This is a genomic window from Paracoccus spongiarum (assembly GCF_030732095.1).
In the GTDB taxonomy this organism is placed as follows: domain Bacteria; phylum Pseudomonadota; class Alphaproteobacteria; order Rhodobacterales; family Rhodobacteraceae; genus Paracoccus; species Paracoccus spongiarum.
In genome coordinates, this window is the sequence record NZ_JAVAMQ010000007.1 from 1 (window position 1) to 113,325 (window position 113,325).

Genomic DNA, 113,325 nt, shown 5'->3' on the forward strand with positions numbered 1-113,325 from the left:
ATTGCGGAAGATGCGCCATTCTAGCGACGCCCCTACCGGTCGTTCATTCCCGAATTGTCTTCCGAAGATCGCGGCGACGCCACTTTCCCCGTCCCGTTCAGCGTGTTCCGCCGTCCGGTGAAGGGGTATTTACGGATGGGGGCCGGAACCCGCAAGAGGAAAAATGCGAAACCCCGGAAGATTTCGCACAACCTTCTGACAGAAAAGCAGAAATTCGTGACAGCGTCGTGACGGTGAAAGGCCCGCGACTCTCCTGCTCGCCTGCCCGGTGCCAGGATTCGCGCGGATTTCGGGAGGTTGGCCGGCGGATTCGCTGTCCGGCGACTCGCAAGGACGCCAAGGCTGCCACGGGTTCCGCCAGCAACGGGGCGTGGAATCGCCGCCGGCCGGGCGACAATGCAAAAGGCGCGCCCCGAGGGACGCGCCTTGCAGCAGTTGCGATGCCGAAATGCTCAGCGCTTCGAGAACTGGAAGCTGCGGCGGGCCTTGGCCTTGCCGTATTTCTTTCGCTCGACCACGCGGCTGTCGCGGGTCAGGAAGCCTGCGGCCTTCAGCGCGGCGCGCAGCGAGGGTTCGTGCAGCTGCAGCGCCTGGCTGATGCCGTGCTTGACCGCGCCCGCCTGGCCAGAGAGGCCGCCGCCCTTGACGGTGGCCTGCACGTCATACTGGCCGGCCACGCCCGCCACGTCGAAGGGCTGGCGCAGGATCATCTGCAGCACGGGACGCGCGAAGTAGTCGTTGATGTCCTTGCCGTTCACGGTGACCTTGCCCGAGCCGGGCTTGACCCAGACGCGGGCGACCGCGTCCTTGCGCTTGCCGGTGGCATAGCTGCGGTTCAGGTCGTCGCGCTGCGCCTCGCGGCGCGCGGGGGCCTCGGCGGTCGCGGCGGCGGCGGTGCCCGAGACGGCCGATTTCAGATCGTCGAGGGTTTTGATGTCTTCGGCCATAATCACGCGCTCCGGGTGTTCTTGGCGTTCAGGACCTTGACGTCCAGAACTTCGGGCTGCTGCGCCTCGTGCGGATGCTCGGTGCCCGCATAGACGCGCAGATGGGTCATCTGCTGCTTGCCCAGCTTGTTGCGGCTGATCATGCGCTCGACGGCCTTGATCACGACGCGCTCGGGATGGGCGCCTTCCAGCACCTGGCGGGCCGTGCGGTGCTTGATCCCGCCCGGATGGCCGGTGTGCCAGTAGTATTTCTTGTCGTCACGCTTGTTGCCGGTCATCTGCACCTTGTCGGCGTTGATGATGATGACGTTGTCGCCCATGTCCATGTGCGGCGTGAAGGTCGGCTTGTGCTTGCCGCGCAGGCGATTGGCGACGATCGTGGCGAGGCGGCCCAGAACGACGCCCTCGGCATCGATCAGGATCCACTTCTTCTCGATCTCCGCCGGTTTCGCGGTATAGGTTTTCATGTGTCGTCCCTTCAGGGTCGGTGTGCAATTCGAGATGGCGGTGTATCGAAGATCGCGGCTGCAAGGTCAAGACCGGCGATGTCGCAAAAATCATTGTATTTCAGCTACTTGCGAAATAGGTATCAATATACCGCATGCCAAACCCCCGCCTGGCTAGGCTTTTGGCGGAATCGAATAGGTCATCGAGCTGCGCGCGACCGGCAGTTCCGACCCCTCCGAGAAGATCAGCGCCTCGCCGACCGCCAGCACACGCCCCAGCTTCAGCAGCCGGCACTCGGCGATCAGGGCGCGCCCGGCCTCGGGCTTGCGCATGAAGTCGATCGAGGCGTTCGTGGTCACCGCAAGGGCCACCGGACCCAGCCGCGCCAGAATCGCGCAATAGATCGCCAGATCGGCCAGCGCGAACATCGACGGGCCGCTCACCGTGCCGCCGGGGCGCAGATGCGCGTCATCGACCGACAGCCGCGCGGTCAGGCGCTGCGCCTCGACCTGCTCGACCCGGTAGCTTCCCGCGACCTGCGGAAAGTCCCGCGCGAGAAAGGCGTTCAGCGCCTCGGCGTCCATGATGATCTGCATGCTTTCCCCTTGCCCCGTTCCCCCCTAGGCTTCCGCGCAAAGGGAGGAGAAGACAAGATGCAGGACCTCGTGCTGCGCGACGATACCGGCCATGTGGCCCGGTTGCGGCTGAACAACGGCGCGCGCTTCAATCCGCTGTCGCTGGAAATGATCGATGCGCTGGCCGATGCCTTTCGCCTGATCGCCTCGGACGATCGCATCCGTGCGGTGATCCTGGCAGCCGAGGGCAAGGCGTTCTCGGTCGGCCATGACCTGCGGCAGATGCAGCGGGCGCGCGCCGATGACGATGCGGGCCGCAGGGCCTATGAGGCGCTGTTTGCGCGCTGCGCCGGCATGATGCAGATGATCCCCGACCTGCCGCAGCCGGTGATCGCCGAGGTTCAGGGCGTGGCCACGGCCGCCGGCTGCCAGCTGGTCGCATCCTGCGATCTGGCGATCGCGGCCGACACGGCGCGCTTTGGCGTCAACGGCGTCGATATCGGCCTGTTCTGCGCAACCCCGATGGTCGCGCTGACCCGCGCCGTGCCGCCCCGGGCCGCGTTCGAGATGCTGGTGACGGGCGACTTCATCGACGCGACCCGCGCGCGGGACCTCGGGCTGGTCAACCGCGTCGCCGCGCCTGCGGATCTGCCCGCGCAGGCGATGCACCTGGCGCAGCAGATCGCGGCCAAGCTGCCGGCGGCCGTGCGGATGGGCAAGCGCGCCTTCCACGACCAGTTGCGGCTCGGCTTGTCCGAGGCCTACCACCATGCCGGCGGCACGATCTGCGAGAACCTGATGCTGCCCGACACCGACGAGGGCATTGCCGCGTTCCTCGAAAAGCGGCGGCCGCGATGGGCCGGGGACTGATCCGGAGCCCTCATGGCGCGGTCCAGTTCTGTTCGACCACCGCCTCCATCGCGACGTAGCTCGTGGTCGCATTGATGTGGGGCAGCGCCGAGATCCTTTCGGCCATGATCCGGCGATAGCCCGCGATGTCGCGCGACCGCACCTTCAGCAGATAGTCGAAGCCGCCCGCGATCATGTAGCATTCCTCGACCTCCTCGATGGCGCGCACCGCCGTGTTGAACTGCTCCAGCGCCTTCTGCCGGGTATCGGTCAGGCGCACCTCGACATAGGTCACATGGGTCAGGCCCAGCTTCAGCGGTGACAGGATGGCCCGATAGCCGGTGATCAGGCCCATCTCCTCCATCTGCCGCAGCCGCAGGGCAACCGGGGTCTTGGACAGCCCGACCTTGCGCGCCAGTTCGGTGATGGGGATACGCGCATTCGCCACAAGCTCTGCCAGGATCTTCCGGTTGGTGGCGTCCAGAATGTCGTCCACGATCTGCCAATCCCCGTTTTTGTAAGCCGTATGACCACGATACTGGCTGAAATTGGTCACATCGTCCATCCGTGATCCGGTATTCTGCGCCAATGCAGCAGGAGACCGCCATGACCCAGACCGATCTGTCCGCCTTCACCACCGACGCCAAGTTCCGGCCCGAAGACAACCTGCTGCCCGAGCTGGTCGCGCAGGCAGGGCTGGATGAAAAGGCCCGCGCGGCGATCACCGCCCGCGCCGCCGATCTGGTGCGCCGCATCCGCAGCGAGGCCAAGCCGACGCTGATGGAACATTTCCTGTCCGAATACGGGCTGTCCACCCGCGAGGGCGTGGCGCTGATGTGCCTGGCCGAGGCGATGCTGCGCGTGCCCGACAAGATGACCATCGACGCGCTGATCGAGGACAAGATCGCGCCGTCGGACTGGGGCCGGCATCTGGGCGAGGCATCGTCCAGCCTGGTGAATGCCTCGACCTGGGCGCTGATGCTGACCGGCAAGGTTCTGGACGACGACCAGCCCGGCATCGCCGGCACGCTGCGCGGCGCGATCCGCAGGCTGGGCGAGCCGGTGATCCGCACCGCCGTCACCCGCGCGATGAAGGAGATGGGCCGGCAATTCGTGCTGGGCCAGACCATCGACGCCGCGCTGGACCGCGCGCGTGCGCAGGAAGCGCAGGGCTATACCTACAGCTATGACATGCTGGGCGAGGCCGCGATGACCCAGGCCGACGCCGATCGCTATGCCCGCGAATACGCCACCGCCATCAAGGCGATCGCCGGCGCCTGCACCAAGGGCACCGTCCGCAAGAACCCCGGCATCTCGATCAAGCTGTCGGCGCTGCATCCCCGCTATGAGGTCGCACAGGAAGATCGCGTGCTGGCCGAACTGGTGCCCGTGGTCCTGAATCTGGCGCAGCAGGCCAAGGCCGCCGGGATGGGCATGAACATCGACGCCGAGGAACAGGACCGGCTGGTGATCTCGCTCAAGGTGATCGGGGCGGTGCTGTCCGATCCCTCGCTGGCGGGCTGGGACGGATTCGGCGTGGTGGTGCAGGCCTATGGCAAGCGCGCGGGCGCCGTCATCGACTGGCTGTACCAGACCGCCAGCGATCTGGACCGCAAGATCATGGTGCGGCTGGTCAAGGGCGCCTATTGGGATACCGAGATCAAGCGCGCGCAGGTCGAGGGCTTTCCCGACTTCCCGCTGTTCACCAACAAGACCGCGACCGATGTCAGCTATATCGCCCATGCGCGCAAGCTGATCGGCTATGCCGACCGGATCTATCCGCAATTCGCGACGCACAACGCACAGACCGTCGCAGCGGTGCTGGAAATGACCGGCGGCATCGACTTCGAATTCCAGCGCCTGCACGGCATGGGCGAACGGCTGCATGACATCGTTCTGCGCCAGACCAAGGGTGCCTGCCGCATCTACGCCCCTGTCGGCGCGCATCGCGACCTGCTGGCCTACCTGGTCCGCCGGCTGCTGGAAAACGGCGCCAACAGCAGCTTTGTCCACCAGATCGTCGATGAGAACGTCTCGCCCGAAGAGGTTGCCCGCGATCCCTTCGGGGCACTGTCATCGGCCCGCGCCCCGGCCGGCCTTGCGGCGCCTGCGCACATCTTCGGCCAGGGCCGGACGAACTCGACGGGTTTCGACCTGACCGACGAAGCCACGCTGGCCCGGATCGGCGCCGCGCGCGACGTGGCGATTCCGGATGCCGGACCGATGACCGTGTCCGCGTCCAGCGGCACCGCCCGGCCGGTGCTGAACCCGGCCACCGGTCAGCCCGTCGCGCAGATCACCGAAGCCGACGCCGCGACGGTGGCACAGGCGATCGCCGATGCCCGGCCCTGGTCCGCCCCGCCGGCCGAGCGTGCGGCAACGCTGCGCCGCGCCGCCGATCTGTATGAACAGGAATTCGGCCCGATCTTCGCGGCCCTGGGCCGCGAGGCCGGCAAGTCGCTTGCCGATGCCGTGGGCGAACTGCGCGAGGCCGTCGATTTCCTGCGCTTCTATGCCGCCGAGGGCGAGGCCCGCGACCAGGCGCCGCGCGGCGTCTTTACCGCGATCAGCCCGTGGAACTTTCCGCTGGCGATCTTCACCGGGCAGGTTGCCGCGGCGCTGATGGCCGGCAATGCCGTGCTGGCGAAGCCCGCCGAACAGACCCCGCTGATCGCCGCCATCGCGGTGCGGCTGCTGCATCAGGCCGGCGTGCCCGCCGCGGCCCTGCAACTGCTGCCGGGCGATGGCGCCACTGTCGGCGCGGCCCTGACCTCGGACGCGCGCGTCAACGGCGTCGTCTTCACCGGCTCGACCGACACCGCCCGGATCATCGCCCGCGCCATGGCCGCGACGATGCCCCCCGGCACGCCGCTGATCGCCGAGACCGGCGGGCTGAACGCCATGATCGTCGACTCGACCGCCCTGCCCGAACAGGCGGTGCGCGACATCGTGGCTTCGGCCTTCCGCTCGGCCGGGCAACGCTGCTCGGCGCTGCGCTGCCTTTATGTGCAGGACGACATCGCGCCGCATGTGATCGAGATGATCAAGGGCGCGATGGATCAGCTGCGCGTGGGCGACCCCTGGCATCTGGCGACCGATGTCGGCCCGGTGATCGACGCCGAGGCGCAGCAGGGTATCGCCGCCTATCTCGACGCCGGCAAGGGACGTGTCCTGCATAGCCTCTCGGCCCCGCAGCAGGGCCATTTCATCGCGCCCACGCTGATGAAGGTGGGCGGCATCGAGGATCTGGAACGCGAGATCTTCGGCCCGGTCCTGCATGTCGCGACCTTCCGCAACCGCGACCTGCCGAAGGTGATCGCGCAAATCAACGGCCGGGGATTCGGCCTGACCTTCGGCCTGCACACCCGCATCGATTCGCGCGTGCAAGAGGTGACCGAGGCGATCCATGCCGGCAACCTCTACGTGAACCGCAACCAGATCGGCGCTGTCGTCGGCAGCCAGCCCTTTGGCGGCGAGGGCCTGTCGGGCACCGGACCGAAGGCTGGCGGCCCGCTGTATCTGGCACGCTTCTTCGCCCCCGAACCGCCGCAAGCCGCCGGCGCGGCCGCAACGGCGCCCAGGGCCCAGACCCTGCCCCGGCAGCGCCTGATGCCCGGCCCCACCGGCGAGCTGAACCAGCTGACCCTGCTGGCGCGCCCGGCGATCCTCTGCGCAGGCCCCGGCCGCGATGCGGTCGAGGCGCAGGCCCGCGCCGTCGAGACACTGGGCGGCATCGCGCGCCGCGCCGAGGCCGAGCCGTCGCCCGAGAGCCTCGCCGCGACGGACGACATCTCGGCGGTGATCTGGTGGGGCGACGACGATCGCGGCCGCGCCTACGCCAAGGCGCTGGCGGCGGGGACCGGCCCGATCCTGCCGCTGATCACCGCGCGGCCCGACCTGGCGCATGTTGCCCATGAACGGCATCTCTGCGTCGATACCACGGCGGCCGGCGGCAACGCCGCGCTGCTTGCCGGCTGAGGCGAGGCGGGCGCCAGGGCCCGCCTAACCGACTGATATGGCTACGCGATCGTCAAGCATCGTTTACAAGCGCCATGGTTCATCCTAGGAAGCTTGCGCAGCCCCGACCGGGCTGCGCGGCCCAGGGGCGACCGATGATCTATGCCGCCACGACCAGGATCGCCGAAGGCGCTCTGCGCCTTCGCGCCCGGCTGTCACGCTCGGACAGCCTGCGCGAACGGCTGGTCGGCGGCGCACCGCCCGCCGCGGCCGACATCTGGGTGCACGGCGCCTCGGTGGGCGAACTGACATCGGCCCGTCCCATCATCGAGGCGCTGGCCTCGGACCTGCGACTGATCGTGACCACCAACAGCGAAACCGGCCGCGACATGGTGGCGGGCTGGGGATTGTCCGCGCGCCTTGCGCCGCTGGACCTGCCGGGGGCGCTGGACCGGTTCCTGAACGCCGTGACGCCCGCCCTGCAGATCACGCTGGAGAACGAATTCTGGCCGCTGCGCTCGCGGCTGCTGGGCCAGCGGGGCATCGCGCAGGCGATGATCGGCGCGCGGATGTCGCAACGCTCGGCCACGCTGTGGGCGCGGTTGCCCGGGGTCATCCAGCCGATGCTGCAACGCCTTGCCGCCGTCTCGGCGCAGGATGGCCACAGCGAGGCGCGGCTGCTGCAACTGGGCCTGCCACAGGCCGCGCTGCTGCCACGGCTTGACCTGAAGCTGCTGACCCCTGCCCGCATCGCGCCGCCCGAGGACAACGCCCTGCGCGACCGCACCCTGCTTGCGGCATCGACCCATGAGGGCGAGGAGGCCGCGGTTCTGGACGCCTGGATGGCGGCGCGTCGCGAGCATCCCGACCTGCGCCTGATCCTCGCCACCCGGCATCCGCAACGCGGCGACGAGGTGGCGGCGCTGATCGTGGCGCGCGGCCTGCCGCTGGCACGAAGATCGGCGGGCGCGGCCGCCACGACCGATCCGCTGTTGCTGGCCGACACCCTCGGAGAGATGGATCGCTGGTATGCACAGGCGGGCATCTGCCTTGTCGGCGGCTCGCTGACCGACCGGGGCGGGCACACCCCGTGGGAGCCGGCGGCCCATCGCTGCGCGATCCTGACCGGCCCGCATGTCGGCAACTTCCTCGACGCCTACGCGGCGCTGACCGAGGCGGGCGCCGCCCGGCAGGTATCGGCAGGGGATCTGGCGGCGATACTGGCCGCGCTGCGCGCCGATCCGGCGGTTGCACGGCGCATGGGCCGCGCGGCACGCGATGTGCTGGACGATCGCACAGGCGCACCCGGGGCCCTCGTCGACCGCCTGCGCGATCTTGCGCAACGCCCTGCCAGATCCGATATGAAGGGGAGATGACAGGGAAAACGTCATGATCCGCTATGCCTTGCGCTGTGACAAAAGACACGACTTCGATGGCTGGTTCCGCTCGTCCGAGGGGTTCGAGTCGCTGCGCCGCGCGGGGCAGGTCGTCTGCGCGCAATGCGGATCGACGCAGGTCGAAAAGGCGCTGATGGCGCCCGCGGTCCCGAAGGAGGCGGCCGACCAGCCGGCCGCGCCCGCCGCGCAACCCTCGTCGCACCCCCTGTCCCGGCCGCGTTCCGCCGCCGAGGCCGCGCTGGCCAGTCTGCGCCGGCATGTCGAGGCGAACTCCGACTATGTCGGCATGAACTTCGTGGCCGAGGCCCGCGCCATGCACGAGGGTGCGGCGCCGCATCGCGCCATCCATGGCGAGGCCCGTCCCGACGAGGCGCGCAAGCTGATCGAGGACGGCGCCCCGGTCGCGCCCCTGCCCTTCTTGCCGCGCCAGAAATCCAACTGACACACGCCGCCGGACGGCCCTCGCGCGACCATATGGGCCTTGCCCTTTCCGCACACCGCCCATAAAAGCCGCGCCGACGCGCAACTGTGAGGCTGGAGGCCCGTGATGCCGCTTCTGGTGATGAAATTCGGCGGCACCTCGGTCGCCGATCTGGACCGGATCCGGAACGCCGCCCGCAAGGTTCAACGCGAGGTCGACCGCGGCTATGATGTGATCGTCATCGTCAGCGCCATGTCCGGCAAGACCAACGAACTGGTCGGCTGGGTGGAACAGACCTCGCCGCTGTTTGACGCCCGCGAATATGATGCCGTGGTCAGTTCCGGCGAGAACGTCACCGCCGGGCTGATGGCTCTGACTCTTCAGGAGATGGGCGTGCCGGCGCGCAGCTGGCAGGGCTGGCAGGTGCCGATCAACACCACCGCCGCCCATTCCGCCGCGCGCTTCGAATCGATCCCCCGCGCCAATCTGGACCAGAAATTCGCCGAAGGCTTCAAGGTGGCGGTGGTCGCCGGCTTCCAGGGCCTTGGCCCGGATGGCCGCATCACCACGCTGGGTCGCGGCGGCTCGGACACGACCGCCGTGGCCTTCGCCGCAGCCTTCGCCGCCGAACGCTGCGACATCTATACCGATGTGGACGGCGTCTACACCACCGACCCGCGCATCGCCTCGAAGGCGCGCAAGCTGCCGAAGATCGCGTTCGAGGAGATGCTGGAACTGGCCAGCCTCGGGGCCAAGGTCCTGCAGACCCGGTCGGTCGAACTGGCGATGCGCTACAAGGTCCGGCTGCGCGTGCTATCCTCGTTCGAGGATTCGGACGAGAATTCCGGCACGCTGATCTGCGATGAGGATGAAATCATGGAATCGAAAGTCGTCAACGGTGTCGCCGCCTCGCGCGAGGAAGCCAAGATCACGCTGGTGACCGTGGCCGACCGGCCGGGCATCTCGGCCTCGATCTTCGCGCCGCTGGCGGACGCCGGTGTGAATGTCGACATGATCGTGCAGAACATCTCGGAGAAGGATTACGAGGATCACCCCGGCTCGGTGACCGACATGACCTTCTCGGTGCCGATCAATCAGGTCGAGCGCGCCAAGAAGGCGATGGAGGAAGCCAAGGCCGCCGGGCGCATCGCCTATGACGAGCTTGTCGTCGATACCGACGTGGCCAAGGTCAGTGTGGTGGGCATCGGCATGCGCAGCCATACCGGCGTCGCTGCGCGAATGTTCAAGGCGCTTGCCGATGAAAACATCAACATCAAGGTCATCGCCACCAGCGAGATCAAGATTTCGGTGCTGATCGACCGCAAGTATATGGAACTGGCGGTTCAGGCGCTGCATGATGCCTTTGGCCTCGAGGCGGCCTGAAATCACTTCCGAGGAACCGTTCCGCCACATGGCGCGCGGGGCTGTCGCGACAGCAAGGGCAGGCACGCGATGCAAGACCGCAAGAACAGCGATTCACGCAAGCTGCTGCGGCGGCTGAAGGCCATCCTTGCCGCGCCCGGCGGCGGGCAGGACCGGCTTGACCAGATCACCCACCACATTGCCGACTCGATGGGCACGCAGGTCTGTTCGATCTACCTGTTCCGCGATGCCGACACGCTGGAACTCTGCGCGACCGAGGGCCTGCGCGCCGAGTCAGTCCACCAGACGCGGTTGCGGCTGGGCGAGGGCCTTGTGGGCCGCGTCGCCCGCACCGGCCGCTATGTGAACAGCGCCAACGCCCCGGCCGAGCCCGGCTTCCGATTCATGCCCGAAACCGGCGAAGAGGTGTTTCCCAGCTTTCTCGGCGTGCCGATCCAGCGGGTCGGAGAACGGCTGGGCGTGCTGGTCGTGCAGTCGCGCGATCAGCGGCTTTACAGCGACGACGAGATCTGGGGCCTCGAGGTCGTGGCAATGGTCCTGGCCGAAATGACCGAACTTGGCGCCTTCCAGGGCAGTTCGTCCGACAGCATGCCGCAGGGCCATCGCTTTCCCCTGATGATCCGCGGCGGCACCGGACAGGAGGGCGCGGCCGAGGGCTGCGTCTGGCTGCACGAGCCGCGCGTCGTGGTCTCGAACCCGGTCGGCGACGACCCCGAAAAGGAACGGGCCCGCCTGCGCGACGGGGTCGAGCGGTTGCGCAGCACCGTGGACGGCATGGTGGCGGCCGCCGACATGGGCGGCGGCGGCGATCATGCGGCCGTGCTGGAAGCCTACCGCATGTTCGCCCATTCGCGCAGCTGGCTGAAGCGCATGGAAGAGGACATCCGCCTGGGCTTGTCCGCCGAGGCCGCGGTCGAGAAGGAACAGTCCGCCGCCCGCGCGCGGCTGGAAATGTCGTCGGACCCCTATCTGCGCGACCGCCTGCACGATCTGGACGACCTGTCGAACCGGCTGCTGCGGATCCTGACCGGGCAGGGCAACGACACCGGCGCGACCATGCCCGAGAACCCGATCCTGGTCGCGCGCAACATCGGCCCCGCCGAATTGCTGGAATACGGCAGGCGGCTGAAGGGCGTGGTGCTGGAGGAGGGATCGGTCGGCAGTCACGCGGCGATCGTCGCCCGCGCGCTGGCAATCCCGCTGGTGATCCATGCGCCGCGCATCACCACCGAGGCGCTGAACGGCGACCCCATCCTCGTGGATGGCGACCAGGGCATCGTTCACCTGCGCCCCGAGGAATCGGTCGCGACCGCCTTCCGCGACAAGATCGCCATGCAGGCCGAGGCGCAGAACCGCTATGCCAGCCTGCGCGGCCTGCCGGCGACCGGCAGCTGCGGCACGACGATCCAGCTTTACATGAATGCCGGGCTGATGGCCGACCTGCCCTCGCTGGAGGGATCGGGCGCCGAGGGCGTCGGGCTGTTCCGCACCGAATTGCAGTTCCTGATCCGCAACCATGTGCCGCGGCGGGGCGAGCTGGCAGACCTCTATCGCCATGTCCTTGACCGCGCGATGGGCAAGCCGGTGATGTTCCGCACGCTGGACATCGGGTCCGACAAGGTGCTGCCCTACATGAAGCCGCAGGACGAGCCGAACCCGGCCATGGGCTGGCGCGCGATCCGCGTGGGGCTGGACAAGCGCGGGGTCCTGCGGATGCAGCTTCAGGCGCTGATCCGCGCCTCGGTCGGCCGGCCGCTGCATGTGATGTTCCCCTTCATCGCCGATATCGGCGAATACGAGGCGGCGCACCGCATCCTGATGCAGGAATTGTCGCGCGAGCAGCGGATGGGGCACCCGATGCCCAGCGACATCCGGGTGGGGGCGATGCTGGAAACGCCCTCGCTGGCCTTCGCGCCGCGCAAGTTCTTCGAGATGTGCGACTTCATCTCGATCGGCGGCAACGACCTGAAGCAGTTCTTCTTCGCCGCCGACCGCGAGAACGAACGGGTGCGCAGGCGCTATGACACAATGAACAGCTCGTTCCTGTCGCTGCTGCGCCAGATCGTTTCGCGCTGCGACGAGGCGCGGGTGCCGCTGTCCTTCTGCGGCGAGGATGCGGGCCGGCCCATCGAGGCGCTGACCTTCGCCGCCCTCGGCATTCGCCGCCTGTCGATGCGCCCCGCCTCGATCGGCCCGGTCAAGCACCTGATCCGGCGCGTGTCGATCACCGAATTGCGCGGCGTCATCGACGAGGCGCAGGATTTCGGACTGACAAACCTGCGCCGCCCGGTGACGGAATGGCTTGCAAGACAATAGCGCCGATCGGCAGATAAGCGCCGAGCCACGAACAGACGAGACGTTGATTCAACCCACGGGCATGACGGCCCGGCCTCGACACAGCTTGCTGCGCTGCGGCAGTCGCCCTAAGATGTCTAGGTTTTATCGGCAAAAATCACTGACATGAAGCGTCGCCAATTCCTCAATGCCGCCACCGCGCTGGCCGCCAGCGGCCCCTTCGTCGCCACCCCCGCCCAGGCACAGGCCCCGGCGGGCGACGATCCGACGGCGCCCCGGCCCGCCACGACCGTCTTCGGCTTCGAGGAGGTCGCGGCCCTGGCGGCCGAGCGCGCCACCCGCGTCTACCAGCAGCCGGTGGCCGAGCAGGTCGGCAGCTTTGCCAACCTGAACTACGACCAGTATCGCGGCATCCGCTTCCGGCCCGAGCGCGACCCCCTGGGCGGCGAGGGCGGCTTCCGGATGGATCTGCTGCCGCCCGGCGCGATCTTCTACGAGCCCGTCAATATCAGCGTCGTGCGCAACGGAGTCCCGCAGCGGATCGTGTTCGACCCGAAGATGCTGGACTTCGATCCATCGCAATTCCCCGATGGCCCCGACCTCGAGACCAAGGGCGAGATGGGCTGGTCCGGCTTCCGGCTGCGCACCATGCTGAACCGGCCCGGCGTTATGGACGAATTCCTGGTCTTCCAGGGCGCCAGCTATTTCCGCGCGGTGGCGCGCGGCACGCTGTATGGCCTGTCGGCCCGCGGCCTGGCGATCAAGACCGGAAGCCCCGATGGCGAGGAATTCCCCCTGTTCACCGATTTCTGGGTGCATCAGCCGGACGAGTCCTCGCAATCCGTCCGCATTCACGCGCTGCTGGACAGCAAGTCGCTGACCGCCGCGTTCCAGTTCGACGTCAATCCGGGCGCCGTGACGATGGTGCGCACGCGGCTGGCGATCTTTCCGCGCGTCGATCTGCAGAACACCGGCATCGCGCCGCTGACCTCGATGTTCTGGTTCAGCCCGGCCAGCCGCCGCGCGGTCGACGACTATCGGCCGGCCGTCCATGACAGCGATGGGCTGCAGATGCAGACGGGCGCCGGCCAGGCGCTGTGGCGCAGCCTCGCCTCGCACAAGAACCTGCAGATCTCGTCCTTCGTGGACAGCAACCCGCGCGGCTTCGGCCTGGTCCAGCGCAACCGCGCCTTCGAGGATTACCAGGATGCCGAGGCGATGTATCACCAGCGCCCCTCGGCCTGGATCGAGCCCGAGGGCGACTGGGGCGAGGGCGAGGTGCGGCTGATCGAGATCCCGGTCGAGAACGAGTTCAACGACAACATCGTCAGCTATTGGCTGCCCAAGGCCGTGATGGCCAAGGGCGAGCGCAGCGAATTCGCCTATCGGCTCAGCTTCGCGGCGCTGCCGCCGAACGACCTGCCCCTGTCGCGCGTGCGGCAGGTGCGCACGGGACGTTCGATCAATGTCGAGACGACGCGCAGCTTCATCGTCGATTTCGACCTGTCCCTGTTCGGCACGGACCTGCCCGAATCGCGGGTCACGACCTCGGCAGGGCGGATCGTCCATGCCTATCTGAAGCCGCTGCCCGAACAGCGCGTGCTGCGCCTCGCCTTCGAGTTCGAGCCGGGCGATGCGGTGCTGGCTGACCTTCAGGCGCTGCTGACGGACAAGGATGGCGTCGCGCTCAGCGAAAGCTGGCTGGCGCGCTGGACCGCATGAGCGGCGACATCTCCCCGTCGATGACCGCGATGGCGGCGGTGCCGCCGGCCGCGCCGCTGGAGATGCCGGTGCAGGATTTCCGCCTGCGCCCGCAGCGCCGGCGGGCGCGGCCGCACGACCTGTGGCGGGTCTGGCTGGCGCGCCTGGTGGCCTTCGGCGGCACGGCGGCGCTGGCCGTGATCGGCTATACGCAGATGCTGGCCAGCTTTGGCGACCGTCCGACGCCGATGCAGATCGCCCTGCTGGTGCTGTTCGTGCCGACCTTCGCCTGGGTGGGCCTGTCCTTCAGCGGCCTTGTCGCCGGGCTGTTCGCGCCGCGGCTGACCCTTCCCGAGGGGCCGAACGAGGCCCGCCTCGTCGTCGTCATGCCGATCTATCACGAGAATGCCGCGAAAAGCATCGGGTTGCTGACCGCGCTGGCCGCCGATCTCGACCGGCAGGGCATGGCCGGACGGGCCGAAATCTTCGTGCTGTCCGACAGCCGCGACCCGGCAGTCGCGGTCAACGAGACGCTTGCCATCGCCGCCGCGCGCGAGATGTCGCCGCTGCCGATCTGGTACAGGCGCCGGCGCAGCAACGAGGACCGCAAATCCGGCAACCTGGCCGAGTTCATCCGCCGATGGGGCGGCCGTTATGACCACATGGTTGTGCTTGACGCCGACAGCGTGATGACCGGCGAGACGATCCGCATCCTGTCGGCGCGGATGAATGCCGATCCCGACCTTGCGCTGATCCAGACCATGCCGGTGCTGGTCGGCGGGGAAACGATCTTCGCGCGGCTGACCCAGTTCGCGGGCCGTGTCTATGGCCCGATGATCGCGCGCGGCGTCGCCGCGTGGTCGGGCAGCACCGGCAATTACTGGGGCCACAACGCCATCATCCGCGTGCAGGCCTTCGCCGAAAGCTGCGGCCTGCCGCGCCTGCCCGGCAGGCCGCCCTTCGGCGGCACGATCCTCAGCCATGATTTCGTCGAGGCGGCGGCGCTGTGCCGCGCCGGCTGGAAGGTGCGGCTGGATCCCGACCTGCGTGGCAGCTACGAGGGCTGCCCGCCGACCCTGCTGGACATGGCGGCCCGCGAAAGGCGCTGGGCGCAGGGCAACCTGCAACATGCCCGGCTGTTCGGCATGCGCGGCGCACGGGCCATCAGCCGGGTGCATTTCGCCGTCGGGATCCTGGGCTTCCTGATGAGCCCGATCTGGCTGGCACTGATCCTGGTGGGCCTCGTGCTGTCCGCGACGGTGCTGCTGTCAACGCCCGAATACTTCCCGAACGCCTACCAGCTTTTCCCGGACTGGCCGGTGTTCGACTCGCGGCGGATGCTGTGGCTGTTCGCGGCGGCGATGGCGCTGCTGCTGCTGCCCAAGCTGATCGCGACCGTCCGGGCCTGGCTGCGGCCCCTGGCGCGCAACTCGGGCGGGCCGGTCCGCATCTTCGCCAGCGCGCTGTTCGAGATCCTGCTGTCGGCGCTGATCGCGCCGGTGCAGATGCTGATCCAGACCCGGCAGATCTACGAGATCCTGCGCGGCCATGACAGCGGCTGGCAGGCGCAGGTCCGCGCCGGCTCGATGCCCGGCTGGGGGGTGGTGCTGAGCCGCCACTGGATCCACGTCCTTCTGGGGGCGGTCACGCTGGTGATCCTTGCGAATTTCGCGCCCGGCCAGCTGATCTGGCTGTCGCCGATCCTCGCGGGGCTGCTGCTGTCGCCGCTGACCTCGCGTTTCTCGGCCAGCCCGGTCTTCGGACGGTGGGCACGGATGCGCGGGCTCCTGGTCACGCCCGAGGAACGCGATCCGCCGGCGATCCTGTCCGAGGCCTCTGCCGCGACCCGCGCACTGCCCCGTCCGATGGCCGGCGCCGAGGCGATCCTGCACCTGGCCGAGGATGCGGCGGCCCGCACCCGCCACGCCGCGCTTCTGGACCCGCCGCCTGCGCGGTCGGCTGCGCAGCGCCTGCCGCAGATCACCGCCGAGGCCAAGATCGACCATGCCGCCAACCGCGCCGAGGCGCTGGGCTTCCTGACCAGGGACGAGACCGAAGCCCTGGTCAGTGACGCGGCGCTTCTGGAACGCTGGAGCCGCCTGCCCGCTTGAGCGCGGCGGCGGCACGGGATATCGAACATCATGAACCGCCTGATCGCCCTCGACATGCTGCGCGGCTATGCGCTGGTCTGCATCATGCTGGACCACATGCCCGTCTCGCCATCGCGCAAGCTGACCCTGGCCAACTTCTCGGTCTTCGATGCGGCCGAACTGTTCGTGCTGCTGTCGGGCTTCCTCGTCGGCATCGTCTGGCAAAGCGTCGAGCGCAAGGACGGGCTGCGGGCCGCGCAGTGGCGTTTCGCGCGCCGCTCGTTCGAGGTGTGGCGGGCGCTGGTGCTGGGCGGCATCGTCATGGCGCTGCTGTCGGCGGGGCTGCTGGCGATCGGCATGGAACACACCGCAGTCTGGAACCAGTATGCGATCTGGATCCTCGACAATCCGCTTGGCTATGTCGGCACGCTGGCGACCATGTGGCTTCAGCCGAACCTTCTGGACGTGCTGGCCGTCTATGTGATCCTGCTGGCCTCGGCGCCGCTGCTGGTGCCGCTGCTGCGGCGCTTTCCCCTCAGCTTCGCGGCCGGATCGCTGGCGCTGTGGTGGTTCGCGCCGGTGCTGAATCCGCTGATCCCCAACCACAACAAGGGCGGGCTGCTATTCAATCCCTTCGGCTGGCAGATGCTGTTCTATACCGGCGTCGCGATGGGCCTGTTCCGCGCGCAGGTCATGCCCCTTCTGCTGCGCCACAGCCGTCTGCTGACGGTGCTGGCCTGGGGGATGTTCCTGTTCGGCGCCTCGATCATCATCGCGCTGAAATTCGGCGATGCGGCACTGCCGGTGCGCGACGCGCTGAAGCTGGTCTATGGCCAGATCGACAAATGGCCGCTGGACGGCACCCGCTATCTGGCGATCCTCGCGGCAAGCTGGCTGGTCGCCGTGCCGCTGGCCCGCGTGATGGAGCGTCTGGCGTCCACCCGCCTCGGCGTTGGCCTGCAGGAGATCGGGCGCGGCGGGCTGTGGTCCTTCATCGCCTGCGTGCTGCTGTCGATCGTGGCGGATGCCTTCCAGATGAACCCGCCCGGTCAGGGGCTGTGGCGCAAGCTGGCAGTCGATCTTTGGGCGGTCGTTGCGCTGTGGTGGCTGGCTGCGATCTGGATGGCCCATGGCGCCCCCTGGCAGAAGGCCCGCAAGGCGCGCCGCGCGGCCGGGGCACCCGGCTGAGCCTTCGGCGACCTGGCAACCCCTGCGCACAAACTCGACGCTCACTGGTTGCCCCAGCGTCAGCTTTTCGATAACAGCGCCCCTCGTGGCTTGTGCGCATGGGGGGCAAGGGCCACATAGGGGCTGGCGCTGGCACCCGTCCGTGCGGCGCACAGGGAGGACGTGACATTGCTGGACATGACGGGCATCCGCGCAGAGCTGAATGCGCATTACGATCTGGCGCCCTCGCTGGAGCTTGCCGAGACCATGTCAGCGATCCACGCCCGCATGGATCGGGTGGTGCCGCTGCCCGACTGGGCCGTGGCCGCGCCCTATGTCGCCGCGATCAACCGGCTGAAGGCCGAACGCAACGCCGTGGTGCTGGCGCACAACTACATGACGCCGGTGATCTATCACGGCATCTCGGACTTCGTGGGCGACAGCCTCGCCCTCGCGATCGAGGCCACGCGCGTCGAGGCCGAGGTGATCGTGCAGTGCGGCGTGCATTTCATGGCCGAGACATCGAAGATCCTCAGCCCGGAAAAGACCGTGCTGATGCCCGACATGGATGCCGGCTGCTCGCTGGCCGAAAGCATCACCGCCGCGGGCATCGCCGAGATGCGCGCCCGCCATCCGGGCGCCCCGGTCGTCAGCTATGTCAACACGACCGCCGAGGTGAAGGCCGCCTCGGACATCTGCTGCACCTCGGCCAATGCCGCGCAGATCGTCGCGGCTATGGAGGGGGATACCGTCATCATGACCCCCGACAAGTATCTGGCCCAGAACGTCGCGGCCCAGGTGCCGCAGAAGCGGATCGTCTGGTGGGACGGGCGCTGCATCGTGCATGAGAAATTCACCGCACAGGACCTGCGCGACTTCCGCGGCTGGCACCCCGACCTGAAGATCATCGCGCATCCCGAATGCCCACCCGATGTCGTGGCCGAAGCCGATTTCGCGGGCTCGACGGCCGGCATCCTGGACTGGGTCGGCCGCGAACGGCCCAGCCAGGCGATGCTGGTCACCGAATGTTCGATGGCCGCGAACATCTCGGACGCGCATCCCGAGGTTGAATTCCTCGGACCCTGCAACATGTGCCCCTACATGAAGAAGATCACGCTGGAAAAGGTGCTGTGGTCGCTGCATTCGATGACCGGGGTGGTCGAGGTAGACCCCGAGATCGCGGCCCGCGCCCGGCTGGCGGTGCAGCGGATGATCGACCTGTCGCGCCGTCTGGCCGCCTGAGGCCCGCGCGGATGATCCCTGTCGAGACCGATCGCGTCGTCATCGTCGGCGCGGGACTTGCCGCGCTTTACGCCGCGCTGCGCCTTGCGCCGCGTCCGGTGGTGATGATCTCGCCCGACCCTCTGGGTCAGGGCGCCAGTTCTGCCTGGGCGCAGGGTGGCGTTGCGGCGGCCATGGACCCGCTTGACAGCTCGGGCGCACATGCCCGCGACACGGTGCTCGCCGGCGCCGGCACCGTGGATGCGGATGTGGCCCGCATGGTCACCGCCGAGGCGCGCGCGCATATCCTGAACCTCACCACGCTTGGCACGCCCTTCGACCGCACCGGCGATGGCGGCTATGTGTTGTCGCGCGAGGCCGCGCACAGTTTTGCGCGGGTCGTTCGGGTCAAGGGCGACCAGGCCGGGGCCGAGATCATGCGCGCGCTGATCGCCGCGGTCCGCGCCGCGCCCTCTGTGCAGGTCCTGGAAGGGATGATCGCGACCGGCCTGCTGACCGATGGCGCGACCGTCACCGGCCTGCGCGTCGCCCGGGCCGACGGCTCCGAGGCCGTAGGCATCCTTGCGCCGGCGGTGCTGCTGGCCGGGGGCGGCTCGGGCGGGCTTTACGCGGTCACGACCAACCCGCCGCGGATTCGCGGGCAGGTGATCGGCATGGCCGCCCGCGCCGGTGCGCTGATCGACGATGCGGAATTCGTGCAGTTCCACCCGACCGCCATCGCCTGTGACGAGGACCCCGCCCCGCTGGCGACCGAGGCGCTGCGCGGGGAAGGCGCGGTGCTGATCAACCGCCGGGGCGAACGCTTCATGGCCGCCATCCATCCCGATGCCGAACTGGCGCCGCGCGACATCGTGGCCCGCGCGATCTATGCCCAGACGCAGGCCGGGCTTGGGCCGATGCTGGACACCCGCGATTGCATCGGCGCGCGGCTGCCCGACCAGTTTCCCGCCGTCGCCGCCGCCTGCGCGCGGGCCGGCATCGACCCGGTGCAGCGGCCGATCCCGGTGGCCGCGGCAGCGCATTACCACATGGGCGGCATCGCCGTCGACGACCGCGGCCGCGCCAGCCTTGCCCGGCTGTGGGTCAGCGGCGAAGCCTCGTCGACCGGGCTCCACGGCGCGAACCGGCTGGCCTCGAACGGCCTTCTCGAGGCTCTGGTCTTTGCCCGGATCTGCGCCGAGGACATCGCCGCCACGCTGCCGCCGTCGAGCGAGGCGGCGCCGCTGAGGCTGCCCGGGCTGGCGCCGGCCGCGCAGCCCGAACCGGCCCTGGTCACCCGCCTGCGCCGCGCCATGACCGATGGGGCCGGTGTGGTGCGCGACGGCGCGGGCCTGCGCCGCACCCTGCGCGAGATCGCCGGCATCGAGGCCGCGCAGCCGGGATGCGAGGCCCTGCTGAACATGACCGCCACCGCAACGCTGATCTGCGCCGCTGCCCTGCTGCGCGAGGAAAGCCGCGGCGCGCATTGCCGCAGCGATTTTCCCGACGCCGCGCCGGTCGCCCGCCGCAGCCGGCTGACCCTGGCCGAGGCGACGGCGATCCGCGCCGGCCTCCAACCGGAGACGACATGACCGCGACCGCCCTGCCCCCGCTGCCCGAGATGATCCTGGAACCCCTTGTCCGTGCCGCGCTGGCCGAGGATCTGGGCAGCAATGGCGATGTGACCACGCGCCTCGTGATCCCCGCGGGCACCCGCTATCGCGCGGAGATCCGCGCCCGCGAGGCGGGCATCGCCTCGGGGATGCAACTTGCGCAGATCGCCTTCCGGCTGGTCGACCCGACGCTGAGCGTCCGCATCCTGCGGGCCGATGGCGATGCCTTCGCCGCCGGCGAGGTGCTGGCCCAGATCGAGGGCGCAGCCGCCTCGATCCTGTCTGCGGAACGGGTGGCGCTGAACTTCGCGGGCCGGCTGTGCGGCATTGCCACGCTGACGGCGGCCTTCGTGGCCGAAACCGCGGGCACCGCCGCCCGCGTCACCTGCACGCGCAAGACCACGCCGGGCCTGCGGTTGGTCGAAAAGCAGGCCGTGCTGCATGGCGGCGGCTTCAGCCACCGTTTTTCGCTGTCGGACGCCATCCTCATCAAGGACAACCACATCGCCGCCGCCGGGGGCATCCGGCCTGTCCTGCGCGCGGTGAAGGCCCGCGCCTCGCACATGATGCGGGTCGAGATCGAGGTGGACCGGCTGGACCAGCTGGCCGAGGTGCTGGAAGAGGGCGGCGCCGATGTCGTGCTGCTGGACAACATGGACACCCCGACCCTTCGCGAGGCGGTCGCCATGACCGCATCGCGTCTGGTGCTGGAGGCGTCGGGCAACATGCGGCTGGCGCGCATTGCCGAGGTGGCGGCCACCGGCGTCGACTACATCTCCTGCGGGGCGCTGACCCATTCGGCGCGCACGCTGGACCTCGGGCTGGATTTCTGATCGCCTAGCGGGTCTCCCAGCTTGCCTCGTCGTTTTCCTGCCAGCCCGACCGGTGCAACAGGGGCCTGTCGTCGCGGAATTCGGGATGGCCGATGCACAGCCAGGCCATGAAATGCCAGTCGGGCGGCACCGCCAGCAGCGCCTCGATCCGCGCCGGATCGAGGATCGACACCATGCCCAGACCAAGGTTCTGCGCACGCGCCGCCAGCCACAGAGAAAACACCGCCATCGCCGCCGACTGCGCCAGCGTCTGCGGCATGGTCTGGCGACCCAGCCCGTGGCCCTGCACCGGCGCATCGAGGCAGAAGACCGCAAGTTGCAGCGGGGCGGCATCCAGCCCGGCCAGCTTCAGCCGGTCATAGGCCGCCCGGCGGTCGCCCTGATACGCCTCGGCCGCAATGGCGTTGCAGCGGGCGAATTCCGCGCGCACGCCCGCCCGAAGCTGCGCATCCTCGACGCGGATCACCCGCCACGGCCGCGCATTCCCGACCGAGGGCGACAGCGCCATCGCCTCGCGCAGCCGGTCGATGGCGGCTTCGGGCACCGGATCGCTGCGGAAATGGCGGACATCGCGGCGCCAGCGCAGCAGCGCCATCAGCCGGTCGATCTCGGACGGGTCGAAATCCATGGCCGATCCTCCTTGTCATCTCACTGCCCGGTCGCGGCGCGCAGGGCAAGTGCCGGCGGGCAGCAACTGTGCTGACGATCCCGGGGCGAGGTGCTAGGATCGCCCTCGCCGCGCCGCGCACGGACCCGTGCCGGACGGCGACGATGATCCTGCGCGCCCGGCGGGGCGCCCGCCGGGTCGCGACACGCGAGGGAGGATTCATGGACCAGACGAAGATATCCGAGCAGACCGCCGAATTCGTCGACCTGATCGAACGGGCGCGCGAACTGACCGTGCGCAGCCAGGCCACGGCGGTGGCGAAGGCCACCGGGCAGGACTTCTCGGTCGTCGATGCCAAGACGGTGGCCAGCGCCTATGCCCGCGCCGGGCTTGAACTTGCCGGCAACCCCTGGGCGATGATGGATTTCCAGATGAGCCTCTGGAAGGACAGCGCGCGGGCCTGGGCCTCTGCCTGGAACGGCAAGGGCGAGGACAGCAAGGATCGCCGCTTCCGCGATCCGCGCTGGACTACCGATCCGGTCAGCCGCGGGCTGCGCGACGTGCATCTGGTCATCGAGCAGGCGGCCGAACGGCTGCTGGACTCGCTTCCGAAGGGCGAGAAGGACAGCCTGCGCGTGAGGTTCTATACCCGCCAGCTTCTCAGCGCGCTGTCGCCCAGCAACTACCTTGCGCTGAACCCCGCGGCGCGCGAACGCTTTCTGGAGACCGAGGGCCGCAGCCTGCTGGACGGGTTTCGCAACCTGCTGGAGGATCTGGAACGCGGCGATGGCCGGCTGGAGATCGCAACCCATGACCCGAAGGCTTTCGAGGTCGGCCGCGACCTTGCCACCACGCCCGGTCAGGTGATCTGGCAGAACGATCTGATGCAGCTGATCCACTATGCGCCGATGACCAAGACGCAGCACAAGCGCCCGCTGGTGTTCGTGCCGCCCTGGATCAACAAATACTACATCTTCGACATGCGGCCCGACAACAGCCTCGTGCGCTACATGCTGGAAAACGGGCACAGCGTGTTCCTGATCTCATGGGTCAACCCGACCCAGGACCATGCCGCGATGAGCTTCGAGGATTACATGCGGCTTGGCCCTCTGGCGGCGCTGGACGCGGTGGAGAAGGCCACCGGCGAGACCGAGGTGGACATCCTCGGCTTCTGCATCGGCGGCATCCTCGTCACTGCGACGCTGGCCTATCTGGCCGCCAAGGGCGACACCCGCGTCAAGACCGCGACGACGCTGGCCACCATGGTCGATTTCACAGATGTCGGCGAACTGGGCGTGTTCATCGACCGCGACCGCCTGACCGTGCTGCGCGAGCACATGGCCGAAAAGGGCTATCTGGAGAATCATCACCTTCAGGACATGTTCTCGATGATCCGCGAGAACGACCTGATCTGGTCGTTCCATGTGATGAACTACCTGATGGGCCGCAAGCCGCCCGCCTTCGACCTGCTGTTCTGGAACAGCGACAGCACCAGAATGCCGGCGGCGATGCTGCTGTGGTATCTGGAAAAGATCTATATCGAGAACGGCTTGCGCCAGCCCGGCCACCTCACCATGGACGGCGTGCCCATCGACATCTCGAAGATCGAAACGCCCTTCTACGTCCTCGCCACCAAAGAGGACCACATCGCGATCTGGACCTCGATCTATCCGACCACCGGGCTACTGGGCGGCGAGACGACCTTCGTGCTGGGCGGGTCGGGCCATATCGCGGGCGTCATCAACCCGCCCTCGAAGCGCGCGAAATACGGCTATTGGACGGGTGACGACTACCCAGAGAGCCCCCAGCAATGGCTGGCGGGCGCCAGCCACACCGAGGGATCATGGTGGCCCCACTGGCTGGCCTGGATCGACAGCCATTCCAGCGGCGAACAGGTGCCCGCCTACCAGCCGGGCAAGGGCAAGCTGAAGGCGATCGAGCCCGCCCCCGGCAGCTATGTCCGCGCCACCTGACCGGCAGAGGCGTGGCGATCAGTCGGCAGGCCGGGCCTCGGGCGCGATCAGGATGACATGCAGGAAGCCCGGCCCGTGCGCGCCGCGCACATAACTGCCCTCGATGTCGGTGGTGCCGCTTGGGCCGGTGATCAGGATGGCGTTGCGCGGCGGCGCCTCGCCTGCGGTGCGGGCGGCGTAATCCTCGAGATGGGGCAGAAGCCGGTCCTCATGCAGCACGACGATGTGGTGCAAGGGCAGGAAGGACAGCAGGATCGGCGTGTCGGGGCCGGAATGGATCACCAGCGATCCGCTTTCCGCGATACCCCAGCGGGCCAGCCCGAGGGCCACCGGCTCGTCCGGGGCGATGGCCGAATGCCGTTCGATGCCCGACCAGTCCAGCACGGCCAGCGAGGGGGCCGGTTGCAGCGCCAGCGTGGCGGACAGCCCGTGATCGGCCAGATAGCCGCGCACGGCCTCGGGCAGCGCCGCGAGGTCCGGCAGGCGCGCGACCGTGGTGCCAAGCGCGGCGGCCTTGGCACAAAAGCTGTCGGCCAGACCCGGCGCGGCCAGCGCCGGGCGGCGTGCCTCGGGCGCGTCCAGCAGCGCGCGCGCCTCGGCGGCGATTGCGTCGGGCGTGGCGCGCGGTGTGGGCAGGCCAGCCCGCACGGCGTTCAGGATGCGGTCGCGCGCGGTCATCTGCCGGCCCCCTTGCGCGCCTGCCAGGCGCGATACTGCTCCATGAAGGTGCGGCCCTCGGGGCGCGGCAGGTCGCGATGCGCGGTCCAGCCGCCGGCCAGGGGCAGCCGTGCGATCCATCCGCCCCGCCCGAACAGCCGCAGGCCGCGAACCCCGATCCGGCTCGCCAGCCGGTAAAGCCGGGGCCGTGTCGCGAGGCGCGCCCAGAGGCTGAGGCCCGCGCGGACGGCGCCCGGCTCGCGGCCCTCGCGCCAGCTGCGCGCCCGCCATGCCCGCAGCAGCGTGGGCAGCGGAATGCCGACCGGACAGACCTCGGCGCAGCGGCCGTTCATCGTGCAGGCATGCGGCAGGTCGCGCGCGGCTGCCAGCCCGTCCAGCACCGGCGTCAGCACCGCACCCATCGGGCCGGGATAGGTGCCGCCATAGGCATGTCCGCCGATCTGGCGATAGACGACGCAGTGGTTCATGCAGGCCCCGCAGCGGATGCAGCGCAGCATCGCGCGGAACTCGTCGGCCAGCATCCGCGACCGGCCGTTGTCCACCAGCACGATGTGCATTTCCTCGGGACCGTCGGCATCGCCCGGCCGCTTCGGGCCGCAATGGAAGGTGGTGTACTGCGTCATCTCGCCCCCCGTAGCCGAGCGGACCAGAAGCCGCAGCAGCGCGAAGGCGTGGGCGGTCGAGGGCACCAGCTTCTCGATCCCCGCCGTCACGATGTGGATGCGCGGCGGCGTGGTGGTCAGTTCGGCGTTGCCCTCGTTGGTGACGGTGCAGGTCGCCCCGGTGTCGGCGACCAGGAAATTCGCGCCCGAGATGCCGACATCGGCGCCCAGGAACTTGGCGCGCAATTCGCGCCGCGCGCTTTGAACCATGCTTGCGGGGTCCTCGGCTGCGGGCGGCGGGTGGTGGCCGGTGCGGAACAGATCGGCCACCTGTTCGCGCGTGCGGTGCATCGCCGGCCAGATGATGTGCGAGGGCGCCTCGCCCGCCAGCTGGATGATATGCTCGGCCAGATCGGTCTCGACACGCTCGATGCCGGCGTCGGCAAGGGCATGTGGCAGGCCGATTTCCTCGCCCAGCATGGATTTCGCGCGCGTCACCAGCCGGGCGTCGGCCTCAAGGCAGATACGGGTGACGATGGCGCGGGCCTCGGCGTCGTCGGCGGCCCAGTGCACCCGAGCACCCGAGGCGATGGCGTTGCGCTCGAACTCCTCGAGATAGTGGTCGAGATGGGCAATGACGTGATCCTTGATCGCCTTGCCGCGCGCCCGCGCCGCCTCGAATTCGGGAAAGGCCGACAGCGCCGCCGCGCGCTTGGCCTCGGCGGTGCCGGTGGTGCGGTCGATGGCCAGCTTCAGCGTCCGGTCGGCAAGTGCCGCATCGGCGCGTGCCTTGAACGGGGCGCGGGTCGTGGCATGGGACATGGTCAACCCTCCTCGCCGATGGCCGGGCCGTCGGCCTGGCCGGCCAGCACCTCGATGGTGTGGAAACAGCGCGTCGCCGCGCCGCTCCGATGCAGCTTGCCGGCCATGTTCATCAGGCAGCCCAGATCGCCCGCCAGCAGCAGATCGGCGCCGCTGCGCTGGATCGCCTCGGCCTTCTCGGTGACGATGGCGTTCGAGATCGGGGCGTATTTCACGCAGAAGGTGCCGCCGAAGCCGCAGCAGACATCATTCCCCTCGAGCCCGCGCATCTGAAGACCCTCGACCGCGGCCAGCAGTGCGCGGGGCTGCGCCGCGACACCCAGATCGCGCAGGCCCGAACAGCTGTCGTGGTAGGTGGCGCTGGCCTCCAGCCGCCGCCCCTCGGGGCGGAAGCCCATGACATCGACCAGAAAGCTGGTGATCTCGTGCGTGCGGGCGGCCAGGTCGCGGGCGCGGGCGGCCCAGTCCGCATCGCCCGCCAGCAGGTCGGGATAGCCATGCACCATCGTCGCCGCGCATGACCCCGAGGGCAGCACCACATGATCGAAGCCCTCGAAGGCGGCGATGGTCTGGCGTGCCAGCCGCGCGGCATCGGCGTCGTCGCCGCTGTTGAAGGCCGGCTGGCCGCAGCAGGTCTGCGCCAGCGGCACCTCGACGATGCAGCCGGCCTCCTCGAGAAGCTGGATGGCCGCAAAACCGATCCGCGGCCGGATCGCATCGACGAGGCAGGTGACGAACAGGCCGACGCGGGGGGCGGGCTTTGCGGACATGGCGGGGTCAGCTCCGGCTGCTGGCGGGGGTGGCGACCGCGGCGGCGCCACGGTTGCGCGACATGGCGAACAGAACCAGTGTGGGCCAGATCAGCGCCGCGATCCACCACGCGTTCAGCCCGCCCGCCAGCACCGCCATGCCGATCAGCCCGCCCTGCACGATGTAGTAGAACATCGGGATCAGCGTCATGCGGATGATCTCGCCCTCGCGGTCCACCAGCCCGACCGTGGCCGAGGCCGCGACGACGTTGTGCACGCAGATCATGTTGCCCGCCGCGCCGCCGATCGCCTGCAGCGCAACCACGACCCCCGCCCCGGCAGCGCCCAGGCCGATCTGTTCGGCCGTCGAGAACTGGAACAGCGAGAACATCATGTTGCTGATCGTGTTCGAGCCGGCGACGAAGGCGCCCATCGAGCCGATCAGCGGGGCGAACATCGGCCAGGCGGTGCCGACCGCCGACGACACCCCCTCGGCCAGGACGATGGGCATGCTGGCCATGCTGTCCGAGGCCGAGTTCAGGAACACCTGCACCATCGGCACCGCCAGCAGCAGCGCCGGGGCGGCCGCGATCATGGTCGAGCCCGAGGATCGCATCGCCCGGGCGAAATCGCCGACCCGCATCCGGTGGAACAGGAAGGTGAACAGCGAGGCGAGGATCAGCACCGTGCCGGGCAGGTAAAGCCACTGCACCCGCGCATTGATGCCCGATCCGAACAGGTCGTCGAAGGCCATGCTGCGCGCGGGCGCGGTCAGCCACGCCTTCAGGTCGGGGATGGTGCGCGTGGCCACCAGCAGCAGGACCACCACCACATAGGGCGTCCAGGCCTTCAGCAGTGGCATCACCGCCTGTCCCGCGCGATGATCCTCGAGATCGTCCAGCTTGCCGATCCACCGGCCGTCCCACTGGGCGCGGGGCGGGAAATCGAAAACCTCCTGCGGGATCAGGAACCCGGCACGCGCCGCCGGCACCACGATCAGCAGGCCGATGATGCCGCCCAGCAGCGAGGGGAACTCAGGCCCCAGCAGGCTGGCGATGATCCAGTAGGGCAGCGTAAAGGCGAGCCCCGCGAACAGCGCGAATTTCCAGATGCGGAACCCGTCGGCAAAGCTGCGCCGCGCACCGAAGAAGCGCGTCATCATGCCGACCATGATCAGCGGGATCAGAAAGCCCACCAGACCGTGCAGCGTCGCGACCTTCACCGCGATCTCCAGCAGATACTGGCCGAAGGCCATCGGCGCGATGGTCTGCTCGACCAGGGGCTGTCCCGACAGGCCGGTGTTGACGCCCACGAGGATCGGCGTGCCAACCGCCCCGAACGAGACCGGGGTGCTCTGGATGATCAGCGTCACCAGCACCGCGGCCATCGCCGGAAAGCCGATCGCGACCAGCAGCGGCGCGGCGATCGCCGCCGGCGTGCCGAAGCCCGAGGCGCCCTCGATCAGCGACCCGAAGAGCCAGGCGATGATGATCGCCTGCACCCGGCGATCCGGCGAGATGCGGGTAAAGCCGGCCCGGATCGACCGGATGCCGCCGCTTTCCTCAAGCGTGTAGAGCAGCAGGATCGCCCCGAAGATGATGTAGAGCAGGCTGACAGCCGTCACCGCCCCGTTCACGGTGGCCCCCATCACCTTGGCCGGATCGGTCCCCCAGACCAGCAGGGCGGTCGCCGCCGTCACCACATAGGCGACCCCCATCGACAGCTTGGCCGATCGGGCCAGCACGACCAGAAGCAGGAACACCGTCGCGATGGGCAACAATGCCAGAACGAATGTCAGCATGAGATCTGTCCTCCTCACAGGATGCGGCGGGCCCTCGGCGGGCGGGTGGCGGCGCGCCGCGCGCCATCATGGCGGCCTGCGCCCGGTCGTGCCGGGCGCAGGATCGGTCGCGTCCGGCCTAGTGCCAGTGCGCGCGTTTCGATGTCTGCCCGATGCCCGGGTTCAGGCTGTTGGTCGGGTCGATCTGCCGGTAGAACGCCGACAGTCCGGGCTTGGCCTTGTAGAGATGGCCGACATTGTGCTCGGCCGGGTATTCGGCACCGCGCCGGTCCAGAAGCCGCCACATCTCGTGTTCGACCGCAAGGCAGTCATGGCCCTTGCGAACCACGTAGTCCTGATGAAAGACGTGGCAGAAGAAGTGACCGTAATAGAGCTTCTTGACCAGTTTCGCGTCCAGATCGGCGGGCAGCGTCTCGACCCAGTCACGATCGTTGCGGCGCAGCGCGATGTCCAGCGCGACGATGTCGGCGACCTCGGCGGCGTGGATGGCCCGATAGCGCACGGCGGCCCCGGCCACGGCAAAGCGATGCAGGAAGGCCGCGCGGCCTTCGTCGGGGGTGCATTCGAACATGTCGCCGCTGGCCGAGGGAAAGATCCCGGCCAGATGGTCGCGGGCCTCGGCGATGCCGGCCCCGCCCATCTTCAGCAGCAGGTGATGCTCGTAGCGGTCGCGGAACGCGATCATCCGCGCCGGCAGGTGCTGCGGGGCCAGCGCCGCGATCCGCTGCGCGACACGGTCCGAGATGGTCGTGCCCAGCCCCAGCCGTTCCGTCAACCCGTCGATGCGCGCCTTGGCCGCGAACAGTGCCGGCATCCGGTCGGTGCCGAGGCGGCGGATGAACAGGAACGTGTCCTTGCCATAGGTCGCGGCGACATCGAAGGCCTCGCGGTGGATGTATTCGCCGGCAATCGGCAGGTTCGCGAACCGCGACAGGATGTGGCGCCGGATCCCGGTCAACTCGGCCGGGTCATTGCTGCCGATGTAGAACACCGCAGTCTCGCGCTCGGCCGGGAAGCTGTCCAGCCGGACGGCGAAAACGGCCAGCTTGCCCGCGCAGCCCGCCGCCTCGTGCAGCCGCCGGGGATCGGCGTTGAAGCGCGCCGGGCTGTCGGCCTCGATCTCGCGCACATGGTCCGCGTAGTCGCGGTCCGATGCCCAGGCGTCGGTTGGCGCCGGGCGTGGCAGGTCGCCGCGTTCAAGTCTCGACAGGATCTCTTCGGGCGTGTCGCCGAGGTCCAGCCCCAGGTGGTTGACAAGCGCCACCGATCCGTCCGCGCGCACCTCGGCATAAAGGCTCAGCTGGGTATAGGCGGGGCCGCGATGGATCAGCGCGCCGCCGGAATTGTTGCACACCCCGCCCAGCACCGAGGCGCCGATGCAGGACGACCCGATCACGGAATGCGGCTCGCGGCCCAGCGGGCGCAGGCGCTTTTCCAGGCTGTCCAGCGTCGCGCCAGGCAGGCAGACGACCTGCGCACCATCCTGCAGCAGGTGGATACCCGCGAGGCGCATCACGTTGATCAGCACGATCTCGCGGTCGTAGTCGTCGCCCCAGGGGGTCGAGCCGCCGGTCAGCCCGGTATTGGCCGCCTGCAGGATCACCGCCCGCCCGCCGGCCACGGCGAGGTTCAGAACGCGCCACATCTCGAGAAGGGAGCCCGGCCTCACGACCGCCGCGACCGGGCCGCCGCCATAGCGGAACCCGCGGGTAAAGGGGCGCTGGCTGCGCGCCGTGGCCAGCACGTTCCTGCGGCCGACGATACCGCGCAACTGGTCCAGCAGCGCGGCGCGCGTCACCGGCGCCACAGCCTCTGTCCGGCTGACCGAATTGGCCATCGCATCCCTCCCTGGACCCGGCCCGCCCTGTCCTGCCGCACGAACGGGGACGGCAGGACATCTGGAATTACCCTTCCTTGACATGTGGTAAATTATTTTTACCGCTCTTGTCAATGTGGAAATCGGTTGTCCCCGATCAGGCCGCGCGGCTAATGTCGATCACCGATCCCCGGCACATGGAGACGCGCATGGGCAGCGAAGTGAACAAGGGCGCACCCGCCGCGGCCAGCACCGCGCGCCACATCGAGGACCTGATCCTCGAGGGATCGCTGCGCCCCGGCGATCCGCTGCTGCCCGAGCGCGAGATGGCGCTGCGGCTGAACGTGTCGCGGCCGACGCTGCGGCAGGGCATCCGGATGCTGGAGGAGAAGGGCCTGATCGTCGCCGAGCCGGGCGGGGGGCGCAAGGTCGCCATGCTGGCGACCAGCATCACCGACCCGCTGATCGAACTGATGTCGTCGCGCGGCGCGGTGGTGAACGACTATCTGGAACTGCGCGCCACGCTGGAGGGCATGGCCGCAAGCCTCGCCGCCACCCGCGCCAATGATGTCGACCGCGAGACGCTGGGCCGCTGCATGGCGCGGATCGCGGCGGCGCATGACAAGGCCGATCCGCGCGACGAAGCCGAGGCCGATGTGGACCTGCATATCGCGGTCTACGAGGCCAGCCACAACATCGTCCTGCTGCAGGTCATGCGGGCGCTGTCGGGGATGCTGCGCAAGGGCGTGTTCCACAACCGCGAAAGGCTTTATGCCCGCGCGGAGGTGCGCGATGTCCTGCTGGGCCAGCACCAGGCCATCCATGACGCGGTGATGGCGCGCGACCCGGTTGCCGCCGCCCGCGCGGCCGAGGATCACATGACCTATACCCGCAGGGTCCTGTCCGAGATCGCCGCCGCAGATGCCCGGCTGGAAATCTCGCTGCGCCGGATCGAGGGCGGCAGCATCACCCATCGCGGCTAGGATCGCGCGGCTTCAGACGACGGCGCCGATCTGCCAGGGCAGGAACTCGTTGTCGCCAAGGCCCAGAAGCTCGCTTTTGCTGGCCCGGCCCGAGGCGGTCTCGAGGATCAGCGCGACGATCTCGCGCGCCTTCGCCTCGAGGCTGACGCCCTGCGTCAGGATATCGCCGCAATTCAGGTCCATGTCCTCGGTCATCGCGCGATAAAGGCGGTCGTTGGTCGCCAGCTTGATCGTGGGCGCGGGCTTCGATCCGAAGGCCGATCCGCGGCCGGTGGTAAAGACGATCAGCTGCGCCCCCCCGGCGATCTGGCCGGTCGCCGAGACCGGGTCATAGCCGGGCGTGTCCATGAAGTTCAGCCCCGGCGCGGTGATCGGCTCGGCGTATTCCAGCACCGCGTTCAGGGGCGTTCCACCGGCCTTGGCGACCGCGCCCAGCGATTTCTCGAGGATGGTGGTCAGCCCCCCCGCCTTGTTGCCGGGGCTTGGATTGTTGTCCAGCGAGGCGCCGTTGCGGGCGGTATAATCCTCCCACCAGCGCAGGCGATCGACCAGCCGCCGGGCCACGTCGGGGCTGGCAGCGCGATCCAGCAGCAGCCGTTCCGCGCCATAGATCTCGGGCGTCTCGGACAGCACGACCGAAGCACCCTGCGCCGCCAGCATGTCGCAGGCCACCCCAAGCGCGGGGTTCGCGGTGATCCCCGAAAACCCGTCCGAGCCGCCGCATTGCAGGCCGATCCGCAGCGCGCTGGCGGGCGCCGGGGCGCGGCGCGCGGCGCCGATTTCAGGCAGCATCTGCCGCACGCGGGCCTTGATCGCCTCGATCGTGGCGCGGGTGCCGCCACTGTCCTGGATGGTCAGCCCGTGGAACCGCGCAGCCTCGCCCAGGTCCTGCTTCATGCGGGCGATCTGCATCACCTCGCAGCCCAGCCCCACGAACAGCGCCGCACCGACATTCGGATGCCCCGCATGGCCGGTCAGCACCCGTTGCAGCGCCTGCCAGCCGGGGCCGCTGTCTGCCATGCCGCAGCCCGTGCCATGCGCGAAGGCCGCGATGCCGTCGATGTCGGGATGGGCGTCCAGCACCCCCTCGATCCGCAATTCCTCGGCGGCGCGACGGATGACCGTGGCCGAACAGTTCACCGTCGCCACCAGCGCGATGAAATTGCGGGTGCCGACCTGCCCGCCGGCGCGGTGATAGCCGCGGAAATTCATCGCCGGGCCGCGATGGCGCTCCAGCGCCGCCTGCGCGGCGGCCAGCCCCGCGCCGGGTCGATGGTCGCGATCATGCGCGCCGAAGGCGAGATTGTGGCTGTGGACATGCGCACCCGCCGCGATCGCCTGCGTCGCATAGCCGATCACCTGACCGAATTTCAGGACCGCCTCGCCGGCCGCGATGTCCCGGCGGGCGATCTTGTGACCGGCCGGCGCGATGCCCCGTTCGGTCAGGATCGCGACCGTGTCGGCCGCATTCAGGATCATCGGCTCAGCCACGCACCGCCTCGCGCGCGCCGCGATCCACGAGGGTCCGCAGCGCCCCGGTCAGGTCCCCCGCAAAGTCCGCATCCTCGCGCAATTGCCGCGGGAACACCTCCTGCAGCGTCAGGAAGCCCGCCACCGTCGCCGCGGGGTCGTCCTGCCACAGCGCGGCCAGACGCTGGGCCAGCGGATCCTTGACCTCGATGGGCTGGCCGGCCTCGTCGCGGCCCGACGCATAGCGCATCCACCCCGCCACGGCCAGCATCAGCCCCGGTACGGCACGACCCGCGGCGCGCGATTCCGCGATCGTGGACAGGATCCGCTGCGGCAGCTTCTGGCTGCCATCCATGGCGATCTGCCAGGTCCGGTGGCGGATCGCGGGGTTGGCATAGCGTCGGGCCAGCGCCGCCGCATAGGCCGCCAGATCGACCTCCGGCGGCGGCGTCAGCGCCGGGATGATCTCGTCGCGCCACAGCCGCGACACGAAGCCGGCAAAGACCGGGTCGGCCACCGTGTCCGAGATGGTCTGGTGGCCCGCCAGATAGCCCAGATAGGCGAGGCTGGAATGGGTGCCGTTCAGCATCCGCAGCTTCATGTGCTCGAAAGGCGTCACATCCGCGACCAGCTGCGCGCCGACCGCCTCGAAGGCCGGGCGCGGGGTGCAGAAACGATCCTCGATCACCCATTGGCGGAACGGCTCGTGCATGACCGGCGCCTCGTCGCGCTGGCCCGTCTCGGCCTCCAGCCGGTCGAGATCCTCGGGAGTGGTGGCCGGCACGATCCGGTCGACCATGGTCGAGGGAAAGGCGCCGTGCTGCGCGATCCAGTCTGCCAGCGCGGGCTCGACCAGCCGGGCCAGTTCCAGCACGACCCCGCGCACCACATGGCCATTCTCGGGCAGGTTGTCACAGCAGAGCACGGTGAAGGGCCCCAGCCCCGCGTCACGCCGGGCCGCCAGCGCCCGGACAAGGAAACCGGGCGCGGAGCTCGGCAGCGGATGGGCCAGATCATGCGCGATGTCGGGATGAGCGGTGTTCAGCCGGCCGGTCGAGGGTTCGTGGCAATAGCCCTTCTCGGTCACCGTCAGGCTGACGATCCGGGTGGTTTCGGCGGCCATGGCGTCCAGCACGGCCTGCGGATCTTCGGGGGCGACCAGCACATCGGTCAGCGCCGTGACCACCTGCGGCGTCATGCCGTCCGGTCCCAGTTCGACCGCGGTATAGGCCCAGCCCTGCGGCAACAGCCGGTCGCGAGTGCCGGGCGATTTCAGCGACACGCCGATGATGCCCCAGTCGCCGCCCCCTTCCGCCGCCGCCTCGGCCACATAAAGGGCGCCATGCGCGCGGAAAAAGGCCCCAAGGCCCAGATGGACGATGCCCGCCGGCGCCTCGGAAGGGGTGCGGTAAAGCCTATCGTGCAAGCCAGCCTCCATCGACATTCAGGATCGCGCCGTTCACGTAATCCGAGGCCGGCGCGGACAGGAACACCGCCGTCTGCGCGATGTCCTCGGGCCGACCCCAGCGGCCGGCGGGGATGCGATCGAGGATCGCCCGGCTGCGATCCGGGTCGGCGCGCAGCGCCTCGGTGTTGTTCGTCTCGATATAGCCGGGCGCGATCGCGTTCACGTTCAGCCCGGCACCCGCCCATTCATTCGCCATCAGCCGGGTCAGCCCCGCCACGCCATGCTTGCTGGCGGTATAGCTGGGCACCCGGATGCCGCCCTGAAAGGACAGCAGCGAGGCGATATTGACAATCTTGCCGCTGCCCCTCGGCAGGGCGGCGCGGGCGAAGGCCTGGCAGGTGAAGAACAGCGCCTTCAGGTTCACGTCCATCACCGCGTCCCAGTCGGCCTCGGTGAAATCCACCGCATCGGCGCGGCGGATGATGCCGGCATTGTTCACGAGGATGTCGATGCGTTCGGAGGCAAAGACGTCGCGGGCCGCCATCGGATCGGCGAAGTCCAGCTGCAGCGACCGTCCCCGGCCCATCAGCGCCAGCGTCTCGGCGCAATCGCGCCGCCCCGCCGCGATCACCTCGGCGCCGGCACCCGCCAGACCCACGGCAATCGCCTGGCCGATGCCCGTGTTCGCGCCGGTCACGAGGGCGGTCCGGCCCTCAAGGGAAAACGCGCTCACCGCAAGTCCCCGGGCTGGACGAAATCCATGTCGGTATAGTCCACATTGTCGCCCGCCATCGCCCAGATGAAGGTATAGGCACCGATGCCGGCCCCCGAATGGATCGACCAGGGCGGCGACAGGACGGCCTGTTCATTGGCCACGAACAGGTGCCGCGTCTCCTGCGGCTCGCCCATCAGGTGCAGGACGCGCGATTCGGGCGCCATGCCGTGATACAGATAGGCCTCCATCCGGCGGTCATGGACATGGCTGGGGATGGTGTTCCAGACCGAGCCGTCCTCAAGCGAGGTATAGCCCAGCACCAGCTGGCAGCTTTCCATCACCAGCGGGTGGATGAACTGCCGGATCGTGCGCTTGTTCGAGGTTTCCGCGGCTCCCAGCCGGACCTCCTTGGCCTCGGCCACGGTCACGAGGCGGTGCGGCAGCGCCCGATGCGCGGGCGCCGAGGTGATGTAGAACCGCCCCTCGCCCGCAAACGTCACGGCGCCCGCGCCCATGCCCAGATACAGCACATCGCCATGGGCCATGTCCCAGCCGGTGCCCGCGGCCTCGACACGGCCCGGACCGCCGATGTTGACGATGCCCATCTCGCGGCGCTCGAGGAAGCTGTCGGTCCTCGTCTCCGCAATGCGGTCCAACACCAGCGCCGCCCCGGCCGGCACCGCGCCCCCCACCACGAAGCGGTCGTAATGGGTATAGACCAGCCGGATCTGACCCTCCGTGAAGATGCCTTCTGCCAGGAAGTGGCGGCGCAAATCGGCGGTGTCCATGCCTTTCGCGTGACCGGGATGGATCGCGTGGCGGGTCTCGACATGGGTCATCAGGGGTCCTTTCACAGAAAATCGTCGCGGCGCGGGGTGAAGCTGTCGATCAGTTCGCCCGCCTCGAGACACAGGCAGCCATGTTCGGCGCCCGAGGGAATGATGAAGGCATCGCCCGGCCCGATCTCGAGATCGCGCCCGTCCAGCGTGAAGAGGTAGCGGCCCGAGCGGACGTAGGTCGATTGCACATGCGGGTGGCTGTGCAGCGCGCCCCGGTCCCCCGCCGCGAAGGCAAAGCGGACGACCATCAGATCGGGCGAATGGGCAAGGACCGTGCGGACCGGATCGCTCATCTGAACACCGAGGGCAGCCACAGCGACAGCGCCGGGATGTAGGTGACCAGCAGCAGCGTGGCGAAGGCCGCGCCATAGAACGGCCAGATCGTGCGCATCGCCTGCCAGATGCTGATGCGCCCCACCGCGCAGCCCACGAACAGCACCGCACCGACCGGCGGGGTGCACAGGCCGATGCCCAGGTTGAGGATCAGGATGACCCCGAAATGCACCGGATCGACGCCGAAGGCCTGCGCGACCGGCAGGAAGATCGGCGTGGTGATGACGATCAGCGGCGACATGTCCATGAAGGTGCCGAGGATCAGCAGGATCACGTTCATCAGCAACAGGATCACCAGCGGGTTGTTCGAGATGTTCTGCAGCAGCTCGACCAGCTGCGCGGGCACCTTCAGATAGGCCAGCAGCCAGCCGAAACAGGCCGCGCAACCGATCACCAGCAGCACCATCGAGGTGGTGCGCACGGCGCCCTTGGTGGCCTCGACGAATTCGGCCCAGGGCAGGCTGCGATAGACCAGCGCGGTGATCAGCAGCGCATAGACCACCGCGATGTTGCTGCTTTCCGAGGCGGTGAACACGCCGGATCGGACGCCGCCGAAGATGATCGCGATCAGGATCAGCCCGGGCAGCGCCGAGACGAACAGCGCGCCCATCATCCGCAGGCCGGGAAACGGCTCGGTCGGATAGCCCTTCTTGCGCGCCACCCACCAGGCCGCGGCCATCAGCATCAGCGCCAGCAGCAGCCCCGGCACGATGCCGGCGGTGAACAGGTCCGCGATCGACAGTCGGCCGCCGGCGGCGATGGAATAGATGATCATGTTGTGGCTGGGCGGGATCATCAGCGCGATGATCGAGCTGACGACGGTGATGTTGACCGCGTAATCCACGTCATAGCCGCGTTCCCTCATCTGCGGCACCATCAGCCCGCCGACCGCGCTGGCATCGGCCGCAGCCGAGCCCGAGACGCCGCCGAACATCAGGCTGGCCATGATGTTGACCTGCCCCAGCCCACCCTTCAGATGCCCGACCAGCGCGCCGGCCAGCGCCACCAGCCGCCGCGCGATGTCGCCGCGCACCATCAGGTCCCCCGAATAGATGAAGAACGGAATGGCCATCAGCGCAAAGACCGAGATGCCGCTGTTCAGCCGCTGGAACACCACCACCGGCGGCAGGCCCAGATACAGCACGGTGAAAAAGCTTGATGCGCCAAGGCAGAAGGCGACCGGCGTGCCGATCAGCAGCAGTCCCGCAAAGCTTCCGAAGAGGATCCAGTATTCCATGTCCTACCTCCCGCTGCGCGACGAAGGGTCCAGAAACTTTCCGGCGTCGGGGCCGTCTGCGCGGCCATCCGCGATGCCGTCCGCCGCGTCGTCCATGTCGCCAAAGCGCAGCGTGCGCAGGCCCGCCGCGCGGCGCAGGATGCGTTCTGCCGAGAACAGGATCAGCAGCAACCCGCCCGCGATCACCGGCGCGAAGTCCCAGATGCGCGAGATGCCAAGCCCCGGCACCACGCCGCTTGCGGCCTTGGCGGCCAGTTGCCAGCCGAACCACATCATGCCGAAGCCGAAGGCCGCGACGACTAGATCCGACAGGCTGTGAAACCACGGACGCCAGCTTTCGGGCACCACCATCAGGCCCACATCGAAGGACAGGTGGTAGCCCTCCTTCACGCCGACTGCCGCGCCGATGAAGATGAACCAGCCCATCAGCATCACGCTGGCGGGTTCGGCCCAGAACAGGCTTGTGCCCACCACATATCGATAGAAGACCTGCGCAAAGACGAAGGCGGTCATCAGCACCAGGCCGATCCCCGCGATCCACAGCCCGATCCGGGCGATCACGCCCGTCACCTCGGCAAGTTTCAACAAGCCCCCGCGCATCCGCAGACCTCCCCTCGGGAAATGGCAAGGCCGCCCGCGACCCGCGCGGGCGGCCCGTCGCTTACTCGGTCGCCTGGATCCGCTGGACCAGGTCCTTGGCTTCCGGGGTGGTCACATACTTGTCGTAGACCGGCACCATCGCCTCGATGAACGGCGTCTTGTCGATGTCCTTGATGACCTCGGACCCGGCGGCGATGACCTTTTCCTCGGATGCCTTTTCCTGATCGGCCCACAGCTTGCGCTGCACCTGGGCCGAGTTGCGCGCGGCCTCGCGCAGGATTGCCTGATCCTCGGGCGACAGCTTCTCCCAGCTGAGCTTCGACATGGCGACCAGTTCCGGCACCATCAGGTGCTGGTCCAGGGTGAAATACTTCGCCACCTCGGCATGACCCGAGCTGTCATAGCTGGGATAGTTGTTCTCGGCGCCGTCGATGACGCCGGTCTGGATCGCCGAATAGACCTCGCCATAGGGCATCGGCGTGGCATTGGCGCCAAGCGCGGCCATCATGTCCACGAACACGTCGTTCTGCATGACGCGGAACTTCATGCCCTTCAGGTCCTCTATCGACTTGATGGGCTTCTGGCTGTTGTAGAAGCTGCGCGCACCGCCATCGTAATAGGCCAGCGCGATCAGGTCGCGTTCGGCGAAGGCCTCGCCGATCTCGTCGCCGATCGGGCCGTCCATGACCTTGTGCAGGTGATCCTCGGAGCGGAACAGATAGGGCAGAGACAGCAGCTGCGTGACGGGCACGATGTCGTTGAACGACCCGAACGAGGCGCGCACCATGTCGATGACGCCGAACTGAGTCTGCTCGATGGTGTCCTTTTCCTCGCCCAGTTGCGACGAGGGGAACACCTCGATGCAGACGCGACCTTCGGTCTTGTCCTTCACCTCGGCGGCCATCGCCTTGACCCCCTCGACGGTGGGATAGCCGTCGGGATGGGTGTCCGAGGAGCGCAGCGTCACCTCGCATTCGGCGGCGGCAGCGGCCGAGACCAGCGCGGCCGAGGCCAGTAGCCCGGCCAGAGTGGTTGTCAGGAACTTCATGTTGTTATCCTCCCTGTCTGAAGTTCAAAGTCGGTAGGCGTGCCTGGCAAGGCGACAGGCCAGGTCGTGGGCGACCTCGGGGGCCTCGTCCGCCGCCAGTCTGCCCGACATGACCAGATCGGCCAGCCAGGCGCAGTCCACCCGCCGCGCCACATCGTGACGCGCCGGGATCGAACAGAAGGCACGGGTGTCGTCGTTGAAGCCGACGGTGTTATAGAAGCCCGCGGTTTCGGTCGTCATCTCGCGGAACCGGCGCATCCCCTCGGGGCTGTCGTGGAACCACCAAGCCGGCCCCAGCCGCAGGCAGGGCCAGGCGCCGGCCAGCGGCGCCAGTTCGCGCGCATAGGAGGTCTCGTCCAGCGTGAACAGGATCACCGTCAGGTCGGGGCGCATTCCCACCGCATTCAGCAGCGGCCGCAGCGCGGTGACGTAATCGGTGCGGCCGGGGATGTCGAAGCCCTTGTCGCGCCCGAAGGTCGCCATGACCTGATCGGAATGGTTCCGGCGGGCACCCGGATGGATCTGCATGACCAGACCGTCATCAAGGCTCATCCGCGCCATTTCGGTCAGCATCTGGCCGCGGAAGGCGTCGGCCTCCTGCGCCGTGCAGGTGCCGGCCAGGGCCCTGGCGAACAGCGCGGCGGCCTCGGCCTGCGGAAGGTCCTCGGTGCGGGCGCTGGCATGGCCGTGATCCGACGAGGTCGCGCCATGCGCAATGAAGAAGGCCCGCCTTGCGCGATGCGCATCCAGATAGCCCGTCCATGTGGTCGTGTCGCAGCCGGTCTGTTCGCCAAACAGGGCGACATTGTCGGCAAAATCCGCCATGTCGGGATCGATGACCCCGTCCGGGCGATAAGCGGTGATCACCCGGCCATCCCAGCCCGATTCGCGGATCATCCGGTGCCAGCGCAGATCGTCCGTCGCCGCCTCGGTCGTCGCGATGGCCTCGATGTTGAATTGCTTGAACAGCGCGCGGGGACGGAATTCGGGACGGGCGAGGCAGTCGGCGATGTGATCGTAATACCAGTCCGCGGTCTCGGCGCCGAGGCGCCGGTCGATCCCGAACACCTCCTGGAAGGCATGGTCCAGCCAGAGCCGCGACGGCGTTCCGCGGAACAGGTGGTAATGGCCCGCGAACAGCCGCCAGATCCTGCGGCCATCGGTCTCGGTCGGGCCGCCATCGACGCGCGGAACGCCCAGATCGGTCAGCGGCACCCCCTGAGAGGCCAGCATCCGGAAGACATAGTGATCGGGGGTCACGAACAGCCGGGCGGGGTCCGGGAAGGGCTGGTCCTCAGCGAACCAGCGCGGATCGGTGTGGCCATGCGGGCTGACGATCGGCAGGTCGCGCACCGCATCGTAGAGGTCGCGCGCAACCCGGCGCGTCGCGCTGTCGACGGGAAGCAACCGGTTCTCGTCCAGCAATGCCATTATCGCCCCCTCCGACTCGAATCGCCTTGCATCACATCTAGTCGTCTAATATGTTAGTTTGCAATGCAGGTCAATCCGGGGATGTCGCCATGCCTCAGCCAGAGAACGCCGCCGCCCTTCTGCCCAGCCTCGACGAGATCCGGCCCCCCTCCGTGACCGACCAGATCTACGAGGCGCTTTACGAACGGGTCATCAACCTGACCCTGCCCCCCGGCGCGAGGCTGTCCGAGGCCGAGGTGGCAGCCCAGATGGGCGTCTCGCGACAGCCGGTGCGCGACGCCTTCTACCGGCTGTCGCAACAGGGGTTCATCGTCATTCGCCCGCAGCGCGCCACCGTCGTCACGCGGATCTCGGAAGAGGCGATCCGGCAGGCGCATTTCATCCGCGAGGCGCTGGAGATCGCCTGCATCCGCGAGGCGGCGCATCTGCTGGGCCCGGCGGATCACGCCCGGCTGGACCTGCTGATCGCCCGCCAGGCCGAGGCCATCGCCGCCGATGACCGCCGCGCCTTCCACGCGCTGGACGAACAGTTCCACCACGACATCTGTGCGCTGTCGGGGTTGGGCTTCGTGTGGACGCTGGTCAAGGACAACAAGGGACACATGGATCGCGCACGATACATGTCGCTGTCGTACAACGCCACGAACGCGATGCAGGAACATCGCGAGATCCTGTCGGCGCTGCGCGCACGCGACGCCGAACAGGGCGTCGCCGCGATCCGCGCGCATCTGGGGCGCATCAACGAGACGCTCGAAAGGCTGCGCCGCGAACAGCCCGAGATGCTGGGAAGCTAGGCAACCCCCGCCGCACGTCAGCGGATGCGCCGGCCGATCCGGCCAGGCGCACCCCCCGGTTCCCGGTCGTGCGGCCCGATTGATCCGAAGCGCAGGCCGGACCGCACCCCGATGCGGCCGCCGCAGCGCCCCCGGCCGGCCGGTCGCGGCGGGCTGCCATCACTCGTGCCTTGCGGCATGGTCATCATGCCGTCATTCAGGCGCAGGCTGTCGCCGCATGGACGCGCCTTGGCCGGTCAGAGGACGAGGATCGCCCGGAAATCATTGACATTCGTCAGGGTCGGCCCGGTGCGCAGCAGCGCGCCGGCCGCATCGAAGAAGCTGTAGCTGTCATGGCCCGCAAGATACCGGCGCGGATCCAGCCCGGCCTCGCGCGCGGTCGCAAGCGTCGCGGGCGCGATGATCGCCCCGGCCGCATCCTCGGTTCCGTCGATGCCGTCGGTGTCCACGGCAAGCGCATGGATCCCGGCATGGCCCTGCAGGGCCTGCGCCAGCGCCAGGAGGAACTCGGTGTTGCGGCCGCCGCGTCCGGGGCTTTTGCCGCCCAACGTCACCGTGCCCTCGCCGCCAGACAGCAGCACGGCCGGGGCCCGGGCGGGGGTGCCATGGGTCGCGACGGCGCGCGCGATGCCCGCCATGACCACGCCCATCTGGGCGGCCTCGCCCTCCAAGGCATCGCCCAGCAGCACCGGCGTTACCCCGGCCGCCCGCGCCACCTCGGCCGCGGCCTGCAGCGACATCTGCGGCGTGGCGATCAGGCGGTAATCCACCGTGAAGGGGTCCTGCGGCCGGCCCGGCGCCAGCAGGATCCGGCGCGCGGCATCGGGCAGGGCCGGACCCAGCGTCTCGACCAGGTGCGACAGATCCTCGGTCGCGGTGGGATCGGGGACCGTAGGCCCCGGGGCGATCGCCGCCGGATCGTCCCCCGGCACGTCCGAGATCGCCAGCGTCACCAGCCGCGCCGGCGCGGCGGCGCGGGCCAGCCCGCCGCCCTTCAGCCGCGACAGCCGGCGCCGGATGCGGTTCATGTCGTCGATGGCAAGCCCCGAGGCCAGCAGCAGCCGGTTGACGGCGATCTTGTCGTCCAGCGTCAGCGGGTCGACCGGCAGGCTCATCAGCGCCGAACCGCCGCCCGAGATCAGCGCCAGCACCAGATCCTCGGGCCCAGCCTGTTCGGCGGCGCGCAGGATGGCACCGGCGGCGTCAAGCCCGGCCCGGTCCGGCACGGGATGCGCCGCCTGCCGCACCGCGATCCGCCGGGTGGGCACGGTGTGGCCATAGCGGGTGACGACCACGCCCGACAGGTCCACATCGGGCCAGGCCGTCTCGACCGCCAGCGCCATGGCGGCGGCGGACTTGCCCGCCCCCACCACGATGCAGCGCCCCGCGGGCTTTGCGGGAAGATGCCGGGCGAGGACCGTGGCGGGGTCCGCGGCGGCGATGGCGGCCTGCATCATGCCCAGCAGCAGGTTTCGGGCGTCGTCGTTCTGCATCGCGGCCTCAGATGTTGTCGCCGCGGATCGCGTCGCAGACGGCGTCCGTGACCTCGCGGGTGGTGGCCTTGCCGCCGACATCGGGTGTCATGATCCCATCGGCGCAGACCTTCTCGACGGCGCGCATCAGGCGTCTGGCGGCGTCCGCCTCGCCCAGATGCTCCAGCATCTGCGCGGCGGTCCAGAAGGTCGCGACCGGGTTCGCGATGCCCTTTCCGGTGATGTCGAAGGCCGAGCCGTGGATCGGCTCGAACATCGAGGGATACCGTCGTTCGGGGTCGATGTTGCCGGTGGGCGCCACGCCCAGGCTGCCAGCCAGCGCGCCGGCCAGATCCGACAGGATGTCGGCATGCAGGTTGGTGGCGACGATGGTGTCGAGGCTTTGCGGGTTCTTGACCATCCGAACGGTCATCGCGTCGACCAGCATCTTGTCCCAGGTGACATCGGGAAATTCGGTCGCCACCTCGGCGGCGATCTCGTCCCACATCACCATGCCGAAGCGCTGGGCGTTCGACTTTGTCACCACCGTCAGCAGCTTGCGCGGCCGCGACTGGGCCAGCTTGAAGGCATATCGCATGATGCGGGTCACGCCGACGCGGGTAAAGATCGCGACCTCGGTGCCGACCTCCTCGGGCTGGCCCCTGTGGGCGCGGCCGCCATGGCCGGAATACTCGCCCTCGGAATTCTCGCGCACGATCACCCAGTCCAGGTCTCCGGGGCCTACGCCCGCCAGCGGCGACTGGATGCCCGGCAGGATCCTGGTCGGACGCACATTCGCATATTGGTCGAAGCCCTGGCAGATCGGCAGGCGCAGGCCCCACAGGGTGATATGATCGGGCACGTCGGGCGCGCCGACCGCGCCGAAGAAGATCGCGTCGAAGGGCTTCAACTGCGCGGGCCCGTCCTCGGGCATCAGCGCGCCGGTCTTCCTGTAGCGATCCGAGCTCCAGTCGAACTCGGTCACGTCGAAGGCAAAGCCGCCATCGCGGCGGGCCAGCGAGTCCAGCGCCTGCAGGCCGGCGGCGATGACTTCTGGGCCGATGCCGTCGGCCGGAATTGCGGCGATCTTGTATGTTTTCATGGTCGATTCCTCGCGTGGCTGAAGCGGACCGGGCGCGTCGTCGGAATGGTCTTCGCTCATGGTCAGTCCCCCCAATCGCGACGCCCCTTGGCATGCACCTGACCGAGTTTAGCGGCGCGGTTGCCATGGGGACAACTTGCGTGGGATTATATACAGAGTCGCGTCAATTCGGCATGGCAGGGCGGATCATGGACCTTGTGCAGATCAGATGCTTTCTGGCCGTCGCCGAGGAGCTGCATTTCGGACGTGCGGCGAAATCGCTGGACATGCTGCCCGCCTCGCTTGGCCGCCAGATCCGCCTGCTGGAGGAACGGTTCGAGACGCGGCTGTTCCTGCGCACCACCCGCAATGTCAGCCTGACCGAGGCCGGGGCAGCCATTGTCGAGGATGCCCGCGCGCTGATCGCCCAGGCCGACCGGTTCGAAGCCAGGCTTCTGGGCATGCGCCGCAGCGAAAGCGCGGTGCTGCGGGTCGGCGCGATCGACAGCGCCGCCAGCGGGCTGATGCCGCAGCTGATGCAGCTGATGAGGCGGCATCACCCCCGGATCGAGATCCAGCTGGTCGAGCAGAAGACCATCCACCTGCTGCCGCGGGTCCTCAGCGGCAGGATCGACATCGCCTTCTGCCGGCCACCCGACATCCGCGACCCGCGCATCCATTTCCGGACGCTGTTCTTCGAAAGCGCGGTGGTCGCCCTGCCCGGCGACCACCCGCTTGCCGACCGCCCGCAGCTGTCGATCCAGGATCTTGCGAACCTGCCGCTGATCGTGCCGGACCGGCGGTCGCGGCCGCATTCGCACGACCTGACGATCCGGTTGTTCACCGATGCGGGACTCAGCGCGCGGATCGCGCAGGTGGCCGAGGAAAAGCACACGATCGTCAGCCTGGTCGCGATCGGCGCCGGGCTTGCCATCGTGCCGCGATGGGTGTCGCGCATCGCGGTGCCCGGTGTGGCCTTCGTGCCGCTGGCGGTGCCCGACGGGCTCAGCCGCAGCAAGCTGATCCTGGCCGCAGCCTGGGCGCGCGGCACCCGGGACGAGCGCCGCGATGCGCTGCTGGCGCTGCTTGACGCCAACCTCGCCGAGATCGAGATCACCGCCTGAGCATTGGCGCAGAACTGTATATAATCCCGCAGCGATTGGATTTCGGCATCGCGGTGACGATGCTGATCCGCAGGCGAGGTCTCCACGGGCATCTCGCCGGGGGCCTTCGGAGGAGGATTCCCGACATCAACCGGCATCCGTGACGCGGGCACCTTTCCCGGTGTCAGGCCAGCGGCCCCACCGGCGGGCGGCCATCCGGTCGCGCCGGCGATGGTGCTGCTGCGTCCTGCCCCGATGCGGCCAGCGGACTGCCTCGGCCATCGCTCCAATGGCACAACCGGCCGCGATCGCCCGATCGCCTCCGTTTCCCGGGGAGGGGAATGATGAGTCCCACGACAATCACACTTCTGCTTCTGCTGTTCGCTATCATCATGTTCGTCTGGGAGCGGATCCCGCTGGCCCTGACCGCGATGATCGTCTGCGTCTGCCTGACGCTGACCGGGGTTCTCAGCCCCGCCGAGGCCTTCGAGGGCTTCGTCAACAGCAACGTCATCCTGTTCGTCGCCATGTTCGTCATTGGCGGCGCCCTGTTCCAGACCGGCATGGCCAGCGAGATCGGCGGGCTGGTGACCCGCTTTGCGCGCACCGAACGGCAGTTGATAGTCGCGATCATGCTGATCACCGGGCTGATGTCGGGCCTGCTGTCGAACACCGGCACGGCGGCCGTGCTGATCCCGGTGGTCATCGGCATCGCCGCCAGGTCGGGCTTCGCGCGGTCGCGATTGCTGCTGCCGATCGTCTTCGCCGCGGCGATGGGCGGCAATCTCAGCCTGATCGGCGCGCCGGGCAACCTGATCGCCCAGGCCGCGCTGGAACCCGGGGGGCTGCGCTTCGGCTTCTTCGAATATGGCTATATCGGCCTGCCGATGCTGCTGGCCGGCATCCTGTTCATGGCCACCATCGGCTTTCGGCTGCTGCCCGTCCACCGGGTCGATGACGAAATCCGCGGGGTCGGGCAAGGGACGACAGGCCCAGAGGTCGCCCGCTGGAAGAAGACGGTCGCGCTTGTGGTGCTGATCGTCACCGTGATCGGCATGGTGTTCGAACGCCAGATCGGCATCCGCCTGCACATCACCGGCGCGATCGGCGCGATCGTGCTGGTGATGCTGGGCGTGGTCAGCGAGAGGCAGGCCTACCAGTCCATCGATGCCCGCACGATCTTCCTGTTCGGCGGGATCCTGTCGCTTGCCACCGCGATGGAAACCACCGGCGCCGGCACGGCCGTCGCGAATGCGGTGCTGGGCGTGCCGGGCCCCGACACGCCGATGTTCGTCATCATGCTGGTGATCTTCCTGCTGGCCGTCGCGCTGACGAACTTCATGTCGAACACCGCGACGACGGCGCTGCTGGTGCCGATCGGGCTGTCGATCTCGACCACGATCGGCGCGGATCCGCGCGCGGTCCTGATGGCCATCGTCATTGGCGGCTCGCTGGCCTATGCGACGCCGATCGGGATGCCCGCCAACGTGATGGTGCTGGGGCCCGGGGGCTACAGCTTCAAGGATTACGCGCGGGCCGGCCTGCCGCTGATCCTGGTGTCCAGCGTCGTCAGCATGACGCTGCTGCCGATGCTGTTTCCGTTCTTCCCGTAGGCCGGCTTTCCGAGCCGCCACCGGCCGCTGCCTGCATCCGGCACGGTCGGCGGCAAGGGCCCGAACGGCCGCCCTTGCAGGTCAGCGCCGCGCCAGCCGGCGGGCGGTGGCCTGCGACGAGCTTGCGACCGGCGCGGTCAGGCGCCGATCGGCCTGCCGACAAAGGTGCGTGCGCCGACCCGGATCACGATGTTCCCGTTCGGCGCCAGTCGCTCGAACAGCCCCTGAACCGAGATATATCGCCCGATGGCAATGGTGCGAATCATGTCAAGTCCTCCTTCCCTCACATGGCAAGGCTGTCACGAATTGGTTAAAATTGAAGCAAGACCTGAGTATTATGCGGAACATGGGCGCGATATGCTGATGGATGGCGGGCAGATGCGGCCCTAAAGCCACATCTGCAGCGCCGGGATCAGCGGGATGTCGGCGGGGGGCATCGGATAGTCGCGCAGGTCGCGGGCGCGGACCCAGGCCAGCGCCTGCCCCTCCAGCGGACGGACGACGCCTTGCCAGCGCCGGCAGGCAAAGACAGGCATCAGCAGATGGAAGGTCTCATAGCCGTGACTGGCGAAGGTCAGGGGTGCCAGGCAGGAGTTCCAGGTCTCGATGCCCAGTTCCTCGCGCAACTCGCGGATAAGGGCGGCCTCGGGCGTCTCGCCCGTCTCGACCTTGCCACCCGGAAATTCCCACAGCCCGGCCATCGGTTTGCCCTCGGGGCGCTGTGCCAGCAGCACCCGCCCATCGGGATCGATCAGCGCGACGGCCGCGACCAGGACCGTCTTCGTCACGAGCGGTAATCGGCGTTGATGTCGATATAGCCGTGGGTCAGGTCGCAGGTCCAGACGGTGCGCGCGCCCTGCCCCAGCCCCAGATCAACCGCGATCCGCAGATCCCGGTTCTTCATGTAGGCGCTGGCCGCTACCTCGTCATAGTCCGGCGCGCGCCAGCCATTCTCGGCCAGAACCATGTCGCCGAAGCGGATGGTCAGCCGGTCGCGGTCGGCCTCGGCGCCGGACTTGCCGACCGCGGCGACGATGCGGCCCCAATTGGCGTCCTCGCCGGCGATGGCGGTCTTGACCAGCGGCGAATTGGCGATGGCCATGGCGACCTTGTGGGCATCGCCCTGGGATGCGGCGCCGGTCACCGCCACCTCGACGAATTTCGTGGCCCCCTCGCCGTCGCGCACGACCAGCTGGGCCAGATCGCGCATGACCCCGTGCAGCGCCGCGACGAAGCCTGCCCCGACGCCGCCGTCCAGCGCGGTGATCGGCGCCGCCGGGCTGCGCCCCGTCGCGGCCAGGATCAGCGCGTCCGAGGTCGAGGTGTCGCTGTCCACCGTGATCGCGTTGAAGGTTGCATCGAGGCCCGATGACAGCGCCTGCTGCAACAGCGGCGCGGCGATGGTCGCGTCGGTGAACAGATAAACGAGCATCGTCGCCATGTCCGGCGCGATCATCCCCGATCCCTTGGCGATGCCGGCGATGCGGATCTGCCCGCCCTCGCCCTCGACCACGGCCGAGGCGCCCTTCGGAAAGGTGTCGGTGGTCATGATCGCCCGCGCGGCGTCCGCGATGCCGCCGCCATCCAGGCCCCGGGCCAGATCGTCGATGATGGCGACGATCCGGTCATGCGGCAGCGGCTCGCCGATCACCCCGGTCGACGAGGAAAAGACCTGTCCGGCGGGCATGCCCAGCGCCGCGGCGACCGCCCCCGTCACCGCATCGACCGAGGCCTGACCACGCGCCCCGGTGAAGGCGTTGGCGTTGCCCGAATTGACGATGATCGCCGCGCCGTCGGGCGCATCGCCGCCCGCGGCCAGCTTGGCCTGGTTGTCCAGAACGCAGGCGGCGCGGGTCGTCGACCGGGTGAAGGCCCCTGCCAGGGTCGCGCCCGGCGCCACGCGGATCAGCGTGACATCGGTGCGGCCCTGATACTTGATGCCGGCGGCGCCGCTGGCGAAATCGACGCCGTCGATCACCGGCAGGTCGGGAAATCGCGCCGGCGCCAGCGGCGAGACCGCAAGCCCCGCCTTGCCCATCACTCGGCCTCCAGCAGATCGGTCTGGTTCATCAGCGACGGATCGACGCCCTCGGTCTTTTCGACCTTGGCCTCGCCCATCACGCGCTCGATCTCGGCCTCGACCTTGTCGCGGCGCACCATCTGCGCGACCTGATCGCGCACCTCGTCCAGGGGCGGCGCCTCGCGCAGGCGGGTGTCGTTCAACTTGATGACATGCCAGCCGAAATCGGTCTTGACCGGGTCGGATATGGCGCCCTTTTCCATAGCCTTCACCGCCTCGGCAAAGGGCGGCACCATCTGGTCGGCACTGAACCAGCCCAGATCGCCCTTGTTCGGACCACTTGGCCCGGTCGAGCGTTCCTCGGCCAGCGTCCCGAAGTCGGCGCCCTCGTCCAGCTGCGCCTTGACGGCCTTCGCGGCCTCTTCGGTCTCGACCAGGATATGGGCGGCCGAATATTCGGTGACCGGATCGGTCGAGGCGAACAGCTTTTCGTAAGTCGCCGTGATCTCGGCCTCGGTCGGCTCGGCCTCGGCAACCTGCGTCACGGCGGCGGTCGCAAGGGTGTTGCGGCGCTGCAGTTCCAGCTGGGCGCGCACGCCCGCGTTCTCGGCGCCGGTCTCGGCCACGGCGGTCTGGCGGATCAGCTGGTCCAGCATCATGTCCCAAAGCGCCTGGTCCGGCAGCCCGGCCATCTGCGGGTCCTGCACCGACTGCTTCATGACGATCATCTGGCCAAGCGTGATCGTCTGGCCGTTCACGGTCGCGACCACGGTATCGGCGCCCTTGTCCTGCGCCAGCGCGGCGGCCGGCGCGATCAGCGGCGCGGCCGCCACCAGCAGCGCCAGAATCGAGGTCTTGAGCATGGAAGATCCTTTTCAGGTCATGGACCGACGCGCGGTTCGCGGCGGGCCAGCGTTGACAGTGAGGCGGGCGAGGCATACATCCCCCGGCAACCGTGGAAGGCGCCGCCGCCGCGTTTCGTTCAGGCCCCTGATACGGCAATGCGGAAGGCCGGGGCAAGTGGCCCACCCGTGACGGGCTTTCCCAACAACGTGATTGCGAAGGTATTATGCTGGGCATCGGAACTATGGCGAAGAAGGTCTTTGGCACGCCCAATGACCGCAAGGTGAAGTCGACCCGCCCGCTGGTCGCCAGGATCAACGCGCTCGAGCCCGGGTTCCAGGCGCTGCCCGACCAGGGGCTGATCGACCGGACGCAGCAGCTGCGCCAGCGCATCGAAGCCGGGGAGAGCCTTGACGCGATCCTGCCCGAGGCCTTCGCCAACTGCCGCGAGGCGGCGCGACGCGCGCTTGGCCTGCGCGCCTTCGACGTGCAGCTGATGGGCGGGGTGTTCCTGCATCAGGGCAATATCGCCGAGATGAAGACCGGCGAGGGCAAGACACTGGTCGCGACCTTCCCCGCCTATCTGAACGCCCTCGCGGGCAAGGGCGTGCATGTGGTGACCGTCAACGATTACCTCGCCCGGCGTGATGCGGAGTGGATGTCCAAGGTCTATGCCGCACTGGGCATGAGCTGCGGCGTGGTGGTGCCCTTCCAGCCCGAGGCCGAGAAGCGCGCGGCTTATGCCTGCGACGTGACCTATGCCACCAATAACGAGCTTGGCTTCGACTATCTGCGCGACAACATGAAGGGCAGCGTCGCCGAGATGGTGCAGCGCGGTCACAATTTCGCCATCGTCGACGAGGTGGACAGCATCCTGATCGACGAGGCGCGGACGCCGCTGATCATCTCGGGACCGTCGCAGGACCGCAGCGAGCTGTACCGCGTGCTGGACCGCTATGTGCCGCTGCTGACGCCCGAGCATTACAAGCTGGACGAAAAGGCCCGCAACGCGACCTTCACCGAAGAGGGCAACGAGTTTCTCGAACAGCGGCTCTGGGCCGATGGCGTGCTGCCCGAGGGACAGACGCTTTATGACCCGGAATCGACCACCATCGTCCACCATGCCAGCCAGGCGCTGCGCGCCCACAAGCTGTTCCTGAAGGATCAGCACTACATGGTTCGCGACGGCGAGGTGATGCTGATTGACGAATTCACCGGCCGGATGATGAAGGGCCGCCGCCTGTCGGACGGGCTGCACCAGGCCATCGAGGCCAAGGAAGGAGTGGCGATCCAGCCCGAGAACGTGACGCTGGCCAGCGTCACCTTCCAGAACTATTTCCGCCTCTACGAGAAGCTGGCGGGGATGACCGGCACCGCCTCGACCGAGGCCGACGAATTCGCCGAGATCTACCGGCTGGGCGTCGTCGAGGTGCCGACCAACCGGCCGATCCAGCGGCTGGACGAACATGACCGCGTCTATCGCACGGCAATGGAAAAATATTCCGCCGTGATCGAGGCGATCAAGGAGGCCCATGCCAAGGGCCAGCCGACCCTGGTCGGCACCACCAGCATCGAGAAATCCGAGATGCTGTCCGAACTGCTGAAGAAGGATGGCGTGCCGCACAACGTGCTGAACGCCCGCCAGCACGAAGCCGAGGCCCAGATCGTCGCCGATGCCGGCAAGCCGGGCGCGGTGACCATCGCCACGAACATGGCCGGGCGGGGCACCGACATCCAGCTGGGCGGCAATGTCGAGATGAAGGTGATGGAGGCGCTGAAGGCCGATCCCGAGGCGCAGCCCGACGAGTTGCGCGCCCGGATCGAGGCCGGCCATGCCACCGACAAGCAGGCGGTGCTGGATGCCGGCGGATTGTTCGTGCTGGGCACCGAACGCCATGAATCCCGCCGCATCGACAACCAGCTGCGCGGCCGTTCGGGCCGTCAGGGCGATCCGGGCCGGTCGCTGTTCTTCCTGTCGCTGGATGACGACCTGATGCGGATCTTCGGGTCGGAACGCCTGGATTCGGTGCTGTCCAAGCTGGGCATGAAAGAGGGCGAGGCGATCGTCCACCCCTGGGTCAACAAGTCGCTGGAGCGCGCCCAGGCGAAGGTCGAGGGCCGCAACTTCGACATCCGCAAGCAGCTGCTGAAATTCGACGACGTGATGAACGACCAGCGCAAGGCCATCTTCGGACAGCGCCGCGAGATCATGGACAGCGAGGAGGTCGACCAGATCGCGACCGACATGCGCCATCAGGTGATCGAGGATCTGGTCGACGACTTCATGCCGCCGAAATCCTATGCCGACCAGTGGGATGCCGACGGCCTGACAGTCGCCGTGCGCGAACGGCTGAACATGAACCTGCCGATCGCCGCCTGGGCGGACGAGGAAGGCGTCGACCAGGAGGTCGTGCGCGAACGGATCGAGGCCGCGACCGACACCTACATGGCCGAAAAGGCCGCCGCCTTCGGCGCCGAGAACATGCGCCAGATCGAGAAGCAGGTGCTGTTGCAGATGATCGACCAGAAGTGGCGCGAGCATCTGGTGACGCTGGAACACCTGCGCTCGGTGGTGGGATTTCGCGGCTATGCACAGCGCGACCCGCTCTCGGAATACAAGTCCGAGGCGTTCCAGCTGTTCGAGACGCTGCTGGACGGGTTGCGCGTCGACGTGACGCAGCGCCTGGCGCAGATCCGCCCGCTGACCGAGGCCGAGCGCGAGGAGATGCTGCGCCAGATGGCGGCGCAACAGAAAGAGGCGCAGGCGCATCTGACGATGGAGCATGGCGCCGAGCGTCAGTCCGACGACGATGCGGATCGGCCCACCGCGCTTGTCGAGGGATTCGACGAGGCCGATGCCGCGACCTGGGGAAACCCCTCGCGCAACGACCCCTGCCCCTGCGGATCGGGCAAGAAGTTCAAGCACTGCCACGGCGCCATCTGAGGCAGCCGTGGCCGCTTGCGTCCCGCGACGGCGCTCGCGGCCGCCGGGCGGGGCAAGCCCCGCCGCGATCGACCGCGAGGGCCGGCAGCCGCCGGCCCTAGCCCAGCCTCGCTGGCAGCGCCCACCCGCGCAGCAGATCCCCGGTCGTCATCGGCTTTCGCCCCGAGCGCTGCGCCGAGAGGATCTCGACGGCGCCGGTGCCGCAAGCAACGCGGAAGCCACCCAGGACCTCGCCGGCTGCGCCGCCTCCCTCGACCAGGCGGCTGCGCAGAAGCTTGACCCGCTCGCCTGCGATGTCGCACCAGGCGCCCGGAAAGGGCGACAGGCCGCGGATCAGCCGGTCGACCTCGACCGCCGGTCGCGACCAGTCGATCCGCGCCTCGGCCTTGTCGATCTTGTCGGCATAGGTAACGCCCTCCTCATCCTGCGCGCGGGCCGGCATCGGCAGGCCATCCAGCACCCGCAGGACCAGCGCAGCCCCGATGCCTGCCAGCCGGTCGTGCAGGTCTGCGGCGGTGTCCCCGGCGCCGATCGGCATGCGCGCCTCGGCCAGGATCGGGCCGGTGTCCAGGCCTGCCTCCATCTGCATGATCGCCACGCCGGTCTCGGCATCACCGGCCATCACCGCACGCTGGATCGGTGCCGCCCCCCGCCAGCGCGGCAGCAGCGAGGCATGGATGTTCAGGCATCCGAACCGCGGCGCATCCAGCGCCGGCTGCGGCAGGATCAGCCCGTAGGCCACGACCACCGCGACATCCGCCGACAGCGCCGCGAAGGCGGCCTGCACGCCGACCTCGCGCAACCGCTGCGGTGTGCGCACCTCGATCCCCAGCTCCAGCGCCGCGGCATGCACCGCCGAGGGCCGCGGATGCTGCCCGCGCCCCGCAGCGCGCGGCGGCTGCGAATAGACCGCCACGACCTCGTGCCGGGCCGCGAGGGCCTGCAGCGCCGGCACCGAAAAGGCGGGCGTCCCCATGAAAACAACGCGCATCGCGCCTCCATCTTCTGTGCGCAAATATCCCGCAGGGGGTCCGGGGGACGCGCAGTCCCCCGGCGTCAGCCGCGCCGCGCCAGCTTGGCCGATTTCTGCACCAGCATCTTCCGCCGCAGGGCCGTCAGGTGATCGACATACATCCGCCCGTCCAGATGGTCGATCTGGTGCTGCACGCTTGTCGCCCAGAGACCGACGAAATCGCGATCCTCGCTGACACCGCGGTCGTTGAGAAAGCGCACCGTCACCGCACGGGGGCGCCGGATCGCCGCTGACACGCCCGGCAGGTTCGGGCTTGCCTCCTCGTGGTCGCGAAACTGGCTGCTGACATGCAGCAGCTGCGGATTGGCCATGCGCACCGCCTGCCCGCGCTGCGGCGAGGCATCGACCACGGCAAGGCGCAGCATGATGCCGATCTGCGGCGCGGCAAGGCCCACGCCCGGCATCGCCTCCATGGTGTCGATCATGTCGTCCCAGATCATCCGGATCGAATCGGTCACCGCCTCGACCGGGGCGGCCGGCCTGTGCAGCCGGGGATCCGCATAGGGCAGGAAGGCACGCCGGCTCACAGGTAGTCCAGGATCAGCCGGCCGTGCAGGTGATCCAGCTCGTGCTGGGCGATCCGGGCGGCGGTTGCGTCGAGACTGCGGCGCAGGTGCCGGCCGTCCAGATCGTACCAGGTGATGACGACTTCTTCCGGGCGCGCCACCTCGACCGGCCGGTCGGGGATCGACAGGCACTGCTCGGCCGCCACGGCCATGCGGTCCGAGCGGGCGACGATCTCGGGATCCAGCATCACCAACGGCCGCGGATCGCCTGACTTCCAGCCGCAATCCATCACGAAGATCCGCCGCAGCACGCCGATCTGCGGCGCCGCCAGACCGCGCCCGCCCGCACCATACATGGTCGCCAGCAAGTCCGCGGCCAGCTGCGCCAGTTCGGGGCCGGGCAGAATGCCGGCAGGCTGCGCACGGTCGCGCAGCATCGGGTCGGGATGGATCAGGATGGTCCGCGGCGCGCCCCCCGACAGACCCTCGGGAAGGTCGGGCCGGCACCAGTCGCGGGCGCCCGGATCAGGCACGCGCGCGGTCCCGCTTCAGCTTGACCATCTTCCGGGTGATCATCTGCCGCCGGATCGCCGACAGGTGGTCGATGAACAGGATGCCGTCCAGATGATCCAGCTCGTGCTGGGCGCAGGTCGCCCAGAGGCCGTCGAATTCCTGCTCGTGCGTCTTGCCGTCCAGCCCCAGCCAGCGCATCCGCACCTGCGCCGGGCGCGTCACCTCGGCATACTGGTCCGGGATCGACAGGCAGCCCTCGTCATAGGTGCTGGTCTCGTCGGACGCCCAGGTGACCTGCGGGTTGACCAGCACCAGCGGCTGCCGCTCGGCCTCGGGGTCGCGGGTGGCGTCCATGACGAACACGCGGCTGGCGACGCCGACCTGCGGCGCGGCCAGGCCGATGCCCGGCGCGTCGTACATGGTGGCCAGCAGGTCCGCCGCCAGCGCCTCGATCTCGGGCGTGATGCGGGCGACGGGATCGGCCACCTTCTTCAGGCGGGGATCAGGATGGATGAGGATCGGTCGCATGCTCATGCCAGCGCATTTAGGCGATGCCTTCACCTGACGCAACAAGCAGCGTATGCAAGGCGTGACCCCCACCCGACGCGAGGCCCCATGACCAAGCCCGATTTCGACGAGATCATCGACAGGCGCGGCACCCTATGCTCGAAATGGGACGACATGCAGGCCGCCTATGGCGTCTTGGCCGAGGATGACGGGCTGGCGATGTGGGTGGCCGACATGGATTTCCGCCCCCCCGCCGCCGTGCAGCGCGCGGTCGAGGCGGTCGCGGCCCATGGCGTCTACGGCTATCCCGGCGCCCATGCGCCCTATCTGGCCGCGATCGGCTGGTGGATGGCCAACCGCCACGGATGGGACATCCGGCCCGGCTGGGTGCTGACCTGTGCCGGTCTGGTCAATGGGGTCGCGATGGCGCTCGAGGCCTGCACCGGCCCCGGCGACGGCGTGGCGGTGATGAGCCCGGTCTATCACGCCTTCGGCCGCATCGTCCGCGCCACGGGGCGGACGCTGCTCGAACTGCCGCTGGCCGACCGCGACGGCCGCTATCACATGGACTGGCCGCGCTGGGAAACGATGATGACCGGGCGCGAGACGATGCTGATCCTCTGCTCGCCGCACAATCCGGGCGGGCGGGTCTGGACGCCCGACGAACTGCGCGAGGTCGCCGCCTTCTGCCGCCGCCACGACCTGATCCTGGTGTCGGACGAGGTGCATTGCGACCTGGTCATGCCGGGCGCGCCGGCCCATACCGTCACCGCCCTCGCCGCACCCGAGATCGCCAATCGGCTGGTGACGCTGAACGCGGCGACCAAGACCTTCAACATCGCCGGCGCGCATCTGGGCAACGCGATCATCGCCGACGACGACCTGCGAGCCAGGTTCAGGGCAGCGCTGGCCGCCCGCGCGATCTCGCCCGGCATGTTCGGCATGGACATGGTCGCCGCCGCCTATTCGCCCGAGGGCGCGGCATGGGTGGATGCGCTGGTTGCCTATCTCGACGGCAACCGCCGGCTGTTCGACCGGGGCGTGAACGCGATCCCCGGCCTGCGCTCGATGCCGCTGGAGGCGACCTACCTTTCCTGGGTCGATTTCTCGGGCACCGGCATGGCGCCGGCGGAATTCATCGCCCGCGTCGAGAAGACCGCCCGCATCGCCGCGAACCACGGGGCGACCTTCGGCGCCGGCGGCGACAGTTTCCTGCGCTTCAACATCGCCACGCCGCGCGCCCGCGTGGCCGAGGCGGTGGCGCGCCTCACCGACGCCTTTGCGGACCTGCAATGAGGCCGACGGCACGACTGTTCCGGGCGCTGACCCTGGCCGGGCTGGCCTGGGCCGCCTGGGTCATGCTGGCCCCGCCGCAGCAGGTGGTCAGGCCGCCGATGCGGCCCTCACCCACCGCACCCGGCACGGCCCCGCCGGGCGCGCCGCTGGCCGGTCCGGTCGACCGCATTCTCATCGCAAAGTCGGCCCGGCAACTGACCGCATTTCGCGATGGCCGGCCCGTGAAGAGCTATCGCATCGCCCTTGGCTTCGCGCCGGATGGAGACAAGGCCCGTCAGGGCGACGGACGCACCCCCGAGGGCGTCTTCCGCATCGACCGGCGCAATGACGCCAGCGCCTATCACCTGTCCCTCGGGATCGACTATCCGCAGCCGCAGGACCGCGCGCGGGCGGCGGCGGCGGGCGTCGATCCGGGCGGCGACATCTTCATCCACGGCCAGCCGAACCAGCGCCCCGCAGGCGAGGTGCTGCCGGGCGACTGGACGGCCGGCTGCATCGCGATCTCCGATGCCGAGATCCGCGAACTCTTCGCCGCCACCGCCATCGGCACCCAGGTCGAGATCCGCCCCTGACGGGGGCCGGGATGCGCAAGTCGCCGCGCCGCGGCCGCGTTGCAATCCGCCCCGCAGGCGATCATATAGGGACCACCCCGCGAACAGCCCCGGAGCATCCCGCGCATGGTCTATCTGGATTTCGAAAAGCCGCTGGCCGATATCGAGGGAAAGGCCGAAGAACTTCGCGCCATGGCCCGCAAGGCGGAGGACGCCGTCGATGTCGAGAAAGAGGCCGCGGCGCTGGACCGCAAATCCGCCGACCTGCTGCGCGATCTGTACCGCTCGCTTGACCCCTGGCGCAAGACGCAGGTCGCCCGGCACCCCGATCGCCCGCATTGCCGCGACTATATCGACGCGCTGTTCAGCGAATACACTCCCCTGGCGGGCGACCGCGCCTTTGGCGACGATCACGCCGTCATGGGCGGGCTGGCGCGCTTCAACGATGCGCCCTGCGTGGTGATCGGCCATGAAAAGGGCAACGACACCAAGTCGCGCATCCACCACAATTTCGGCATGGCCCGGCCCGAGGGCTATCGCAAGGCGATCCGGCTGATGGACATGGCGCATCGCTTTGGCCTGCCGGTCATCACGCTGGTCGACACGCCCGGCGCCTATCCCGGCAAGGGTGCCGAGGAACGCGGCCAGTCCGAGGCGATCGCCCGCTGCACCCAGAAATGCCTGGACATCGGGGTGCCGCTGGTCAGCGTGATCATCGGCGAGGGCGGGTCGGGCGGCGCGGTGGCCTTCGCGACGGCCAACCGCATCGCGATGCTGGAACACTCGATCTATTCGGTGATCTCGCCCGAGGGCTGCGCCTCGATCCTGTGGAAGGACGCCGACCGGATGCGCGACGCGGCCGAGGCGCTGCGGCTGACGGCGCAGGACCTGAAGAAGCTGGGCGTCATCGACGGGATCATCGCCGAACCCGTCGGCGGCGCGCAGCGCGACCCCGCGGCCGCCATCGCCTCGGTCGGCGCCGAGATCGCCGCGATGCTGGCCGATCTCGCCGACCGCAAGCCCGCCGACCTGATCCGCGAGCGGCGGCAGAAATTCCTGTCGATGGGCTCGACCTCGCTGGCCTGACCCGGCGCAGATTGGATCCGGGGACCGTCGGCGCTGATCCGCCCGGCGGTCCCCTTGCGTTGCGCGTGGCTGCGTCACGTATCCTCAGGGCGGGACGGCGCCGACCGCACGCAGGTCCGTTTATTGTTATTGACTATAACCATTATTCATCATACCCATCTTGGCAGGAGGAACGCATGGCGCAACCTGACGAATCGCCCGACGACCGGACCGGCCCCATCGTTGAGGATCTCGTGCTCGGCTCGCTGATCGGATACCGGCTGAAGCGCGCCTACATGCGCATCCAGCCCGAGGCTCAGCGGGTTCTGGCCGAGGACGACCTGCGCGTGGTCAGCTTTTCCTGCCTGTCGATCATCGCCGACAATCCCGGCATCGTGCAGGCCGAACTGGCCCAGGCCCTGCAGATGGAGCGGTCCAACCTTGTCGTCATCATCGACGAGCTGGAGGACCGCGGCCTCATCACCCGCACCAAGGTGCCCACCGACCGCCGGCGCTATGCGCTTGGGGTCACGCTGCGCGGGCACCATCTGCGCGACCGCGCGGCACAGAACATCCGCGAGGCCGAGGATGCTGTCTTCGGCCGGCTGGACGAGGACGACCGCGCCACCCTGATCGCGGCGCTGCTGCGGCTGGAGGGCCGCGCCACAGCCTGACGGAAGACCCGCGCGCCGGCAGAGGAGGCCGGCCGCGACAAAGAGCCATCCAAGGGAGGAACCCCATGAAAACGCGTATTCTCGCGACGGCCGTCGCATGCTCGATGGCCACCCTGGCCGCAACAGCCTCGGCCGACACCATCCGTGCAACCAGCGGCTTCGGCCCCAACCACGCCATCGCCCGCGACGTCTATCCGACGATGTTCGCCAAGCTAGAGGAACTGACCGAGGGCCGCTGGACCGGACAGGATACCCCCTCGGGGCTGGTCGCGCCGAACGAGATGTCCACCGGCCTGCGCGATGGAATCACCGAATTCGGCCCGCTGCTGATGCCCTATTTCGTGGCCGAGTATCCCGAAAGCGGGGTCGTGACCGAACTGTCGATGCTGGGCTCGAATCCCGGGGTGGTCTCGTCGGCCGTCACCGAATACATCGCCACCTGCGAGCCCTGCCTGGCCGAGTTCGCGCGGAATGGCCAGGTCTATCTGGGCTCGGACGCAACGCCGCTTTATCAGCTTCTGTCCACGAAGGCGGTGCGCAGCGCGGCCGAGATGCGCGGCATGAAGGTGCGCAGCGGCTCGCCCTTCTACGCGGCCTTCATCGAAAGCCTTGGGGGGGTGGCCGTGCAGATGCAGTCCAGTGAACTGTTCGAATCCCTCAGCCAGGGCGTGATCGACGCGACCATCAGCTCGCCCCACGAGATCATCTCGAACCGGCTGGGGGACGTCATCGGATACGTGACCGAGATCGACCAGGGCCTGTTCAATGGCGCCGCCACCGGCACCGCCAGCCAACTGCTGTGGGACCGGATGGACGCCACTGACCGCCACGCGCTGGCGACTGCCGCGCAATACGGCATCGCCGCGGGCCTTGCCGGCTTCGACGCGCAGATCGACGAGGTCCGGGCCGAGAAGCTGGTGGAATTCATCGAGCCCGACGAAAGCCTGATCGCCGCGCGCGACGCGTTCAATGCCGATCGGCTGGCCGCCGCTGCCAGCATCCTGCAGGATCGGGGCGTCGCGGACGCGCAGGCCAAGATCGACCGCTACGCCGCGCTGGTCGAGAAATGGGAAGGGCTGGTGACGCCCGGGATGACGGCCGAGGACCTCGGCGCGCTGCGCGAGCGCGAGATCTGGTCGCAGGTCGATTTCGCGGCCTACGGCCAGTAAGTCCCCCGGCGCGCGCCGGACCGCGGCGCGCGCCCAGCCTTGCCCCCCAACCCCCGGAGGATCGGATGCTGAAACCGGTCGAGGCCGCGATTGCGCGGTCCAGCATGGTCATCGGCGGCCTCGTGCTGCTGGCCATGATGCTGCAAGTCGTGGTGGACGTCTTCATGCGCGCCCTGATCGGCGCGGGCTTTCCGGCCACGCCCGATCTTGTCGGCAAGTACTACATGGTCGCCGTCAGCGTGCTGCCGCTGGCCCTGACCGAGGTGAAGCGACGCCATATCGAGGCGACGATCTTCACCCAGGGCCTGTCCGGTCGGGCGCTGGCTGCGGTGCATCTGTTCGGCTTTGCGGTGTTCGGCGGCGTGCTGGCGGTGCTTCTGCAAGGCTCTGCGGGCGAGGCGATGCGGCAGACGGCGCGCGGCGCCTATATCGAGGCCGGCACCATCCGCTTTGTCACCTGGCCCAGCTACTGGATCCTGCCCGTGTCGTTCGGGCTGGCGCTGTTGGTGATTGCCATCCGCATCCTCGAGGTGCTGACCGGCCGCTTCACTGACGGCCACCATGACCCGCTGGATCAGCTTCAGGCCCTCGAGGAGGACGCGTGATGGAACCCGTCACCATCGGCATTCTGGCCCTGGTCGCGCTGCTGGCGCTGATCGCCGCCCGCGTGCCCATCGCCGCCGCACTGATCGCCGTGTCATTCCTTGGCATCTGGGCGGTCGCGGGGCTGCGCCCGGCGCTGTCGATGCTGTCCACGATCCCCTATACCACCTCGGCCAGCTGGACCCTGTCGTCGATCCCGATGTTCCTGCTGATGGGCTATGTCGCCTATCATTCCGGGCTGACCCGCGGGCTGTTCGAGGCGGCGCGGGTCTGGTGGGGCTGGATGCCGGGCGGGCTGGCCATCGCCTCGCTGGCCGGGGCCTCGGGCTTCGCGGCGGTGTCGGGCTCGTCGGTGGCCTGTTCGGCCGCGATCGGGCGCATCGCGGTGCCGGAAATGGCCCGGCAGGGCTATGACCTGCGCATCGCCACCGGCTCGGTCGCGGCGGGCGGCACCATCGGCGCGCTGATCCCGCCCTCGATCATCCTGATCCTCTACGGCATCCAGGCCGAGACCTCGATCAACCAGCTGTTCCTGGGCGGGCTGTTCGTGGGCCTTGCCTCGCTGGCCTTCTATGTCGCCGCCGTGCTGGTGGTCTGGTGGCGCGATCCGTCGCGGCTGCCACGGGCCGAGGCCTACACGATGGGCGACCGCTGGCGGAAGACGGCGCAGATCTGGCCGGTGCTGCTGCTGATCGGGGCGGTGTTCGGGGGCCTTTTCTCGGGCTTCTTCACCGCCACCGAGGCCGGCGCCTTCGGCAGCTTCGTGGCGCTGCTGATCGGGCTGGGCCGCCGCTCGCTCAGCTGGGTGGGCTTCAAGGAAAGCCTTGTCGATACGCTGCTGTCCTCGGGCTCGCTGTTCATCATCGCCATCGGCGCCAACCTGTTCACGCGGCTGGTCGCGATGTCGGGGCTGTCGATGCAGATGGGCGCCTTCGTCGAGGGGCTGGGGCTGGGCACCTTCGCGCTGCTGCTGGCGATCATCGTGATCTACCTCATCCTGGGGATGTTCCTCGAACCGATCGGCGCCCTGCTGCTGACCCTGCCGCTGTTCCTGCCGATCCTCGCGCAGCACGGCGTGGACAAGCTGTGGTTCGGCCTTCTGGTCGCCAAGCTGCTGGAAATCGGGATGATCACCCCGCCGGTCGGGCTGAACGTCTTCGTCATCCATTCGGTCGCGCGGGACTATGTGCGGCTGGAACAGGTCTTTGCCGGGATCGTGCCGTTCATCCTGGCCGACCTGGCCCTGGTCGCGGGCCTCGTGGCGCTGCGCGGCTTCATCTGAGCGAAAGGAACTGCGATGCAGATCGACGGACAGATCGCGCTTGTCACCGGCGCCGGCAGCGGGCTGGGCGAGGCCACCGCAAGACGGCTGGCCGCGCAGGGCGCACGGGTCGCGGTCATGGACCTGACCGAGGCCGCGGCCCGCCGCGTGGCGGATGATATCGGCGGGCTCGCGATTGCCGCCGATGTCGCGGACCCGGCCGCCGTTGGGGCGGGTTTCGTCCGCGTCTCGGCCGACCTGGGCACGCCCCGGATCGTGGTCAACTGCGCCGGCATCGGCAGCGCCGCCCGCATCCTGCCCCGCGACGGCGGCCTGTCGCTGGAACTGTTCGAGCGGACGTTGCGCGTCAACCTCTATGGCAGCTATGTCGTCCTCAGCCACGCCGCCCGCGCCATGGCCGAGGCCGCGCCGCTGGACGCGGACGGCGCGCGCGGGGTGATCGTCAACACCGCCTCGGTCGCCTGGCAGGACGGCCAGATCGGCCAGGCGGCCTATGCCGCATCCAAGGGCGGCATCGCCTCGCTGACCCTGCCCGCGGCCCGCGAGCTTGCCCGGTGGGGAATCCGCGTGATGACCATCGCCCCCGGCCTTTTCGAAACCGCCATGAGCGCGGGCCTGCCCGCCGAGGCCCGCGCCGCGCTGGAGGCCGGGCTGCCTTTTCCCGCCCGCATGGGCAAGCCCGAAGAATACGCGATGCTCGTGCAGGCCATCGTCGAGAACCCGCTGCTGAATGGCGAGGTGATCCGGCTCGACAGCGCCGTGCGCCTGCAACCCAAATGACCCTGCTCAAGGAGGACGCCATGTCCGATCACGCCACCTACCTGACAACCGAACCGGACGGCCAGGTCGCCACCATCACCCTGGTCCGCACCGCCAAGCGCAACGCGATGAGCGACGGGTTGATCGCCGCGATCGAACACGCCTATGCAACCCTGCCCGCCGAAGTGCGGGTGGTCATCCTGACCGGCTCGGGCGGGCATTTCTGTTCCGGCCTCGACCTGTCCGAACATGTGAACCGCAGCGCCGAAGAGGGCGTGCATCACTCGCGCAACTGGCACCGGGTGATGGAGATGATCCAGTTCGGCGGTCGCGTGACGATCTCGGCAATGGCCGGGGCAGTGATCGGCGGCGGCCTCGAGATGGCCGCGGCGACGCATGTGCGCATCGCCGAGCCCTCGGTGATCTTCCAGCTGCCCGAGGGGCGGCGCGGGATCTTCGTCGGCGGCGGCGCCTCGGTCCGGGTGGGCCGCATCATCGGGCCGGACCGGATGGTGGAAATGATGCTGACGGGACGGAAATACGGCGCCGAGGATGGCCTGCGACTGGGGCTGACCCATTACAGCGTCGCGGAGGGGGAGGCGCTGCCGCTGGCCCGCAAGCTGGCCGCCGAGATCGCCGGGAACGCGCCGATGTCGAACTATTTCATGGTGCAGGCGCTGGCCCGGATCAACGACATGTCGCGCGCCGACGGGCTGTTCACCGAAAGCCTCTGCGCGGCGCTGGTCCAGACCACGCCCGACGCCGAGGAAGGGCTGCGCGCCTTTCTGGAAAAGCGCCCGCCGGTTTTCCGCTGACAGCGCGAAAGGGAGGAGAGAATGACCGACATACCGCCCCTGACCGCGGACAACACCGCCGAACGCGCCGCCTGGGCACGCGGCCGCACCGTCACCCCCTGGGTGCCGCATGACACGATCCGCGAGGACCGCCCGGACGGCACCATCCTGCTGCGCGCGGCGCAGAAGATGGACCCGGTGGCGCCCAATACCGGGCACTGGCTGCACCGCTGGGCCGAGGCCGCGCCCGATCGCGTGGCCCTGTCCGAACGCGCAGGTCCGGCGACGGACAGCGGGCCGTGGCGCGATGTCACCTATCGCGACCTGCTGGCGCAGGTCCGTGCCGTGGCCTCGGCGCTGCTGGCGCGGGGCATGGGCGCGGGCGACTGCATCGCGATCCTGTCGGGCAACGGCATCGACCATCTGGTCCTGTCGCTGGCCGCGCAATATGTCGGCGTCCCGGTGGTGCCCCTGGCAGAGCAGTATTCCCTGATCGATGAGGCGCATGGCCGGCTGGTCTTCGTCCTCGACAAGGTCCGCCCGCGGCTGGCCTTCGTGGATGACGCGGAACGTTACGCCGGCGCGCTGCGTCTGCCGCAACTGGCCGAGGTCGAGATCGTCGCGGCCCGTCCCGAGGGCGCGCCGCGGGCCGTCACGGCCTTTGCCGACCTGCTGGCCGCGCCCGACCATCCCGGTCTGGAAACGGCCCATGCCGGTGTCGGCCCCGACACGCTGGCCAAGATCCTGTTCACCTCGGGCTCGTCCAGCGAGCCCAAGGGAGTGCTGACCACCCACGGCATGATGTGCGCCAACCAGGCCCAGATGGCCCCGGTGATGCCCTATCTGCGCACGCATCCGCCCCGCGTCACCGACTGGCTGCCCTGGAACCACGTCTTCGGCGGCAGCCACAACGTCAACATGATGCTGGCGAATGGCGGCACGCTGACGATCGACCAGGGCAAGCCGACCGCGCGCGGCTTTGCCACCACGCTGGCCAACCGCCGCGACCATCCCGGCACGCTGGCCTTCAACGTGCCGGTGGGCTTCGCGATGCTGACCGACGCCGCCGAGGCCGACGCCGAGACGCGGGCACGGCTGTTTCGCGATCTGGACCTGATCTTCTATGCCGGAGCCTCGCTGCCGCAAGAGGTCTGGCTGCGGCTGGAGCGATTCTGCATCGAGGAGCGCGGCGGCCTGCCCATGATGGCCTCGAGCTGGGGGCTGACCGAGACGGCCCCGGCCTGCGTGATGGTCCATGAACCCATCGGCCGCTCAGGGGTGATCGGCGTTCCGCTGCCCGGCGTCGAGGTCAAGCTGATCCCCGATGACGAGATGCGCTGCGAGATCCGCGTGAGGGGGCCGAACGTCACGCGCGGCTATTACGGCGACCCCGGCAAGACCGCCGAGGCCTTCGATGCCGAGGGCTTCTTCATCACCGGTGACGCGGTGCGGCTGGTCGATCCGGCCGACGCCTCGCGCGGGCTGATCTTCGATGGGCGGGTGTCCGAGGATTTCAAGCTGGACACCGGCACCTGGGTGCAGGCCGGGACGCTGCGCATGACCGTGCTGGACCGGCTGAGGGGGCTCGCGCAGGATGTGGTGATCTGCGGCCATGACCGGGGCGAGATCGGCCTGTTCGTCTTTCCCCTGCCCGGCCTTGCCGCGCCGGATGCCGCCTCGCGGGGCGCGCTGGCCGACCCGCAACTGGCCGCCCGGATCGAGACCGCCCTGCGGGGGCTGAACGAGGGCGCGACCGGATCGGCCAGACGCATCACCCGCGCGCTGGTGCTGGCCGAGCCGCCGGTGCTGGCCGCCCAGGAGATCACCGACAAGGGATCGCTGAACATCAAGAAGATCCTGACCCGCCGCGCCGCCCTGCTGGAACGGCTTTACGACAACGAGGACCCGGCGCTGATCCGCGTCTGAAAGGAAACCCGATGATCGATTTCGACAAGATCCGCGCCATCGACTTTCACACCCATGCCGAGGAACCCTGCGGCTGCCATGCCGATGATGGATATGACGACCTGCAATCGACGATGGCCAGGTATTTCGGCGCACCCTGGCAGCACCCGCCGACCATCGACCAGACGGCCGCGCATTACAGGCAGGCCAATATCGCGGCGGTGATCTTTCCGGTCGATGCAGAACGCGAGACGGGCTATCGCCGCTATGACAATTACGAGGTGGCGGATGCCTGCGCGCGGCATTCGGACATCCTGATCCCCTTCGCCTCGATCGACCCGGCCAAGGGCCGCATCGGCGCCCGAGAGGCGCGCGATCTGGTCCAGAACCACGGCGTCCAGGGCTTCAAGTTCCACCCGACCATGCAGGGATTCTATCCCAACGACCGCGCGGCCTATGTCCTTTACGAGGCGATCGCGGAAAGCGGCAAGCCCGCCCTGTTCCACACCGGACAGACCGGCGTCGGTTCGGGGATGCGCGGCGGCAACGGGATGCGGCTGAAATACTCGAACCCGATGCATATGGACGATCTGGCGGTCGATTTCCCCGACATGCCGATCATCCTCGCCCACCCCTCGTTTCCCTGGCAGGAAGAGGCGCTGGCCGTCGCCCAGCACAAGCCGAACGTCCATATCGACCTGTCGGGCTGGTCGCCGAAATACTTCCCGAAGATCCTCGTGCAATATGCCAACACCATGCTGCGCAGGAAGATGCTGTTCGGCAGCGACTGGCCGATGATCGCGCCGGAAAAATGGCTGGATGCCTTCGACAAGGCCGATTTCCGCGACGAGGTGCGCCCGCTGATCCTCAAAGAAAATGCCATGCGCCTGCTGGGGATCGCGCCATGATCCCCTTCCGGGCCCCGGTCGATGACATCTTCTTCAGCCTGCGGACCTTCGCGGGCGACGTGCCTTGCTGGGATGCCGAGCTGTCGCACGAGATCGTCCGGCATTTCGCAGGCTTCGCCGAGGGCGTGCTGGCGCCGCTGAACGCACCGGGCGACCGCCAGGGCTGCCGGCTGGAGGACGGCAGGGTCGTCATGCCGGACGGCTTCGCCGCCGCCTATGCCGAACTGGCGGGCGCGGGCTGGCAGGGGCTTACCGCGCCCGAAGACCATGGCGGGCAGGGGCTGGACCATCTGACCGCTGCCGCGATCTCGGAGATCTTCACCGCCGCGAACCATTCGCTGCAGATGGTGACCAGCCTCGCCGCCGGGGCCATCGAGACGCTGATGGCGCATGGCAGCGCCGCGCAGCAGGCCGAATTCGTGCCGCGCCTCGCCTCGGGCGCGTGGCTGTCGACGATGTGCCTGACCGAGGCGGGCGCCGGGTCGGACCTGTCGCGCATCCGCTGCCGCGCCGGCCGCGCGGGCGATGCCTGGCGGATCGACGGGCAGAAGATCTTCATCTCGGGGGGCGACCAGGACCTTTCGGCGGGCATCCTGCATCTGGTGCTGGCCCGGACCGGGGCGCCCGAGGACGGGGTGAAGGGTCTGTCGCTGTTTCTCTGCCCCGCCGAAGTCGCGGGCCGCCGCAACGCCGTCACGGTAACCCGGATCGAGGAAAAGCTGGGGCTGCACGCCTCGCCCACCTGCCAGATTGAATTCGACGGCGCGACGGGCTGGCTGATCGGTGCCGAGGGGCGCGGGCTGGCGGCGATGTTCACGATGATGAACCACGCCCGCATCGACGTGGCCCTGCAGGGCGTGGCCCATGCGGCCCGCGCCCATGCCATCGCGGCGGCCTATGCGGCCGATCGCCATCAGGGCCGCACCGCCGATGGTCGCCCTGCGGTGCTGGCCGACCACCCTGATGTGCGGCGGATGCTGGACGAACAGCAGGCGCTGGCGATGGGGGCGCGCGCGATGTGCCATCTGGCGCTGGCCGAGATCGAGCGCGCCGAGCGTCCGGCGCTGGTCGAGTTCCTGACCCCGCTGTGCAAGCTGTTCGGATCCGAGGCGGGCATCCGCGCCGCCGATCTGGGCATCCAGGTCCTGGGCGGCTATGGCTATCTGGAGGAATACGGGGTCGCACAGATCTGGCGCGACGCGCGGATCACCGCGATCTACGAAGGCACGAACGGCATCCACGCCGTGACGCTGGCCACCCGCGGGTTGCGCCTCGCCGAGGGCGCCGCGCAGGGCGATTTCGGGGCGCTGATCGGACGCCTTGCCGGGGATGATCCCGCGACCATCGCGGCGCTGGCTGCATGGCGCGAGGACGCGACCCGGATCGGGGCATCCGACGATCCGCTGCCGCTGGCCCATGATTTCGCGCACCGAACCGCACGGCTGCTGCTGCGTGCGGTCTGGCAGCGCATCGCGGCCCGCGCAACGGGCGAGGGCCGCGCCGATGCCGGCGACCTGGCGCGGATCGCGGCGGCCCTTCCCGCCTGATCGCGCCGCCGCGACAGTCGCCAGCCGCGAAGACACCACCCTTGTCTTGACACGCCCGGCGCGGCATGGGAAAGGCGACAGAAAGAATAAGGTAATGGTGATGACGGGCTTTCGGACGGCACTTCATGTCCTCGCGCTTCTGCTGGCTGCGGGCGCGGCAAGGGCCGGGGACGCGCCCATCGTCATCGACCACGCCTTCGGCCAGACCGTCATTCCCCGCAAGCCGCAGCGCGTCGCCACCGTCGCCTGGGCCAACCACGAGGTTCCGCTGGCGCTGGGCATCGTGCCCGTGGGCTTTGCCGCGGCCGGATTCGGCGATGAGGACGGCGACGGGCTGCTGCCCTGGGTCAAGGCCAGGCTTGACAAGCTGGGCGCCGAAGCCCCGCCCCTGTTCGACGAGGGCGACGGCATCGACTTCGAGGCGGTCGCCGCCACCACGCCGGATGTCATCCTTGCGGGTTATTCGGGCCTCAGCCGCGCCGACTACGACATGCTGAGCCAGATCGCCCCGGTCGTCGCCTATCCCGAGGCGCCCTGGTCGACCGACTGGCGCGCGATGATCCGCATCAACGCCGCAGGGCTTGGCATGGCCGCCGAAGGCGATCGGCTGATTGCCCGGCTCGAGGCCGAAATCGCCGCGGCGACGGCAGAGCGTCCCGAATTGGCGGGCAAGTCGGCCATGTTCATCACCCATCTGGACAGCACCGATCTCAGCGTGGTGCGGTTCTACTCGGCCAATGACACGCGGGTGAAGTTCTTCGGCGACCTGGGGCTTGCCCTGCCGCAGGCGGTTCGCGAGGCGACCCGGCCCGGCCAGTATGCGGGCGAGACCAGCGCCGAACTGATCGACGCCTTCCGCGACGTGGACATCTTCGTGTCCTATGGCGGCCCGGACCTGCGCAAGCGGCTGACGCAGGATCCCCTGTTTGCGCACATGCCGGCGGTGGCCCGCGGCGGGCTGGTGATGCTGGGCAACGACGCCGTCGGCACCGGCGCGAACCCGACGCCGCTGTCGATTTCCTGGGTGCTGGACGACTATCTGGCGCTGCTGGCCGATGCCGCGCGTGCGGCCGATGAGTGACCTTGCCCCGGTGGTCGCGGCGCCTCGCGCCTCTCCGGCGGCGGCGCGGCTGGCGGCGCTGATCGGCCTCGCGCTGTGCGTGGCCTTGCTGGGCGCCCTGTCGATCGCGGTCGGTGCCCGCGCGGTGGGATGGCCAGACCTGCTGGCCGGGCTGACAGGCGGCACCGAGACCATCGGCCAGGCGGCGGTGGCGCTGCGGATCCCGCGCACGCTGATGGCCTGCGCGGCCGGGGCGGCGCTGGCCCTGTCGGGGGCGATCATGCAGGGCATCACCCGCAACCCGCTGGCCGATCCGGGCATTCTGGGCATCAACAACGGCGCGGCGCTGGCCGTGGTCATCGGCATCGCCTGGTTCGGCCTGGCCTCGCCGGCCAGCTTTGTCTGGCTGGCGATCCTCGGCGCGGGCATCACGGCGGGCTTCGTCTATGCCGTCGGATCGCTTGGCCGCGGCGGCGCGACGCCCCTGAAGCTGGCACTGGCGGGGGCGGCGACATCGGTCGCCTTTTCCTCGCTGACGCTGGCGGTGGTGCTGCCCCGCGCCGACATCGCCGGCGGCGTGCGCAGCTGGCAGGTGGGCGGCGTCGGCGGAATGACGCCCGATCGCATCCATCTGGTGCTGCCGGTGCTGCTGGCCGGGTTCGCGCTTGCGATGCTGTCGGCGCGCAGGCTGAACATGCTGGCGCTTGGCGACGAGGTGGCGGCCGGCCTTGGCGAGAGGGTCGCGGCCGCGCGGGCGATGGCGGCACTGGCCGCGATCATGCTGTGCGGCGCGACCACGGCGGTCTGCGGGCCGATCGGCTTCGTGGGGCTGGTGATCCCGCATGTCTGCCGGCTGCTGCTGGGGGTCGATCATCGCTGGGTGCTGCCGGCGTCAGCGCTGGGCGGGGCGGCGCTGCTGACCGCTTCGGACATCCTCGGCCGGCTGGTCGCCCGCCCCGCCGAACTGGAGGTCGGCATCGTCACCGCGCTGATCGGCGCGCCGGTCTTCATCGCCATCGTCCGCCGGCACCGGGTGCGCGCGCTGTGAGCGGCGCCGCGATCACCGCCCTCATCGCGGGGCGCCGCGCCCGGGCCGGACGGCGCAGGTCGATCCTTCTGGTGATCGCGGCGCTGATCGCCGTATGCTTCGCACTGACGCTGATCCTGGGCCAGAGCCTGACGCCGCCGGCCGATGTGCTGCGCGTGCTGACGGGCCACGATGTTCCGGGCGCCAGCTTCACCGTGGGCCAGTTGCGGCTGCCGCGCGCGGTCGTGGCGGTGCTGGCGGGTCTCAGCCTCGGCCTCGGGGGTGCGGCCTTTCAGGTCATGCTGCGCAACCCGCTGGCCAGCCCCGACATCCTCGGCGTCAGCGCCGGTGCCAGCGCGGCGGCGATCTGCGGCATCGTGTTCCTGTCGCTGGACGGCGCGGCCATCTTCGGGCTGGCGATCGCCGCGGGCCTTGCGGTGGCGCTGCTGATCTATGCGCTGTCCTTCCGCGACGGGGTGACCGGCTCGCGGCTGATCCTCGTGGGCATCGGCATCGCGGCCATGCTGGACAGCGTCATCGCCTACGCGCTGGCGCGGGCGCCTGCCTGGGACCTGCAAGAGGCGCTGCGCTGGCTGGGTGGCAGCGTGAATGGCGCACGCCTTGACCAGGCCCCGCCCCTGCTGGCGGCGCTGATGCTTGGCGGCGGGCTGGTGCTGGCCCGACGGCGCGACCTCGAGGTGCTGCGCGCGGGCGACGACCTCGCCGCGGCGCTTGGGGTGCGGGTCGCGGGCACGCGGCTGGCCGTCATGATCGGCGCGGTTGCGATGATCGCGGTCGCCACCGCGACCACCGGGCCGGTCGCCTTCGTGGCCTTCCTGTCCGGTCCAATCGCCGCACGCATCGTGGGGCCGCACGGCTCGGTCCTCGTGCCGGCCGCGCTGGTCGGTGCGGTGCTGGTCCTTGCGGGCGACTATGCGGGCCAGTTCCTGTTGCCCGGCCGCTATCCGGTCGGCGTGGTGACCGGCGCGGCCGGGGCGCCCTTCCTGATCCACCTCATCATCCGAGCCAACCGGAACGGAGCCTCGCTGTGACCCGGAGCCACCAACTGCGCGTTGCGGACCTGTCGGCGGGATATGGCGGCCGGCCCATCCTCGAGGGGCTGGACCTGGACATTCTGCCGGGCCGGGTGACCGCCATCGTCGGTGCCAATGCCTGCGGGAAATCGACCCTGCTGCGGGTCATGTCGCGGCTTCTGCGACCCGGTCGTGGCGCGGTGACGCTGGACGGCGCCTCGATCCACCGGATGCCGACGCGGGCGCTGGCGCGCGTGATGGGGCTGTTGCCCCAATCGCCCGCCGCGCCCGAGGGGATCACCGTGGCCGATCTGGTCAGCCGCGGCCGCCACCCGCATCACGGCCTCATCTCGCGCTGGAGCCTGCAGGACGACGCGGCGGTGGCCGCGGCCCTCGAGGCGACCGGCACCGCAGACCTGGCCGAACGCGCCATCGACGAGCTTTCCGGCGGACAGCGCCAGCGGGTCTGGATCGCCATGGCGCTGGCGCAGGAAACCGACCTTCTGCTGCTGGACGAACCGACGACCTTCCTCGACGTGACCCATCAGGTCGAACTGCTGGACCTTCTGTGCGACCTGAACGAGCGGCGCGGCACGACCATCGTCATGGTTCTGCACGACCTGAACCTTGCCGCGCGCTATGCCGATCACCTGGTCGCGCTGGCGCGGGGGCGCGTCCACAGGCAGGGAACACCGGAAGAGGTGCTGACCGAACCGACCATGCGCGAGGTCTTCGGGCTCAGCAGCAGGGTCATCGCAGATCCGGTCTCGGGGCGGCCGATGGTCCTGCCGGTCGGCCGGAATCGGACGCTCGCAAGCGCCGCACGCAAGTAACCAAGAGAAACAGTCGCCTTTTTGCAACGGCCGCGCGAAGTTCTCGTGGAACCCGCTGATGCGCCTTGAAAGCAGGGCGCGTCCCACCTAGGCGAGGGTTAATCCGACAATTTAGATAAGGATAACCCGATGCCCCAGATCGCCCGCTCTCGTCCTGCCGCGCGCCGCCGCGCGCTGCTGTCCTGCTGCGCCCTCGCCTTGCTGCCGGCCGCAACGCTCGCACAGGAGGCGGCCGACAGCGGCCGCATCTCACCGGTGATCCGGCTGCCCGAAATCACCCTCGACGCGGCCGGCGGTGATGACGACGCCGCCTCGATCGTCGCGCGCGAGCTGGCGGTCGGCGGCAAGGTCGCGACCAGCATCCTCGACACGCCGGCCTCGGTCTCGGTCATCACCCGCAAGGAGATCGAGCGCCGCGATGCCCGCACGCTGGAGGACGTGCTGCAATATTCCGCCGGCGCGATCAGCGACTACTACGGCACCGATGATCGCAACGACTATTTCCTGATCCGGGGCTTTCAGGCCTCGACCTATCGCGACGGGATCACCCTGGGATCGATGCGCGGCATCCGCGAAGAGCCGTTGGCCTATGAGCGGGTCGAGATCATCCGGGGCGCCAACTCGACCCTGTTCGGGGTCGCGGACCCGGGCGGTTCGATCAACTTTGTCACGAAACGCCCGCGCGACGAACGCATTTCCGACCTGTTCGCGACGGTCGGGACCAACGACCGCAAGGAGATTGGCTTCGACTTCGGGGACGCGGCGACGCCGGACGGCACCCTGTCCTGGCGCCTGACCGGCAAGCTGCAGGACAGCGCGCGCGACTACGACCGGTCGCGCGATGACGAGACCTTCCTGATGGCCGGGCTGACCTGGCAGCCCAGCGACGTCACCTCGATCAGCCTGATCGCCGACCATCTCGACCGGGACGCGACCCCCAACAGCGGCGGCTATCCGCGCTATGGCGATTACGACCGCGACCAGTTCTTCGGCGAACCCGGCTTCAACGACCTGAACGTCGAACGCTCGACCGTCAGCCTGATCGCGGAACATGATTTCGGCGGCGGGCTGACCCTGCGGTCAAACCTTCGCTACAGCGACACGGACGACGATTTCGGCTATGTCTACATCTCGGGCGATGACGGAGTATTTCCCGTCCCGCGCGGCTATTTCGGGACCGATGGCGCGGCCGAGGAACTGGCCGGCGACGTCATCCTGCAATATGACCGCGATTTCGGGCGGATCGACAGCAGCACCCTGGCCGGGATCGAATATCGCGACGTGTCCTCGGCCCAAAGCGCCTATTTCGGCGCCGCATCCCCGATCGACCCGCGCGACCCGGTCTATACGGGGGCGCCCGACGATCTGGCACCCTATCAGGACGAACGCCGCGACAGCCGCACGCGGGCGATCTTCGTGCAGCAGAACCTGTCGCTGGACGACCGCTTCATCGCCACGATCGGGGCGCGTCACGACCGGCTGGACATCGACGTGCAGGATCTGCTGGGCGGCACCACGACCGGCGACGATTTCGCCGAGACCTCGCTGCGCGGTGCGCTGACCTGGAAGGTTACGCCCGAGATATCGACCTATGTCAGCTATGCCGAATCGGTCGCGCCGCCGGTGCTGGGGGTCGAGCCCGAGCGCGGCGAACAATACGAACTGGGCCTGAAATACGAGCCGGCGGGGACCACCGCGCTGTTCAGCGCGGCGCTGTATGACCTCAGCAAGACCAACATCACCGTGGTCGATCCCGACACCTTCGAACGCTCGCTGGTGGGCGAGATCCGCGTGCGCGGCCTCGACCTCGAGGCCAAGGCCGAGCTTGCCTCGAACCTCAGCCTGACCGCCGCCTATTCCTATGCGGACTCCAAAGTGCTGCGGTCAGGGCCGGTGCGGGGGGTCGATGTGGTCGGCAACGAGATGGGCGCCGTGCCCCATCACATGGCCTCGCTGTGGCTGGACTATACGCTGCCCGGCTTTGGCGGGCGCGGCGACATGACGATCGGGCTGGGTGCGCGGTATACCGGGTCATATTACTTCACCACCCAGAACGACAACGGCAAGAGCGAGGCCGCGATCCTTCTGGACGCCGCCTTCAGCCATGACCTGACCGACGACACGCAGGTGGCGCTGAACATCCGCAACCTCACCGACGAAAAGCATGTCGTGGGGCGTGGCAGCGCCGATTACTACAATCCCGGCCGAGAGGTCGCGCTGACCCTGCGCCACCGCTTCTGATCCTCGGGGCGCGGGCCTGCGCCCCGCCCCGACCGGCCGACCAGAGCGCCCGCGTCAGACACCCAGCCTGTCGCGGGCGGCATACCACCAGGACCCGATCACCGAATAGGGCACACGGAAGGTGCGCCCGCCGGGAAACGGGATCCAGGGCAGCCCCGCAAACACGTCAAAACGCGACAGGTCGCCGTCGATCGCCTCGGACAGGATGCGCCCGAAGGTGTGCGAGCCGGTGACCCCGTGGCCGGAATAGCCATGCGCGAAGTAGGTGTTGTCGCCCAGCCGGCCCATCTGCGGCACCCGGCTGAAGGACAGCGCGAAATTGCCCGACCAGGCAAAGTCGATGCGCGTTCCTTCCAGTTGCGGGAAGACCTTCAGCAGGTTGCGCCACAGCTTGGCCTTGATGTCGCGCGGATCGGTGCCGCCATAGACGGTGCCGCCGCCGAACAGCAGCCGGTGATCGGCCGACATCCGGTAATAGTCCAGGATGTAGCGCACGTCCTCGATGCAGGTATCGGCCGGCATCAGCGCCCGTGCCCGCGCCTCGCCCAGGGGCTCGGTCGCCATCATCTGCGTCGAGACCGGCATCACCCGCGGCGCAAGCTCGGGCACGACATGGCCCAGATAGGCATTGCCGCACAGCACCAGGACGCGGCAGCGAATCTCGCCGGCCTCGGTAGTGACAACCGGCCGCGGCCCGGACCTGTCGACCGACAGCACCGGCGACATCTCGTGGATCACACCGCCAAGGCTTTCCAGGGCCGCCGCCTCGCCCAGCGCCAGGTTCAGCGGATGCATGTGGCCGCCGCTGCCGTCGATCATGCCGCCGACATAAAGATCGGTCGCGGCGTGGTCGCGCATCTCCTCGCGCGACAACATGCGCTGGTTGTGCAGCCCGTGGCTTTCCCACAGCCGCTTGCGGGCCTCAAGCTCGCGCAGTTGCCGCGCGGTCAGTGCGGCGAAGACATTGCCATCCTTCAGGTCGCAGCGGATGTCATAGCGGCGCACGCGATCGCGGATGATCTGGCCGCCCTCCTGCACGAGGCCCGCGACGAACCGCGCCGTCTCGGGGCCATAGCGGCGCCCGATGGTCTGCAGGCTGGCGTTGAGGCCGTTGACGATCTGGCCGCCATTGCGCCCCGACGCGCCCCAGCCGACCCGCGCCCCCTCGAGGATGGTGACCTCATAACCCTTCTCGGCCAGGTGCAGCGCGGTCGACAGCCCCGAATAGCCGGCGCCGACGACGCAGATATCGGCCTCGGCCGTGCCCCGCAGCGGCGGTCGGTCAGGGGCGGGATTGGCGGATGCGGCATAGTAGCTGCCGACATGCCGGCCATCGCCGGCATAGGAGTTCGGCTTCGCGGGACGATTGGCAGTCATCATACGGACTCGAGATAGCTGTAATATTCGAAATCGGTGACATGGCGCGAAAAGCGGCGCAATTCCTGCATCTTGCACTGCACGAACATGCGCCGCAGCCGCTTGCTGTAGATCTGCTCGACATGCGGGCCGCGCGAGAACGCCTCGATCGCCGAGGCCCAGTCCGGCGGCAGCGTGTCGAGGTCCATCGAATAGGCATCACCCTCGACCGGCTGGGGAGGCTGCCATTGCGATTCGATGCCCAGCAGTGCACCGCCAAGGATCGAGGCCAGCACCAGATAGGGGTTGGCGTCGGCACCTGCGACCCGATGCTCGATCCGCCGGGCCCGGTTCGAGCCGCCGGGAATGCGGATCGCGACGGTGCGGTTCTCATAGCCCCAGGCGACGGCCGCAGGGGCGTGGGCGCCGGGCAGCAACCGCCGGAACGAGTTCTCGTGCGGGGCGAAGACCAGGGTGTTTTCCTGCATGGTGCGGATCAGCCCGGCGACGGCATGGCGCAGCGTCTCGCTGCCGGCCGCGCCGCCATTGTCGAACACGTTGCGCCCCGTCGCATCGTTCAGCGAGAAATGCACATGCATCCCCGACCCGGCGCGGTCGCCATAGGGCTTGGCCATGAAGGTTGCGGCAAAGCCGTGCCGGCGCGCGATGCCCCGAACCAGCCGCTTGAACAGCACCGCGTCATCGGCCGCGCGCAGCGGGTCGGCGACGTGCATCATGTTGATCTCGAACTGGCCGGCGCCGTTTTCCGAGATCGCGGAATCGGCGGGGATGCCATGCGCGCGGCAGCCGTCATAGACATCGTTCAGGAAGGCGTCGAAATGCTGCAATTCGTCCAGCGACAGCGCGCCGTCGGAATCCAGCCGCTTGCCGGTAATCGGCGAACAGGGCGGCAACGGCGCGGCCGCGGCGGGATCGACAACGTAGAATTCCAGTTCGGTCGCGACGACCGGCGTCAGGCCCAGCGCACCGAACCGAGCGGCGACGGCGGCAAGGGCGCGGCGGGGATCGCCGGGAAACGGGGCGCCGTCCTCTTGCCGCATCCACAGTTGGGCGAAGGCGGCGGGGCGGGTGATCCAGTCCACCGGACTCAGCGCGCGGCCGGTGAAGTCGCACAGCCCGTCGGCATCGCCGGTGTCGAAGACCAGTTCGTTGCCCTCGATATCCTCGCCCCAGATGTCCATGCCCAGCAGCGACAGCGGCATCCGCAACTCGCCCGCGAGGATCTTGTCGAGATGGTCGACCGGCACCCGCTTGCCGCGCATCACTCCGTTCAGGTCGCAGATGCAGGCGAAGATCGTCTCGATTTCCGGCCGGTCGCGCAACCAGCCCGCCACGTCGCCGAGTTGCATCCCAGCCCCCAATTGTGATAGCATTCGTGTATATGTGATACAGTTTTTTCCCCAAGTCAATCGCCCGCCCGGCCCATGCGGCCGCGGCACGGCAGAACCGGACCGCCGCGCATGATCCCAGGCACCCTTCCCCCGATCCCTCAGGGCGGCGAGATGACGACGCAGGACTATGCCTATCAGCGGCTGCGCAACGCGGTCATGGTGGGGGCTCTGGCGCCGGGTACCGCGCTGACCTTCAGGGGCCTCGCGCAGCAGCTGGACCTCAGCCCGACGCCGATCCGCGAGGCCGTGCGCCGGCTGTCCAGCGAGAATGCGATCGAGGTGCTTGAGAACCGCCGCCTGCGCATCCCGCAGATGAGCCTCGGCCGGTTCGAGGAACTGGTGCGGATGCGCGTGTCACTGGAAATCCACGCGGCACAGCGGGCGTTTCCCCATCTCACCGCGATGGTCATCGAGGATCTTCGGCGCCTCGACGATTCGATGGACAGCGCCATCGAGACCCGCGACCTGGACGCGCTGACCCGGCTGAACCACCGCTTTCACGAGATGCTGTACTGTCTCAACCCACATCAGGTGGTGATGCCGCTGATCGAAAGCATCTGGTTGCAGCTTGGCCCGTTCCAGCGCCGGGTGATCGAGGACATCGACAGCATCAAGACCGTCGATCGTCACAAGGAAATCCTGGCCGCCCTGTCTGCACGCGACCTGCCGGCGCTGTGCACGGCGATCGAGCGCGACATCCGCGACGGCTCGATCCGGTCCGGGCGTCAGATGCTGGTGCAGCGCGGCGAATCGTGACGGACAGCCGGCGCCGCGACCGCACCTGGCGAGCGGCGCGGGATCAGCATCCGCCACGCTCGACAGAAACGGAAACGGGGCGCTGCAATGGCAACACCCCCACAGTCCGGCACATGCAATGTCCGCCCCTGCCCGTCAGGCCGCAGGCCACCGGGCAGCGCAAGGCGAAGGCAGATCTACTTGATCTTGCCTTCCTTGTATTCGACGTGCTGGCGCACGACCGGATCGTATTTGCGCACGGTCATCTTTTCCGTCATCGTGCGGGCGTTCTTCTTGGTCACGTAGAAGTGGCCGGTCCCCGCGCTCGAGTTCAGCCGGATCTTGATGGTCGTCGGCTTCGCCATGGTCTTCGCTCCTGCTTCGGGGAAAGTCGCGCAGAGCGTCACCCCGTGGAATTCGTTTCGAGCCCGCGTTTTATCCGTGGCCGGCATGAAGTCAACCGCGAATCGCCAGAAAAGCCCCGGTATCCGGGGCAATGCGGCCATGCACGACATGCAAGGCCGCGTTTGCGGGCGAGGCGTCGGCCCGATTGCGCGGAGGGCCTGTAAGCCGGATTCTGTCGCCCCGAGTCGCCCCGTGGCGGATGGCCATTCCTCTGGCCCGGCCGTTGCCGGCCGGATCAAGCTGCCTACCCGGACCTGCTGGGGCAAGGCGGCCCTGCGGGGTTGCCCCCGCGCGCGGTCCCTATTCGGCATTGCTCCCGGTGGGGCTTGCCGTGCGAGGTCTGTTGCCAGCCCCCCGGTGGGCTCTTACCCCACCGTTTCACCCTTGCCGCTGCGGACAGCGGCGGTCTGTTCTCTGTGGCGCTTTCCCTGGGGTTGCCCCCGCCGGGCGTTACCCGGCACCGTCGCCTCATGGAGTCCGGACTTTCCTCGACGGCAGGTCGCCGCCGCGGCCATCCGGCCCTCCGCGCATCGCCGATATGGCGGGAATGGGCGGCGGGGTCAATGACCGCAGCGGGCCGGCGCACCCCGCGCGGCGGCGGATCGCGCGGCGCGGAACAGGGCCGCCAGCGCGGCCGCACGGCGGCGATCCTCGACCGATTCGGGACCCTGCGCCCCGGGGCAGGCGCGCAGCCGGAACGCCGCAAGCCGGGTCTGGGCATCGGCGGGAGGATAGCCGATCGCGTCGAGGCAGTCGGCCAGCGGCAGGTCGGCCCCGCCCGCATCGGGCCACAGCGCAAGACCGGCGCGGGCCAGACCTTCCCAGTCGAAGCGCGGTCCCGGATCGACCTTGCGCCCCGGCGCCATGTCGGAATGTCCGATGACCGCCTCGGGGCCAAGCTGCCAGCGCGCCATGATGCCGCGCAGCAGCGCGGCCAGCGCCGCCATCTGCGGGGCCGGAAACGGGCGGTCGCCGGGATTGACGAGTTCGATGCCGATGCTGCGCGAATTCACGTCCTCGCGCCCCTGCCAGCTGCCGGCCCCGGCATGCCAGGCCCGCCGATCCTCGGGCACCAGCGCCTCGGTGGCGCCGTCCTCGTCGATCAGCCAGTGGGCGCTGACCTCGGCCCCCGGATCGCACAGGCGCCGCCGCGCCGAGGCCGCATCCGCCATGCCGGTATAGTGCAGCACGATCAGCCGGGGTGTCTCGCCGCGCCGGTCGCCGTGGTTCGGGCTGGCCTGCCCCCGGATCAAGGCTGCGCGGTGCGGAAGGGCGCAGGATCCCAGCCGCAGACGAAACCGTCGCCGTCCGGGTCCAGACCCAGCGGATCAAGCCGCGGCCCGCCGGCCGCCAGGAACGCCATCTGCGCGGCGTCGGTCCCGGCATATCGCGCGCAGGCCGCGGCCGCCCGGGCCGCGGATCCTTGCGGGCGGGCATGGATCGCGGTCCCCGGCGCATGACCGGCCGCAAAAGCATAGCGCACCAAGACCGGGGTCGAGCCGGGATAGGGGCCGGTGCTCGTGACCGGCAATCCCCGCGCGGCTGCCTGCGATGCGGGCTTCCGCGCCACCAGCCGCCGCGTCGCGACGCCCATGGTCGGCGGCACCGGCACCGGCGACACGCCGGCGATCTCCTCGGCCGTCGGCGCCTTGGCGGGCAGCGCGATGGGGATGATCTGGGCGGGATCGCTGCCGCGGGTCAGCGCGGTTTCGCGCGCTGCAAGATATTCGCCATAGGGCGTGGCGCCGAAGCGATAGTTCGGGTTCAAGCCCTGATGCTCGCCGCAGCCGGCCAGCGCCAGCATCGAAATCACCCACCAGCCGCGCATCCTGCCCCCGTTTCCGCGCCGGCCACCGACCGGCGCAACATGCCCTTTTTCGGGCAGCCTACCACCAGCGTTCCGGCTTGGCCACAAAACCCGCCGCCCGTTCCAGCACCAGCGCCTGGTTCAGCAGATCCCCCTCTTCGAAGGGCCGGCCGATCAGTTGCAGGCCCAGCGGCAGGCCCTGCCCGTCCTGCCCCACCGGCACCGCGATTCCGGGCAGACCTGCCAGGTTCAGCGTCACCGTGAACACGTCCTGCAGATACATCTGCACCGGATCTGCGGCGTCCATCGCCCCCAGGGGGAACGCGGCCGAGGGCGTGGTGGGCGCCAGGATCGCATCGACGCCCGCGCCGAAGGCCGCGTCGAAATCGCCCTTGATCAGGCTGCGCACCTTGCGCGCGCGATTGTAATAGGCGTCATAGAACCCGGCCGACAGCACATAGGTGCCGATAATGATGCGGCGGCGCACCTCGGGGCCGAAGCCCTCGGCCCGAGTCTTCTCGTACATCTCGGTGATGCCGTCGCCCTGCCCCAGACGGGCCCTGTGACCATAGCGCACGCCGTCATAGCGGGCCAGATTCGAGGACGCCTCGGCCGGCGCGATGACGTAATAGGCCGGCAGCGCGTATTTCGTGTGGGGCAGGCTGATGTCGACGATCTCGGCACCCGCGTCACGCAGCATCTCGGCGCCCTTGCGCCACAATGCGTCGATCTCGTCCGGCATGCCGTCGACACGGTATTCGCGCGGAATGCCGATCTTCTTGCCGCGGATGTCGCCGGTCAGCAGCGCCTCGTAATCGGGCACCGGAATGTCGGCGCTGGTCGAATCCTGCGGGTCGACCGAGGCCATCGCCCCCAGCATGATCGCCGCGTCGCGCACCGACTTGGTCATCGGGCCGGCCTGGTCGAGGCTGGAGGCATAGGCGATCACGCCCCAGCGGCTGACCCGCCCATAGGTTGGGCGCAAGCCCACCGTGCCGGTGAATGCGGCCGGCTGGCGGATCGAGCCGCCGGTATCGGTGCCGGTCGCGCCGAGGCACAGATCGGCGGCGACCGCCGCGGCCGAGCCGCCCGAACTGCCGCCCGGTGTCAGCTCGGTCCCGTCGGTGCCCTTCCAGGGGTTCACCGCGCGCCCATAGCAACTGGTCTCGTTGGTCGAGCCCATCGCGAACTCGTCCTGGTTCAGCTTGCCCAGCATGACCGCGCCGGCGTTCCACAGGTTCTGCGTGACGGTCGATTCGTATTCCGGGCGAAATCCGCTCAGAATGCGGCTGGCGGCCTGCGACGGCACGCCCTTGACGCAGAACACATCCTTGATGCCCACCGGGATGCCTGTCATCGGCAGGGCCTCGCCCGCGGCGATGCGACGGTCGGCCTCTGCCGCCATGGCCCGCGCCATGTCGGGGGTCTCGTGGACAAAGGCGTTCAGCCGGCCCGAGGCCGAAATGGCCGCAAGACAGGCCTCGGTCAGTTCGGCCGCGGTCACCTCGCGCTGCGCCAGCGCGTCGCGTGCCCCGGCGATGGTCAGTCGGTTCAGATCGGTCATTCCACCACCTTCGGCACGGCAAAGAACCCCTCGCGCGCATCGGGGGCATTGGACAGAATCCGGTCTGCCATGCCGCCCGAGGTGACGACATCCTCGCGTCGCTTCAGGCGCATGGCGGTGACGCCGGTCATCGGCTCGACACCCTCGACATCGACCTCGTTCAGCTGTTCCATGAAATGCAGGATGCCGCTCAACTCGCGGGCCAGCGCCGGCAGGTCGGCGTCAGCGACCGCGATGCGCGCCAGATGGGCGACCTTGCGGGCCTCGTCCTCGGTGATCGACATGGCAGTTCCTTTCCTTCGCAGGCGGTCTACAGCCGGCCGCGCCGCGCTGCAAGAACCGCGCGAGACCGCAGCGCAACCCCCGCCGCAGCGCCCCTTCCCCCTGCTCCGGAATGCGGCGCCAGCGCGGCACATCCGAAGGCCCCCCGGGCAGTGAATAATTCCGCACAAGGCACCGAATTTTCGCTTGCGCCCGTCAGCGGCTTTCCCTAAACACCGCCCCACGCCGCCGGCCCGACCGGCCGCGCCGCCCTGATGGCCCGTTCGTCTATCGGTTAGGACGCCAGGTTTTCAACCTGGAAAGAGGGGTTCGATTCCCCTACGGGCTGCCAACTCTCCCTAGAAATGTGTTCCACGCCATTTCGCAGGGGAGAAAATCGTTTAAAATCAACCCCCCGAAAATTCATGCGTCCAGATGCGTCTCTATGCATCCACGCAATGTTGGTATCAAATGCTGGTATCGGATTCTTACGCGATACCAACAGGTGACTCATGGCATTGGTCGACACCACATTGCGGGGCCTGAAGCCCCAAGAAAAGCCCAAGAAATACAGCGACGCCGGGGGGCTGTTCCTGTTGGTGAACCCGAACGGATCGAAGCTCTGGCGCTTGGCCTATCGCTTTGACGGCAAGCAAAAGACCCTCGCATTCGGTGCCTACCCCACGGTTTCACTGGCCGACGCCCGCGCGTTGCGGGACCGCGCCAAGAAGGCGCTTGCTGATGGTATCGACCCGGCGAAGCATACCAACATCGACAAGACCGACCACGACACCTTCGAGGCCATCGGGCGCGAGTGGCTGAAGGCGCAAGAACCGACATGGGCACCCAAGTATGCCCCGCAGGTGTTCCGCCAGTTCGAGCGTGACGTGTTCCCGGCGCTAGGCAACCGACCCGTTGACGAAATCGAGGCCAGCGAGGTGCTGAAGGTGCTGCGTGCGGTAGAGGCGCGCGGGGCGCAAGACATCGCCAAGCGGCTGCGCCAGAAAATCAGTTCCATCTTCCGCTATGCCATCGCAACCGGGCGGGCCAAGCATGATCCGGCGGCACCGCTGAAGGGTGCATTGAAGCCCCCACCCAAGACGCGCCACATGGCCGCTCTGAGGGCCGCTGACATGCCTGACTTCATGCAGCGGCTGCGGGCCTTCGACGGCGACCCCAAGACCGCTCTGGCGCTCGAATTGCTGATCCACACAATGACCCGCACCAACGAAGTCCGTTTCGGGCGCTGGGCGGAAATCGAGCGCGATCTGTGGCGCGTCCCGGCTGACAGGATGTCCGTGGGTCTGAAGCTCAAGATCAGGCACGTTGTAACCGTATTCTTGAGGCGTCGCGGCACGAAACTCCGGGCGCTAAGCGCAAATGGCATCTGAGCTTCTCGCTGGTTGAGATTCACGCCCTCAGCGCATTCCCCTGCTTTTGCGCGCCCCAGCCCTGCTACGCCCACACGGCTGTTGCCCCGCGCCTGAATGAGGTCTTCTTGATCGGTCCCGTGATCCAACGCGGGGCCGTTCATGTCTGTCACCACCCTCCATCCTGACGCTTTGACCCGCGGTGCGCGGATGTTGCGCACGGCTTTGGGGGCGAATGTTGCAGCTTGGCTCGAAGACGCCACTGTCGTTGAGGTGATGCTCAACCCGGATGGTCGGCTCTGGGTCGACCGGCTGGCCGAGGGGCTTTGTGACACCGGCGCGCAGCTGTCGGCGGCGGACGGTGAGCGCATCAAACATGAGGGAGGAAGCGCAGCATGAAGCGCTATGCCGGATTGGATGTTTCGGTGAACGAGACCGCCATCTCCATCGTCGATGAGGACGGACGAATTTGCCGTGAAGCAAAGGTTGTCAGCCATCCTGAGGATCTGTCGAAGGCCTTGACGGGGACGGGGTTCCGTATCGAACGGATCGGGCTCTAAGCTGGCCCACTGTCGCAGTGGCTGTTCGACGCTATCGCCGCCGGAACCGCATCGAGGTCATGTTCGGGCGTCTGCAAGACTGGCGCGGGGCGTAACCCGCTATGGCAGATGCGCCAAGACCTTCTCTCCGCCGTCGCCCTCGCCGCAACCGTCATGCTCCGGCTCTGAAGATCAATGAGCCTGGACCCTAGCTGGCTTGGGGGCACCAAGAACACCATGCCCCCATCGGCGAGTTCGGTAACCTGTTCGGGCGATCCAAAAAAACGTCTGCTGCAGATCCTCCCGACGGGAAAATTCCATCCCAGCTGGTGGGCCAAATCAGTGGCGGCAATCCAACCGGTCCAACGGTTCCTGAACATCCCGATTGCGCACCTACTGCACAATCAGATCGGCGTGCAGGGCGCCGGCCGCATGGATACTTTTGAGGATGTCAATCATGTCTCGAGGCCTTACACCCAAGGCGTTCAAGCCACCTACCAGATCACTCAGCGATGCGCTGTCGTCCACCTGAGCGAATCCGATGCCTGCCTCTTCTCGCACTTCGACAGACGTCCTAGGAACGCTGAAGGTTTCCCCGTCAGCAAAGGGATTAGGCTGAGAAACGAGAGGCGCTTCACTGACCTTGAGGGTGAGATTACCCTGTGACACGGCAACCTTGGAGATGCGGACTCGGTCGCCCATCACGATCGTGCCAGCCTTGTGATCGACGACGACTTTCGCCCGATCCTCGGGTTCGATCAAAAGGTTCTCTATCCGTCCCACGACGCGCGCCGGATTGACGTCCCCGAGTAGGGCAAACTCGACAAGCACGGTGCCGCTGTCCTGCGTGACGGCAAGACGGCGCGCGAATTCACGGTTGATTGCATCTTCGATCCGTGTCGCCGTCGTGAAGTCGGCGTTGCGCAATGCGATCCGGATATTCCGGACCTCGGCAAAGTCGAATTCGACCTCGCGCTCGACGCGAGCCCCCACGGGAATTGATCCGCCCGTCGGAACCCCTTCCACGACCCGCGATGCCTCGCCCGCAATTGACACGCCGCCGGCGATGATCGACCCTTGTGCCACAGCGTAGATGTTGCCATCCGCGGCTTTCAAAGGTGTCATCACAAGCGTTCCACCCAACAGACTTTTCGCGTCACCGATGGTGGACACCCCCACATCGATCCTGCTACCCGACCTCGCAAAGGGCGGCAATGTCGCGGTCACGACGACCGCTGCCACGTTTTTTGACCGCAACGCATCATCGGTAACATTGACGCCCAGCCTCTCAAGAAGTCCCGCCAGCATCTCCTCGGTGAACGGCGCATTGCGCATACCGTCGCCCGTGCCGTCAAGGCCCACGACAAGGCCGTAGCCCACCAGGTCGTTGCCCCGGACACCATCGAAATCGGCCAGATCCTTGATCCGCACCGGCGTTGCGCCAACCGCGATCGGCATGAGGAACAGCGTCAGAATTGCCAATAAATGTCTCACCGCAGGTAATCCACCAGCTTGAGGTTCGCGAGGCGAGCCGTGACGGAGTAGAGCGCCTCGAGCTGGGCCTCGACCATTGTAATGGCGCCCGCAGTTTCGTAGGGATCCGCGGCACGAAGATTGTTACGCGCCGCCGAAAGCGCAGCACGTGCCGACGAATTTTCCGTCCTCGCGCGCTCGGTGAGGCCCTGAGCCTGACCGATCCTGCCCATTTCGGCCAGCACCTCGGAGGCATTGTCGGTCATGATCTGGCCCCCTCGCTGAAGCAGGTCTCGCTGCTCGTGATACTGGCCCGCAAGCAGACCGCGATCGACCAGGGCTGACGTTGCCATGCCCTTCAGGACCTCGCGCAGCGGGGTGGATGCCGCGGTTGCACCAAGTTCGACGGTCTGGCCGTCACCGACGACGAACGCCTGCGCCTGGCCGATCGTCCCCTGATACGCCGTGTCAAGAAAGCCCCCTGAACCGGGTGCCGCGTCGAACCATGCGGAAACGGCCTGGGACACGTCGGTGGCGGTTGTCATGCCTGCGGTGACCAGTTCCAGTTCATCCAGGATGCGCCCGGCAGATAACAGGGGTGGCGCGTCGCTGTTGAGACCTGAAAACAGATACTTGCCACCGACCGCGCCGTTGATGCGAGACACCACGGTCTCGAACGCATCGCCGGCTTCGGCGGCACGCATCGAGACCAGGGCAGGTGTTTCGCTGAACGGTTCGGCCAGCAGGGACAATCCGAGCGAGGCAGTCTGTCCCCTGATCGCCTCGAGGACATCCTGCATGCCCTGCGAGAAGATCTCGATCTCCGCGGCGTTTCGGTCAAGCTGGTCGATCATGCTGATCCGCGCCTCCATCTGCCGCAGCATCTGCGTGTTCCCTTGAAGTCGCTGGCCCAGATCCGCGACCTCGCCACTGGCCATCTCGGAGGTCAGGGTTGCCAGCGTGGTCTTCAGGCGATGTGACGCGGTCTGCAGAGCGAAGGCCCGGGCCTGATCGCCTATCGAGTAGCTGGTCATGGTCAAAGCCTCAGAATGTTGTCCATCATCTCGTCGATGGCCTGAATGACGCGCGCGTTCGCGGCATAGGCCTGTTCGTATTGCAAAAGCCGCTGCATCTCGGCGTCGCTGTCGACCCCGTCGGCCGTCAGCTTCGCGGTGATCGTCTCGGCACGGCTGTTCCGGATGGCGCTTTCGCCCTCGGCGGAGACGCGGCGGGATGTGACTCGCGCCTCGATCGAGGCAAAACGCGACTGCAACGACCCCGAGCCCTCGAACCCGCTGCCGGGAGTTGCCGGCCGGGCACTGCCGATTGCGCTGGCAAGCGACAGCAGCATGGTGGCATCGCCCACCTGCCCGGCCGCCGCGGCGCCCAGCCCGTCTCGGATCCGCCACAGATCTCCTGCTGCGCCGGGGACGACCAGCGTGTTGACACGCAACCGGGATGCAAGGCCCACGGCGTTCGCGGCGTCGGCGCGCGAACCCGCGTCGGTGAACAATCCCGGATCTGCCGCGGTCATGGTAGGGTCGACAGCGGGGTCTGCCAGCCGGTCGTGGAGGTCAAGGGCCAGTGCGTCCAGTTCGTGCTGCAATTGCGGTCCTAATTCATCGCGGATCGCGACATTTCCGGCAAGCGATCCGCCGCCGAAAAGGCGCATCTGGCTGGCCGTCAGTTCCTGTCCGTTCTGCACCAGGCGCATGACGGGCGGCGTTCCCGCCGCCATGTCGGGCGTCATCTGCCCGACCGCGGCAAACCCGAACCGGGTTGGCAGGCTGCCATCCAGCAGAACCGCGCCCTCCGCCGTGAAAAGCGCGACCTTGCCACTGTCGCGCGCCACCTCCTGCACCGGCACGATCTGTGCAATCCTGTCGATGACAGTCTGGCGCTCGTCGACCAGCGACGACGGGTCGGAACCCTCGCTTTCGATGATCGAGATCCGGCGGTTCAGATAGGCCACGCGCTCGAGGCTGGCGTTCAGCGCTGCGACATCCGACGCGATCGCCTGATCGGCGGCGCTGCGCGCATCCTGCACCGACTGGGATGCCGCGTTCAGCCTGCCCGCGAGCCTGCTTGCCGCATCGACGACAGCGCCGAGGCGCAGGTCGTCGTCGGGTCGCGTCGCAGCCGCCTGCAGGGCGGTCTCGAACTCGGTCAGCGCGCTGCCAAGCGAGCCCGCCTCGCCCGGCAGACCGACGGTTTCGCCCATACGGGTGAGGAAGTCGAGGCGGGTTGCGGCCTCCGAGCGGGCCGACAGCGCGAGGCGTGATTCCGCGACGAGGCTTGCATTGACAATCCGCGAGATGCCGTCGATCCGCACCCCGCCGGTATTGCCGCCAAGCGTCTGCGCGGTCAGCGCGACCTCGCGGCGGCCGTAGCCGGGGGTCATGACATTGGCGAGGTTCGCCGCGACGGTCTCGGTTCCCCGCGCATTGGCGGTGAGGCCCGAGACGGCGTTGGTCAGTGCTCTTGCGATACTCATGCCGCCCTCCTCGGGCCTGCCCGGTCAGGCCGAGGCGATCAGCGCTTGATGTTGGTGGTTTCCTGCAGCATCTCGTCGACGGTCTGGATGACCTTGGCATTCGACGAATAGGCCCGCTGGGTCTGAATCAGGTGTGTCAGTTCCTCGGCAACGTCGGTCGTCGAGGCCTCGCGGGCATACCCCTGGATCGAGCCGGTCGGTCCGTCGCCCGCATTCCAGAGGAAGAAGTTGCCCGAGGTCGGCGAAATCTTGAACGCCTGCCCGTCAAGCGAGATCAGCCCGTTCGGGTTCGGCACATCCACCAGCGGGATCTGGTAGAGCGTCTTCACGAAGCCGGTGTCATAGGTCGCCTTGAGAAAGCCGTCCTCGTCGATCTGCACGGCCGTCAGGTGACCGACCGGAGAGCCGTTCTTGGTGATGTTGGTCGGCGAGAAGCTGGCCGACAGCTGCCGAAGCCCGGTGGTCCCGTTCGGAACGCCGATCACCAGATCCAACGGCCCGCCTGCGACGGTCAGGGAAAGGGCACCCGTCGCCGTGTCATAGGCGCCGCCCGACAACGTCGTCACCGACTGGATGCTGCCCCCATTCGGCTGGGTGCTGTCAAAGACCACGCGGTAGGAACCGACCAGGTTGGCCGCAGGGTCCGAGGCCGAGTCGCGCACCTCCATCACCCAGGTGTTCGACATGCCCGCAGGGTCGCTGGTATCGGGCGTGAAGGTGATGTCCAGCGACTCCGACGTCCCCAGATTGCCGAAATACTCGACCTTCAGGGCCAGCGGATCGCCTGATGCGGTGGGCACGGTTTCGGTGGCCGGCAGGTTCACCCCCAGGCTCACGCGGGTCGTGGGATCGCCGGCGGTCTGGTTGACCGCGATGCGCACCGGCTCGAGCGCGCCCATCGTGTCGCGCGGCATCAGCGGCACGGTGCCATCGGCGGCGGCCGGCCAGCCCAGAAGCACAAGTCCGGATTCGGTGCGCAGCACCCCTTCGGCATCGGCGCGGAACGATCCGGTCCGCGTCATCATCATCGGCAGTTGGTCGAAGCCGTTGTCCAGATCGACGGCCGAGGTGACGGGCAGCATGCCGCGCCCGGTGATCGCCATGTCCAGCGGGTTCGAGGTCGGCACCAGGGCGCCGTCCTCCTCGATCGCGCGATAGGTGGTCGCCCGCACCCCCCCCGCCGAGTAGAGGCCCGCCACGCGGTTCTGGTTCAGCACGAAGGCGTCGAATTCGGTTTCCATCCGCTTGTAGCCATAGGTCCCGGAATTGGCGATGTTGTCCGAGATCGTCGCCAGGCGGGTGGAGTTCGCCGCGAGGCCGACGACGCCGGCATTCAGCGCGGAAGACATGGACATGAGTGAGACCCTTTCAGTTCAGCGGTCCGGCGACTATCCGACAGACAGCTTAAGATTCGCCTAACCGGGGCGCGTGCCGCCCGGCTATCTCAGTAAAATCACTTCGATCCGGTTGTTTGCGGGGTCCATCGGGTTTCCCGAGCGGTTCTTGCGGTCCGCATAGCCCGACACCCGCTGCACCCTCAGCGGATCCAGCCCGGCGCGTTCGATCAGGTTGCGCACCGCATGGGCGCGGGCATCCGACAGCGCCCAGACCGGCGACGAGACCAGCATTTCAGGGTAGGCGCGCACATGCCCCGAGATTGCCAGTTCATTGCGCACCCGCGCCAGCACCCGCGCGACGATGGCTGTCAGTTCGACCAGCGCCGGCTGCGGCTGGGCGGTGTCGTCCACGAACAGCGGCTCGCCGGTCAGGTCGGTCAGTTCGATCACCAGCCCCTCGTCGGTCATCCGCGTCACGACGTGGCGCAGCACATTCGTCAGCTGCATGGATTCCGCACCGCTGCCGGTCAGCTGCTGCTGCACCTGGCGGGCCACCTCCTCGAAATCGGCGGCATTCTCGCTGTCGGGGATGTCCTGCAGGACGGCGTGGCGTACCCCTGCCTCGACCCCGTCGCCGGCCGCACCGGGCGTCTGCACCACGGTCGGGTTGAAGTAATCCGCAAGGCCGGTCCGCTGCTTTTCGGTGGTCGCGTTCAGCAGCCACATCAGCAGGAAGAAGGCCATCATCGCGGTCACGAAATCCGCATAGGCCACCTTCCACGCGCCGCCGTGATGGCCATGTCCGCCGCCGTCACCGCCGCGCTTGATGATGATCGTGGCCCCCTTGGAGCCTTTCCCCGCAGCCATGACGTGACCCAGCCTTTCGCAACTTCCCGGAGGAATGTCGCTGCGGCGCGGCGGGCAAACAAGTTAACGGATCAAATGATCCCTATTCAGTCATAGCTGCGGCGGTCCTCGATCACCTTGCCATCATTGGGCAGGCTGCCGGGCGCGACGATCTGCACGTCGCCCTTCAGCTTGAGGGTGTCGGCCACCGAGCGTGCGTAGAGATCGGCCGATTCGGCGGGCGATTCGACCTGAACGGTCATCACGTCCATCTCGCCGTCGCGGTCGGCGATGACCCGGGCGCGGGCGATTTCGGGGTGCCGGGCGACCAGCGCCGCGACCTGTTCGGGGCGCACGAACATGCCCTTGATCTTGGTGGTCTGGTCGGCGCGGCCCATCCATCCCTTGATGCGCATGTTGGTGCGGCCACAAGGGCTGGTGCCGGGCAGCACCGCCGACAGATCGCCGGTGGCAAAGCGCACCAGCGGGTAGTCGGGGTTCAGCGTCGTGACCAGAACCTCGCCGACCTCGCCCTCGGGGACGGGATCGCCGGTGCCGGGGCGCACGATCTCGACGATCACGCCCTCATCCACGATCATTCCTTCCAGCGCGTCGGTCTCGTAGGCGATGTTGCCCAGATCGGCAGTCGCATAGCATTGCCGCGTGACGATGCCGCGATCCGCATAGGCCTGCCGCAGCGAGGGAAACAGCGCGCCCCCGCCCACCACCGCCCGCCGGATCGCCAGCGCCTCGCCCATGTCGTCGGCGCGGTCCAGGATCACCTTGAGGAAATCCGGGGTGCCGGCATAGCAGGTGGTGCCGATGTCGACGGCGGCGCGGACCTGCAATTCGGTCTGGCCGGTTCCGGCAGGCAGCACCGCCGCATCGACCGCGCGGGCGCCCGATTCGAACATCATGCCCGCGGGCGTCAGGTGATAGCCGAAGCAGTTCTGCACGATGTCGCCGCGCCCCACGCCCGAGGCATGCATGAACCGCCCCAGCCGCCACCAGTCGCCCTCGCGCCGGCCCGGCTCGTAGATCGGGCCGGGACTTTGGAACACATGGTCGAACTCTGCGGTCAGGCGGGTCGCGAAGCCGCCGAAGGGGGGGGATTTCCTCTGCGCCTCGGACAGTTCGGCCTTGCGGATCACCGGCAGTCGCGCCAGCGCGGCGCGGTCGGTCACCGCGGCGGGGTCGATGTCGCGCAGCAGCCGCGCCATCGCGGGCGCGGTCCGGGCGCGCGCCAGGGCGGCCGGCAGGTCGCGGGCCAGCGCCTCGTGACGGGAATCCTCGTCGCGGGTTTCCAGATCGTCGTAATGGGACGGCATCGCACTCTCCTCAGGCCAGCCAGCGTTTGCGGCGGCGATAGCTGCGCACGTCGCGGAAGGATTTCCGGCCCTCGTCCGACATGCCCAGATAGAACTCCTTCACGTCCGGATTCTCGCGCAGCTGCGCGGCGGGCCCGTCCATCACCACCCGGCCATTCTCGAGGATGTAGCCGTAATGGGCATAGCGCAGGGCGACATTGGTGTTCTGCTCGGCCAGCAGGAAGGTGACGCCTTCGCCCTCGTTCACCGCCTTGACGATCTCGAAGATCTGCTCGACAAGCTGCGGCGCGAGGCCCATCGAGGGCTCGTCGAGCAGGATCGTCTCGGGGCGCGACATCAGCGCGCGGCCCATTGCCACCATCTGCTGCTCGCCGCCCGAGGTATAGCCGGCCTGCGACTTGCGGCGCTCCTTGAGGCGCGGGAAATACTCATAGACCATCTCGAGGTCGCGGCGGATTGCGGCGGCGCCGTCGCGGCGCGTGTAGGCGCCGGTCAGCAGGTTTTCCTCGACCGTCAGATGTTCGAAGCAGTGGCGTCCCTCCATCACCTGGATCACGCCCTTGCGGACCAGTGCGGCGGGGTTCAGATCGACGATCGCCTCGCCGCGATAGACGATGCTGCCCTTGGTCACCTCGCCGCGCTCGCTGGCCAGAAGGTTCGAGATGGCCTTCAGCGTCGTGGTCTTTCCGGCGCCGTTGCCGCCCAGCAGCGCGGTGATGCCGCCCTTGGGGACCGACAGGCTGACGCCCTTCAGCACCAGGATGACGTGATTGTAGATCACCTCGATATTGTTGACTTCCAAAAGGCTGTCGCGGGGTGCGGTGTCCAGCATGGCGGCTCTCCGGCTTGGGAAGTCCCGGCGGCGGCGGGCGCCGCCGGGAAACGGGCTCAGCAGTCGCGCGGGGTGATCCCGGCTTCCTGGGCATAGGCGGCGCTGTCCTCGGCGATCAGCGGGGCGATGATCTCCTGGTCGGGTTCGGTGAACTCGGTGATCAGGCTCCACTGCTTTGCGGTGGCGTCCCATTGCTGCAGGCGGGCCATGCCGCTGCCGCCGTGGTTGTCGCAGCTCAGCTTGATCTCGGGGCCGAAATCGGGAAGGCCGATCTCTTCCAGCCGCGCCGGCGTGATCTCGAGGTTCTCGAAGCCCTCGCGCAGCTGCTCGGCGCTGATCTGGGCCGTGCCGGCCAGCTCCTGCGCGGTGCGGATCGCCTCGGCGATCACCACCGCCGCATACATGCCCCGCGAATACAGCGCCGAGCCGACATGGCTGCCGCCCTGGCTGGCCTTGCCGGGGTCGATCACATGGGTCTTGATGTCGTCATAGATCGGATAATCCATGCCGACGCCATTGAAGGTCAGTGCCTTGTAGCCATTCGCGGCGGCGCCCACCGGCAGCACGTCCACCTCGGAGCCCGACCACCAGATGCCGATGAAGTTCTCCATCGGAAAGCGGATGTTCGCGGCTTCCTGGATCGCGGCCTGGTTCATCACGCCCCAGCCATACATGATGACATAGTCGGGCTTGTCGCGGCGGATCTGCAGCCACTGGCTTTTCTGTTCCTGCCCCGGCGCGTCGACCGGGATCTCGGAGAGGGTGAAGCCGTGCTTCTCGGCCAGGCCCTGCAGGGTGCGGATCGGCTCCTTGCCATAGGCGCTGTTGTGATAGACCAGCGCGATCTTCTTGCCCGACAGATCGCCGCCATTCTCGTCCAGCAGGTACTTGATCGCGACCGAGGCGCCGTCCCAGTAGTTCGCGGGCGCGTTGAACACCCATTCGAACACCTTGCCGTTCTTGCCCGAGGTGCGGCCATAGCCGGGCGTGTACAGCACCTTCTTGTCCACGCCCACCTTCGGGATCAGCTGATAGGTGATGCCGGTGGACAGCGGGTTGTAGACCAGAGCGCCAGTGTCCTTGGTCGCCTCGTAGCACTCGACGCCCTTCTCGGTGTTGTAGGCGGTCTCGCATTCGGGCACCTGGATCTTCTCGCCGCCGATGCCGCCGTCGCGTTCGTTCAGCAGGGTGAAGTAGTCGTTGAAGCCGTCGGCATAATGCGTGCCGTTGGCGCCGTAGGGCCCGGTGCGATAGCTGAGGTTGGGCACCACCAGATCGGCCATGGCGGGCGCCGCCGCCATCATCCCGGCCGCGACAAGTGCGGTGAAGGTCGTTTTCATTCGGGTCTCCTCCCCAAGGTTGAAATCTGCCGGTTGCCCGGTCTTTTCGGTCAGTGCGGGAACGGCCACAGCCGCAGCTTTTCCTTGGTCAGCGCCCACAGCCGGGCAAGCCCGTGCGGTTCGACGATCAGGAAGAACACGATCAGCGCGCCGACGATCATCAGCTCGATATGGGCCGCCAGATTGGTCGGCCAGCCGAAGCTGCCGACCAGTACGTTCTTCAGCAGCACCGGCAGCAGCACCATGAAGGCCGCGCCCGCGAAGCTGCCGAAGATGCTGCCCAGCCCGCCGATGATGATCATGAACAGAACCAGGAAGCTCTTGTTGATGCCGAAGGCCTCGCCGACCTCGGCCGCGCCCAGATAGACCGCGAACAGAAGCGCCCCGGCGATGCCGACGAAGAAGCTGCTGACCGCGAAGGCCGACAGCTTGGCGGTCAGCGGGTTCACCCCGATGATCTCGGCGGCGATGTCCATGTCGCGGATCGCCATCCACTTCCGCCCCAGGGTGCCGCGCGTCAGGTTGCGGGCCACCCAGGCCAGGACGAAGGCGAAGACAAGGCAGATCAGGTATTTGGCCGGCGCGCTGGTGGCGGGGCCGGTGACCGCATGGCCCAGCAGGGTGCGCTCGGGCGCATTGATCTGGCCCGAGGCGGAATAGTTGTAGAACCACGGCACCTTGTTGAACAGCCACACCAGGAAGAACTGCGCGGCCAGCGTGGCGACTGCCAGGTAGAACCCCTTGATGCGCAGGCTGGGCAGGCCGAACAGCACGCCCACGAGGGCGGTGATGCCGCCGGCCAGCAGGATGTGGATGACGATGCTGATCTCGGGAAAGGCGGTCATCAGCTTGTAGACCGAATAGGCGCCCACCGCCATGAAGCCGCCGGTCCCCAGGCTGACCTGCCCGGCATAGCCGGTCAGGATGTTCAGCCCCAGCGCCGCGATCGCGTAGATCAGCAGCGGCACGAACACCGCGCTCGCCCAGTAGTCGTTGATCAGGAAGGGAATGATCCCGAAGGCCACGGCCAGCACCGCGTAATAGCCCCAGCGATCCAGCCGGATCGGAAAGGTCTGGCCATCGTCCCGATAGCTCGTCTTGAAGTCGCCCGCCTCACGATAGATCATCGTCGCGCTCCTGTTCGCTGTCTCGCCGCGGGGGCTTCGCGCCCCCGCACCCCCGCGGGATATTTCCGCACAGAAGACGGGCCATCGCCGCGGCTCTCTCCTGTGGGCAAATATCCCCGCCGGAGGCATTGAAATCCTTCATCGTCAGACCCGCTCGATGATGCGTTCGCCGAACAGCCCCTGGGGGCGGAACACGAGGAACACCAGCGCCAGCACATAGGCGAACCAGTTCTCGGTCGCGCCGCCGACCATCGGGCCGATGAAGAACTCGAACAGCTTCTCGCCCACGCCGATGATCAGCCCGCCGACGATGGCGCCGGGGATCGAGGTGAAGCCGCCCAGCATCAGCACCGGCAGCGCCTTCAGCGCGATCAGCGACAGGCTGAACTGGACGCCGGACTTGGTGCCCCACATGATGCCCGCGACCAGCGCCACGAAGCCCGCGATCGACCAGACCATCACCCAGATGAAGCGCAGCGAGATGCCCACCGACAGCGCCGCCTGGTGATCGTCGGCCACGGCGCGCATCGCCCGCCCCTGCTTGGTGTACTGGGCGAAGGCGACCAGCGCCGCGACCAGGATCGCCGCGATCAGCGTGGCCCAGATGTCCAGCCGGTCGATGAAGAAGCCATAGCCGAACCACTCGGCCGTCGCCCCCTCGATCGCGTCCGAGATGCCTTGCGGCAGCCCGACATCCAGCGTCTTGATGTCGGCCCCCCACATCACGTCACCGAGGCCCTCGAGGAAATAGGCCAGCCCGATCGTCGCCATGAAGAGGATGATCGGTTCCTGCCCGACCAGGTGCTGCAGGACCAGCTTCTCGATGAGGAAGGCAAGCAGCACCATCACCCCAGCGGTCAGCGCGATCGCCAGCACCGCGGGCACGGTCCAGCCGAACTGATGCAGGCTGGTTCCGAAGGCGGCGTTGATCAGGTCCGCGAAGGGAATCTGCCCCTGCTGGATGCCGACCAGGGTCAGCGCGGCGAACAGCGCCAGCACCCCCTGGGCATAGTTGAACACGCCCGAGGCCTTGAAGATCAGCACGAAGCCCAAGGCCACGAGGGAATACATCACCCCGGTCATCAACCCGTTGGCCACGACCTCGGCGGCAAAGAAGAACTGGTCCATCATCGCATCCCCCGCTTGATCCGGTCAGTCATGGGCCACCCCCAGATAGGCGTCGATCACGTCCTGGTTGCTGCGCACCTCGTCGGGGGTGCCGTCGCCGATCTTGCGGCCGTAATCCATCACCACGACCCGGTCGCTGAGATCCATGACCACGCCCATGTCGTGTTCGATCAGCGCGATGGTCGTGCCGAATTCGTCGTTCACGTCGAGGATGAAGCGGCTCATGTCCTCCTTTTCCTCGACATTCATGCCCGCCATCGGCTCGTCAAGCAGCAGCAGCTGCGGCTCGGCGGCGAGGGCGCGGGCCAGTTCGACGCGCTTCTTCAGCCCGTAGGGCAGCCGTCCCACCGGCGTCTTGCGGATGTTCTGGATCTCGAGGAAATCGATGATCTTCTCGACCGCCTCGCGGTTCAGGTTCTCCTCGCGCTCGGCCGGGCCCCACCACAGCGCCTGCGCCAGGAAGCCCGACTTCATCCGGTTCAGCCGGCCGGTCATGATGTTGTCCAGCACCGACATGCCGTCGAACAGCGCGATGTTCTGGAAGGTCCGGGCGATGCCCAGGCGGGCGACCTCGTAGGGCTTCATCGGCCCGCGGCGGTAGCCCTTGAACCAGACCTCGCCCTCCTGCGGATGATAGAAGCCCGAAATGACGTTCAGCATCGAGGACTTTCCGGCCCCGTTCGGCCCGATGATCGCGCGGATCTCGCCCTGGCGGATGTCGAAGCTGATGTCCTTGATCGCCACCACGCCGCCGAAGCGCAGGGTGATGTTCTTCATCTCCATCATCACGCCGCCGATCTGGCGGCCGTCGGCGGTCACATGGCCGTCCTGCGCCGGCAAGGGGGCCTGCGATTGCGATTGCGATTGCGTCTGCATCCGGGTCATTCCGCCGCCACCTTCCGGCCTTGCGCCTCGCCGAAGACCTGCGCGTCCTCGATCTTCAGCGTGGCGGTGATGCGGCCCTTGCGGCCATCCTCGTAGGTGACCGCGGTTTCCGTGTAGACGCTGGACGAGCCGTCATAGAGCGCGGCCACCAGGTCTGCGAATTTCTCGTTGATGACGGCGCGGCGCACCTTGCGGGTGCGGGTCATCTCGCCGTCGTCGGGGTCCAGTTCCTTGTGCAGCACCAGGAAGCGGTGGACCTGGCAGCCCGACAGCATCGGATCCTCCGCGACCGAGCGGTTGACCGCCTCGACATGCTCGCGGATGGTCGCGTAGACCTGCGGATGGCCGGCCAGTTCCTGATAGCTGGCATAGGCGATGTTGTTGCGCTCGGCCCAGTTGCCGACCGCGTTCAGGTCGATGTTGATCATCGCCGTGCAGAAGTCGCGGCCATTGCCGATGACCACTGCCTCGAGGATGTTGGGATAGAATTTCAGCTTGTTCTCGACATATTTGGGCGCGAACATGCTGCCATCGGCCATCTTGCCGACATCCTTGGCGCGGTCGATGATCCGCAGATGCCCGGTCGCGTCCTCGAAGAACCCCGCATCGCCGGTCGCCACCCAGCCCTCGGCATCCTTGGTCGAGGCGGTGCTTTCGGGGTTCTTGAAATAGGCCACGAACGTGCCGGGGCTGCGATAGAACACCTCGCCGTTCTCGGCGATCTTCAGTTCGACGCCGGGGCTGGGCACGCCCACCGTGTCCGACCGCACCTCGCCGTCGGGCTGCTGGGTGATGAACACCGAGGCCTCGGTCTGGCCGTAAAGCTGCTTCAGGTTGATGCCGAGGCTGCGGTAGAAATCGAAGATCTCGGGGCCGATCGCCTCGCCCGCGGTATAGCCGACCCGCACCCGGCTGAGGCCCAGCGTGTTCTTCAGCGGGCCATAGACGAACAGCCGGCCCAGCGCGTAGGAGAGCCGGTCGCCGAGCCCTGCGGGCCTGCCGTCCAGCAGCGCGGGCCCGACCCGGCGCGCGACCTCCATGAAGTGGCGGAACAGCCAGCGCTTGATGCGGCCGGCATCCTCCATGCGGATCATCACGGTGGTCAGCTGGCCCTCGAAGACGCGGGGCGGGGCGAAGAAATAGGTCGGCCCGATCTCGCGCATGTCGGTCATCATCGTGTGCGCGCCCTCGGGGCAGTTGACGGTAAAGCCCGACCACAGCGCCTGCCCGACCGAGAAGATGAAATCGCCCACCCAGGCCATCGGCAGATAGGCCACGATCTCCTCGGCCTGGGTCAGCCGGTCGAAGCCCGCGGTGTTCTTCGAGGTCTCGATGATGTTGCGGTTCGACAGCACCACGCCCTTGGGCTTGCCGGTGGTGCCGCTGGTATACAGCATCACGCAGGTGCTGTCGTAATCCAGCGCGGCGATGCGCCGGTCCAGTTCCGGGCCCAGCCGGGTCGCCGCGGCGCGACCCTCGGCCTGCACGTCGGCCAGCGCGTTCATGCGGGAGTGGTCGTATTTCCGCATCCCGCGGCGGTCGGTATACAGGATCTGCTCGATCCCCTTGACCGTCTCCTCGACCTCCAGGACCTTGTCGACCTGCTCCTGGTCGCCGCACAGCACGAAGCGGGCGCCGCAATGCTCGACCACATAGGCCATCTCTTCCGCCACGGCGTCCTGATACAGCGGCACGGGAACCGCCCCGCACATCTGCGCGGCGATCATGCCCCAGTAATGCGCCGGGCGGTTGCGGCCGATGATCGCCATGTGGTCGCCCGGCTTCAGCCCCAGCGCCATCAGGCCCAGCGCCAGCGCGCGGATCTCGTCGGCGGCCTCGGCCCAGCTCCAGCTTTGCCAGATGCCGAATTCCTTCTCGCGATAGGCGGGCCGGTTTCCGTAACGGGCCACGTTCCGCGCCAGCAGCGCGGGAACAGAATGCAATTCGCCTGTCGGCGCCTGCTGGTCCGGCATGTGTCCTCCCCTGTCGCGGTCTCGCGCCGCGCCTCGTCCGGGCCTCCCCGCCCTGACTGTGGCCATCCTTGCGGGCAATCATTGCCGCAGTTTGTCCGAATTCCAACGAATTGTTACGGCGCTTTCCCGCCGCGCGGGGCGGTGCTAACGCTGGCATCGGAGGGCCGGGAATGAACGCAACGGACAGCACCGCGCGGGCCGCGGCACGGATCGTCACGGCGGCCCCCGCATGACGCCCGAGACGCTGCGCGCGGACCTGACGCGGTCGGGGCTGAACCTGATCGGGCAGGCGCTGTCGATCTTCGACGCCGATCTGCGGCTGGCGGTCGCCAACAACCAGTATCAGGCGATGTTCGACCTGCCCGATGCGCTGACCCGGCCCGGCACCAGCTTCGAGGACACGATCCGCTATCTGGTCGAGCGCGGCGAATACGGCCCGCAGGACGACCCGGCCGCCGCCGTGGCCTTTCGCGTCGAACAGGCCCGCACCTTCCAGCCGCATTACTTCGAACGCCAGCGCGCCGATGGCCGCTGGATCGCGGTCGAGGGGGCGCCCCTGTCGCAGGGCGGCTGGATCACCGTCTATACCGACATCACCGACATCAAGCGCCAGGAAACGCTGCTGCGGGCGCGGTCCGCCGAACTCAGCGAACAGGTGCTGGACCATGCCGAGCGGCTGGCCGCGGCCAATCGCGCCCTGGCCGCCACCAACGCCGCCCTGCAAGAGGCGCAGCGCGTGCTGACCCGCACCGAGGCCCGCACCCGGCAGGTGACCGAGATGGTGCCAGCCCATATCGCGCATCTCGGCGCCGACTACCGCTATACCTTCTCGAACCGGCGGCAGCCCTCCATCTTTCCGGGCGCCGCCCCCAGCATCGTCGGCCTCAGCGTCGAGGAGGCGCTGGGCCCCGAGACCTTCCAGACCCTGCGGCCGCATGTCGATCGCGCGCTGGCCGGCGACCCGCAGGTGGCCGAGATCACCCATGCCGTCTCGGGCCGGCGCATCCGCATCGCGCTGACCCCGGATCTGGACGGGCAGGGCGTCTATGTGCTGTCCACCGATGTCAGCGCCGAGGTGCAGGCCCGCGAGGCGCTGGCCCATGCCGGCAAGCGCAGCCTTGCCGCGCAGCTGACCTCGGGTATGGCGCATGATTTCGGCAATCTGCTGACCATCATCCTCGGCCTCCAGGGGCGGCTGGCGGCGCGCGCGCTGCCGCCGGGCGCGGCCGAGGACGTGCAGGCCACGCTGGCCGCCGCGCGGCGCGGCGCGGCGCTGCTCGACGGGCTGTCGCGGATCAGCGGCACGCCCGAGATGGCGTTGCAGCCGGTCGATCTGCCGGCGCTGCTGCACGAGGCCGCGACGCTGGCCCGGCCCGCGCTGGGCGAGGAGACGCGGCTGGTGCTCGATCTCGATCTGCCGCCCGGTCCGCTGCTGCTCGATCCCGGCGCGCTGCAGGATTCGCTGCTGAACCTGATCCTGAACGCCAACGCGGCGATCGCCGGGCCGGGCTGCATCACGCTTGCCGCCCGCGCCGCCGGCGGCGACTGGGTCGACCTTGCGGTCAGCGACACCGGCCCGGGCTTCAGCGACGAGGCGCTGACCCGCGCGACCGAGCCCTTCTACAGCACCAAGAAGGGCCAGGGCTCGGGGCTGGGCCTGTCGATGGTCTATGACCAGACCAAGCTGGTCGGCGGCCGGATGCGGCTGGAAAACACCGGCCGCGGCGCCCGCGTCACGCTGCGCCTGCCGCGCCGGCCGGTCGCGCGGCAGATGGTGCTGCTGGTCGAGGACGACGACCAGATCCGCGCCGACACCCGCGCCATGCTGACCGGCCTCGGCCACGCGGTGATCGAGGCCGCCAGCCTCGCCGAGGCCCGCGCGCTGACCGACCTGCCGGGGCTGACGCTGATCCTCTCCGACATCCAGCTGGGCGACGGCCTCGGCCACGACCTCGCGGGCCTGCTGCCGACCGTGCTGATGACCTCGCTGCCGCCCGGCGATCCGCTGCGCGCGCGCGCGCCCGCCCCGGTGCTGTCGAAACCCTTCACCCCGGCCCGGCTGGCCACCGCCCTGGCCCGCGCCACCGCCCTTGCCCACGCCGCCGAGGAAGGCCCATGACCGACGCGCCCCTGATCGCCATCCTCGACGACGAGCCCGAGATCCGCCGCCTGCTGGGCGCCGCGCTGGAGGATGCCGGCTTCCGCATCCAGGCCTTCGCCCGCGCCACCGAATTCGAGGCCGCGCTGCGCCGCATCACCCCGGATGCCTGCCTGATCGACCTCGGCCTGCCCGACCGCGACGGGCTGGCGCTGGTCCACCGGCTGGCCACCGAATCCGGCGCGGCGATCATCATCATCTCGGCCCGCGCGCAGCTGCAGGACCGGGTGACCGGGCTGGAACTCGGCGCCGACGACTACATCACCAAGCCCTTCGAGCCCGCCGAGGTGGTGGCCCGCATCCGCGCCCGCCTGCGCCGTCCGGCCCAGCCGCAGGGCCGTGCCGGCGCGGCGGTCCGCTTCGCCGGCTGGACCGCCGATTTCGACCGCTACATGCTGACCGCCCCCGACGGCACGGAAACCCCGCTCAGCCATGCCGAGGCCGAGGTGCTGCGCATGTTCACCGACAATCCCCGCCGCCTCATCACCCGCGGCCAGATGCTCGAGACGCTGGGCGGCGCGGCCGGCGACAGCTTCGACCGGGCGATGGACGTGCGCATCTCGCGGCTGCGCACCAAGCTGGGCGAGGACCCGCGCAACCCGCGCCTCATCAAGACCATCTACGGCGCCGGCTACATCTTCCTGGCCGAACCGGGCTGATCAGCCCCTTTGCCCTGGCGCAAATATCCTCGGGGGGTCCGGGGGGCAGACGGCCCCCCGGCTTCCGCCGGCCCGCGGGGCCGGCCGGTCAGGCGTCGCGGTCCCAGCCGCTGATCGCCTTGCTGTCCATGAACTCCTCCAGCCCCATCACGCCGCCCTCGCGCGCCCGGCCCGACTGCTTCACGCCGCCGAAGGCGGACCCGGCCCCGCGCGGCTGGCCGTTCATCTCGACCATGCCCGAGCGCAGCTGCCGCGCCAGCCGGTTGCGCCGGGCGCCGTCCTGCGACTGGACATAGCTGGTCAGCCCGTAGGGCGTGTCATTGGCGATCCGCACCGCCTCCTCCTCGCTGTCGAAGGGGATGATCGACAGCACCGGCCCGAAGATCTCCTGCCGGGCGATGGCCATGTCGTTCGTCACATCGGCAAACACCGTCGGGCGCACGAAATAGCCCCGGTTCACCCCCTCGGGCAGGCCCGGCCCGCCGGCGACCAGCCTCGCGCCCTCGTCGATGCCGGTCTGGATCATGTCCTGGATCTTCTGCCACTGGGCCTTGCTGACCACCGGGCCGATATGCGGCCCCGGCTGGTGCGCCGTGGCCACCCGGGTGTCGCGGGCCACCTGCGCGGCGGTCTCGACCGCGCGCTCGTAGACCGACCGCTCGACCAGCATCCGGGTCGGCGCGTTGCACGACTGCCCGCTGTTGTAGAAGCAATGCCGCGCCCCGCGCAGCACCGCCTTGTCGTCGGCATCCGCGAAGATCAGGTTGGCGCCCTTGCCGCCCAGTTCCAGGCAGACCTTCTTCAGGCTGTCCGCCGCGGCCTTGCTGATCGCGATGCCGGCGCGGGTCGATCCGGTAAAGCTGATCATCTCGACATCGGGATGGGTGGACAGCTGCGTGCCCACCCCCTGCCCGTCGCCGTTCACCAGGTTGAACACCCCGGCCGGCACCCCCGCCTCGTCGAGGATCTCGGCAAACAGCATCGAGGACAGCGGCGCGATCTCGCTGGGCTTCAGGATGCAGGTATCGCCCGCCAGGATCGCCGGGATCACCTTCAGCGTGACCTGGTTCATCGGCCAGTTCCACGGCGTGATCAGCCCGACCACGCCCACCGGCTCCCATGCGGTCATGCTCGAGGGCGCGTGATCGCCCAGCGGCCGCACAAAGCGGAAATCCCGGAAGGCGGTGATGAAGTTCCTGATATGGCTGCTGCCGGCGCCGACCTGATCCTCCAGCGACATGTCCTGCGGAGCGCCCATCTCGTGGGTGATCGCCGCCGCCATGTCGGGGGCGCGCCGCTCATAGACCGCCAGGATCTTCTCGACCAGCGCCAGCCGGTCGGCCGGGGCGCTTTGCGACCAGGCCGGGAAGGCGGCCTTCGCCGCGGCCACGGCGGCGTCGGTATCGGCCTGCCCGCCAAGGCTGATGACCGCGACCGGCTCCTCGGTCGAGGGGTCGATCACCTCAAGGTCGCCCGGCGCCGCCGGATCGACCCATTCTCCGCCGATATAGAACTTGCGCCTGTCCGCCACTGCCCTGTCCGAAACGATGTTCATCGCGTCCTCCCGAAATGCGTCTGCTGCAGAAGGTGGCACCGCCCCCGCCCCGCCGCAACCCCGCCCCGCCGCAACGACGCCCTACCGCAAGCCGCCCGCGGCACGGCCCCACCCCGGCATGGCCCCCGCAGGGCGCCATCATCCGCCGGGCTGGCATTTGCCCCCGCGTCGCCTATGTAGGGGGCAACGCACCCGAACCGAGAGGATGTTCCATGGGACTTCGCATCAACGACATCGCCCCCGACTTCACCGCCGACTCGACCGAGGGCGAGATCCGCTTCCACGAGTGGCTGGGTGACGGCTACGCCATCCTGTTCAGCCATCCGCGCGACTTCACCCCTGTCTGCACGACGGAATTCAGCGCCGTCGCCCAGCTGGCCGGCGAGTTCGAGGCCCGCAACACCAAGGTCCTCGGCGTCTCGGTGGACAGCGTCGCGGATCACCAGAAATGGAAGAACGACATCGCCAGGGTCGCCGGCACGCCCGCGAATTTCGCCATCATCGACGACACCTCGCTGGCGGTCGCCAAGGCCTATGACATGCTGCCGGCCGATCACTACCTGCCGCAGGACGGCCGCACGCCCCAGCATTCCGCGACCGTGCGCAGCGTGTTCATCATCGGCCCGGACAAGAAGATCCGGCTGACCATGACCTATCCCATGTCCATCGGCCGCAACTTCGCCGAGATCATCCGCGCGCTGGATGCGGTCATCAAGACCGACGGCGTGCCGCTGGCCACCCCCGCCAACTGGGTGCCGGGACAGGACGTGATCGTGGCGCTGGCGCTGGACGACAAGGCCGCGGCCGAGAAATACGGCCCGCTGGACATCCGCCTGCCCTATCTGCGCTTTGCGAAGGACCCGGCCTGATCCCCACCCGGACCGCGACCCCGCCACCGGTGGCGCAGGGCGATCAGCTTGTCGGTCGCCATCCGGTACTGGCGGATCAGCGGATAAAGGGGATGGCGTCCCCCGGCCGACCGGCGGGCCGCCGCCGCGGGCGCTATCTCGCTGTCGGCGCCGCTGGTGACGACCAGCGGCGGCCAGACTGCCAGCCCGCGGTTGCTGCGGGTCAGCCAGTGCCGGAAATAGATGTCCACCGGCGCGAAGATGCGCTCATGGCCGCGCAGGAACGCCTCGGCGCCCGGACGCGACCAGATCAGCGCGGTGGTCGTCATCGGAAAGTAGTGCGCGCGGGTCAGCCGGTGCCCGCCCTCGGGCAGGCGCAGTTCGAGGATCGGCGTGTGGATGCGCAGGCGGGCCGGCGCCAGATGGATCAGGTCCCACGCCAGGTCGCGCCGCGCAAGCCAGTCCAGCACCTGCGCGATGCCTTCTGCGGCGCCCGGTCGCAGCTGCAGGTCGTCCTCGAACACGAGGCAGTTGTCGGCGGCCGTCTCCAGGAACCGCCGGGCCACCCGCAGATGGCTGAGGTAGCAGCCGATCTCACCGCCGCGCATCGGCCGCCCCAGATGGCGCATGGCCGCGGCGGCGTCGTAGTCGGGAAAGGCGTCGGGCGTCAGCTGCCGGCCGTCGAAGGCGGGCACACGGTCGAACGCGATGCCGGCCGCCCGCAGCGCCGCGCTTGCGCTGCGCAGGCGCGCCTCCGAGCCGTCCAGATTGATGAGATAGGCTGGCGGGGTCATGCGCCCTCCGCGCGGATCAGGTCCAGAAAGCTGCCGCGCGGAACGCGGCCGCCAAAGCTGCCGGCCAGTTCGGCACGCAGCTCCCTGCCCCACAGATGCACCCCGAAGCTGTCGGCGGGCAGGTCCTCCGGCCGCAGCGCGCCGGGGGTCAGAAAGCGGCGGACCGCGTGGATCGGCACCGGATAGAAGGCCTGCGGCGGCATCGCCCGGCCGACATCGCCGGTCAGGGTCGCGAAATGGGTCAGGGCGCGCGGCCCGGTGCTGCCCCAGGGCCATTCGGTGATCGGCAGCCCGCCGCGCAGCGCGCTGCGCAGCCTGTATTTCTGGCGCCGCAGGCCGCGCAGATGCGGCGGAACGCCGCGCGTGGCGGGCGTGATGGCACAGAGCGACGCCAGCAGCCGCGACTCGCGCGGCAGCCCCAGAACGGCATTGTTCAGCTGGCCGTCATCCTCCCGGCCAAGCACCCAGGGCGTGTCGAAATCGAAGGGTCGCAGCGCGATCATGTCCAGATCGACCCACAGCGCGTCGGTGGCCCGCACCATCGCATAGCGGAACAGATCGGCATGCATGGCCGGGCTGCCGCTGCGCCGGTCGCGCAGGATGCTGTCCCCCGGCAGGATTTCCGAGGCATCGGCCAGCGTCACGCCAGCGGGCAGGTTCCCGATCGCGCCATAGCCATAGAGGGTGAAGGCATGGCCCAGCCGCAGGAACGAGGCAATCGCGGCGCGTTCGATCTCGCCCAGCCGCGCGCCGATCCACAGGCTTGCCACATGCCTCATCGCGGCCCGCCCGCGCCTATCGGCGCCGCAGCCGGTGCAGCAGCGCCAGCACCGGGGGAGACCGTCGCGCCGCGGCCGTGATCTGGCGCAACACCGGCAGCCGGTCCCAGAAGCGCAGATCGGCGATGTCGCTGCGCGAGGACCGCTGCACCGCCAGCGGCTGGCGGCTGCCCAGCACCACCAGATCGGGCTGGTCGGCGCGCAGCCAGCAATAGGCGCCGTCCACATGCATCGGCCCGCCCGCCGGATCGCCGATCGCCCGCGCCTGCATCGCCTCGAGATAGGGCACCGCGCGTTCCGAGAACCGGCGGCTGAAGCCCACGAAATGCGCCAGCGGGAAGGTATGATCGGCCGAGAGCCGCAGCAGATGCGCGCCGACAGGCTGATCGCCCGGCCGCGCCTCCAGCGGCGAGACGGAATACAGCATGTCCCACCGCGTCTCCCGCAGCGCCGGCAGCATCGCTGCCAGCAGCGGCGTGAAATCCGGCGCGAAATCGGCGTCGTCCTCCAGCATCAGCGCATGGGCTGCGCCATCGGCCAGGATCGCGCGATGCACGCCCAGCTGGCTTTCGAAACAGCCGCGCGCCCCCCGGCTGGGAAAATCGCCCTGGTCGGGGGGAAAGCTGGCCGGAAACAGCGTCACCGCCGGATGCGACAGGCTCAGCCCGATGCGGTTCAGCTCGGCCTCCATCTCGCGCCGGCGATCCTCGCGATGGGCCAGGTTGATGATGTAGACGCGGTCGAACACCGACAGCAGCATCTCGGCGGCGGATGGCACGGGCGCGGTCCCTCGCAACATGACGACAGCCCCGGCATAGCGGGGCTGTCGCGGTTCGGACAGGGGGTTTCGAGGACCCCGCCGATCACTCGGCGGTTTCTTCCTTCTTCTCGGTGATCTCGGCGCCGGTCTCCTGGTCGACCATCTTCATGCCGAGGCGCACCTTGCCGCGGTCGTCGAAGCCCAGCAGCTTGACCTTGACCTCCTGGCCCTCCTGCAGCACCTCGCTGGGATGGCCCAGGCGGCGGTTGGCGATCTGGCTGACATGCACCAGCCCGTCGCGCTTGCCGAAGAAGTTCACGAAGGCGCCGAAATCGACCAGCTTGACGACCCGGCCGGTATAGACCTGGCCCTCTTCGGGCTCGGCCACGATCGACCAGATCATGTCATGCGCCTTCTTGATCGACTCGGCATTGGCCGATGCGATCTTGATGACGCCGTCATCGTTGATGTCGACCTTGGCGCCCGAGACCTCGACGATCTCGCGGATCACCTTGCCGCCCGAGCCGATCACTTCGCGGATCTTGTCGGTCGGGATCTGCATGGTCTCGATGCGCGGGGCATGGGCGCTGAACTCGCGGCGTCCCTCGGCCAGCGCCTTGCCCATCTCGGCCAGGATGTGCATCCGGCCGTCACGCGCCTGCGCCAGCGCCTGCTCCATGATCGCGGGCGTGATGCCGGCCACCTTGATGTCCATCTGCAGGCTGGTGATGCCGTTTTCCGTCCCGGCCACCTTGAAGTCCATGTCGCCCAGGTGATCCTCGTCGCCGAGGATGTCGGTCAGCACCGCATATCGGCCGTCCTCTTCCAGGATCAGCCCCATCGCGACGCCGGCGACCGGCGCCTTCAGCGGCACCCCCGCATCCATCATCGACAGCGAGCCGCCGCAGACCGAGGCCATGCTGGACGAGCCGTTCGATTCGGTGATCTCGCTGACCACGCGGATGGTATAGGGGAAATCCGTCGCCGCCGGCAGCACCGCCTGCAACGCGCGCCAGGCCAGCTTGCCATGGCCGATCTCGCGGCGACCGGGGCTGCCCACGCGGCCGACCTCGCCGACCGAATAGGGCGGGAAGTTGTAGTGCAGCAGGAAGTTCGACCGGAAATTGCCGTGCAGCGCGTCGATGATCTGCTCGTCATCGCCGGTGCCCAGCGTCGTGACGACCAGCGCCTGCGTCTCGCCGCGGGTGAACAGCGCGCTGCCATGCGTGCGCGGCAGGAAGCCCACCTCGCTGTCGATGGCGCGCACGGTGCGGGTGTCGCGGCCGTCGATGCGGGCGCCGCCATTGATGATGTCGCCGCGCAGGATGCCCGATTCCAGCTTCTTCAGGGCCGAGCCCAGGTTCGGATCGGCCAGTTCCTCCTCGCTCAGCCCGGCCTTCACGGCGGCCTTGGCGGCGGCCACGGCGTCCTGGCGCTGCGACTTGTCGCCGATCGCATAGGCGGCGCGCATCTCGGCCTCGCCCAGCGCCTTCACGCGGGCATAAAGCGCGCTGTAGTCCGGCGCCTGGAAGTCGAAGGGCTCCTTCGCGGCGGCTTCGGCCAGGTCGATGATCAGGTCGATCACCGGCTTGATCGCGTCATGGCCGAACTTCACGGCGCCCAGCATCTCCTCCTCGGACAGCTCGTAGGCTTCCGATTCGACCATCATCACGGCGTCCTTGGTGCCGGCGACGACCAGATCCAGCCGCTGTTCGGGGTTGTTGCGCAGCTGGTCCATGTCCTGGACCTCGGGGTTCAGCACATAGTCGCCATTGGCAAAGCCCACGCGCGCGGCGGCGATCGGGCCCATGAACGGCACGCCCGAGATGGTCAGCGCCGCCGAGGCCGCGATCATCGCCACGATGTCGGGATCGTTGACCAGGTCATGGCTCAGCACCGTGCACATCACCAGCACTTCATGCTTGAAGCCGGGGACGAACAGCGGGCGGATCGGGCGGTCGATCAGGCGCGCGGTCAGCGTCTCCTTCTCGGTCGGACGCGCCTCGCGCTTGAAGAAGCCGCCCGGCACCTTGCCGGCGGCATAGTATTTTTCCTGGTAGTGAACCGTCAGCGGGAAGAAGTCCTGCCCGGGCTTCGGTTCCTTGGCGAAGGTCACGTTGGCCATCACGCTGGTCTCGCCCAGCGTGGCGATCACCGAACCGTCGGCCTGGCGGGCAACCTTGCCCGTTTCCAGCGTCAGGGTTTCCTGGCCCCACTGGATTGATTTCTTCACATCGTCGAACATCTGGTTTCCTCTGGGCCGCGCCAGCCCTCTGGCCGCGCCCGTGTCCTATGGCGGCCCCATTGCCGCCGCCCCGATCCTTATGCGTCGCCCCGGAGCCGGGCGTCACGTCACAGATTGGGGGCGTTTACAGGAAAACGCCCTTGTTGGGAAGTGGGGCGGGGCGGGGCGCGCGCGGCATGGACAAGCGCGGCCCGACGGGCGACAATCGTCGCGCAACCACCGCCCGCATCATGCCCCAGACCCACCCCAAGGCCGACGCGCATTTCGCGACCCTCACCGCCTGGCGCGGGGAATTGCTGGCGCTGCGGGCGCTGCTGCTGGCAAGCCCGCTGGCCGAGGACTGGAAGTGGTCGGCGCCGGTCTACACCTGGCAGGGCGGCAATGTCGCGATCCTCTGGGGCTTTTCCGACCGCGCGACGCTGGGCTTCTTCAAGGGGGTGCTGCTGCGCGACCCCGAGGGGATCCTCGTGGCGCCGGGGCCGCATTCGCGCTCGTCGCGGGTGGTCAGCTTCACCGACCCGGCGCAGGTCGCCGCGCGGGCAGGCCAGCTGCGCGCCCTGATCGACGAGGCCATCGGGATCCAGCGTGCCGGCCGCAAGGTCGATCTGCCACAGGACGACCTCGCCTGTCCCGAGGAACTGGCCGCCCGGCTGCGCGCCGACCCCGTGCTTGCCGCCGCCTTCGCGGCGCTGACCCCCGGACGCCGACGTGGCTGGCTGCTGCATGTCGGCGCGGCCCGGCAGGCCCGCACGCGCGAGGATCGCATCGATCGCGCCACGCCCCGGATCCTCGCCGGGAAGGGCATGCAGGATCGCTGAGCCCCCGCGCCGTGCAACACGTCTTTACGGAAGGTTAAGGCCCTGCGCGCAAGCGGTGTACAGCCTGTGCACGCCCGGTGCACGCCCGGTGCCTGCCGCGTGCACGCCCGGTGCGGCGCCCGACCCGGCAATCGCAGGGATTTTCACGACGACCCGGGCCGCGCGGCCGCCGCGCAACGCACGCCGCCGTTGCGCACCCGGCCGCGGCTCCGCGCAACGCGCACCGCCCCTCGCCGTCCCGCGCTGCGGCCTTGCCGCCGCGGCGGGCCGCCAGCAGGCGCCAGGCAACGAAAAACGCCCGCGGCCATCGCCGCGGGCGTCCTCCTCCCTCAACGGGTGGTGGGCTCAGCGGCGCAGGCCCAGCTTGCCGATCAGCGCGGTATAGCGCGATTCGTCGTTTTTCTTGAGATAGTCCAGCAGCTTGCGGCGCTGTGCCACCATCATCAACAGGCCACGGCGCGAGTGGTTGTCCTTCTTGTGGCTCTTGAAATGCTCGGTCAGCGTGGCAATGCGCGAGCTGAGGATCGCGACCTGCACCTCGGGCGAACCGGTATCGCCGGGCTTGGTGCCGAATTCCTTGATGACGCGGGCTTTTTCTTCAACGGTGATCGACATCGGGGACTCCTTTCGGAACAGGGTTATGGCACAGCCCGGGATGTCGTCCAGCGCAGGCCCATGGAGATCTCCGCCAGCCGGAACGCCGCGGAAGCCGCGCCTATACTGCCTTTCGCGCGCAATGAAAAGCCCCCGACCCGCAGTCCCGAGCCGCAGCCCTAACCCGCAGCCCTGACGATCACGATGTCCTCGGCGCGCAGCCCGCCATCCTGCAGCAGCCGGGCCAGCGGCTCGCCGTCCAGCCGCACCAGCACCGTGCCGTCGGGATCGCGATGCAGGTCCACCACCACCTCGCCGCTGATCTCGGGCGGCAGATGCAGCACCATCTGGTCCTCGCTGCCGTCGAAATCCGCGATCACCGGCAGCGACCCGTCCAGCGGGCGCAGCACGAAGCGATCGGCGCCGGCCAGCCCCTCGGCGAAGTCGCCCGCCCCCGCCACCAGCGTGTCGTCGCCCGCGCCGCCATGCATCCAGACCCGCTCGTCATCGTCACCGCCGATCAGCAGGTCGTTGCCGTCGCCGCCGTCAAGATCGTCCGCGCCGCCGCCCGAGATCAGCACGTCGTCGCCATCATGGCCCGAAAGCCAGTCATTGCCCGCATCGCCATGCAGCGTGTCGTTGCCCTCGCCGCCCAGCAGCGTGTCATCGCCGTCGCCGCCATACAACTGGTCGTCGCCGCCCTGCCCCGCCAGCGAATCATCCCCCTCGCCGCCCAGGATGACATCGGCCCCGCCGACACCATAGCTGCCGTCGCCCTGGATCCAGTCGCTGCCGGCGCCGCCGTCGATGCTGTCGTCACCCTGCCCGCCGCGCAGATCGTCATATCCGTCAAAGCCGAGGATCAGGTCGTCGCCCTCGCCGCCCATCAGCGCGTCGCTGCCCGCGCCGCCCTTGATCACGATGCCGACAACCGAGGCGTCGGGCACCTGGCCGCCGATCCAGTCCTCGTCGGCGATCATCAGATCGTCATCTGTGATGGGGTCAGGGCCGGGCAGCGTCTCGGGGTCGGTGTGCGGTCCGGCGTCCGGCGGGCCGTCTGGCGCAGGCGAAGTGCCGATCTCTGCTGCTTCGGCAGGCTCGTCGGTCCCGCGCGACACGGGCTGGGGCGCCAGGTCCTCAGGCTCGCCGCTGTCGGGCGACGGGTCCACCGGCGCGGGCTCCTCGGGCCGGTCGTCCCCTGCGGCGTCATCCGGCGGGTCGGGCACATAGACACCGTCGGGATCGGGCATGTAGGGCGGCAACAGCGTCTCGTCGCCGCCATCCTCGTCCGGCAGGTCGTCGCCATCATCGGCGGTGCTGGACAACACCCCGGACATGTCGACCGCGAGGCCAGCGACCAGCAGCCCCATCAGACCCGCAAGCATCAACATCTGATCCACCCTTGAAAACGGGCCGAGGCGACCCATCGCCTGACAACAATACGACAGTAACCTTGCGTTAACGAAATGCTTTGTTAAGAGACGGTTAACGGGGCGGCATCATGCATTTCCGCGCGGTCGTGCATAGTCGTCGAGCCGAGGATTCCGGTCGGTGAGGCCGGATCGCCACAGCTGCCGCACGACGACCCTGCCCGCGCATGAAAAAACCCGCCACGGCGGGCGGGTCGTTTCGTCTTCGCGGTGATCGCGTCGCGGTCTCAGCCCTGGCGGGCCTTGAAGCGGCGGTTGGTCTTGTTGATCACGTAGACGCGGCCCTTGCGGCGCACGACCTGGCAGTCGCGGTGCCGGCTCTTGAGCGAGCGGAGCGAGTTGCGAACCTTCATCGGTCTTCTCCATCGTCGCGGCTCGCAGCCGCATCGGAAAACGAAATGCCCCCGACTGCGGCCGGGGGCGGCGAAACATTGGTGGGCGGTACTGGGATCGAACCAGTGGCCACTACGATGTCAACGTAGTGCTCTACCGCTGAGCTAACCGCCCCACCTTCGGTGATTCTGCCCGCCTGCACCAGCAGACCGGGCCGAAACGCCTTCGGTCGCGTGTCTATATCTTCGCCCTGCGGGGGATTCAAGACCTATCGGCACGGCAATCTTGCGCCTATAAGCGAAGCATGTTCCGGTCTTCAGGATCCGCAATTTGACCGACCCTGACCTGCCTGTCCAGCTTGTGCGCCCCGACCGTTGGGCCAGTGGGGTGATCTTTGCGTCCCCCCATTCCGGGCGTGTCTATCCCGACTGGTTCCTGAAGGATACCCGGTTGCCGATGGCGGCGCTGCGGTCATCCGAGGATGCCTTCATCGACCGGCTGATCGCCTGCGCGCCGCAATTCGGCGCGGTCAGCCTGTGGGCGCAAGTGCCGCGCTGCATCGTCGACCTGAATCGCGGCGCGGACGAGATCGACCCGCTGGTGGTGCGCGGCGTGCCCCGCCACCCGCTGAACCAGCGCACCCTGGCGGGGCTTGGGGTGATTCCGCGGGTCGTGTCGCAGGGCCGGCCGATCCATCTGCGCCCGATCGAGCGCGCCGAGGCCGAACGCCGCATCGCCGCCTATTGGCGCCCCTATCACCAGGCGCTGTCCGCCCTGATCGCCGAGGCGCGGTCGCGGTTCGGGCAGGCGATCCTGATCGACATGCATTCGATGCCGCATGATGCGCTGACGCATCTGCACGGCTCGCGACCCGACATGGTGCTGGGCAACCGCCACGGACTGTCGGCGGCCGCCCGGATCTCGGATTCCGTCACCGCCGCGGTCGAGGCCGAGGGCTGGCGGATCCGCCGCAACTCGCCCTTCTCGGGGGCCTATATCTGTTCGGCCTATGGCCGTCCGGGCCAGAACATCCATGTGGTGCAACTGGAGATCGACCGGGCGCTTTACATGGACGAGGCGACCGTCACGCCGCATGCCGATTTCGATGTCTTCGCGGCGCGCATGGCCCGCGTGATCCGTCAGCTTGCGACGCTGGAGGCCGAGGCGGGCGGGCTGGACGGCATCGCCGCCGAATAGCACAGCAGAAGGGCACGCAGATGCAGGATTTTCCGGCCGGGATCGGCGATCTGATCGGCGCTAACGCCGCGCTGATCTTCATTGCAGTGCTGATCCTGCTGGCGGTCGGCTCGGCCGTCAGGATCGTGCCGCAATCGCAGAAATTCGTGGTCGAACGTTTTGGTCGCCTGCGCGCGGTGCTGGGCCCGGGCATCAACATCATCATGCCCTTCCTGGACCGCGTGGCGCACCGCATCTCGATCCTGGAACGGCAATTGCCGACGAGCCGGCAGGACGCGATCACCGCCGACAACGTGCTGGTGCAGGTCGAAACCAGCGTCTTCTATCGCATCATCGAGCCGGAAAAGACCGTCTACCGCATCCGCGACATCGACGCGGCCATTGCCACCACCGTCGCGGGGATCGTGCGGTCCGAAATCGGCACGATGGAGCTGGATCAGGTCCAGTCGAACCGCGCCAGCCTGATCGAGAGGATCCGCGATTCGCTGGCCAATGTCGTCGATGACTGGGGGATCGAGGTGACGCGGGCCGAGATCCTCGACGTCAATCTGGACGACGCGACCCGCGCCGCCATGCTGCAACAGCTGAACGCCGAGCGCGCCCGCCGCGCGCAGGTCACCGAGGCCGAGGGCAAGCGCCGGGCCGTCGAACTGGCCGCGGATGGCGAACTTTATGCCGCCGAACAGCATGCCAAGGCCAAGCGCGTTCTGGCCGATGCCGAAGCCTATGCCACCGCGGCCATCGCCGAGGCGATCGCCCGCAACGGGCTTGAGGCGGCACAGTATCAGGTGGCGCTGAAGCAGGTCGAGGCGCTGTCCGACATGGCGCGCGGCGAGGGCCGGCAGACCATCGTGCTGCCCGCCGGCGCGGTCGAGGCGTTCGGCGAGGCGTTCCGGCTGCTGAAGGGCCGGGCATGACGGGCTTGGTGAACGGCTGGCTGTGGCTTGTCGCGGCGATCGTGCTGGCGGCGCTGGAACTGCTTGCGCCGGGCTGGGTGTTCATGGGGCTGGCGGCCTCGGTCGGGTTGATGGGGGTTCTGCTGCTGACCGGGATCTGGTCGGCCAGCCTGCCCGTGACGCTGCTGGCGACCGCGATCCTGTCGGGCGTCGCCTGGCTGGTGCTGCGGCGGGTCGCGGGGGTCAGGAAGGGCCAGACCCGGATCTGGCACCGCGACATCAACGACTGATGGCGGACAGCCCCTTTCACGGCGCCAAGCTGATGCTGACCTGCGGTGACCGGCTGCTGACATGCCTGCGCGACGATGTCCCCCGGATCCCCTTTCCCGGCCATTGGGACCTGCCCGGCGGCGGCCGCGAGGGCGACGAGGCGCCACTGGCCTGTGCCCTGCGCGAACTGCATGAGGAATTCGGCCTGCGCCTGCCGCCATCGCGCCTGACGGGCCACCGCTTCCCCTCGCAGCAACGGCCGGGCATGATGTCGTGGCTGTTCGCGGGCCTGCTGCGGCAGGACGAGATCGCCGCGATCCGGTTCGGCGACGAGGGCCAGGGCTGGTGCATGATGCCGGTCGCGGAATTTGTCGTCCATCCGCGCGCGGTGCCGCATTTTCGCGACTGGGTGCGGGCCCTCAGCGCCGCATCCGCGCCATGCCCCGCACCAGCGGACGCAGCGCGTCGCCCTTGACCATCCAGCTGGTCGCGAAGGCGAAGGTCGCCACCACCTCGAGCCAGAAGACCGGCCGCAGCGCCAGCAGCGCCACATCGAGGCCGGTGGCGAACAGCACGCCCACCGCACCGATGC

General features: G+C 68.4%; 103 protein-coding genes, 2 tRNA genes, 1 other RNA gene and 2 pseudogenes (1 of these 108 only partly in view). 49 read left to right on the plus strand and 59 right to left on the minus strand.

Translation table 11 applies throughout. From position 1 onward, the window contains the following. Positions 1–452 precede the first annotated feature (452 nt). The 3 genes from rpsI to Q5Y72_RS09110 all read right to left on the minus strand — a co-directional run bounded on the left by rpsI (position 453) and on the right by Q5Y72_RS09110 (position 1,990). The gene (gene rpsI, locus Q5Y72_RS09100) at positions 453–947 is read right to left on the minus strand and encodes a 30S ribosomal protein S9 (protein ID WP_305963104.1); all 495 of its coding nucleotides are present in this window, start codon (positions 945–947) and stop codon (positions 453–455) included. 2 nt (positions 948–949) lie between these two features. Continuing rightward, entirely contained in the window at positions 950–1,414 is a 465-nt protein-coding gene (gene rplM / locus Q5Y72_RS09105) for a 50S ribosomal protein L13 (protein WP_191308712.1), read from the minus strand. A gap of 153 nt (positions 1,415–1,567) precedes the next feature. Then, positions 1,568–1,990 (minus strand): PaaI family thioesterase, encoded by a 423-nt coding sequence (locus Q5Y72_RS09110; protein ID WP_305963105.1) that lies wholly within the window; start codon positions 1,988–1,990, stop codon positions 1,568–1,570. 57 nt (positions 1,991–2,047) lie between these two features. Between Q5Y72_RS09110 and Q5Y72_RS09115 the strand changes: the two genes are divergently transcribed. Next, positions 2,048–2,839 (plus strand): enoyl-CoA hydratase, encoded by a 792-nt coding sequence (locus Q5Y72_RS09115; protein ID WP_305963106.1) that lies wholly within the window; start codon positions 2,048–2,050, stop codon positions 2,837–2,839. 10 nt (positions 2,840–2,849) lie between these two features. On the opposite strand, the gene Q5Y72_RS09120 is transcribed toward Q5Y72_RS09115, so the two are convergent. After that, positions 2,850–3,314 carry an Lrp/AsnC family transcriptional regulator gene (locus tag Q5Y72_RS09120; protein ID WP_305963267.1) on the minus strand — a complete coding sequence of 155 codons (465 nt, stop codon included), beginning with the start codon at positions 3,312–3,314 and terminating at the stop codon, positions 2,850–2,852. A gap of 110 nt (positions 3,315–3,424) precedes the next feature. Here Q5Y72_RS09120 and putA point away from each other — a divergent pair, with 110 nt between their 5' ends. From putA to nadC, 11 genes are all read left to right on the plus strand, one after another. Next, on the plus strand, positions 3,425–6,796 hold the full coding sequence (gene putA, locus Q5Y72_RS09125) for a bifunctional proline dehydrogenase/L-glutamate gamma-semialdehyde dehydrogenase PutA (protein ID WP_305963107.1): 3,372 nt from the start codon (positions 3,425–3,427) through the stop codon (positions 6,794–6,796). Positions 6,797–6,930: 134 nt separating this feature from the next. Continuing rightward, a complete protein-coding gene (locus tag Q5Y72_RS09130) occupies positions 6,931–8,151 on the plus strand; it encodes a 3-deoxy-D-manno-octulosonic acid transferase (RefSeq protein WP_305963108.1) in 1,221 nt (406 codons plus the stop codon). 13 nt (positions 8,152–8,164) lie between these two features. Next, complete coding sequence (locus tag Q5Y72_RS09135; protein WP_305963109.1) at positions 8,165–8,614, plus strand: DUF1178 family protein; 450 nt, start codon at positions 8,165–8,167, stop codon at positions 8,612–8,614. Positions 8,615–8,719: 105 nt separating this feature from the next. Further along, entirely contained in the window at positions 8,720–9,976 is a 1,257-nt protein-coding gene (locus tag Q5Y72_RS09140; protein ID WP_305963110.1) for an aspartate kinase, read from the plus strand. Between the two features lie 69 nt (positions 9,977–10,045). Beyond that, positions 10,046–12,292 (plus strand): phosphoenolpyruvate--protein phosphotransferase, encoded by a 2,247-nt coding sequence (gene ptsP / locus Q5Y72_RS09145; protein ID WP_305963111.1) that lies wholly within the window; start codon positions 10,046–10,048, stop codon positions 12,290–12,292. A gap of 144 nt (positions 12,293–12,436) precedes the next feature. Then, the gene (locus tag Q5Y72_RS09150; protein WP_305963112.1) at positions 12,437–13,993 is read left to right on the plus strand and encodes an OpgD/OpgG family glucan biosynthesis protein; all 1,557 of its coding nucleotides are present in this window, start codon (positions 12,437–12,439) and stop codon (positions 13,991–13,993) included. Then, positions 13,990–16,083: a glucans biosynthesis glucosyltransferase MdoH gene (gene mdoH / locus Q5Y72_RS09155; RefSeq protein WP_305963113.1), complete on the plus strand. Its 2,094-nt coding sequence runs from the start codon at positions 13,990–13,992 to the stop codon at positions 16,081–16,083. Before Q5Y72_RS09150 ends, mdoH begins: the two co-directional genes overlap by 4 nt. 30 nt (positions 16,084–16,113) lie before the next feature. Further along, on the plus strand, positions 16,114–17,250 hold the full coding sequence (opgC, locus tag Q5Y72_RS09160; RefSeq protein ID WP_305963114.1) for an OpgC domain-containing protein: 1,137 nt from the start codon (positions 16,114–16,116) through the stop codon (positions 17,248–17,250). A 168-nt stretch (positions 17,251–17,418) separates the two neighbouring features. Continuing rightward, the gene (gene nadA / locus Q5Y72_RS09165) at positions 17,419–18,471 is read left to right on the plus strand and encodes a quinolinate synthase NadA (RefSeq protein ID WP_305963115.1); all 1,053 of its coding nucleotides are present in this window, start codon (positions 17,419–17,421) and stop codon (positions 18,469–18,471) included. An 11-nt stretch (positions 18,472–18,482) separates the two neighbouring features. Beyond that, entirely contained in the window at positions 18,483–20,042 is a 1,560-nt protein-coding gene (locus Q5Y72_RS09170) for an L-aspartate oxidase (RefSeq protein ID WP_305963116.1), read from the plus strand. Then, positions 20,039–20,896 (plus strand): carboxylating nicotinate-nucleotide diphosphorylase, encoded by an 858-nt coding sequence (gene nadC, locus Q5Y72_RS09175; protein ID WP_305963118.1) that lies wholly within the window; start codon positions 20,039–20,041, stop codon positions 20,894–20,896. Before Q5Y72_RS09170 ends, nadC begins: the two co-directional genes overlap by 4 nt. Positions 20,897–20,900: 4 nt before the next feature. Here nadC and bluB read toward each other — a convergent pair whose 3' ends face one another. Continuing rightward, positions 20,901–21,524, minus strand: coding sequence for a 5,6-dimethylbenzimidazole synthase (gene bluB, locus Q5Y72_RS09180; protein ID WP_305963119.1), 624 nt, complete (start codon positions 21,522–21,524; stop codon positions 20,901–20,903). Between the two features lie 200 nt (positions 21,525–21,724). Here bluB and phaC point away from each other — a divergent pair, with 200 nt between their 5' ends. Continuing rightward, positions 21,725–23,476, plus strand: coding sequence for a class I poly(R)-hydroxyalkanoic acid synthase (gene phaC, locus Q5Y72_RS09185; protein ID WP_305963120.1), 1,752 nt, complete (start codon positions 21,725–21,727; stop codon positions 23,474–23,476). An 18-nt stretch (positions 23,477–23,494) separates the two neighbouring features. Here the strand turns inward: phaC and Q5Y72_RS09190 are convergent, their stop codons facing one another. From Q5Y72_RS09190 to dld, 5 genes are all read right to left on the minus strand, one after another. Further along, positions 23,495–24,154, minus strand: coding sequence for a LutC/YkgG family protein (locus Q5Y72_RS09190; protein WP_305963121.1), 660 nt, complete (start codon positions 24,152–24,154; stop codon positions 23,495–23,497). Beyond that, positions 24,151–25,578: a lactate utilization protein B gene (locus Q5Y72_RS09195; protein WP_305963122.1), complete on the minus strand. Its 1,428-nt coding sequence runs from the start codon at positions 25,576–25,578 to the stop codon at positions 24,151–24,153. The genes Q5Y72_RS09190 and Q5Y72_RS09195 overlap by 4 nt, the downstream gene beginning before the upstream one ends. A 2-nt stretch (positions 25,579–25,580) precedes the next feature. Further along, positions 25,581–26,348 carry a (Fe-S)-binding protein gene (locus Q5Y72_RS09200; RefSeq protein ID WP_305963123.1) on the minus strand — a complete coding sequence of 256 codons (768 nt, stop codon included), beginning with the start codon at positions 26,346–26,348 and terminating at the stop codon, positions 25,581–25,583. 7 nt (positions 26,349–26,355) lie between these two features. Next, a complete protein-coding gene (locus Q5Y72_RS09205) occupies positions 26,356–28,128 on the minus strand; it encodes an L-lactate permease (protein WP_305963124.1) in 1,773 nt (590 codons plus the stop codon). Between the two features lie 118 nt (positions 28,129–28,246). Then, positions 28,247–29,965: a D-lactate dehydrogenase gene (gene dld, locus Q5Y72_RS09210; protein WP_305963125.1), complete on the minus strand. Its 1,719-nt coding sequence runs from the start codon at positions 29,963–29,965 to the stop codon at positions 28,247–28,249. 113 nt (positions 29,966–30,078) lie between these two features. Here dld and Q5Y72_RS09215 point away from each other — a divergent pair, with 113 nt between their 5' ends. Continuing rightward, a complete protein-coding gene (locus tag Q5Y72_RS09215) occupies positions 30,079–30,927 on the plus strand; it encodes an FCD domain-containing protein (protein ID WP_305963126.1) in 849 nt (282 codons plus the stop codon). 12 nt (positions 30,928–30,939) lie between these two features. Here the strand turns inward: Q5Y72_RS09215 and Q5Y72_RS09220 are convergent, their stop codons facing one another. The 9 genes from Q5Y72_RS09220 to uxaC all read right to left on the minus strand — a co-directional run bounded on the left by Q5Y72_RS09220 (position 30,940) and on the right by uxaC (position 40,008). After that, positions 30,940–32,406, minus strand: a complete 1,467-nt coding sequence (locus Q5Y72_RS09220; RefSeq protein WP_305963127.1) for a UxaA family hydrolase — start codon at positions 32,404–32,406, stop codon at positions 30,940–30,942. 4 nt (positions 32,407–32,410) lie between these two features. Next, complete coding sequence (locus Q5Y72_RS09225) at positions 32,411–33,835, minus strand: mannitol dehydrogenase family protein (RefSeq protein ID WP_305963268.1); 1,425 nt, start codon at positions 33,833–33,835, stop codon at positions 32,411–32,413. Further along, positions 33,813–34,538: a 2-dehydro-3-deoxy-D-gluconate 5-dehydrogenase KduD gene (gene kduD / locus Q5Y72_RS09230; protein WP_305963128.1), complete on the minus strand. Its 726-nt coding sequence runs from the start codon at positions 34,536–34,538 to the stop codon at positions 33,813–33,815. Before kduD ends, Q5Y72_RS09225 begins: the two co-directional genes overlap by 23 nt. Further along, entirely contained in the window at positions 34,535–35,359 is an 825-nt protein-coding gene (gene kduI / locus Q5Y72_RS09235) for a 5-dehydro-4-deoxy-D-glucuronate isomerase (RefSeq protein WP_305963129.1), read from the minus strand. The genes kduD and kduI overlap by 4 nt, the downstream gene beginning before the upstream one ends. An 11-nt stretch (positions 35,360–35,370) precedes the next feature. After that, entirely contained in the window at positions 35,371–35,652 is a 282-nt protein-coding gene (locus Q5Y72_RS09240) for a cupin domain-containing protein (protein WP_305963130.1), read from the minus strand. Continuing rightward, complete coding sequence (locus tag Q5Y72_RS09245) at positions 35,649–36,929, minus strand: TRAP transporter large permease (RefSeq protein WP_305963131.1); 1,281 nt, start codon at positions 36,927–36,929, stop codon at positions 35,649–35,651. Before Q5Y72_RS09245 ends, Q5Y72_RS09240 begins: the two co-directional genes overlap by 4 nt. A 3-nt stretch (positions 36,930–36,932) precedes the next feature. Continuing rightward, positions 36,933–37,529 carry a TRAP transporter small permease gene (locus tag Q5Y72_RS09250; RefSeq protein ID WP_305963132.1) on the minus strand — a complete coding sequence of 199 codons (597 nt, stop codon included), beginning with the start codon at positions 37,527–37,529 and terminating at the stop codon, positions 36,933–36,935. A gap of 61 nt (positions 37,530–37,590) precedes the next feature. Continuing rightward, positions 37,591–38,577, minus strand: coding sequence for a TRAP transporter substrate-binding protein (locus tag Q5Y72_RS09255; protein WP_305963133.1), 987 nt, complete (start codon positions 38,575–38,577; stop codon positions 37,591–37,593). Positions 38,578–38,601: 24 nt separating this feature from the next. After that, positions 38,602–40,008, minus strand: coding sequence for a glucuronate isomerase (uxaC, locus tag Q5Y72_RS09260; protein WP_305963134.1), 1,407 nt, complete (start codon positions 40,006–40,008; stop codon positions 38,602–38,604). Between the two features lie 89 nt (positions 40,009–40,097). On the opposite strand from uxaC, the gene Q5Y72_RS09265 reads away from it, so the two are divergent. Continuing rightward, entirely contained in the window at positions 40,098–40,802 is a 705-nt protein-coding gene (locus Q5Y72_RS09265; protein WP_305963135.1) for a GntR family transcriptional regulator, read from the plus strand. A 236-nt stretch (positions 40,803–41,038) separates the two neighbouring features. Here Q5Y72_RS09265 and Q5Y72_RS09270 read toward each other — a convergent pair whose 3' ends face one another. Both Q5Y72_RS09270 and Q5Y72_RS09275 read right to left on the minus strand, forming a co-directional pair. Then, the gene (locus Q5Y72_RS09270) at positions 41,039–42,295 is read right to left on the minus strand and encodes a glycerate kinase type-2 family protein (RefSeq protein ID WP_305963136.1); all 1,257 of its coding nucleotides are present in this window, start codon (positions 42,293–42,295) and stop codon (positions 41,039–41,041) included. A 7-nt stretch (positions 42,296–42,302) separates the two neighbouring features. Next, entirely contained in the window at positions 42,303–43,376 is a 1,074-nt protein-coding gene (locus tag Q5Y72_RS09275; protein WP_305963137.1) for a tartrate dehydrogenase, read from the minus strand. Positions 43,377–43,564: 188 nt separating this feature from the next. Between Q5Y72_RS09275 and Q5Y72_RS09280 the strand changes: the two genes are divergently transcribed. Continuing rightward, on the plus strand, positions 43,565–44,479 hold the full coding sequence (locus tag Q5Y72_RS09280; protein WP_305963138.1) for a LysR family transcriptional regulator: 915 nt from the start codon (positions 43,565–43,567) through the stop codon (positions 44,477–44,479). A 323-nt stretch (positions 44,480–44,802) separates the two neighbouring features. After that, a complete protein-coding gene (locus tag Q5Y72_RS09285; RefSeq protein WP_305963139.1) occupies positions 44,803–46,071 on the plus strand; it encodes an SLC13 family permease in 1,269 nt (422 codons plus the stop codon). A gap of 137 nt (positions 46,072–46,208) precedes the next feature. Here Q5Y72_RS09285 and Q5Y72_RS09290 read toward each other — a convergent pair whose 3' ends face one another. From Q5Y72_RS09290 to Q5Y72_RS09305, 4 genes are all read right to left on the minus strand, one after another. Beyond that, a complete protein-coding gene (locus tag Q5Y72_RS09290; protein ID WP_305963140.1) occupies positions 46,209–46,337 on the minus strand; it encodes a hypothetical protein in 129 nt (42 codons plus the stop codon). A 120-nt stretch (positions 46,338–46,457) separates the two neighbouring features. Beyond that, positions 46,458–46,859, minus strand: coding sequence for a (deoxy)nucleoside triphosphate pyrophosphohydrolase (locus Q5Y72_RS09295; protein WP_305963141.1), 402 nt, complete (start codon positions 46,857–46,859; stop codon positions 46,458–46,460). Beyond that, positions 46,856–48,109 carry a bifunctional glutamate N-acetyltransferase/amino-acid acetyltransferase ArgJ gene (gene argJ / locus Q5Y72_RS09300; RefSeq protein ID WP_305963142.1) on the minus strand — a complete coding sequence of 418 codons (1,254 nt, stop codon included), beginning with the start codon at positions 48,107–48,109 and terminating at the stop codon, positions 46,856–46,858. The genes Q5Y72_RS09295 and argJ overlap by 4 nt, the downstream gene beginning before the upstream one ends. Next, positions 48,109–48,954: a peptidylprolyl isomerase gene (locus tag Q5Y72_RS09305; RefSeq protein ID WP_305963143.1), complete on the minus strand. Its 846-nt coding sequence runs from the start codon at positions 48,952–48,954 to the stop codon at positions 48,109–48,111. Before Q5Y72_RS09305 ends, argJ begins: the two co-directional genes overlap by 1 nt. Before the next feature lie 206 nt (positions 48,955–49,160). Here Q5Y72_RS09305 and secA point away from each other — a divergent pair, with 206 nt between their 5' ends. Further along, on the plus strand, positions 49,161–51,878 hold the full coding sequence (gene secA, locus Q5Y72_RS09310; RefSeq protein WP_305963144.1) for a preprotein translocase subunit SecA: 2,718 nt from the start codon (positions 49,161–49,163) through the stop codon (positions 51,876–51,878). A gap of 97 nt (positions 51,879–51,975) precedes the next feature. Here the strand turns inward: secA and fmt are convergent, their stop codons facing one another. The 4 genes from fmt to def (Q5Y72_RS09330) all read right to left on the minus strand — a co-directional run bounded on the left by fmt (position 51,976) and on the right by def (Q5Y72_RS09330) (position 54,464). Continuing rightward, positions 51,976–52,869 (minus strand): methionyl-tRNA formyltransferase, encoded by an 894-nt coding sequence (gene fmt, locus Q5Y72_RS09315; protein WP_305963145.1) that lies wholly within the window; start codon positions 52,867–52,869, stop codon positions 51,976–51,978. A gap of 65 nt (positions 52,870–52,934) precedes the next feature. After that, the gene (gene def, locus Q5Y72_RS09320; protein ID WP_305963146.1) at positions 52,935–53,438 is read right to left on the minus strand and encodes a peptide deformylase; all 504 of its coding nucleotides are present in this window, start codon (positions 53,436–53,438) and stop codon (positions 52,935–52,937) included. Then, positions 53,435–53,950, minus strand: a complete 516-nt coding sequence (def, locus tag Q5Y72_RS09325; RefSeq protein ID WP_305963147.1) for a peptide deformylase — start codon at positions 53,948–53,950, stop codon at positions 53,435–53,437. The genes def (Q5Y72_RS09320) and def (Q5Y72_RS09325) overlap by 4 nt, the downstream gene beginning before the upstream one ends. Then, positions 53,943–54,464, minus strand: a complete 522-nt coding sequence (def, locus tag Q5Y72_RS09330; RefSeq protein ID WP_305963148.1) for a peptide deformylase — start codon at positions 54,462–54,464, stop codon at positions 53,943–53,945. Before def (Q5Y72_RS09330) ends, def (Q5Y72_RS09325) begins: the two co-directional genes overlap by 8 nt. 81 nt (positions 54,465–54,545) lie before the next feature. Between def (Q5Y72_RS09330) and Q5Y72_RS09335 the strand changes: the two genes are divergently transcribed. The 17 genes from Q5Y72_RS09335 (at position 54,546) to Q5Y72_RS09415 (ending at position 73,185) form a co-directional block, all read left to right on the plus strand. Next, positions 54,546–55,733: a MalY/PatB family protein gene (locus Q5Y72_RS09335; RefSeq protein ID WP_305963149.1), complete on the plus strand. Its 1,188-nt coding sequence runs from the start codon at positions 54,546–54,548 to the stop codon at positions 55,731–55,733. Further along, a complete protein-coding gene (locus tag Q5Y72_RS09340; protein ID WP_371930799.1) occupies positions 55,730–56,305 on the plus strand; it encodes a L,D-transpeptidase family protein in 576 nt (191 codons plus the stop codon). Before Q5Y72_RS09335 ends, Q5Y72_RS09340 begins: the two co-directional genes overlap by 4 nt. A 105-nt stretch (positions 56,306–56,410) precedes the next feature. After that, positions 56,411–57,370: an acetyl-CoA carboxylase carboxyltransferase subunit alpha gene (locus Q5Y72_RS09345; protein ID WP_305963150.1), complete on the plus strand. Its 960-nt coding sequence runs from the start codon at positions 56,411–56,413 to the stop codon at positions 57,368–57,370. A gap of 176 nt (positions 57,371–57,546) precedes the next feature. Continuing rightward, the gene (locus Q5Y72_RS09350; protein WP_305963151.1) at positions 57,547–58,023 is read left to right on the plus strand and encodes a MarR family winged helix-turn-helix transcriptional regulator; all 477 of its coding nucleotides are present in this window, start codon (positions 57,547–57,549) and stop codon (positions 58,021–58,023) included. A gap of 65 nt (positions 58,024–58,088) precedes the next feature. Next, positions 58,089–59,192 (plus strand): C4-dicarboxylate TRAP transporter substrate-binding protein, encoded by a 1,104-nt coding sequence (locus Q5Y72_RS09355; RefSeq protein ID WP_305963152.1) that lies wholly within the window; start codon positions 58,089–58,091, stop codon positions 59,190–59,192. 65 nt (positions 59,193–59,257) lie between these two features. Next, complete coding sequence (locus Q5Y72_RS09360) at positions 59,258–59,797, plus strand: TRAP transporter small permease (protein ID WP_305963153.1); 540 nt, start codon at positions 59,258–59,260, stop codon at positions 59,795–59,797. After that, complete coding sequence (locus tag Q5Y72_RS09365) at positions 59,797–61,077, plus strand: TRAP transporter large permease (protein ID WP_305963154.1); 1,281 nt, start codon at positions 59,797–59,799, stop codon at positions 61,075–61,077. The genes Q5Y72_RS09360 and Q5Y72_RS09365 overlap by 1 nt, the downstream gene beginning before the upstream one ends. Before the next feature lie 15 nt (positions 61,078–61,092). After that, positions 61,093–61,857: an SDR family NAD(P)-dependent oxidoreductase gene (locus Q5Y72_RS09370; protein ID WP_305963155.1), complete on the plus strand. Its 765-nt coding sequence runs from the start codon at positions 61,093–61,095 to the stop codon at positions 61,855–61,857. Continuing rightward, the gene (locus Q5Y72_RS09375) at positions 61,854–62,651 is read left to right on the plus strand and encodes a crotonase/enoyl-CoA hydratase family protein (RefSeq protein ID WP_305963156.1); all 798 of its coding nucleotides are present in this window, start codon (positions 61,854–61,856) and stop codon (positions 62,649–62,651) included. Before Q5Y72_RS09370 ends, Q5Y72_RS09375 begins: the two co-directional genes overlap by 4 nt. A gap of 21 nt (positions 62,652–62,672) precedes the next feature. Continuing rightward, positions 62,673–64,556 carry a feruloyl-CoA synthase gene (locus Q5Y72_RS09380; protein ID WP_305963157.1) on the plus strand — a complete coding sequence of 628 codons (1,884 nt, stop codon included), beginning with the start codon at positions 62,673–62,675 and terminating at the stop codon, positions 64,554–64,556. A gap of 11 nt (positions 64,557–64,567) precedes the next feature. Further along, positions 64,568–65,443 carry an amidohydrolase family protein gene (locus Q5Y72_RS09385; protein WP_305963158.1) on the plus strand — a complete coding sequence of 292 codons (876 nt, stop codon included), beginning with the start codon at positions 64,568–64,570 and terminating at the stop codon, positions 65,441–65,443. Beyond that, positions 65,440–66,990: an acyl-CoA dehydrogenase family protein gene (locus tag Q5Y72_RS09390; RefSeq protein ID WP_305963159.1), complete on the plus strand. Its 1,551-nt coding sequence runs from the start codon at positions 65,440–65,442 to the stop codon at positions 66,988–66,990. Before Q5Y72_RS09385 ends, Q5Y72_RS09390 begins: the two co-directional genes overlap by 4 nt. A gap of 100 nt (positions 66,991–67,090) precedes the next feature. Continuing rightward, positions 67,091–68,071 carry an ABC transporter substrate-binding protein gene (locus Q5Y72_RS09395; protein WP_305963160.1) on the plus strand — a complete coding sequence of 327 codons (981 nt, stop codon included), beginning with the start codon at positions 67,091–67,093 and terminating at the stop codon, positions 68,069–68,071. Continuing rightward, positions 68,064–69,098, plus strand: coding sequence for a FecCD family ABC transporter permease (locus Q5Y72_RS09400; protein WP_305963161.1), 1,035 nt, complete (start codon positions 68,064–68,066; stop codon positions 69,096–69,098). Before Q5Y72_RS09395 ends, Q5Y72_RS09400 begins: the two co-directional genes overlap by 8 nt. Then, positions 69,095–70,129 (plus strand): FecCD family ABC transporter permease, encoded by a 1,035-nt coding sequence (locus Q5Y72_RS09405; protein ID WP_371930800.1) that lies wholly within the window; start codon positions 69,095–69,097, stop codon positions 70,127–70,129. The genes Q5Y72_RS09400 and Q5Y72_RS09405 overlap by 4 nt, the downstream gene beginning before the upstream one ends. Beyond that, a complete protein-coding gene (locus tag Q5Y72_RS09410; RefSeq protein WP_305963162.1) occupies positions 70,126–70,944 on the plus strand; it encodes an ABC transporter ATP-binding protein in 819 nt (272 codons plus the stop codon). Before Q5Y72_RS09405 ends, Q5Y72_RS09410 begins: the two co-directional genes overlap by 4 nt. A gap of 129 nt (positions 70,945–71,073) precedes the next feature. Next, positions 71,074–73,185 (plus strand): TonB-dependent siderophore receptor, encoded by a 2,112-nt coding sequence (locus Q5Y72_RS09415; protein WP_305963163.1) that lies wholly within the window; start codon positions 71,074–71,076, stop codon positions 73,183–73,185. Between the two features lie 54 nt (positions 73,186–73,239). Here the strand turns inward: Q5Y72_RS09415 and Q5Y72_RS09420 are convergent, their stop codons facing one another. After that, the gene (locus Q5Y72_RS09420; RefSeq protein ID WP_305963164.1) at positions 73,240–74,562 is read right to left on the minus strand and encodes an NAD(P)/FAD-dependent oxidoreductase; all 1,323 of its coding nucleotides are present in this window, start codon (positions 74,560–74,562) and stop codon (positions 73,240–73,242) included. Further along, positions 74,562–75,911 (minus strand): glutamine synthetase family protein, encoded by a 1,350-nt coding sequence (locus Q5Y72_RS09425; RefSeq protein WP_305963165.1) that lies wholly within the window; start codon positions 75,909–75,911, stop codon positions 74,562–74,564. Before Q5Y72_RS09425 ends, Q5Y72_RS09420 begins: the two co-directional genes overlap by 1 nt. Positions 75,912–76,064: 153 nt before the next feature. Between Q5Y72_RS09425 and Q5Y72_RS09430 the strand changes: the two genes are divergently transcribed. Further along, the gene (locus tag Q5Y72_RS09430) at positions 76,065–76,709 is read left to right on the plus strand and encodes a GntR family transcriptional regulator (RefSeq protein ID WP_305963166.1); all 645 of its coding nucleotides are present in this window, start codon (positions 76,065–76,067) and stop codon (positions 76,707–76,709) included. Between the two features lie 176 nt (positions 76,710–76,885). Here the strand turns inward: Q5Y72_RS09430 and rpmG are convergent, their stop codons facing one another. The 6 genes from rpmG to gatC all read right to left on the minus strand — a co-directional run bounded on the left by rpmG (position 76,886) and on the right by gatC (position 80,748). Continuing rightward, positions 76,886–77,053: a 50S ribosomal protein L33 gene (rpmG, locus tag Q5Y72_RS09435; RefSeq protein WP_089344652.1), complete on the minus strand. Its 168-nt coding sequence runs from the start codon at positions 77,051–77,053 to the stop codon at positions 76,886–76,888. Positions 77,054–77,238: 185 nt separating this feature from the next. Further along, an RNA gene (gene rnpB / locus Q5Y72_RS09440) (RNase P RNA component class A) lies at positions 77,239–77,620 on the minus strand. Between the two features lie 33 nt (positions 77,621–77,653). Next, a complete protein-coding gene (locus Q5Y72_RS09445; RefSeq protein ID WP_305963167.1) occupies positions 77,654–78,346 on the minus strand; it encodes an N-acetylmuramoyl-L-alanine amidase in 693 nt (230 codons plus the stop codon). Continuing rightward, positions 78,343–78,921: a hypothetical protein gene (locus Q5Y72_RS09450; RefSeq protein WP_305963168.1), complete on the minus strand. Its 579-nt coding sequence runs from the start codon at positions 78,919–78,921 to the stop codon at positions 78,343–78,345. Before Q5Y72_RS09450 ends, Q5Y72_RS09445 begins: the two co-directional genes overlap by 4 nt. A gap of 58 nt (positions 78,922–78,979) precedes the next feature. Continuing rightward, positions 78,980–80,464, minus strand: coding sequence for an Asp-tRNA(Asn)/Glu-tRNA(Gln) amidotransferase subunit GatA (gene gatA / locus Q5Y72_RS09455; RefSeq protein ID WP_305963169.1), 1,485 nt, complete (start codon positions 80,462–80,464; stop codon positions 78,980–78,982). Then, on the minus strand, positions 80,461–80,748 hold the full coding sequence (gene gatC, locus Q5Y72_RS09460) for an Asp-tRNA(Asn)/Glu-tRNA(Gln) amidotransferase subunit GatC (protein ID WP_305963170.1): 288 nt from the start codon (positions 80,746–80,748) through the stop codon (positions 80,461–80,463). The genes gatA and gatC overlap by 4 nt, the downstream gene beginning before the upstream one ends. 254 nt (positions 80,749–81,002) lie before the next feature. Here gatC and Q5Y72_RS09465 point away from each other — a divergent pair. The 5 genes and pseudogenes from Q5Y72_RS09465 to Q5Y72_RS09485 all read left to right on the plus strand — a co-directional run. Further along, positions 81,003–81,077, plus strand: a tRNA-Glu gene (locus tag Q5Y72_RS09465). A 160-nt stretch (positions 81,078–81,237) separates the two neighbouring features. Continuing rightward, on the plus strand, positions 81,238–82,116 hold the full coding sequence (locus Q5Y72_RS09470) for a tyrosine-type recombinase/integrase (RefSeq protein ID WP_305963171.1): 879 nt from the start codon (positions 81,238–81,240) through the stop codon (positions 82,114–82,116). A gap of 189 nt (positions 82,117–82,305) precedes the next feature. Then, a pseudogene (locus Q5Y72_RS09475) lies at positions 82,306–82,467 on the plus strand (P-type conjugative transfer ATPase TrbB); the annotation flags it as partial. 23 nt (positions 82,468–82,490) lie between these two features. Next, positions 82,491–82,655 (plus strand): hypothetical protein, encoded by a 165-nt coding sequence (locus Q5Y72_RS09480; RefSeq protein WP_305963172.1) that lies wholly within the window; start codon positions 82,491–82,493, stop codon positions 82,653–82,655. Positions 82,656–82,681: 26 nt separating this feature from the next. Beyond that, positions 82,682–82,823, plus strand: a pseudogene (locus Q5Y72_RS09485) (transposase); the annotation flags it as partial. A 204-nt stretch (positions 82,824–83,027) separates the two neighbouring features. On the opposite strand, the gene Q5Y72_RS09490 reads toward Q5Y72_RS09485, so the two are convergent. From Q5Y72_RS09490 to Q5Y72_RS09545, 12 genes are all read right to left on the minus strand, one after another. Then, positions 83,028–84,092: a flagellar basal body P-ring protein FlgI gene (locus Q5Y72_RS09490; protein ID WP_305963271.1), complete on the minus strand. Its 1,065-nt coding sequence runs from the start codon at positions 84,090–84,092 to the stop codon at positions 83,028–83,030. Between the two features lie 32 nt (positions 84,093–84,124). Beyond that, complete coding sequence (locus tag Q5Y72_RS09495; protein ID WP_305963173.1) at positions 84,125–85,141, minus strand: flagellin family protein; 1,017 nt, start codon at positions 85,139–85,141, stop codon at positions 84,125–84,127. A gap of 2 nt (positions 85,142–85,143) precedes the next feature. Then, positions 85,144–86,601, minus strand: a complete 1,458-nt coding sequence (flgK, locus tag Q5Y72_RS09500; protein ID WP_305963174.1) for a flagellar hook-associated protein FlgK — start codon at positions 86,599–86,601, stop codon at positions 85,144–85,146. A 38-nt stretch (positions 86,602–86,639) separates the two neighbouring features. Further along, positions 86,640–87,956, minus strand: coding sequence for a flagellar hook protein FlgE (locus Q5Y72_RS09505; protein ID WP_305963175.1), 1,317 nt, complete (start codon positions 87,954–87,956; stop codon positions 86,640–86,642). 84 nt (positions 87,957–88,040) lie between these two features. Beyond that, positions 88,041–88,805: an OmpA/MotB family protein gene (locus Q5Y72_RS09510; RefSeq protein ID WP_305963176.1), complete on the minus strand. Its 765-nt coding sequence runs from the start codon at positions 88,803–88,805 to the stop codon at positions 88,041–88,043. Positions 88,806–88,891: 86 nt separating this feature from the next. Further along, a complete protein-coding gene (locus Q5Y72_RS09515; RefSeq protein ID WP_305963177.1) occupies positions 88,892–90,112 on the minus strand; it encodes a phenylacetate--CoA ligase family protein in 1,221 nt (406 codons plus the stop codon). Between the two features lie 10 nt (positions 90,113–90,122). Further along, entirely contained in the window at positions 90,123–90,944 is an 822-nt protein-coding gene (locus tag Q5Y72_RS09520) for an ABC transporter ATP-binding protein (RefSeq protein ID WP_305963178.1), read from the minus strand. A gap of 56 nt (positions 90,945–91,000) precedes the next feature. Beyond that, the gene (locus tag Q5Y72_RS09525) at positions 91,001–92,284 is read right to left on the minus strand and encodes an ABC transporter substrate-binding protein (RefSeq protein WP_305963179.1); all 1,284 of its coding nucleotides are present in this window, start codon (positions 92,282–92,284) and stop codon (positions 91,001–91,003) included. A gap of 50 nt (positions 92,285–92,334) precedes the next feature. Then, the gene (locus tag Q5Y72_RS09530; protein WP_305963180.1) at positions 92,335–93,411 is read right to left on the minus strand and encodes a branched-chain amino acid ABC transporter permease; all 1,077 of its coding nucleotides are present in this window, start codon (positions 93,409–93,411) and stop codon (positions 92,335–92,337) included. A gap of 144 nt (positions 93,412–93,555) precedes the next feature. Next, positions 93,556–94,542, minus strand: coding sequence for a branched-chain amino acid ABC transporter permease (locus Q5Y72_RS09535; protein ID WP_305963181.1), 987 nt, complete (start codon positions 94,540–94,542; stop codon positions 93,556–93,558). Positions 94,543–94,563: 21 nt separating this feature from the next. Further along, positions 94,564–95,415 (minus strand): ABC transporter ATP-binding protein, encoded by an 852-nt coding sequence (locus tag Q5Y72_RS09540; RefSeq protein ID WP_305963272.1) that lies wholly within the window; start codon positions 95,413–95,415, stop codon positions 94,564–94,566. Positions 95,416–95,420: 5 nt separating this feature from the next. Next, entirely contained in the window at positions 95,421–97,397 is a 1,977-nt protein-coding gene (locus Q5Y72_RS09545; protein ID WP_305963182.1) for an AMP-binding protein, read from the minus strand. Positions 97,398–97,626: 229 nt separating this feature from the next. Here Q5Y72_RS09545 and Q5Y72_RS09550 point away from each other — a divergent pair, with 229 nt between their 5' ends. Together Q5Y72_RS09550 and Q5Y72_RS09555 are read left to right on the plus strand one after the other, a co-directional pair. Further along, positions 97,627–99,516, plus strand: a complete 1,890-nt coding sequence (locus Q5Y72_RS09550; RefSeq protein ID WP_305963183.1) for a PAS-domain containing protein — start codon at positions 97,627–97,629, stop codon at positions 99,514–99,516. Further along, complete coding sequence (locus Q5Y72_RS09555; RefSeq protein WP_305963184.1) at positions 99,513–100,214, plus strand: response regulator transcription factor; 702 nt, start codon at positions 99,513–99,515, stop codon at positions 100,212–100,214. Before Q5Y72_RS09550 ends, Q5Y72_RS09555 begins: the two co-directional genes overlap by 4 nt. Positions 100,215–100,302: 88 nt before the next feature. On the opposite strand, the gene Q5Y72_RS09560 is transcribed toward Q5Y72_RS09555, so the two are convergent. After that, on the minus strand, positions 100,303–101,769 hold the full coding sequence (locus Q5Y72_RS09560) for an aldehyde dehydrogenase family protein (RefSeq protein ID WP_371930801.1): 1,467 nt from the start codon (positions 101,767–101,769) through the stop codon (positions 100,303–100,305). Positions 101,770–101,981: 212 nt separating this feature from the next. Between Q5Y72_RS09560 and Q5Y72_RS09565 the strand changes: the two genes are divergently transcribed. Continuing rightward, positions 101,982–102,638, plus strand: coding sequence for a redoxin domain-containing protein (locus tag Q5Y72_RS09565; protein WP_305963185.1), 657 nt, complete (start codon positions 101,982–101,984; stop codon positions 102,636–102,638). Here Q5Y72_RS09565 and Q5Y72_RS09570 read toward each other — a convergent pair. The 4 genes from Q5Y72_RS09570 to pnp form a co-directional block, all read right to left on the minus strand. Continuing rightward, on the minus strand, positions 102,608–103,411 hold the full coding sequence (locus Q5Y72_RS09570) for a glycosyltransferase family 25 protein (protein ID WP_305963186.1): 804 nt from the start codon (positions 103,409–103,411) through the stop codon (positions 102,608–102,610). The genes Q5Y72_RS09565 and Q5Y72_RS09570 overlap by 31 nt on opposite strands. Further along, on the minus strand, positions 103,408–104,190 hold the full coding sequence (locus Q5Y72_RS09575; RefSeq protein WP_305963187.1) for a hypothetical protein: 783 nt from the start codon (positions 104,188–104,190) through the stop codon (positions 103,408–103,410). The genes Q5Y72_RS09570 and Q5Y72_RS09575 overlap by 4 nt, the downstream gene beginning before the upstream one ends. Positions 104,191–104,206: 16 nt before the next feature. Beyond that, positions 104,207–104,968, minus strand: coding sequence for a glycosyltransferase family protein (locus tag Q5Y72_RS09580; protein WP_305963188.1), 762 nt, complete (start codon positions 104,966–104,968; stop codon positions 104,207–104,209). 85 nt (positions 104,969–105,053) lie between these two features. Beyond that, positions 105,054–107,195, minus strand: a complete 2,142-nt coding sequence (gene pnp, locus Q5Y72_RS09585; protein WP_305963189.1) for a polyribonucleotide nucleotidyltransferase — start codon at positions 107,193–107,195, stop codon at positions 105,054–105,056. 176 nt (positions 107,196–107,371) lie between these two features. Here pnp and Q5Y72_RS09590 point away from each other — a divergent pair, with 176 nt between their 5' ends. Continuing rightward, a complete protein-coding gene (locus Q5Y72_RS09590) occupies positions 107,372–108,013 on the plus strand; it encodes a YdeI/OmpD-associated family protein (RefSeq protein ID WP_305963190.1) in 642 nt (213 codons plus the stop codon). A 345-nt stretch (positions 108,014–108,358) separates the two neighbouring features. Here the strand turns inward: Q5Y72_RS09590 and rpsO are convergent, their stop codons facing one another. The 4 genes from rpsO to Q5Y72_RS09610 form a co-directional block, all read right to left on the minus strand. Next, the gene (gene rpsO / locus Q5Y72_RS09595; protein ID WP_305963191.1) at positions 108,359–108,628 is read right to left on the minus strand and encodes a 30S ribosomal protein S15; all 270 of its coding nucleotides are present in this window, start codon (positions 108,626–108,628) and stop codon (positions 108,359–108,361) included. 158 nt (positions 108,629–108,786) lie between these two features. Beyond that, on the minus strand, positions 108,787–109,998 hold the full coding sequence (locus tag Q5Y72_RS09600; protein WP_305963192.1) for a calcium-binding protein: 1,212 nt from the start codon (positions 109,996–109,998) through the stop codon (positions 108,787–108,789). A gap of 266 nt (positions 109,999–110,264) precedes the next feature. Then, a complete protein-coding gene (gene ykgO / locus Q5Y72_RS09605) occupies positions 110,265–110,390 on the minus strand; it encodes a type B 50S ribosomal protein L36 (protein WP_119747228.1) in 126 nt (41 codons plus the stop codon). 79 nt (positions 110,391–110,469) lie between these two features. After that, positions 110,470–110,544: transfer RNA gene (locus Q5Y72_RS09610), tRNA-Val, on the minus strand. A 156-nt stretch (positions 110,545–110,700) separates the two neighbouring features. Here Q5Y72_RS09610 and Q5Y72_RS09615 point away from each other — a divergent pair. From Q5Y72_RS09615 to Q5Y72_RS09630, 4 genes are read left to right on the plus strand one after another with little or no spacing between them, the layout of a single operon-like run. After that, positions 110,701–111,567, plus strand: a complete 867-nt coding sequence (locus tag Q5Y72_RS09615) for an N-formylglutamate amidohydrolase (protein ID WP_305963193.1) — start codon at positions 110,701–110,703, stop codon at positions 111,565–111,567. Positions 111,568–111,587: 20 nt separating this feature from the next. Beyond that, the gene (locus tag Q5Y72_RS09620; RefSeq protein ID WP_305963194.1) at positions 111,588–112,484 is read left to right on the plus strand and encodes an SPFH domain-containing protein; all 897 of its coding nucleotides are present in this window, start codon (positions 111,588–111,590) and stop codon (positions 112,482–112,484) included. Further along, the gene (locus tag Q5Y72_RS09625) at positions 112,481–112,753 is read left to right on the plus strand and encodes an NfeD family protein (protein ID WP_305963195.1); all 273 of its coding nucleotides are present in this window, start codon (positions 112,481–112,483) and stop codon (positions 112,751–112,753) included. The genes Q5Y72_RS09620 and Q5Y72_RS09625 overlap by 4 nt, the downstream gene beginning before the upstream one ends. Then, complete coding sequence (locus Q5Y72_RS09630) at positions 112,753–113,208, plus strand: NUDIX hydrolase (RefSeq protein WP_305963196.1); 456 nt, start codon at positions 112,753–112,755, stop codon at positions 113,206–113,208. Before Q5Y72_RS09625 ends, Q5Y72_RS09630 begins: the two co-directional genes overlap by 1 nt. Here the strand turns inward: Q5Y72_RS09630 and Q5Y72_RS09635 are convergent. Further along, positions 113,153–113,325, minus strand: partial view of a hypothetical protein gene (locus tag Q5Y72_RS09635; protein WP_305963197.1) — the 3' portion only. 568 nt of this gene lie beyond the right edge of the window; the window shows 173 of its 741 coding nt (coding positions 569–741); its start codon lies off the right edge, out of view — the gene reads right to left on this strand; its stop codon occupies positions 113,153–113,155. The genes Q5Y72_RS09630 and Q5Y72_RS09635 overlap by 56 nt on opposite strands.

Bases quoted from the DNA above. Each gene is read 5' to 3' on its own strand.
- Q5Y72_RS09385 (WP_305963158.1), top strand. From the start codon at position 64,568: ATGATCGATTTCGACAAGATCCGCGCCATCGACTTTCACACCCATGCC.
- Q5Y72_RS09375 (WP_305963156.1), top strand. From the start codon at position 61,854: ATGACCCTGCTCAAGGAGGACGCCATGTCCGATCACGCCACCTACCTG.
- Q5Y72_RS09560 (WP_371930801.1), bottom strand. From the start codon at position 101,769: ATGAACATCGTTTCGGACAGGGCAGTGGCGGACAGGCGCAAGTTCTAT.
- Q5Y72_RS09630 (WP_305963196.1), top strand. From the start codon at position 112,753: ATGGCGGACAGCCCCTTTCACGGCGCCAAGCTGATGCTGACCTGCGGT.
- Q5Y72_RS09530 (WP_305963180.1), bottom strand. From the start codon at position 93,411: ATGATCTATCGTGAGGCGGGCGACTTCAAGACGAGCTATCGGGACGAT.
- Q5Y72_RS09340 (WP_371930799.1), top strand. From the start codon at position 55,730: ATGAGGCCGACGGCACGACTGTTCCGGGCGCTGACCCTGGCCGGGCTG.
- Q5Y72_RS09535 (WP_305963181.1), bottom strand. From the start codon at position 94,542: ATGATGGACCAGTTCTTCTTTGCCGCCGAGGTCGTGGCCAACGGGTTG.
- Q5Y72_RS09200 (WP_305963123.1), bottom strand. From the start codon at position 26,348: ATGTCCGCAAAGCCCGCCCCCCGCGTCGGCCTGTTCGTCACCTGCCTC.
- dld (WP_305963125.1), bottom strand. From the start codon at position 29,965: ATGGCCAATTCGGTCAGCCGGACAGAGGCTGTGGCGCCGGTGACGCGC.
- Q5Y72_RS09140 (WP_305963110.1), top strand. From the start codon at position 8,720: ATGCCGCTTCTGGTGATGAAATTCGGCGGCACCTCGGTCGCCGATCTG.
- Q5Y72_RS09350 (WP_305963151.1), top strand. From the start codon at position 57,547: ATGGCGCAACCTGACGAATCGCCCGACGACCGGACCGGCCCCATCGTT.
- Q5Y72_RS09115 (WP_305963106.1), top strand. From the start codon at position 2,048: ATGCAGGACCTCGTGCTGCGCGACGATACCGGCCATGTGGCCCGGTTG.
- Q5Y72_RS09495 (WP_305963173.1), bottom strand. From the start codon at position 85,141: ATGACCAGCTACTCGATAGGCGATCAGGCCCGGGCCTTCGCTCTGCAG.
- Q5Y72_RS09515 (WP_305963177.1), bottom strand. From the start codon at position 90,112: ATGCCGTCCCATTACGACGATCTGGAAACCCGCGACGAGGATTCCCGT.
- Q5Y72_RS09450 (WP_305963168.1), bottom strand. From the start codon at position 78,921: ATGCGCGGCTGGTGGGTGATTTCGATGCTGGCGCTGGCCGGCTGCGGC.
- Q5Y72_RS09400 (WP_305963161.1), top strand. From the start codon at position 68,064: ATGAGTGACCTTGCCCCGGTGGTCGCGGCGCCTCGCGCCTCTCCGGCG.
- Q5Y72_RS09395 (WP_305963160.1), top strand. From the start codon at position 67,091: ATGACGGGCTTTCGGACGGCACTTCATGTCCTCGCGCTTCTGCTGGCT.
- nadC (WP_305963118.1), top strand. From the start codon at position 20,039: ATGACCGCGACCGCCCTGCCCCCGCTGCCCGAGATGATCCTGGAACCC.
- Q5Y72_RS09265 (WP_305963135.1), top strand. From the start codon at position 40,098: ATGCCTCAGCCAGAGAACGCCGCCGCCCTTCTGCCCAGCCTCGACGAG.
- gatA (WP_305963169.1), bottom strand. From the start codon at position 80,464: ATGACCGATCTGAACCGACTGACCATCGCCGGGGCACGCGACGCGCTG.
- bluB (WP_305963119.1), bottom strand. From the start codon at position 21,524: ATGGATTTCGACCCGTCCGAGATCGACCGGCTGATGGCGCTGCTGCGC.
- rpsI (WP_305963104.1), bottom strand. From the start codon at position 947: ATGGCCGAAGACATCAAAACCCTCGACGATCTGAAATCGGCCGTCTCG.
- Q5Y72_RS09590 (WP_305963190.1), top strand. From the start codon at position 107,372: ATGGACAAGCGCGGCCCGACGGGCGACAATCGTCGCGCAACCACCGCC.
- def (WP_305963148.1), bottom strand. From the start codon at position 54,464: ATGAGCATGCGACCGATCCTCATCCATCCTGATCCCCGCCTGAAGAAG.
- Q5Y72_RS09600 (WP_305963192.1), bottom strand. From the start codon at position 109,998: ATGTTGATGCTTGCGGGTCTGATGGGGCTGCTGGTCGCTGGCCTCGCG.
- Q5Y72_RS09420 (WP_305963164.1), bottom strand. From the start codon at position 74,562: ATGACTGCCAATCGTCCCGCGAAGCCGAACTCCTATGCCGGCGATGGC.
- Q5Y72_RS09195 (WP_305963122.1), bottom strand. From the start codon at position 25,578: ATGTCCCATGCCACGACCCGCGCCCCGTTCAAGGCACGCGCCGATGCG.
- Q5Y72_RS09480 (WP_305963172.1), top strand. From the start codon at position 82,491: ATGAAGCGCTATGCCGGATTGGATGTTTCGGTGAACGAGACCGCCATC.
- Q5Y72_RS09170 (WP_305963116.1), top strand. From the start codon at position 18,483: ATGATCCCTGTCGAGACCGATCGCGTCGTCATCGTCGGCGCGGGACTT.
- Q5Y72_RS09425 (WP_305963165.1), bottom strand. From the start codon at position 75,911: ATGCAACTCGGCGACGTGGCGGGCTGGTTGCGCGACCGGCCGGAAATC.
- Q5Y72_RS09570 (WP_305963186.1), bottom strand. From the start codon at position 103,411: ATGACCCCGCCAGCCTATCTCATCAATCTGGACGGCTCGGAGGCGCGC.
- Q5Y72_RS09620 (WP_305963194.1), top strand. From the start codon at position 111,588: ATGCAGGATTTTCCGGCCGGGATCGGCGATCTGATCGGCGCTAACGCC.
- Q5Y72_RS09490 (WP_305963271.1), bottom strand. From the start codon at position 84,092: ATGCCGATCGCGGTTGGCGCAACGCCGGTGCGGATCAAGGATCTGGCC.
- Q5Y72_RS09275 (WP_305963137.1), bottom strand. From the start codon at position 43,376: ATGAAAACATACAAGATCGCCGCAATTCCGGCCGACGGCATCGGCCCA.
- Q5Y72_RS09505 (WP_305963175.1), bottom strand. From the start codon at position 87,956: ATGTCCATGTCTTCCGCGCTGAATGCCGGCGTCGTCGGCCTCGCGGCG.
- fmt (WP_305963145.1), bottom strand. From the start codon at position 52,869: ATGCGCGTTGTTTTCATGGGGACGCCCGCCTTTTCGGTGCCGGCGCTG.
- Q5Y72_RS09345 (WP_305963150.1), top strand. From the start codon at position 56,411: ATGGTCTATCTGGATTTCGAAAAGCCGCTGGCCGATATCGAGGGAAAG.
- Q5Y72_RS09565 (WP_305963185.1), top strand. From the start codon at position 101,982: ATGGGACTTCGCATCAACGACATCGCCCCCGACTTCACCGCCGACTCG.
- rpmG (WP_089344652.1), bottom strand. From the start codon at position 77,053: ATGGCGAAGCCGACGACCATCAAGATCCGGCTGAACTCGAGCGCGGGG.
- Q5Y72_RS09575 (WP_305963187.1), bottom strand. From the start codon at position 104,190: ATGAGGCATGTGGCAAGCCTGTGGATCGGCGCGCGGCTGGGCGAGATC.
- Q5Y72_RS09240 (WP_305963130.1), bottom strand. From the start codon at position 35,652: ATGAGCGATCCGGTCCGCACGGTCCTTGCCCATTCGCCCGATCTGATG.
- rplM (WP_191308712.1), bottom strand. From the start codon at position 1,414: ATGAAAACCTATACCGCGAAACCGGCGGAGATCGAGAAGAAGTGGATC.
- Q5Y72_RS09555 (WP_305963184.1), top strand. From the start codon at position 99,513: ATGACCGACGCGCCCCTGATCGCCATCCTCGACGACGAGCCCGAGATC.
- Q5Y72_RS09190 (WP_305963121.1), bottom strand. From the start codon at position 24,154: ATGACCGCGCGCGACCGCATCCTGAACGCCGTGCGGGCTGGCCTGCCC.
- flgK (WP_305963174.1), bottom strand. From the start codon at position 86,601: ATGAGTATCGCAAGAGCACTGACCAACGCCGTCTCGGGCCTCACCGCC.
- Q5Y72_RS09110 (WP_305963105.1), bottom strand. From the start codon at position 1,990: ATGCAGATCATCATGGACGCCGAGGCGCTGAACGCCTTTCTCGCGCGG.
- Q5Y72_RS09370 (WP_305963155.1), top strand. From the start codon at position 61,093: ATGCAGATCGACGGACAGATCGCGCTTGTCACCGGCGCCGGCAGCGGG.
- opgC (WP_305963114.1), top strand. From the start codon at position 16,114: ATGAACCGCCTGATCGCCCTCGACATGCTGCGCGGCTATGCGCTGGTC.
- Q5Y72_RS09430 (WP_305963166.1), top strand. From the start codon at position 76,065: ATGACGACGCAGGACTATGCCTATCAGCGGCTGCGCAACGCGGTCATG.
- putA (WP_305963107.1), top strand. From the start codon at position 3,425: ATGACCCAGACCGATCTGTCCGCCTTCACCACCGACGCCAAGTTCCGG.
- Q5Y72_RS09305 (WP_305963143.1), bottom strand. From the start codon at position 48,954: ATGCTCAAGACCTCGATTCTGGCGCTGCTGGTGGCGGCCGCGCCGCTG.
- Q5Y72_RS09250 (WP_305963132.1), bottom strand. From the start codon at position 37,529: ATGCGCGGGGGCTTGTTGAAACTTGCCGAGGTGACGGGCGTGATCGCC.
- rpsO (WP_305963191.1), bottom strand. From the start codon at position 108,628: ATGTCGATCACCGTTGAAGAAAAAGCCCGCGTCATCAAGGAATTCGGC.
- Q5Y72_RS09135 (WP_305963109.1), top strand. From the start codon at position 8,165: ATGATCCGCTATGCCTTGCGCTGTGACAAAAGACACGACTTCGATGGC.
- secA (WP_305963144.1), top strand. From the start codon at position 49,161: ATGCTGGGCATCGGAACTATGGCGAAGAAGGTCTTTGGCACGCCCAAT.
- Q5Y72_RS09285 (WP_305963139.1), top strand. From the start codon at position 44,803: ATGAGTCCCACGACAATCACACTTCTGCTTCTGCTGTTCGCTATCATC.
- ykgO (WP_119747228.1), bottom strand. From the start codon at position 110,390: ATGAAGGTTCGCAACTCGCTCCGCTCGCTCAAGAGCCGGCACCGCGAC.
- Q5Y72_RS09415 (WP_305963163.1), top strand. From the start codon at position 71,074: ATGCCCCAGATCGCCCGCTCTCGTCCTGCCGCGCGCCGCCGCGCGCTG.
- argJ (WP_305963142.1), bottom strand. From the start codon at position 48,109: ATGGGCAAGGCGGGGCTTGCGGTCTCGCCGCTGGCGCCGGCGCGATTT.
- Q5Y72_RS09520 (WP_305963178.1), bottom strand. From the start codon at position 90,944: ATGCTGGACACCGCACCCCGCGACAGCCTTTTGGAAGTCAACAATATC.
- Q5Y72_RS09365 (WP_305963154.1), top strand. From the start codon at position 59,797: ATGGAACCCGTCACCATCGGCATTCTGGCCCTGGTCGCGCTGCTGGCG.
- gatC (WP_305963170.1), bottom strand. From the start codon at position 80,748: ATGTCGATCACCGAGGACGAGGCCCGCAAGGTCGCCCATCTGGCGCGC.
- Q5Y72_RS09255 (WP_305963133.1), bottom strand. From the start codon at position 38,577: ATGAAGTTCCTGACAACCACTCTGGCCGGGCTACTGGCCTCGGCCGCG.
- Q5Y72_RS09290 (WP_305963140.1), bottom strand. From the start codon at position 46,337: ATGATTCGCACCATTGCCATCGGGCGATATATCTCGGTTCAGGGGCTG.
- Q5Y72_RS09280 (WP_305963138.1), top strand. From the start codon at position 43,565: ATGGACCTTGTGCAGATCAGATGCTTTCTGGCCGTCGCCGAGGAGCTG.
- ptsP (WP_305963111.1), top strand. From the start codon at position 10,046: ATGCAAGACCGCAAGAACAGCGATTCACGCAAGCTGCTGCGGCGGCTG.
- Q5Y72_RS09245 (WP_305963131.1), bottom strand. From the start codon at position 36,929: ATGGAATACTGGATCCTCTTCGGAAGCTTTGCGGGACTGCTGCTGATC.
- Q5Y72_RS09225 (WP_305963268.1), bottom strand. From the start codon at position 33,835: ATGGAGGCTGGCTTGCACGATAGGCTTTACCGCACCCCTTCCGAGGCG.
- Q5Y72_RS09205 (WP_305963124.1), bottom strand. From the start codon at position 28,128: ATGCTGACATTCGTTCTGGCATTGTTGCCCATCGCGACGGTGTTCCTG.
- Q5Y72_RS09215 (WP_305963126.1), top strand. From the start codon at position 30,079: ATGTGGAAATCGGTTGTCCCCGATCAGGCCGCGCGGCTAATGTCGATC.
- kduI (WP_305963129.1), bottom strand. From the start codon at position 35,359: ATGACCCATGTCGAGACCCGCCACGCGATCCATCCCGGTCACGCGAAA.
- Q5Y72_RS09510 (WP_305963176.1), bottom strand. From the start codon at position 88,805: ATGGCTGCGGGGAAAGGCTCCAAGGGGGCCACGATCATCATCAAGCGC.
- Q5Y72_RS09355 (WP_305963152.1), top strand. From the start codon at position 58,089: ATGAAAACGCGTATTCTCGCGACGGCCGTCGCATGCTCGATGGCCACC.
- Q5Y72_RS09470 (WP_305963171.1), top strand. From the start codon at position 81,238: ATGGCATTGGTCGACACCACATTGCGGGGCCTGAAGCCCCAAGAAAAG.
- Q5Y72_RS09335 (WP_305963149.1), top strand. From the start codon at position 54,546: ATGACCAAGCCCGATTTCGACGAGATCATCGACAGGCGCGGCACCCTA.
- pnp (WP_305963189.1), bottom strand. From the start codon at position 107,195: ATGTTCGACGATGTGAAGAAATCAATCCAGTGGGGCCAGGAAACCCTG.
- Q5Y72_RS09130 (WP_305963108.1), top strand. From the start codon at position 6,931: ATGATCTATGCCGCCACGACCAGGATCGCCGAAGGCGCTCTGCGCCTT.
- Q5Y72_RS09550 (WP_305963183.1), top strand. From the start codon at position 97,627: ATGACGCCCGAGACGCTGCGCGCGGACCTGACGCGGTCGGGGCTGAAC.
- Q5Y72_RS09360 (WP_305963153.1), top strand. From the start codon at position 59,258: ATGCTGAAACCGGTCGAGGCCGCGATTGCGCGGTCCAGCATGGTCATC.
- phaC (WP_305963120.1), top strand. From the start codon at position 21,725: ATGGACCAGACGAAGATATCCGAGCAGACCGCCGAATTCGTCGACCTG.
- Q5Y72_RS09150 (WP_305963112.1), top strand. From the start codon at position 12,437: ATGAAGCGTCGCCAATTCCTCAATGCCGCCACCGCGCTGGCCGCCAGC.
- Q5Y72_RS09545 (WP_305963182.1), bottom strand. From the start codon at position 97,397: ATGCCGGACCAGCAGGCGCCGACAGGCGAATTGCATTCTGTTCCCGCG.
- Q5Y72_RS09380 (WP_305963157.1), top strand. From the start codon at position 62,673: ATGACCGACATACCGCCCCTGACCGCGGACAACACCGCCGAACGCGCC.
- Q5Y72_RS09625 (WP_305963195.1), top strand. From the start codon at position 112,481: ATGACGGGCTTGGTGAACGGCTGGCTGTGGCTTGTCGCGGCGATCGTG.
- Q5Y72_RS09525 (WP_305963179.1), bottom strand. From the start codon at position 92,284: ATGAAAACGACCTTCACCGCACTTGTCGCGGCCGGGATGATGGCGGCG.
- Q5Y72_RS09540 (WP_305963272.1), bottom strand. From the start codon at position 95,415: ATGCAGACGCAATCGCAATCGCAATCGCAGGCCCCCTTGCCGGCGCAG.
- Q5Y72_RS09270 (WP_305963136.1), bottom strand. From the start codon at position 42,295: ATGCAGAACGACGACGCCCGAAACCTGCTGCTGGGCATGATGCAGGCC.
- uxaC (WP_305963134.1), bottom strand. From the start codon at position 40,008: ATGGCATTGCTGGACGAGAACCGGTTGCTTCCCGTCGACAGCGCGACG.
- mdoH (WP_305963113.1), top strand. From the start codon at position 13,990: ATGAGCGGCGACATCTCCCCGTCGATGACCGCGATGGCGGCGGTGCCG.
- Q5Y72_RS09390 (WP_305963159.1), top strand. From the start codon at position 65,440: ATGATCCCCTTCCGGGCCCCGGTCGATGACATCTTCTTCAGCCTGCGG.
- Q5Y72_RS09220 (WP_305963127.1), bottom strand. From the start codon at position 32,406: ATGATCCTGAATGCGGCCGACACGGTCGCGATCCTGACCGAACGGGGC.